This window comes from Pseudomonas sp. JR33AA (assembly GCF_021378985.1).
GTDB lineage: Bacteria > Pseudomonadota > Gammaproteobacteria > Pseudomonadales > Pseudomonadaceae > Aquipseudomonas > Aquipseudomonas alloputida.
The window spans coordinates 1-115343 of record NZ_JAJSAW010000002.1 but is presented as its reverse complement, the minus strand read 5'-3'; the positions used below and the strand labels follow the sequence as shown (position 1 = coordinate 115343).

Below are 115343 nucleotides of genomic sequence, written 5' to 3'. Positions count from 1 at the left end.
ATCCGGCAGTTTCCAAGGCCGCCCAAAGTGGCGGCCTTCATTGCGCAGATCCATGGCACAACTCATTGATTTGTCGTAAGTCGTCGCACCCTTATGCGCTGCGGCGGCGAGCTTCGTTCGGCCCTTGAATGAGCTGCGAAGTTTCACCAGAAAAAGGAATCAGGCTTCTCATGGGCGAACTGGCCAAAGAAATCCTCCCGGTCAATATCGAAGACGAACTGAGACAGTCTTACCTCGACTACGCGATGAGCGTGATTGTCGGGCGAGCGCTGCCCGATGCGCGTGACGGCTTGAAGCCCGTGCATCGTCGCGTTCTCTATGCGATGAGCGAACTGGGCAACGACTGGAACAAGCCGTACAAGAAATCCGCCCGTGTGGTCGGTGACGTGATCGGTAAGTACCACCCGCACGGCGACACTGCGGTCTACGACACCATCGTGCGTATGGCCCAGCCGTTCTCGTTGCGCTACCTGCTGGTCGACGGCCAGGGCAACTTCGGTTCGGTGGACGGCGACAACGCTGCCGCCATGCGATACACCGAAGTGCGCATGACCAAGCTGGCCCACGAGCTGCTGGCCGACCTGCACAAGGAAACCGTCGACTGGGTGCCCAACTACGACGGCACCGAGCAGATCCCGGCGGTCATGCCGACGCGTATTCCCAACCTGCTGGTCAACGGTTCCAGCGGTATTGCCGTGGGCATGGCGACCAATATTCCGCCGCACAACCTCGGCGAGGTCATCGATGGCTGCCTGGCGCTCATCGACAACCCGGAAGTCACCATCGATGAGCTGATGCAGTTCATCCCTGGCCCGGACTTCCCGACTGCCGGCATCATCAACGGTCGCCAGGGCATCATCGAGGCCTATCGCACCGGCCGTGGTCGCATCTACATGCGCGCCCGCTCCGCGATCGAAGACATCGACAAGGTTGGCGGCCGCCAGCAGATCGTGATCACCGAGCTGCCGTACCAGCTGAACAAGGCGCGCCTGATCGAAAAGATCGCCGAGCTGGTCAAAGAGAAGAAGATCGAAGGCATCACCGAGCTGCGCGACGAGTCCGACAAGGACGGCATGCGCATCGTCATCGAGCTGCGTCGCGGCGAGGTGCCAGAAGTGGTGCTCAACAACCTCTACCAGCAAACCCAGCTGCAGAGCGTATTCGGCATCAACGTGGTGGCCCTGGTCGACGGCCGTCCGCGCCTGCTCAACCTCAAGGACCTGCTCGAAGCGTTCGTCCGCCACCGCCGTGAAGTGGTGACCCGCCGTACCGTATTCGAGCTGCGCAAGGCCCGTGAACGCGGCCATATCCTTGAAGGCCAGGCGGTTGCGCTGTCCAACATCGACCCGGTCATTGCCCTGATCAAGGCCTCGCCGACGCCGTCCGAAGCCAAGGAAGCCCTGGTTTCCACACCGTGGGAATCCAGTGCCGTGCAGGTCATGGTCGAGCGCGCCGGCGCCGACGCCTGCCGCCCTGAGGACCTGCCGGAGCAGTACGGCCTGCATGACGGCAAGTACTTCCTGTCGCCGGAACAGGCCCAGGCCATTCTCGACCTGCGCCTGCACCGCCTGACCGGTCTGGAGCACGAGAAGCTGCTGGCCGAGTACCAGGAAATCCTCGAGCAGATCGGCGAGCTGATCCGCATCCTCAGCAGCGCCGAGCGCCTGATGGAAGTGATTCGCGAGGAGCTGGAGGCCATCCGTGCCGAGTACGGCGATGTCCGCCGCACCGAAATCCTCAATGCCAGCCACGACCTCAACTACGGCGACATGATCCCGGAAGAAGAGCGCGTGGTCACCATCTCCCATGGTGGTTATGCCAAGACCCAGCCTTTGTCCGCCTACCAGGCCCAACGCCGCGGCGGCAAAGGCAAGTCGGCGACCGGCGTGAAGGACGAGGACTACATCGAGCACCTGTTGGTCGCCAACAGCCATGCCACCCTGTTGCTGTTCTCCAGCAAGGGCAAGGTGTACTGGAAGAAGACCTACGAAATCCCCGAAGCGTCCCGCGCTGCCCGCGGTCGTCCGCTGGTCAACCTGCTGCCGCTGGAGGAGGGTGAGCGCATCACCGCCATGCTGCAGATCGACCTCGAGGCGCTGCAGCAGAACGCCGACCTGGACGAAGAACTGGACGAGGCTGATGACACCGTGCTCGAGGGTGAGCTGGTAGAGGCCGAGGAAGTCGACGAAGAAGACGGCGACACCCCGGAGTGGGTTGCAGAGCCGACCGGCGCGTACATCTTCATGGCGACCGCGTCCGGTACCGTCAAGAAGACCCCGCTGGTGCAGTTCGCCCGTCCGCGTTCCAACGGCCTGATCGCCCTGAAGCTGAAGGAAGGGGACACCCTGATTGCCGCGGCCATCACCGATGGCGCCAAGGAAGTCATGATGTTCTCCGACGCTGGCAAGGTCATCCGCTTTGCCGAGAGCGTCGTGCGTGAAATGGGCCGTAACGCCCGTGGTGTACGCGGCATGAAGCTGGGCAAAGGTCAGCGCATCATCTCGATGCTGATCCCGGAATCCGGCTCGCAGATCCTCACCGCCTCCGAGCGTGGCTATGGCAAGCGCACCCCGCTGTCCAAGTTCCCGCGTCGCGGCCGTGGTGGCCAGGGCGTGATCGCCATGGGTACCAAGGGGCGCAACGGCCTGCTGATCGGTGCTATCCAGGTGCAGGAAGGCGAGGAGATCATGCTGATTTCCGACCAGGGTACGCTGGTGCGCACCCGGGTTGGCGAGGTGTCCAGCCTGAGCCGCAACACCCAGGGTGTTACGCTGATCAAGCTGGCGGCCGATGAGACACTGGTGGGCCTGGAGCGTATCCAGGAGCCGTCCGAGGACGAACTCGATGACGTGATCGAGGCGGACGAGGAGGGTGTCGAGGCTGTAGCGCCAGACAATGAAAATGAAGAAGCTGCGGGTGCCGACGAGGCCCCGCAAGAGTAAGCAAGCGTAAACCCGAGCGGGGCGACCAAGGTCGCCCCGTTTGACTGTGTAGGAGCGGGCTTGCCCGCGAGGCAGGCGCCACCGATCCTGCATGGAATGTGGCCACCGAATTACGATTTTGTTCTATTTGGCAGAGCGAGAGTGGATGTGAGCAAACGAGCCTTTAACTTCTGCGCAGGCCCTGCCGCGCTTCCTGACGCTGTCCTGCAGCGCGCACAGGCCGAGATGCTGGACTGGCGTGGCAAGGGCTTGTCGGTGATGGAAATGAGCCATCGCAGCGACGATTATGTGGCCATCGCCGAAAAGGCCGAGCAGGACCTGTGTGACCTGCTGTCCGTCCCCTCCAACTACAAGGTGCTGTTCCTGCAAGGGGGCGCCAGCCAGCAGTTCGCTGAAATCCCGCTGAACCTGCTGCCGGAAAACGGCACAGCCGACTACATCGAAACCGGCATCTGGTCGAAAAAGGCCATCGAGGAAGCGCGCCGTTTCGGCAACGTCAACGTCGCCGCCACTGCCAAGCCTTACGACTACCTGGCCATCCCCGGGCAGAACGAGTGGAGCCTGACCAAAAACGCTGCCTATGTGCACTATGCGTCCAACGAGACCATTGGTGGCCTGCAGTTTGACTGGGTGCCGCAAACCGGTGACGTGCCGTTGGTGGTCGATATGTCGTCCGACATCCTCTCGCGCCCGATCGATGTGTCGCAGTTCGGCCTGATCTACGCCGGCGCGCAGAAGAATATCGGCCCAAGCGGCCTGGTGGTGGTGATCGTGCGCGAAGACCTGTTGGGTCATGCCCGCAGCAGCTGCCCGACCATGCTCGACTACAAGGTTTCGGCTGACAACGGGTCGATGTACAACACCCCGGCCACCTACTCCTGGTACCTCTCGGGCCTGGTGTTCGAGTGGCTGAAAGAGCAGGGCGGTGTCGAGGCCATGGAGCAGCGCAACCGTGCCAAGAAAGAGCGCCTTTACGGGTTCATCGACCGCAGCGAGTTCTACACCAACCCGATCAGCGTCAATGCCCGTTCGTGGATGAACGTGCCGTTCCGCCTGGCTGACGAGCGCCTGGACAAGGCCTTCCTCGCTGGCGCCGACGCGCGTGGCCTGCTCAACCTCAAGGGCCACCGTTCGGTTGGCGGCATGCGCGCCTCCATCTACAACGCCCTGGGCCTGGAAGCGGTAGAAGCGCTGGTAGGCTACATGGCCGAATTCGAGAAGGAGCATGGCTGACATGTCCGAACAGGAGCTCAAGGCGCTGCGCGTGCGCATCGACAGCCTCGACGAGAAAATCCTCGAGCTGATCAGCGACCGCGCCCGCTGCGCCGAAGAAGTTGCCCGGGTCAAGACTGCCTCGCTGAAGGAAGGCGAGAAGCCGGTGTTCTACCGTCCCGAGCGTGAAGCCGCGGTGCTCAAGCGCGTGATGGAACGCAACAAGGGCCCGCTGGGCAACGAAGAAATGGCGCGGCTGTTCCGCGAAATCATGTCGTCATGCCTGGCCCTGGAAGAGCCGCTGAAAATCGCCTATCTCGGCCCTGAAGGTACCTTCACCCAGGCTGCGGCCATGAAGCACTTCGGTCACGCGGTCATCAGTCGGCCGATGGCGGCCATCGACGAAGTGTTCCGTGAGGTGGCGGCCGGTGCCGTCAACTTCGGCGTGGTGCCGGTGGAAAACTCCACTGAAGGTGCTGTCAGCCACACCCTGGACAGCTTCCTCGAGCATGACATGGTGATTTGCGGTGAAGTCGAGCTGCGTATCCACCACCACCTGCTGGTGGGCGAGAACACCAAGACCGACAGCATTACCCGCATCTACTCCCACGCCCAGTCGCTGGCCCAGTGCCGAAAATGGCTGGACGCGCACTACCCGAACGTGGAACGCGTAGCCGTATCGAGCAATGCCGAAGCGGCCAAGCGGGTCAAGGGCGAGTGGAATTCGGCAGCGATCGCCGGCGATATGGCGGCCAACCTGTACGGGCTGACCCGTCTGGCCGAGAAGATCGAAGACCGCCCGGACAACTCCACGCGCTTCCTGATGATCGGCAACCAGGAAGTACCGCCGACCGGCGACGACAAGACTTCGATCATCGTTTCGATGAGCAACAAGCCAGGTGCCTTGCACGAGTTGCTGGTGCCGTTCCATCAGAACGGCATCGACCTGACCCGCATCGAGACCCGCCCGTCGCGCAGCGGCAAGTGGACCTACGTGTTCTTCATCGATTTCGTCGGCCACCACCGCGACCCGCTGATCAAGGCGGTGCTCGAGCAGATCAGCCAGGAGGCTGTGGCGCTGAAGGTGCTGGGCTCGTATCCAAAGGCGGTGCTTTGATCTGAGGTTATTGGGGCCGTTTTGCGCCCCATCGCGACACAAGGCCGCTCCCGCAGGTGTAGCGTATTGTGGGGGCGGCCTTGCGTCGCGATGGGCTGCACAGCAGCCCCAATGGCTCTTACCGGCTGTCCAGATTTCAGAACAGGGTTCGCACCAGTGGTAAATGCAGCAAAAACCAAACCCGCACCCATTATCGATCGCCTGGTCGTGGTCGGCCTGGGCCTGATCGGGGGCTCGTTCGCCAAGGGCCTGCGTGAAAGCGGCCTGTGCCGCGAAGTGGTCGGAGTCGACCTGGACGCCCCCTCGCGCAAGCAGGCCGTGGCCCTGGGCGTGGTAGACCGCTGCGAAGAAGACCTCGCCGCCGCTTGCGTGGGCGCCGATGTCATCCAGCTGGCCGTACCGATCCTGGCCATGGAAAAAGTCCTCGCGCGTCTGGCCCGGCTCGACCTGGGTGATGCAATCATCACCGACGTCGGCAGCGCCAAGGGCAACGTCGTGCGGGAGGCGCGTGCCGTCTTCGGCGCTCGCTTGCCGCGCTTCGTCCCGGGCCACCCCATCGCCGGTTCCGAGCAGAGCGGGGTAGAGGCCTCCAATGCCACCTTGTTCCGCCGGCACAAGGTCATCCTCACGCCGCTGGCCGAAACCGACCCCGCCGCGCTGGCCTTGGTTGACCGCTTGTGGCGTGCGCTGGAGGCCGACGTGGAGCACATGTCGGTCGAGCGCCATGACGAGGTGCTGGCCGCCACCAGCCATCTGCCACACCTGCTGGCCTTTGGCCTGGTCGATTCACTGGCCAAACGCAATGAAAACCTCGAGATCTTCCGGTACGCTGCGGGTGGATTCCGCGATTTCACAAGAATCGCCGGCAGCGATCCGACCATGTGGCATGACATCTTCCTCGCCAACCGCGATGCTGTCCTGCGCACGCTTGATACATATCGCAGCGATCTCGACGCCCTGCGCGACGCGATCGCTGAAGGGGACGGGCACCAACTGCTGGGGGTATTCACCCGCGCACGGGTTGCCCGCGAGCATTTCAGTAAAATCCTGGCCCGCCGGGCCTATGTGGACGCTATGAACGCCAACGATCTGATTTTCCAGGCCCAACCGGGTGGCCGCCTGAACGGGCGGATCCGTGTACCGGGCGACAAGTCGATTTCCCATCGCTCGATCATGCTCGGCTCGCTGGCCGAAGGTACTACCGAGGTCGAAGGCTTCCTCGAAGGCGAAGATGCGCTGGCGACCCTGCAGGCATTCCGTGACATGGGTGTGGTCATCGAAGGCCCCAACCACGGTCGTGTGACCATTCACGGCGTGGGCCTGCATGGCCTCAAGCCGCCACCAGGGCCGCTGTACGTGGGTAACTCCGGCACTTCGATGCGCCTGCTGTCGGGCCTGTTGGCCGGTCAGTCGTTCGATGTCACCATGACCGGCGACGCCTCGCTGTCCAAGCGCCCGATGAACCGTGTGGCCAACCCGCTGCGCGAAATGGGTGCTGTGGTCGAGACCGGCCCGGACGGTCGCCCGCCACTGACCATCCGCGGTGGCCACAAGCTCAAAGGGCTGACCTACACGCTGCCGATGGCTAGCGCCCAGGTCAAATCCTGCCTGCTGCTGGCCGGCCTGTATGCCGAAGGCAAGACCACTGTTACCGAGCCTGCGCCTACCCGTGACCACACCGAGCGCATGCTGCGCGGTTTTGGCTACTCGGTCGACAGCAATGGCCCGGTGGCCTCGCTGCAGTCCGGTGGCAAGCTGACTGCTACCCGGATCGAAGTGCCGGCTGACATTTCCTCGGCAGCGTTCTTCCTGGTTGCAGCCTCTATCGCTGAAGGCTCCGAGCTGGTGCTGGAGCACGTCGGCATCAACCCGACCCGTACCGGCGTGATCGACATTCTGCGCCTGATGGGTGGCGACATCACCCTGGAAAACCAGCGTGAAGTGGGCGGCGAGCCAGTGGCCGACCTGCGTGTGCGCGGTGCCAAGCTGAAGGGTATCGACATTCCTGAAGCGTTGGTGCCGCTGGCCATCGACGAATTCCCGGTATTGTTCGTGGCCGCTGCCTGTGCTGAAGGGCGTACCGTGCTGCGTGGTGCCGAAGAGCTGCGGGTGAAGGAGTCCGATCGCATCCAGGTGATGGCCGATGGCCTCACCACCTTGGGCATCAAGTGCGAGCCGACCCCGGACGGTATCATCATCGACGGCGGCCAGTTGGGCGGCGGCGAAGTGCATGGGCATGGTGACCACCGCATCGCCATGGCCTTCAGTGTGGCTTCGCTGCGCGCCAGTGCGCCGATTCGCATTCACGACTGCGCCAACGTCGCCACCTCGTTCCCCAACTTCCTGGCGCTGTGCGCCGAAGTGGGGATTCGCGTGGCAGAAGAGGGCAAGTCGTGAATTCAATGGCACCGGTTATCACCATCGACGGGCCAAGCGGCTCGGGCAAGGGCACGGTCGCCGGGCTGATCGCCCGCGAGCTGGGCTGGAAGCTGCTGGACTCCGGCGCGCTGTATCGCTTGCTGGCATTCAACGCCAGCAACCACGGCGTCGACCTGACCAACGAAGAGCTGCTGACCAAGCTTGCCGCCCATCTGGATGTGCAGTTCATCGCTGCCGAGCCCGGTAAGCTGCAACAGATCATCCTTGAGGGTGAGGACGTCAGCAACGTCATCCGTACCGAGACCGTCGGTGCCGGTGCATCGATGGTGGCCTCGCTGCCGGCCGTGCGTGATGCGCTGCTGGTCCGTCAGCGTGAGTTCCGCGAAGCGCCAGGCCTGATTGCTGACGGTCGCGACATGGGTACCGTGGTGTTCCCGGATGCGCCATTGAAGGTCTTCCTCACCGCCAGCGCGGAGGAGCGAGCACGTCGCCGCTACCTGCAGTTGAAGGGCAAGGGTGAAGATGTTAGTCTGTCGAGTCTGCTGGATGAGATTCGTGCGCGTGATGAGCGTGACACCCAACGTGCAGTGGCCCCGCTGAAGCCAGCGGCCGATGCCATTCAGTTGGACTCTACCGAGTTGTCGATCGAGCAGGTGTTGCAACGTATCAGAAGCGAGATCGCCCAGCGCGACCTTATCTGATAGCCAGGAAAGCAGGCAGGGGCACCAGTCAACGTCCTGCCGGCTTTCCTTTACTTAAAACGAACCCACATTGTCTGGAATGTGGTGATGGGCGTTTGTTTCGCCCGAATCTACAGGAATTAAAATGAGCGAAAGCTTTGCAGAACTCTTTGAAGAAAGCCTGAAAACCCTCAATCTTCAGCCGGGTGCGATCATCACCGGTATCGTTGTCGACATCGACGGCGACTGGGTTACCGTACACGCTGGCCTGAAGTCCGAGGGCGTCATCCCGCTCGAGCAGTTCTACAACGAAGCTGGCGAGCTGACCATCAAGGTCGGTGACGAAGTTCACGTTGCGCTGGACGCGGTCGAAGACGGCTTTGGCGAAACCAAGCTGTCCCGTGAAAAAGCCAAGCGCGCCGAGTGCTGGATTGTTCTGGAAGCAGCTTTCGCCGCCGAAGAAGTGGTCAAGGGCGTTATCAACGGTAAGGTTAAGGGCGGCTTCACTGTCGACGTTAACGGCATCCGTGCGTTCCTGCCGGGCTCCCTGGTTGATGTCCGCCCAGTGCGTGACACCACCCACCTGGAAGGCAAAGAGCTGGAATTCAAGGTCATCAAGCTGGACCAGAAGCGCAACAACGTTGTCGTTTCCCGTCGCAGCGTGCTGGAAGCCGAGAACAGCGCCGAGCGCGAAGCCCTGCTGGAAACCCTGCAGGAAGGCCAGCAAGTCAAAGGTATCGTCAAGAACCTCACCGACTACGGCGCATTCGTGGACCTGGGCGGTATCGACGGCCTGCTGCACATCACCGACATGGCCTGGAAGCGCATCAAGCACCCATCGGAAATCGTTAACGTTGGCGACGAAGTCGACGTACGCGTTCTGAAGTTCGACCGTGAGCGCAACCGCGTTTCGCTGGGTCTGAAGCAGATGGGCGAAGATCCGTGGGTAGCTATCACTGCCCGTTACCCAGAAGGTACTCGCGTACAGGCTCGCGTTACCAACCTGACCGACTACGGCTGCTTCGCTGAGCTGGAAGAAGGCGTTGAAGGTCTGGTACACGTTTCCGAAATGGACTGGACCAACAAGAACATCCACCCGTCGAAAGTCGTTCAGGTTGGCGACGAAGTGGAAGTCATGGTTCTGGACATCGACGAAGAGCGTCGTCGTATCTCCCTGGGCATCAAGCAGTGCAAGTCCAACCCATGGGAAGACTTCTCCGGCCAGTTCAACAAGGGTGACAAGATCACCGGTACCATCAAGTCGATCACCGACTTCGGTATCTTCATTGGTCTGGACGGCGGCATCGACGGCCTGGTTCACCTGTCCGACATCTCCTGGAACGAAACCGGCGAAGAAGCCGTGCGTCGTTTCAAGAAGGGCGACGAGCTGGAAACTGTCATCCTGTCGGTTGACCCAGAGCGCGAGCGCATCTCCCTGGGCATCAAGCAGCTGGAAGACGATCCGTTCTCCAACTTCGTTGCTGTCAATGACAAGGGCGCTATCGTCAAGGGCATCGTGAAAGAAGTTGACGCCAAAGGCGCCATCGTCACCCTGGCCGACGACATCGAAGCCACTCTGAAAGCTTCCGAAATCAGCCGTGACCGCGTTGAAGACGCGCGTAACGTTCTGAAGGAAGGCGAAGAGATCGAAGCTAAGATCATCAGCGTTGACCGCAAGTCCCGCGTTATCAGCCTGTCGATCAAATCGAAAGACGACGCTGAAGAGCGCGAAGCTATCCAGAGCCTGAAAAACGCTCCGGAAGCTGCTGCCGACACCACCATGGCTGCGCTGCTGCGCGAAGCAATGGCCAAGCAGAACTGAGTTCTGTTTGATCGGTAAAAAGGGCGACCCTCGGGTCGCCCTTTTTTTTGCTCCGCAACCAAGCGGCGCGGCGAATGGCGCTGCCGGGTCACGCCAGCGTCAGGCTGACGCCCTCCATTGTAGGAGTGGGTTCACCCGCGAATAGGCCGGACCTGCCGGCCAAGCTCCCCCGGTCATTCACCGTCGCAGCCGCCACCGCATTCGCCGGCAAGCCCGCTCCTGCATCAATCGGTGGTGTCGCCACCCCATTGTGGGCGCGGGCTCACCCGCGAATCAGGCAGCGCTGGCCTTTGCGCGTGGTAGACCATTCTTGAATTACTTCAATCTTGAATTTTTTTATTAAGTCAAGATCCACCCTGTTCAAATCCTTCCCAGCGTGCTACAAACTGGTTAAGCAATGATCTAGCTGCTTGATAACGAAGGGAAAAATATGACGAAGTCGGAGCTGATCGAACGTATTGTCACCCATCAGGGGCTGCTCTCGTCCAAGGACGTGGAGCTGGCCATCAAGACCATGCTTGAACAGATGTCGCAATGCCTGGCTACCGGCGATCGCATCGAGATCCGCGGTTTTGGCAGCTTCTCGCTGCACTATCGCGCCCCCCGCGTGGGCCGTAACCCAAAGACCGGCCAATCGGTCAGCCTTGAAGGCAAGTTCGTGCCGCACTTCAAGCCCGGCAAAGAGCTGCGTGATCGGGTCAATGAAGAAGACGAGGCTGAAGCCTGATCTACCAAGGAGAGAATTCTGATGCGTAACCTCAAGCGCGCCCTGGCGGCTGTGTTCGTGCTGCTGTTGGCGGCTGTGGTGCTGTTCTTCGTGCTGGAGAACCAGCAAGCCGTGTCATTGGTCCTGTTCGGTTGGGCTGCACCCGCCATGCCGGTTGCTGTCCTGGTATTGGCTGCCTTGGTCATTGGCCTGGCAGTCGGGCCGTTGCTGGGGGCCTACGGCGTGCAGCGCAGCAAGCGCAAGATCAGGGCTTCTGCCCGTCAGGCGGCACTGAACGGCAACTAAGGAAATATCCTACACCTTCTAAAGAAAGGTTCGCCTATGCTTGCGTCGGCCGTCATGGAGTAATAGTCCACTTCATTTTCGGTCCAGGCGAGTGTGCGCAGCATGGAATATCCCAGCCTTTCCCATCACGGTGGTACCCGCGGTGTCACCGGGTCCTGTCACCAACTGCACCTCGGCCCATCCACCAGTTTGCTGGTCGATTGCGGGCTGGAACAGGGGGCTGATGCGCCGCCCGGCGCAGAATCCGCCCCCCTCGGTTTTGATATCCAAGGCATTCAGGCCCTGGTCATCACCCATGTCCATCTCGACCATGTTGGGCGCATCCCTGCGCTGCTGGCAGCGGGTTACCGTGGTCCTATCCTGTGCAGCGAGCCCTCGGCCCGGCTGCTGCCGCTGGTACTGGAAGACGCCTACAAGCTGAGCATCAGCAGCGAGCCTGCGCAGGTGGCGCGCTATCTCGATTTCCTCCGTGACCTTATCGTGCCGCTGCCCTTCGAGCAGTGGCACACGGTGCTCGAGCGCCCTGGTCTTGCCTGCCGTATTCGTCTGCAGCGTGCAGGGCATCTGCTGGGTTCCGCTTATGTCGAGTGCGATATGCAGCATGAGCAAACCAACAGCCGTTACGTGTTCTCTGGCGATCTGGGCGCTTGTGGCAACCCGCTGCTGCGCCCGGTGCAGCCCCCGGAGCGTGCTGACGTACTGGTGCTGGAAAGTACCTACGGCGACCGCCTGCACCCACAGGCAGGCGACCGCCGTCAGCGGCTGGAAGACGCCATCGACCGTGCCCTCGCCGACAAGGGCACCCTCCTGATTCCTGCATTCAGTCTTGGCCGTACCCAGGAGCTGCTGTACGAGCTGGAAGACATTCTGCACCGCAAGGCCCTGCTGAATACCATCGGTCCGGCCCCGGACGGGGAGCCGATCGACTGGTCACAGTTGCCCATCATCCTCGATTCGCCGTTGGCGCAGCGCATCACCGGTGTGTACCGGGAGCTACACGAATACTGGAATGCAGAAGCCAGGGCGCGTGTTGCAGCAGGGCGCGATCCACTCGGCTTCAGCCAACTGATCAGCGTGGACACCCATGCCCGCCACCAGCAGGTGGTCAACTACCTCAAGAGCACAGGGCGCCCTGCGATCGTGATCGCCGGCAACGGCATGTGTTCGGGTGGGCGCATCGTCAATTACCTCAAGGCCATGCTGGGGGATCCGCGGCATGAGGTGATGTTTGTGGGGTATCAGGCCAAGGGGACGCCGGGGGCGGTGATACAGGCTAGCGAAGGAGCGCAAGGCTTTGTGCAGGTTGATCTGGATGGGCGGATGTATGCGGTACGGCTTAAGGTCATGAATTTTGCTGGCTTTGCAGGGCATGCAGATCAGCTTGGGCTCGTGCGCTTCGCTTTGCAGGGGCAGTCACCTGCAGGACGAGTATTACTTGTACATGGTGAGGCAAGGGCCAAGCGGCAACTACTACAGGCAATGCGCAACAGCGCTGTTGCTTCGAGCGTCACATTGGAAGTTGGTATACCAAAATAGAAGAACAGACCAATGACATTTTTCCGGAACTTTTCGAGCCAAGCGATCTCTACTTCAACCCTAAACGAACGCTCTGAAAACGGGTTACCAGATTTTATATTGATTGTATAGTCAAAAAGCAAAGCTATTCAATTGATATCTATTCGCATCTATGGAGGTGGATTGCCGTCACTCTTGCTATTGCTTTCGTATGGGATATCCTAGCGCTGAAGAGCCTGCTGGTATGAGGAGTGCCTCGAGCAGCACTCTTTGGGTAGTGAATTTCCCCCCTCTGCGGATGCTGTTCGACCCCGTTGTATTTATTTACCCCTCGTTTGTTGGTTGTTGGCTAGGCGGTTGGGCAGGGGCGAATGCAGCAGTGCAAGTGAAGACTAGGAAAACATTGAATGGCTAGCGAGCAATACCGTGGTGGCGAGGAAGTTGATCTAAGCGAGCTATTCAAAAGCTTGTTGGAACAAAAGTTTTTAATATTCGGGCTAACGATCGTTTTGTTGCTGTTGGCAGTATTTTACGCTTTTACTCGCCAGCCTATCTATCAGGCTGATCTTGCAATCGTAGCGCCTTCTCATAACGATATTTCTGCCATTAATTATGGCCGCGGTGAAGCAACTGGCCTGCCGTTGATTTCTGTTAGGGAAGTATACGATTTATATGCGCGATTGCTTTATTCGGAAAATGCGCGACGCCAGGTGTTTGAAGAAGTCTATCTCCCCTCGCTTCCTGAAAGCGAGAGAACGATGTCCCAGAATGTGATGTTCAAACAATTTTCTCGCTCGTTTGTAATCAGCAAAGCGGGTGATGATGCGGCTGCACGCTATGTGATCAGCGTCTCTTATTCTGACCCAGCGGTAGCGGTGAAGTGGGCAGATACATTGGCAGATACCGCCGCTGAAATGACCAAGAACGAGTTGGTGAAGAATGCCGTTTCAGATGCTTCCTTGCGTGCCGTCATGTTGGATAGAGAAATCTCCGGCAAACGTGAGGTGGCGCGTAAGGAGAGGGAAGATCGGCTGAGTAAGTTGAAAGAGGCGCTGTCAATTGCCTTGGCTGTGGGCTTAAAGAAGCCTCCTATTATTACGGGGAGTGCCTCGGAGTTATCGGCGCGAATGGATGGGGATCTTGCATATATGCGTGGTAGTGATGCTATTCATGCCGAAATAGATAATATGGAGAAGCGTAACTCGGATGACCCGTATATTGATAACTTGCGTCAGCTTGAAGAGCGTATGGCATTTTATCGGAATTTTAAGGTGAACGGGGATGCTTTTCGTGTTTATCAGCGAGATGGGGTGCTTGCGGTGCCTGATCAGCCCGTTAAGCCAAGGAAATTGTTGATTATATTGGGCGGGCTCGTGCTGGGGTTAGGTCTGGGAATATTCATTGCGCTGTTTCGGTTTTTCGTGCGTGGAAAGAAAGAGCGATTTGCGTAACGAATGGCTTGGCTCAGGTGCTGGCTGATGTGGTAAAAGGGGCGTAAATTGAACTTGAGTCAGGTTAAAATACTTTATAAAAACAACCTGAAAGTGGTTAGTAATTACCTGCATATGACGGCATTGCAGGTCATGAACTCTTTCTTTTATCTCCTCATCTATCCCTATGTTATTCATCGGCTTGGGGTGGAAAATTTTGGGCTGTATGTATTTGCATCCGGTGTTGCCATGTATTTCATGGTGCTTGTGAATTTTGGCTTCGATATTCATGCAGCAAAGCTAGTATCGCTTGAGCAAGATAACAAGCTCGGGCATGGCAGCCTGATGGCTCGCGTGTTGTTGGCCAAAAGCTGGTTAGTCTGTGTCGCCACGGCAATATTCTTGCTGTTGATGATGGTTTTCGAATTTATGCGTGAGCATTGGCAGGTGTTTGTCATGGCCTATGCCAATGTATTGTCCAGTGTGCTTCTGCCGCAGTGGTACTTCCATGGTATGCAGAAGATGAAGGTTTTAACGACTATTCAGCTTGTATTGAAGCTGTTGTCATTGCCGTTAATCTTTCTGCTAGTTACCCAAGAAGGGGACGTAGTGTTCTACACTGCGATTACTGTCGGGGTCAACATACTTGCCAGCCTGCTGGCATTTCTAGTTGCAAGTCGGGGGTGTGAGCGCCCTGTGTTTCCGGCGGGTAAGGAGGTAACGGCATTGTTGTTGGAAGTGCAGCCGTTTTTCTGGTCTACAGCGGCCAACACATTTAAGCAGAAAAGTATTGAAATTATTATTGGTAGTCTCTTCGGTATGCGAGAGGTTGCGATCTATGACCTTGCGAACAAGATTTTTTCGGTGCCGAGCCTGTTGGCGTCAAATATTAATGCGGCATTGTTCCCTGCTCTGATTCGCAGTGCACGACGTGAATTGATTAGCAAGATCATAAAGATTGAGCTCGGCGTCGGCCTGCTGTGCATCTTGTCGGTTGTGGTTGGTGGGTATTGGGTGGTGGCGTTTATTGCGCCGCCAGGCATGGAGCAGGCATATTACCTATCGATCCTGCTCAGCATCAGTATCTTGACCTACCTCATTGTCGGTAGTCATATTTATTTTATCTATGTGCCAAACCAGTGTTATAGTCTAGTGCTAAAAAATCAGATCGTTTCGATCATCTCATTCTATTGCTTTTGTGCGTTTTACTTGAGCGTCCATTGGGATATAAGTTCTGTTGTGCTCGGTTTGGTGAGCTCAGCCATGCTTGAAATTGCATACAGCTACAGTCTCGTAAAAAAAGTGCCTGAATATCAATAGGTTGTCTGGATTTGACGCCCGGTCAAGAAGTGAAAGGTAGGCGATTTTATGGAAAGATTCGACGTTCCGGTGGCTTTGTTCTTGTTCAAGCGCATCGACAAACCCCTGGAAATAATCAAGCAGCTTGCCAAAATCGCTCCTGCGCGTCTTTACCTGCTCTCTGATGGTGGGCGAACCGACGACGAGCGGACTCAGGTATCTGAGTGTCGTGACGCGATTGAGCGCGCCATTACCTGGGAGTGCGAAGTCGTAAAAAAATATGAGCCTCAGAACGTAGGTGTTTACGAAAATATTGCTGGCGGCGCAAAGTGGGTGCTGCAGCGAGAGCCGTTTGCCATTTTTTTGGAAGACGATAATTTTCCGGAGATTACCTTTTTTCAGTTCTGCAAAGAGCTATTAAAAAGATACGAGAGCGATACTCGGGTCTTGTGGATTTGCGGTACGAACTATCTAAAGACGTATGCGCCGCAAGATGGTTCCAGTTATGTATTTACCAAGAACATGATGCCATGTGGTTGGGCGTCATGGGCGAGTAAGTTCATACCCTTCTATGACGGTGAGCTTGCCCTGTGGCAAGACCCCTATGTGCGTGATCGTATTCGTAAGGAATATGCATACGAGAAACTCTACTATCAGGATCGGTACAATGTCGAGTATGAATTGGATGCCAAGTCCAAGACTGGACGGTTCTATTCGTGGGACTACCAAATGAGTTTTTCCATTCGTGCCCATAATTTGTACGGCATTGTGCCGATGTACAATCAGATTACCAATATTGGAGTAGACAATCATTCGACGCACGGTGGCACATCAATGGAGGATGTAATGACCGAGCGATTCTGCGGTTTGCCAACACGGCCTCTGGAATTTCCGTTAAAGCACCCGAAGACGTTGTTGATTGACGATGCCTTTGAGGTTGCTGTTGCCAAAATTATCCTCCATCCGAAGTTTTTTTCCGCAAAATCAAGACTTTCTCGGGTGGTTCGGAAAATGCTTGGTATACGTAAGACAGAAAGTATTCTGGGTTACTTAAAGAGCAAGTTTGCCTGAGCCATGGCGACGATACAGAGCAGGTATCTCTCGATTATTTTGTCCGTCCCAGTGTTCCTGCTGATGTGGGCGCTGTACGGGTGGAATACCTGGAATGGTGATCGTGACGGTTATGAGCTATATTATAATACGCGTGTTACCCTGGCCAGTTGGGGTAAGGAAGTTGGATATGGCTATCTCAATATACTAGCTAAGCAGGCGGGCATATCATTTGGCGAGTTCCAGGTTGCCCTTTCACTTGTGACGCTGCTGCTTGTATATCGCTACATCCTGAAAAAAGCTATTGCACCCGTGGCATCAATGCTGGCTTATTTCGTTTGCTTCTTCGCGTTAGATTTTGTATTGATGCGAAATTTTCTAGCGTTTGCCATATGTTTACAGGCGATGTTGTACTTGTATGAAGGTGGCTGGCGGGGCCGCCTCGCCTACGCGTTGCTAATTTTGCTGGCGACCAGTATCCATCAGTCATCGCTTGTTTACATGGTATTCGTCGTAGTGCCTCTTGGGCGGGTGCTACCGTTGGCTCGTCTTATTTCGTTCTACTGCATTTTTATATCTGCTTACGTGATGGTTCGTTATTTTGTAACGCTTCCAGATTCGATAGCTGCGCACTTCAGTTATTACGCTACTTCATTGAAAAGTTCGATTTTCAATTCGGCTGTTCATTTGCTTTCGGTGTTGGCTTTGCTGGTGGTTGCGCTGGCGGAGCGGAAATATTTGTTGCGTGGTATGGCGGCTGACGAGCGTGATAAAGAGTTAATTTTCATTTGTAATGTCAACTGTTTGTCACTGCTTTTTATTCCGCTGTATTTTGAATCTGAAATTTTTATTAGGTTGCTTCGTTTTGTGCTTTTCTTCAATTTATTACATTGTGTTAATGCGTTGTTTGTGTGGAGGAGAAGTTATTTTCCTGTCTTGTGTTACTTGTCGTTCTTGATGCTCTACCTCATCTTGTTTTTTTTGGTGCCCGTGGCTGAATATTCGGTGATACCGCTGTTCAAGAATAATGCACTGTTGGGGCTGGGATAATGGGGCGCATATAGTGGAGCAGATTCTGGTGCATGCAAGGGTCGACGTTCAGGTTGAGGCGAATTTATGAGAGTAGTGTTTCTGGGGGGCGTGTTCACAGATGCTGACCGTGAAGCAATTGTCAGCTATTCACTGGGTAGCATTCAGTTTGCGGCGGACACACTGCAGAAAAACTATATCCGTGGTTTCAGCGAGAGCCCTGAGATTAGCGGGATAACGGTGGTCAATCTTCCGTTTATAGGTGCGTACCCGCGAAGGTATAAGGAAATGTTCTATTCGCCCGCAGTTGCGCTAGAACAGATGAATGGAGCCACCGTCAAAAATAAGTCCTTTTTCAATCTGACGATCATCAAGAACCTGCACAAGGTGATGGTTGCCTATCGTGGCATACAAGACAGCCTGCCAAAAGGCGGAGGGGAGCGCACGTTACTGGTCTGTTATTCGATGCATCTCCCGTTTCTTGTTGCGTGCAGGTTGATCCGTGCAATGCGTAGAGATGTGGATTTTTGCGTGATTGTACCGGACCTTCCAGAGTATATGGCAGCTCGCTCCGGCCTGACTAAACTTGTCTTTCAGGGTTTGGCGCGCATTTCATACCGAATTGTCAATGGGGCCGACAGTGTCGTCGCGATCACTGATGCGATGCTTGACGTATTTTCTCCAAAACTCAAAAAGGTTGTTGTTGAAGGTATAGCAGACAGTGATTATGTCAGCCGCCCGACTTCGTCCGTGCGCAAGCCCTATTTCTTGTATAGCGGCACCTTGGACAGGCGATATGGAATTCGCAAGTTGGTGGACGCATTCCTCGCATCCAATGTTGATAATTATGAGCTTTATATTTGTGGGGATGGCGATGATCGTGCCAATGTGGAAAGCGTTTCCGCAGCCAATTGTAGAGTAAAGTACCTGGGGCAGTTGGACAGAAACGCTGTTCTGAAGTTGCAGCGGGAAGCGACGTTGCTAATTAACCCGCGTGATAATGAGTCGGCGTTTACTAAGTACTCGTTTCCATCGAAGATAATTGAGTACATGTCTTCGGGTGTGCCGGTCATGATGTATGCGCTTGACGGTATACCTAAAGAATATTATCGTTTTTGCTACCTGGTTCCACCCGGCCCAGAGGGGCTGAAAGAGATGATAGCCAAGGTGGCCTCGCTCGATGCCGATGAGCTCAGCGAAATGGGGTTGTTGGCAAAAAAATTTGTTGCAGATCATAAAATGCCCAGTGCTCAGATCGCCAAGGTGCTGGAAGCCATAAAAGGGAAAACCTATGTTTGAAGGCAAGAAGTTACTCATCACCGGCGGAACCGGATCGTTTGGCAATGCCGTTCTCAAGCGCTTTCTGGATACTGAGATTGCAGAAATCCGCATTTTCAGTCGAGACGAGAAGAAACAAGATGACATGCGCAAGCGATATGGCAGCTCTAAGCTGAAGTTTTATATCGGGGATGTGCGTGATTATCAGAGCCTTTTGAACGCGACACGAGGTGTTGATTACATCTTTCATGCGGCCGCGCTGAAGCAGGTTCCATCCTGCGAGTTTCACCCCATGGAGGCGGTCAAAACCAATGTGATTGGTACCGAAAACCTTCTGGAAGCAGCTATCCAGAACGAAGTACGTCGGGTTGTTTGCCTGAGTACTGACAAGGCGGTTTACCCGATCAACGCCATGGGTATTTCCAAGGCGATGATGGAAAAGGTGATGGTTGCAAAATCACGTAACGTCGATGAGAAAAAAACCGTGATTTGCGGCACGCGCTACGGCAATGTGATGGCTTCTCGCGGTTCGGTCATCCCGCTGTTCATCGAGCAGATTCGTGCCGGGCAGGCGTTGACACTGACTGACCCTAACATGACGCGATTCATGATGACCTTGTCCGATGCCGTCGACCTGGTGCTGTATGCCTTTGAGCACGGTAACAACGGCGACTTGTTTGTGCAGAAAGCGCCTGCAGCAACCATCGAAGTGCTGGCCAAGGCGCTGACCGAATTGGTTGGCAAGCCGCAGCACCCGATCAATGTGATCGGTACCCGTCATGGCGAAAAACTCTACGAAGCCCTGCTGAGCCGGGAAGAGCTGGTATGTGCCGAGGACATGGGGGATTACTACCGTGTGCCGCCAGATCTGCGTGACTTGAACTATGCGAAGTTTGTAGAAGAGGGCGAGACCCGTCTCTCAATTACCGAGGACTATAACTCCCACAACACCCAGCGCCTTGATGTTGCCGGGATGCAGCAGCTGCTGCGCAAACTGGACTTTATTCGCGCCATCGAACGCGGCGAGCATGCCACCCCGGAGGAGTGAAGCGATGAAAGTACTGGTCACAGGGGCAAATGGATTCGTAGGGCGCAACCTGCTGGTGCACCTTGGCGAGCGCAAGGATATCGAGGTAGTGCTTTTCACTCGGGAGCATGCCCTTGAGTCGCTGCCCGAAAAGGTTCGTGATGTGGACTTTGTATTCCATCTGGCGGGAATAAACCGGCCTAAAGACCCCGAGGAGTTCAAGGTTGGCAATGCTGACCTGACCTTGGAACTGTGCCGGGCTATCAAGGGAACTGGGCGGCAGATTCCTGTCCTCTATACTTCGTCGAGCCAGGCTGAACTGGATAACGCCTACGGTGCCAGCAAGCGTGGCGCGGAAGAGGCTCTGTCCGAGTTACAGTCGCAGCATGGCTCGGCCGTGCATCTGTTCCGCCTGCCTAACGTATTTGGCAAGTGGGCACGGCCGAACTATAACTCGGCTGTGGCAACGTTTTGCCACAACATCGTGCATGGCTTGGACATCACCATCAATGACCCTCATGCGCTTATCAATCTCGTTTACATCGATGATGTAATCAAAGCATTTGTCCAGGTGCTAGATGGAGAGAAGTCCGGCACGCCTTTTGCTGAAGTAGAGCCGCAGTACAGCATCACGGTGGGGGAACTGGCAGACCTGCTACGTACCTTCCGCGACAGCCGTGAGAGCATGGTCACGGAGGCAGTGGGTACCGGCTTGATACGAGCCCTTTATTCGACCTACCTGAGCTACGTCCCCCCCGAGAGTTTCACCTATAAGGTGCCCAAGCATGGCGACCCGCGAGGCGTGTTTGTCGAAATGCTAAAAACCAAGGACAGTGGCCAGTTTTCCTACTTCACCGCGCACCCGGGCATCACCCGAGGCGGCCATTACCACCACACAAAGACAGAAAAGTTTTTGGTGATCAAAGGTAAGGCGTGTTTTCGCTTCCGTCATGTGGTGTCAGGGGCGTTCCACGAACTGTTCACCTCTGGCGAAGAGCCGGAGATTGTCGAGACTGTCCCGGGCTGGACCCACGACATCACCAACGTCGGTGATGACGAGATGATCGTCATGCTTTGGGCCAACGAAATTTTCGACCGTGAGAACCCTGATACCTACGCTCGGCCAGTAGGCACCGAAGCCTGAACGGGCCCGAGAGGATGAACTGATGAAAAAACTGAAAGTTGTCACTGTTGTTGGCACCCGCCCGGAGATCATCCGGCTATCGCGGGTGATTGCGCGTCTGGATGAATACTGCGAGCACATTCTGGTTCACACCGGCCAGAACTATGACTACGAGCTTAATGAGATCTTCTTCCAGGACTTGGGCATCCGCAAACCTGATCATTTCCTGAACGCTGCAGGCGCGAGTGGGGCTGAAACCATCGGTAATGTGATCATCGCGGTGGACAAAGTGCTGGCCGAGGTCAAGCCGGAGGCCTTGTTGGTCCTGGGTGACACCAACAGCTGCATGGCGGTGTTGCCCGCCAAGCGCCGGAAGATCCCGACCTTTCACATGGAGGCGGGTAACCGGTGCTTCGACATGCGTGTTCCGGAAGAAATCAACCGCCGCATCGTTGATCATACCGCTGATATAAATCTCACCTACAGCACCATCGCCCGTGATTACTTGCTACGCGAAGGTCTTCCAGCCGATCAGATCGTCAAAACCGGCAGCCCTATGTTCGAAGTGCTTGAGCACTATCGCAAAGGTATCGAGGCGTCGGACGTTCTGCAACGCCTAGGATTAGAGCCGGGTAAGTTCTTTGTCGTGAGCGCTCACCGCGAAGAGAACATCGATTCCGACAAGAATTTCCTTAAGCTGGTGGATGTACTTAATACAGTGGCAGCAGAGTATGCACTGCCGGTAATCGTCTCTACCCACCCGCGCACGCAGAAACGAGTTGATGCTATGGGTATCAACTTCCACGCCAACGTGCGTTTGCTGAAACCACTAGGGTTCAAGGATTACAACAAGCTGCAGTCCGAAGCCCGCGCCGTGCTTTCTGACAGTGGCACGATCAACGAGGAAGCCTCTATTCTAAACTTCCCCGCATTGAACATTCGCGAAGCGCACGAACGGCCTGAAGGGATGGAAGAGGCTGCGGCGATGATGGTGGGTCTTGAGGTCGAGCGCGTACTGCAAGGCCTGGGCATCCTCGAACGGCAGGCGCGAGGCGCTATACGCGACCTGCGTCTGGTTTACGATTACAGCATGCCCAATGTTTCCGACAAGGTTGTGCGAATTTTGCACAGCTATACCGACTACGTGAATCGCGTGGTATGGAAGCGCTACTGAACCGGAAGCTATCGATGCCAGCTGAAAAAATGCGTGTACTGATTGTAACGCAGTACTTCTGGCCGGAGAACATGCGGATCAATGATATGGTCCGCGACTTCACTGCCAGGGGGCATGAAGTGACGGTACTGACCGGCCTCCCCAACTACCCAGAGGGGCGTGTTTTCCAAGACTATAAAACCAACCCAGAAGCCTATTCATTCTACGAGGGGGCGCAGGTTGTTCGTGTGCCGCTGGTACCCCGTGGCACACGTAGTGTGCAACTGGTGCTCAATTATCTGTCGTTCTGCGTGCTCGCATCTTTGATGGGGGCCTTTAAGTTGCGCGGGCGCAAGTTCGATGCTGTCTTCGTCTATGCCGTTTCTCCCATTCTTGCGGCGATACCAGCTGTCGTAATCGGGCGGTTGAAACGTGCACCGGTTTTTGTCTGGGTTCTCGACCTGTGGCCGGAGACATTGCGCGCGGTTAACGTCATCCACGACCAACGATTGCTGGGTTTGGTAGGCAAGGCGGTTTCGTGGATCTACAACCGCACTGATTATCTGCTGTTGCAGTCCCGTGGCTTTTTCGACAACGTGCGTCGGTATTGCACACGGAATATCGAGGACGACCGGTTGGTATACTTCCCCAGTTGGGCTGAAGACGACTTTTCGGCCTCGATGGACAAGCCCTGTACGCTCATAGCTCAGGACAACTCGGTATTTACGGTCGTTTTCGCTGGCAACATCGGTGAAGCGCAAGATTTTCCGGCTGTCCTTGACGCCGCGCAGGCGTTACGTGGTGAGGTTCCTGTTCGCTGGGTCATCGTCGGGGACGGTCGCATGAGCGTCTGGCTGGCCGAGGAGGTGCGCAATCGCGGTCTGGACAACGTGCATTTGTTGGGGCGCCATCCTCTTGATGCCATGCCGCCCCTATTTGCCCAAGCTGACGCCTTGTTGGTTTCCTTACGCACCAACGACGTGTTCGAGCAGACCATACCTGGCAAAGTGCAGGCCTATCTGGCTTCTGGTAGGCCGGTACTGGGCATGATTAATGGTGAGGCTGCTCGGGTCATCAACGAGTCTGGTGCAGGTTACGCCTGTGCATCTGGCGATGGCGAAGCGTTAGCAGCCATTACTCGAAAGATGGCCATGCTTGCACCTGAGCAGCGCCAGGCAATGGGGGATAGCGGTCGGCGTTTTTATGAACAGGAATTCGCTCGCCATGTGCTGCTGACACGTCTTGAGCAGTTGTTTGGCAGTGCCACCTTACGAAGGACAACCTGATGAACCACCGTGTATTTCTCACCGGAGCCAGTGGCTTCGTGGGCAGTGCCGTATTGCAAAGGCTGTTGGCCGACGGCATGCCCATCGTGGCTACGATTCGTGGCAACAGTTCTCCCCTACCGCCCGCGGTAGAGGCGGTGTCCTTCGATTCGTTTGAAGAAGCATGTCAATGGGGCCAAGCGCTGCTCGGCTGCGATACGGTGATTCATTGTGCAGCTCGTGTTCATGTGATGAATGATACCGAGGCCGACCCGCTTGCTGCATTTCGCAAGATCAACGTGCAGGGCACCATGAACCTTGCCCGGCAAGCAGTCGCAGCAGGAGTAAAACGCTTCGTTTTTGTCAGCTCGATCAAGGTCAATGGCGAGGAGACTGCACTCGGGCAGCCCTATACCGCGCACGACCGCCCACAACCTCAAGACCCATATGGTATCTCGAAGATGGAAGCGGAGGCCGAATTGTGGGCATTGGCGAAAGCGTCCGGGCTGGAAGTCGTAATCATACGGCCGGTGCTGGTGTATGGCCCTGGCGTCAAAGCAAACTTCCAGGCCATGATGCGTTGGTTGAGTAAGGGGGTGCCATTGCCGTTCGGGGCCATTGACAATCGACGTAGCCTGGTTGCACTCGACAATCTCGTTGACCTTATAACGACCTGCATTGACCACCCAGCGGCCGCAAACCAGGTTTTTCTGGTAAGTGACGGAGAGGACCTTTCCACCACTGCACTTCTTCGCCGTATGGCCCAAGCATTGGGCGCACCGGCGCGGTTGCTACCCGTACCAAGCTGGATACTCAGCGGTGGCGCCAAACTGTTGGGTCGGACGGCGCTTTCCAAAAGGCTATGTGGGTCATTGCAAGTGGATATCGAAAAAACGCGTAAGGTACTCGGTTGGCAACCTCCGGTGAGTGTCGATGCGGCGCTCAGGGCGACTGCCCAACATTTTCAGGAATCGTCGAACAAATGATGCTTTGGTGGCTTCTACCCGCGGTGCTGCTGTGCTCGTTAGCGATGACCGGCACATTGAGACGTTATGCTTTGGCCAAGAACATTATCGATGTCCCCAATGCCCGAAGCTCACATTCAGTCCCCACACCTCGTGGCGGTGGGGTGTCGATTGTCGTCGCTTTTCTGGCCGCGTTGGCAGTGATGGCATTCCAGCCTGAGGGGCAGACTGAAGCGTTGGTTGCACTGGGTGGCGCGGGGGCGTTGATCGCCGCGCTTGGTTTTATGGACGACCACGGGCATATCGCCGCTCGTTGGCGATTGCTGGGGCACTTTGCCGCGGCCATCTGGATTTTGTTCTGGATGGGCGGGTTGCCCGCACTGCAGGTGTTCGGTTGGTCGCTCGACCTTGGGTGGGCTGGTGCAGTATTGGCGGCGATATACCTGGTCTGGCTGCTCAACCTGTACAACTTCATGGATGGTATCGATGGCATTGCGAGTGTCGAGGCAATCACTGTTTGTCTGGGGGCCAGTCTGCTTTACTGGTTGAGTGGGCAGTGGAGTATGACGGCCCTGCCACTCTTGCTGGCTGCGGCAGTGTCGGGCTTTTTGTTCTGGAACTTCCCGCCCGCAAAAATCTTCATGGGTGATGCTGGCAGTGGTTTTCTTGGAATTATCCTGGGGGGGCTGTCCCTACAAGCAGCGTGGCTGTCTTCCCAGCTGTTCTGGTGCTGGCTGATCTTGTTGGGAGTCTTCATTGTTGACGCCAGCTATACGTTGGTTCGCCGTGTGTTGCGCGGAGACAAGGTTTATGAAGCTCATCGCAGTCATGCTTATCAGTTCGCATCTCGTCGTCACGGCAGGCACCTGCCAGTAACCTTGGCGGTCACCGCATTGAATCTGTTCTGGTTGCTGCCGATGGCGCTGTGCGTTTTGTTGTTGGGCCTAGACGGTGTCCTGGGGCTGATCGTCGCCTACATACCTCTGGCGCTGATTGCAGTCTATTACCGCGCGGGTAGCCTGGAATAGCTGTTGTACTGCAGAACTGTTGAAGAATCGGTTAATACAATCAAAAAAGAACGCTGGGAGCCTATGAACAAAGTACGCAAAAAACTGCTCGGGTTACCGCGTAGACAGAAGCGTCTGTTGCAGGTGCTGACAGATGTAGTGCTGGTATGGATTGCACTGTGGATGGCATTTGTGGTGCGTTTGGGCATAGACGACATGGCCAACCCCTTGATTGACCACACCTGGTTGTTCCTTTGCGCGCCTGTGGTCTCGATTCCTCTGTTTATCCGTTTTGGTTTGTACCGCGCCGTCATGCGCTATTTCGGCAATGACGCTCTGATTGCCATCATCAAGGCCGTTACGCTGTCCGCATTGCTTTTGGGGTTCATCATTTACTGGGCCAGCAACCACCAGAACGTCGTCCCGCGCTCAATCACCTTCAACTACTGGTGGCTTAGCCTGATCATGATCGGCGGGCTGCGCCTGGCCATGCGCCAGTACTTCCTGGGCGACTGGTTTGCCGCAGCCGCGCAACATGTACCGTTCGCCCAACGTGATGATGGCCTGCCCAGAGTCGCCATCTATGGTGCAGGTGCCGCCGGGAACCAGCTGGTCGCCGCCTTGCGCATGGACCGGGCCATGCGCCCTGTGGCATTCATCGATGACGATCCCAGCATCAGTGATCGCGTGATTGCAGGGCTGCAGGTTTACCGTCCAGAGCAACTTGAACAGATGATAAATGTGACAGGAGCCCAGGAGATTCTGCTGGCCATCCCGTCATCCACGCGTACCCGTCGGAGGGAGATTCTTAACTTCCTGGAAGGCTATCCGCTCCATGTTCGCAGTGTGCCAGGCATCATGGACCTGGCCAGCGGCCGGGTGAAAGTCGATGATATTCAGGAGGTCGACATTGGCGACTTGCTAGGGCGCGATACAGTGCCTGCTCAGGCTGACCTCCTGGAACGCTGCATCGCCGAGCAAACGGTGTTGGTGACCGGGGCTGGCGGTTCTATTGGTTCAGAGCTCTGTCGGCAGATTTTGGGGCAGGCGCCCAAATACTTGCTGCTTTTCGACCACAGCGAATTCAACCTCTACAGCATCCTCTCCGAGTTGGAGCAGCGCGTTGCCCGTGAATCCCTTACGGTCAGCCTGATACCCATCCTGGGCTCGGTGCGCAATCAGTCCCAGCTACTCGACATCATGCGCACCTGGCACGTCGACACTGTCTATCACGCAGCTGCCTATAAGCACGTGCCGATGGTGGAGCACAATATCACCGAAGGCCTGATGAATAATGTCATTGGCACACTGCACACTGCCCAGGCCGCGTTGCAGGCCGGGGTTGCCAACTTCGTGCTGATTTCCACCGACAAGGCCGTGCGCCCCACCAATGTGATGGGCAGCACCAAGCGTTTGGCCGAAATGACCCTGCAGGCGCTGAGCCGCGAGGTGGCGCCGGTGCTGTTTGGCGACAGCAGCAACGTTTCGCAGGTGAACAAGACCCGCTTCACCATGGTGCGCTTCGGTAACGTGCTGGGGTCATCGGGGTCGGTGATCCCACTGTTCCACAAGCAGATCAAGGCGGGCGGCCCGCTTACCGTCACCCACCCCAAGATCACCCGCTACTTCATGACCATTCCCGAGGCCGCGCAGCTGGTAATTCAGGCCGGCTCCATGGGCAAGGGGGGCGACGTGTTCGTGCTGGACATGGGCGAGCCGGTAAAAATAGTGGAACTGGCCGAGAAGATGATTCACCTGTCTGGCTTCAGTGTGCGCTCCGAGCGTAACCCGATGGGTGATATTGCCATCGAGTTCACCGGGTTGCGGCCGGGGGAGAAGCTGTATGAAGAGCTGCTGATCGGCGATAACGTCATTGCTACCCGTCACCCGATGATCATGAGTGCCAACGAAGACTTCCTGCCCTGGGATACGCTCAAGGAGTTCCTGCGCCAACTGATGGCGGCAGCGGCGGTTGATGACTTTGTGCGGGTACGGCAGTTGCTGCGCGAAACGGTGAGCGGCTATTCGCCGGAAGGCGAGATTGTCGACTGGATTTACCAGCAGCGGCGCCTGGAGCCCTGACCTTGCTTTGCAGGTAAACCCGCTTCGAAAGGGCCGCCGCGCGGCCCTTGTATCTCCGCCATTCCAGCCTGAATGTCACGTTGCCATCGTCTTCGCTCTCGAATCAACCGCCGACAGTCTAGAATCCTGAAAGTGGAAGAGCAGACCCTGACAACGGAAGCAGACAAACATGACCATTCTGGTAACCGGCGGTGCAGGCTTTATCGGGGCGAACTTCGTTTTGGACTGGCTGGCCGGCGATGACGAACCCGTGGTCAACCTGGACAAGCTCACCTACGCAGGTAACCTGCAGACCCTGAGCAGCCTGCAGGGCGACAAGCGCCATATCTTTGTGCACGGCGACATTGCCGACAGCCGGCTGGTCGCGGAATTACTGCATGCCCATCAGCCCCGCGCCATCATCAACTTTGCCGCCGAGTCTCACGTCGACCGCTCGATCCATGGCCCGCAAGCCTTTATCGAAACCAACGTCGTCGGCACGTTCCACCTGCTTGAAGCCGTGCGTGCATACTGGGGCGGTCTGAATGAACCGACGCGGCAGGCATTCCGCTTCCTGCACGTGTCTACCGACGAAGTGTATGGCTCGCTGGCTGCCGACGAAGCGGCCTTCACTGAAAACCACCAGTACCAGCCTAACAGCCCATACTCGGCCAGCAAGGCTGCCAGCGACCACTTGGTGCGTTCGTACTACCATACCTACGGCCTGCCGGTGCTGACGACCAATTGCTCCAACAATTACGGCCCCTACCACTTCCCGGAAAAGCTCATCCCGCTGATGATCGTCAACGCCCTGGCCGGCAAGCCGCTGCCGGTGTATGGCGATGGTCAGCAGATTCGCGACTGGTTGTACGTAAAGGACCACTGCAGCGCCATCCGCCGCGTACTGGAGGCCGGCAAAGCCGGTGAGGTTTACAACGTCGGCGGCTGGAATGAAAAGCCCAACCTGGAAATCGTCAACCGCGTATGCGCGCTGCTGGACGAGCTGCGCCCACGCGCCGACGGCAGGCCCTATGCCGAACAGATCACCTACGTAGGCGACCGTCCCGGCCACGACCGCCGTTATGCCATCGATGCCCGCAAGCTGGAGCAGGAGCTTGGCTGGAAGCCTGCGGAAACGTTCGAAACCGGCATCCGCAAAACCGTCGCTTGGTACCTCGATAACCAGGACTGGGTGCAGAACGTGCAGTCTGGCAGCTACCGTGACTGGGTAGAGAAAAACTACGCAGGGCGTCCTGCATGAAGGTGTTGCTGCTGGGCAAGGACGGTCAGGTAGGCTGGGAACTGCAGCGCAGCCTGGCACCTCTGGGGCAGTTGCTGGCGCTTAACGCTCGCAGCCAGGCGTACTGTGGCGACCTGGGCAACCTGCCGGGCCTAGCCGAAACTGTCCGTGTCTACGCGCCCGATGTCATCGTCAATGCGGCAGCCTACACTGCCGTGGACAAGGCCGAGAGTGACCGTGAGCAAGCCTTCAAGATAAACGCCGAAGCCGTTGGCGTGCTGGCCCGCGCTGCCGCCGACTGTGGCGCGCTACTGGTCCATTATTCCACCGACTATGTGTTCCCGGGGCAGGGCACCCGGCCCTGGCGCGAGGACGATGCCGTTGACCCACTGAATACCTACGGCGCCAGCAAGCTGGCCGGCGAGCAAGCAATCCAGGCTGCCGGTTGCCAGCACCTGATTTTCCGCACGTGCTGGGTGTATGCCGCACGCGGCAACAACTTCGCCAAAACCATGCTGCGCCTGGCTGCCGAGCGAGACAGCCTGGGCGTGATCGATGACCAGCACGGTGCCCCGACGGGCGCCGAACTGATCGCCGACGTCACCGCCCACGCCATTGTCGCCACCCGCAGCAACCCAGCCCTGGCTGGGCTGTACCACCTGGCCGCTGAAGGAGAAACCACCTGGTGCGGCTATGCCCGTTACGTACTGGAGCAAGCGGCGGTCCATGGCGTGCCGCTGAAAGCCCATGCCGAACACGTCACCCCATTGACCACAGAGGCCTACCCGACGCCGGCCATACGTCCGGCCAACTCGCGTCTTGATACCCATAAACTGCAGAAGGCCTTTGCCCTGACCCTGCCAGACTGGCGCCTGGGTGTGGCTCGCATGCTGACGGAAATCCACGAGAAAGGACCACTATGAAGCGTAAAGGCATCATTCTGGCAGGTGGGTCGGGTACCCGCCTGCACCCGGCGACCTTGGCAATTTCCAAGCAACTGCTGCCGGTGTACGACAAGCCGATGATCTATTACCCGCTTACCACACTGATGCTGGCGGGCATTCATGACATCCTGATCATCTCCACCCCGCAAGACACTCCGCGGTTCGAGCAACTGCTGGGCGATGGCCACCGCTGGGGCATCAACATTACCTACGCCGTGCAGCCATCCCCGGACGGCCTGGCCCAGGCGTTCCTGATAGGTGAGGACTTCATCGGCAACGCCCCCACCGCGCTGGTGCTGGGTGACAACATCTATTACGGCCACGACTTCCAGCAGTTGCTGCGCAGCGCGATGGAACGTCAAGGCAGCGCCAGCGTGTTCGCCTATCACGTGCAAGACCCTGAACGTTATGGCGTGGTCGAATTCGACGGGCAGGGTAGTGCGATCAGCCTGGAAGAGAAACCGGCCAAACCCAAGTCCAACTATGCCGTGACCGGGTTGTACTTCTACGACAACGACGTGATCGAGATTGCCAAGGGCATTCGGCCATCCGCGCGTGGTGAGCTGGAGATTACCGACGTGAACCGCGCATACCTGGAGCAGCACCGCTTGTCGGTGGAAATCATGGGGCGCGGGTATGCCTGGCTGGATACCGGGACGCATGACTCGTTGCTTGAGGCAAGCGGGTATATCGCGACGATTGAGCGGCGGCAAGGGCTGAAGGTGGCTTGTCCGGAAGAGGTGGCATTCCGGCAGGGGTGGATCGATGCCCAACAGTTGGAAACGCTGGCAGCACCGCTGGCCAAGAACGGTTATGGCCAGTATCTGCTGCGTTTGATTCAAGGCACGGTGTATTGAGGCATCAACCTTGGCGGGGGGGAACTGTCATTCCAGGGGCGGTTCAACTTGCAGAAGGGGAGGCTGTAGGCCAAGCTCCACCCGCCATTCACCGTCGCTGCCGCCATCGTATTCGCGGGTAAACCCGCTCCTACACGGATTGGTGGTGGCCACTCGTCGGTGGTTGGGCGCCGGCCGCCGTAGGAGCGGGTTTACCCGCGAAAGGGCCGGCCCTGCTGGCCAATTTCCCCCGGCCATTCACCGTTGCAGCCGCTACCGTATTCGCGGGTAAACCCGCTCCTACACCAATCCGTGAACCATCCCTCACCCCAGGGTTTTCCCACCCCGGCAACCCGCGTATCATCCGCATACACAAATCTGAACGTTCCCACGCCAGCCCCAGACCAAAAGTCTTGCGCCCCACGCGTGTATGCTGCTTCAGGTACCCAGACAATCATCAGTGACATACAACGACCGGCCAGCTTCATGGCCAGGCCAGGCATGCCGGCTGTCCGACGGATGGGACGGTGCCCGATGAGATTTGAAGGAATAGGTTTTGATCAAGCGTAGAAAGGTTGCAATCGTTGGTTGTGCGTACCGTTTCCCTGGCTCTTCCAATGCAGGCTTCTGGCAAAACCTGATGGAGGGCCGCGACCTGGTGACCCAGGTTGACCCGTCGCGCTGGAACAAACGCGAGTTCCTGCACCCGGACAAGGCCAGCCCTGCAACCAGCTACACCTTCGCCTCAGGCACCCTGGGTGATATCAGCGCTTTCGACGCAAGCTTCTTCAGCATCTCGCCGCGTGAAGCCGCGATGATGGACCCGCAGCAGCGCATGCTGCTGGAAATGTGCTGGGAAACCTTCGAAAACGCCGGGGTCAAGCCTTCCAGCCTGCGTGGCAGCAACTGTGGCGTATACCTGGGCATCGCCGGTGTCGAGCAGTCCTACCGCCTGCTCGAGGACCTGTCGTCCATCGATGGCGCCACGGCGACCGGCAACACCATGAGTATCGCGGCCAACCGTCTGTCGTTTTTCTACGACCTGCGTGGCCCGAGCATGGCCATCGACACCGCCTGCTCCTCGTCGCTGGTGGCCTTCCACCAGGCGTGCCAGGCCATCCTCAGCGGTGATGTCGACCAAGCCGTGACCGGCGGTATCAGCCTGCACATGCACCCGTTCGGGTTCATGATCTTCGCCAAGGCGACCATGCTGTCGCGCACCGGGCGCTGCCAGTCGTTCGACGAGAACGGCGACGGTTATGCCCGCTCCGAAGGCGGCGGGTTGTTCCTGCTCAAGGACTACGACCAGGCCGTGGCCGATGGCAATACCATCTTGGCGGTGGTGGCGGCCAGTGCGGTGAACACCGACGGGCGCAAGTCCAGCCTGACCCTGCCCAATGCCGAGGCCCAGGCTGCGTTGCTCAAGCGCGCCTACACCCAGGCCGGCATCGCCCCCGAGCAGCTGGACTACCTGGAAGCCCACGGCACCGGCACCGCCGTGGGAGACCCGATCGAAACCCGCGCCATCGGCGAGGCACTGGGCCAGGCGCGCGGCGCCGGCAACCCGCTGCCAATCGGCTCGGTAAAAAGCAACCTCGGGCACCTGGAAGCCGCCTCTGGCGTGGCTGGCCTGGTAAAGGCACTGAACTGCCTGGCCGAGCGTACCGTACCCGCGACCATTGGCGTGCAGGCGCTGAACCCGAACATCGCGTTTGCCGACCTCAACCTGCAGGTGGTCACCGAGCCGCTGCCGCTGAAGGCCGATGGCCAGTTGACCGTGGGGGTGAACTCGTTCGGCTTTGGCGGCGCCAACGCCCATGTCATCCTGCAAAGCCCCGAGCCCCAGGCGCCTGCAGCGCACGCGGCCAGCGCCCGGCGCGTGCCGTTATTGCTCAGTGCCAAGAGCGAAGAAGGCCTGCGCGCCACCGCAGAACGCTTTGCCGCCTACCTGGCCGGGCAGCCGCAGGCCGACTATTACGATGTGGCCTACCAGGCGATGTTCCGCCGCGATGCGCACAGCCATCGCCTGCTGCTGGTTTGCGACAATGCAGCCGAAGCGGCCCAGGCGCTGGACGACTATGCCCAGGACCCGACCCTCAGCGAACTGAGTGCAGTGCTGGAGGCCGGCCAGGCCCTGGACGGCGCCTCGGCACCGGTATTTGTCTATTCCGGCAACGGTTCGCAGTGGCAGGGCATGGGCCGGGCAATGCTCGACCAGCCGCTGTTCGCCGCCGCTGTGGATGAAGTGGACGCGTTGTTCCAGCCCTTGGCGGGCTACTCGCTGCGCGCCGAGCTGCTGGGTGACAACGGCGAAGGCCGTTATGCACGTACCGAAATTGCCCAGCCTGCACTGTTTGCCCTGCAAGTGGCGGTTACCAAAGTGCTGGCTGCCGAAGGCATCCACCCGGTGGCGGTGATCGGCCACAGTGTGGGGGAAGTGGCCGCGGCCTGGGCCAGCGGCGCGTTGAGCCTGAAGGACGCCACCCAGGTCATCTACCACCGCAGCCGCCTGCAGGGCCTCACCCGTGGCACCGGGCAAATGACGGCGGTCGGCCTGTCGGGTGAAGCCGCAGCGCAGCTGATCACTGAGCTGCAGCTGGACCACCGTCTGGTCGTGGCGGGCGAGAACAGCGCCCGCGGCGCCACCGTGGCCGGTGAGGTCGACGCCCTGGCACTGCTGGAAGCGGCCCTGGAAGCGCGCCAGGTATTCGCCCGTCGCCTGGACCTGGACTACGCCTTCCACTCGCCGGCAATGGACCCGATCGAGCAAGCGGTCATCGACGACCTCGCGCATATCCGCCCGCAGGCTACCAAGATTCCGTTCTACTCCACTGTTGTCGGTGGCCAGTTGAACGGCGAACGCCTGGACAGCCAGTACTGGTGGCAGAACATTCGCTTCCCGGTGCTGTTCCAGGGCGCGCTGGCTGCCTTGGTGCGCAATGGCCTCAACCTGTTCGTCGAAGTGGGCCCGCATGCCATTCTGCGCAGCTACGTCAGTGATGTGCTGGCCGAGTGCGAACAAGCAGGGCAGGTGGTTGGCACCCTCAAGCGCAACGACCACAGCCCGCTGCTGCTGGAACGTACCGTAGCCCGGCTGCAGATTGCCGCTGTCGAGCCACAGTGGCCGGCACGCTTCCCGGTGGCCGGGCGCCCGCTGCGCCTGCCTAACTATGCCTGGCAACACGATCACTTCAGCTTGCCGGTAAGTGCCGAGGCCCAGGGCCCGCTGAGCCGCGAGCGCGTGCACCCGCTGCTGGGCTACCCGGTAACAGACCAGGCGCTGACCTGGGAAAACCGCCTGGATACCCAGCAGTACCCTACCCTGGCCGACCACAAGGTGGGCGAGTCGGTACTGTTCCCAGGTGCAGGCTTTACCGAGCTGGCCCTGGCCGTTGCGCAACTGCACCAGCCGGGTGAGTTCGTCGATATCGAAGAGCTGGAAATCCACAACCCTCTGCTGCTAAGCAGCGAGGTCAGCAAGAAAGTGCGCGTGCAGGTGGAAGAGGCCGATGGCACGTTGCGCATCAGCTCGCGTACCTTGATGCAACGCGAAGACTGGGTACAGCACGTGGTCGCACGCTTGCCGGGCGAAGCGCGCGGTGTGCTGCTGGACACCCGGGCACCGGCGTTGCCAGCCCGCCCGGCAGACTTCACCGGCGAGCAGCATCTGGCCATGACCTGCGCGGTTGGCCTGAACTATGGCCCCGCTTACCAGACTGTGGCCGCAGCCTGGGTGGAGGGGGAGCGCGTGTTGGCTCAGTTGGTGGTGCCCGCTGCCATCGAACACGAACTGGCAAGCCTGCACCTGCACCCGGCGTTGCTCGATGGTGCCTTCCAGCTGATTACCGAGCTGCTGGCCAGCCACCAGGGGCATGACGATGGCCTAGCGTTCATCCCCGTCAAGCTAGGGCGCATTGCCTTTACCAACGCTGGCGGTGTACCGGTGCTGGCCGAGGTGCGCCAGCGCAAGCGCACCGCGCATTCGCTGCTGGTCGACTTCACCCTGTTCGATGCCAGCGGTGCTGCCGTGCTGGCAGTCAAGGATGCGCGCATGCGCGCCGTGCGCCTGCAGTACGACCGCAGTGGCGATATCAAGCGTATGGCCCATGTGGGGCAAGCCGCGCCTGGCGCAGTTGTGCCGTTGCAGCGTAATGCCGTGGCCTGTTCGCCGCTGGCCGAGGCCTTGCAGTGCCTGGCCGACGAGCCAGCACAGGTGCGTTACCTGAATGAAGTAGAGCCACTGCTGGATGTGCTGTGCAGCAGCTTTGTTCTTGATGCGGTGGAACAGGCCGGCGGTTGCATCAGTGCCGAGCAGGTCGCGCTATGGTCGCAGGGCCAGGGCGACTTCCTGGCGATGCTGTTGCGCCATGCCGAGCACGACGGCAGCCTGCAGCGTAGCGCTGACGGCGGCTGGCAACAGGTCGACCAGGGCGAACGCCCGACATCGCAGGCTATCTGGCAGGAGCTGTTCAGGAGCTACCCCGAGTACTTCCAGATTATCCATTCCGTAGGCCGTATCGGCCGTCATCTGTCGGCGTTGCTGGATGGCAGCCAAACCTTCGACACCCTGCAACCGCGCGAAACCAGCGGCGCCAGCCTGTCGCGGCTGGTACTGGGTGCGGCAGGGCAGCAGCACCTGCTCAGCGGCATTGGCCAGACCTTGGCCGAACGCCTGGCGCAACTGCCGCCCGGCCAGCGCCTGCGTGTGCTGGAATTCGGCTTTGGTGGCGCTTCGTTCGCCGAGCTGTTGTACGCCGGCCTGGATTTCGATCGCCTCGATTACGCCTACTGCGTCGCCGAGCCCGAGCTTGAGCAGCGCCTGCGTGACGATTGCCCGGCGTTGGAGGTGCTTGGCCTGGAGCAACTGGCCGAAGCCGGTACCTTCGACTGGGTACTGGTGCCTACCGACTTTGGCCCCCTGGGTACCGTGGGCGACGCCCTGCGCCTGGCCAGTGGCCAGCTCAACCCGCACGGCCAGTTGGCGCTGCTTGGGCAGTACCCGGCGCGCTGGGCCGATTTCGTCTTCGGTGCCCAGCCAGAGTGGTGGCTGGCCGGCCCGCAGCAGGCGTTGTCGCGCCAGCAAGGCCCGGCGTTCTGGAGCCATGAGCTGCAGCGACACGGCCTGACCGCGCTGCGCACGCTGGAGGCGTTGCCGGGTAACGCCTGTGGTAGCTACCTGTTGCTGGCGGACAAGCCCGCCGGTGCTGACACGGCTGCACCCGTGGCAGTGCAGCGCTGGGCCGTACTCGCCGAAGCAGGGCAGGGCGCTGCCCTGCGCCTGGCAGAGCAACTGCGCGCCCAGGGCCAGCAGGTTGAGCTGTTGCAGCCGGGCGACGCCCAGGCGCTGGCGGCTCAGCTTGGCGCCTTTGCCCAGCCCCCTGAGCATGTGCTGCACCTGGCCGGTTTCGACAGCGGCACAGGCCTCGATGGCCAGGCCGAGCGCTGCATGCAAGCGGCCGCGCTGGTACAGGCCTGTGACTCGCTGACGATCGCCCCACAGTGCTGGCTGTTCAGCCGTGGCGCTGCCGAGCACCTGTACAGCGTCGATACCGCCGCTGACGTTGCGGCCATTGGCGACGCCGCCCTGTGGGGCTTTGGCCGTACCCTGGCCAACGAATCCCCCCACTGTCGTATTCGCCTGCTCGACCTGGCCCACGCGGCAGCGGTCGAGCTGGCGGTACCTGCGTTGCTGCACGCCGACAGCGAAACCGAGTTGGCCCTGGATGCCGAAGGCCGTCGCTACGTGCCGCGCCTGCGCGTGCTGGCCGACCAGCCGCGCCGCGCAGTGGGCGATGCGCAGTGGGTATGCCTGGGCTTCGACCTGCCGGGCCAGCTGCGCAACCTGCGCTGGGAAGTGCGCGAGCCGCGTCAACCGGCGGCGGATGAGCTGGACATTCAGGTGCGCGCAACGGGCCTCAACTTCCGTGACGTGATGTTCGCCCTGGGCCTGCTGTCGGATGAAGCGATCGAAAACGGCTTCTCCGGCCCGACCCTGGGCTTCGAATTTGCCGGTGTGGTGCAGGGCAAAGGCGCCGAGGCAGTGGGCGACTTCGCCCCGGGTGACCGTGTTGTGGGCTTTGGCCCCTGCAGCTTCGCCAACCGCCTGGTCACCAACGCCAACGCCGTTGCACGCATCCCCGAAGGGATGTCGTTCGAAGCGGCGGCGACCATTCCAAGTACCTTCTTCACCGTGTACTACGCACTGCATCACCTGGCGCGCCTGGAACCGGGCGAGAAGGTGCTGATCCACGGTGCTGCCGGTGGCGTGGGCATCGCAGCCATCCAGATCGCCAAATGGCTGGGCGCAGACATTCACGCCACCGCAGGCAGTGACGAGAAGCGCGACTTCCTGCGTTTGCTGGGTGTGAACCACATCTACGACTCCCGTTCGCTGGCTTATGCCGACCAGGTGCTGGCAGCCACCGGTGGGCGTGGCGTGGACGTGGTGCTCAACTCGCTGGCCGGTGAGGCTATCAACCGCAACCTGCAGGTGCTGAAGCCGTTTGGTCGCTTCCTGGAGCTGGGCAAGCGCGACTTCTACCAGAACACCCGTATTGGCTTGCGCCCGTTCCGCAACAACATCAGCTATTTCGGTATCGACGCTGACCAACTGATGAGCGAGCGCCCCGCGCTCACCCGCCGCCTGTTCGCCGAAATGATGGAACTGTTCGAGCAGGGCATCCTGCATCCGTTGCCGTTCCGCGAGTTCGACGCCAACCAGGTGGTCGAAGCCTACCGTTACATGCAGCAGGCGCGGCAGATTGGCAAGGTCGTGGTGACTTACGCCAACCCGATCCAGCAAACCGTCGATACCCGCGTACAGCCGGTGCGGGCACTGCAGCTTGCCGCCGATGCCAGCTACCTGGTCACCGGCGGCCTGGGTGGCTTTGGCTTGCGTACTGCGCAGTGGCTGATCGACAAAGGTGCCCGTCACCTGGTGTTGCTGGGCCGTCGTGGCCCGGCCAGTGAAGAGGCCCAACCGCAGCTGGCGTTGTGGCACGCCCAAGGTGTCGATGTGCAGGCCGTGGCATGCGACATTACCGACCGTGAGCAACTGCGCGGGGTGTTCGATCGCATCGGCGCCAGCCCATGGCCACTGCGTGGCCTGGTGCATGCCGCGACGGTGATTGACGACAGCCTGATCCGCAACCTTGACGGCGACCAGTTGCGTCGCGTGCTGGAACCCAAGGCCAAGGGCGCGCAATACCTGCATGAGCTGACCCAGGGTCTGGCGCTGGACTTCTTCGTGATGTTCTCCTCGGCCACGACCCTGTTCGGCAACCCCGGCCAGGCCAACTACGTGGCGGCCAACCACTGGCTCGAAGCCCTTGCGCGGCACCGTCGTGCTCAGGGCCAGGCAGCCACCGCCGTGCTGTGGGGCGCCATCGACGATGTCGGCTTCCTGGCGCGCAACAGCCAGATCAAGGACGCCCTGCAAAGCCGCATGGGGGGCTCGGCGCTGCGGGCCGAGGCAGCCTTGGCACAGCTCGAGGCCATGCTGTTGCAGGGTGATAACGGCCATGGCGTGCTGGAGCTGGACTTCAAGGCCCTGGCGCGCTTCCTGCCGAGCGCCACTACACCGCGCTTCAGCGAACTGGCCCGTGCCTATGGCGGCGACCATGAGGATGAAGGTGGCGGTGAAGACATCCAGCGCATGCTGGCGGAGCTTGACGATAACGAACTGCGCGAACGCTTCGTCGACATGCTCAAGCACGAGGTGTGCGAGATATTGCGCCTGCCGCCGGCACGCCTGGATGCTCAGCGCCCGCTACAGGAAATGGGGCTCGATTCGTTGATGAGCGTCGAGTTGGTGGTGGCGCTGGAGGAGCGTTTCGGTATTCGCCTGCCGGTGATGGAACTGAGCGACAGCTCCAGCATCGACAAGCTTGCCGTACGCCTGCTGGAGCTGCTGCGCGGCGAAGCGAGCAGCGGCGAAGAGCAACTGGCGCAGAATGTGCTTGCCCGCCATGGTAGCGAGCACAGTGCCGAAGAGTTGGCGCAGATGAACGCAGCCTTGGCCGACAGCAACGCGGCACCCAACCGATTGATTGATTAAGAGTGCCAGATGACAGCCAGAACCCCGACCGGCCTTGGTGGCGATGCCAAGCAACGCCTGATCCAGCAAGCCCTCGCCCGGCGCCGCCATGTGGCGGCCGAGGGTGAGCCGGGTGCCACCCTGGAGCAGGTACAGCAGGCTGCCCTGAAGGTGCCCGAGGCGCACTATCGCTTTGATCTGCACCCGGGGTACCAGCAACTGCGGGTCATCCAGCAGAGTGCCCTGCAGCTGGGCGTGAGCAACCCGTTCTTCCGTATGCACCAGGGGACCGCTGGTGCCCAGACGCAGATTGGCGAGCGCGAGTACCTCAACTTTGCCAGTTACAACTACCTGGGCTACTCCGGCCACCCGATCGTGGCCGAAGCGGCCAAGGCGGCGATCGACCGTTACGGCACCTCGGTGTCGGCCAGCCGCCCGGTGTCGGGCGACCGCCCGCTGCACCGCGAGCTCGAGCGCGAACTGGCCCGCCTGTACGAGGTGGATGATGCGGTGGTGATGGTCAGTGGCCACGCCACCAACGTCACCACCATCGGCTACCTGTTCGGGCCCCGCGACCTGGTGGTGCATGATGAGCTGATTCACAACAGCGTGTTGCAGGGTATCCAGCTCTCGGGTGCCCGCCGTCTGAGTTTTGCCCACAACGACTGGCAGGCGCTGGACCGCCTGCTGGGCGAGCAACGCCAGCACTTTGAGCGGGTGCTGGTGGTGGTGGAAGGCATCTACAGCATGGACGGCGACTACCCCGAGCTACCCCGGTTCGTCGAGCTCAAGCATAAGCACAAGGTTTTCCTGATGGTGGATGAAGCCCATTCGCTGGGGGTGATGGGGGCGACGGGCAAAGGTATTCGCGAGCATTATGGGTTGGCGGGTGATGACGTCGACATCTGGATGGGGACGTTGAGCAAGACCCTGGCCAGTTGCGGCGGGTACATTGCGGGCCGCACGGCACTGATCGAGCACCTGAAGTTTCTGGCGCCGGGGTTTTTGTACAGTGTCGGCATGCCACCGGCGGTCACGGCCTCTGCGTTGGCAGCGTTGAAGCTGCTGGCGGCAGACAGCGAGCGAGTAGCGCAAGTACAGGCGCGAGGGGCGCTGTTCCTGCGCCTGGCGCGTGAAGCAGGGCTGGACACGGCGACCAGTACCGGGTTGGCGGTGATCCCGGTGATTACCGGCAGTTCGTTCAAGGCCGGCCGCTTGTCCAGCGCCCTGTTCGAGCGTGGCATCAATGCCCAGCCGATCCTGTACCCGGCGGTGCCGGAGCATTCGGCGCGGGTGCGTTTTTTTGTGTCTTGCGAGCATACGGAAGAGCAGATCAGGCATACCGTGGCGGTGGTGGCGGAGGAGATGGCGCGGCTGGGGTGAGGGCCACGCCTACAGCCAGATGGCATCCCAGTGCGGGTATTCGCCGACATTGGGTGCCAGGCCGGCCCTGACCGGGTTGGCAATGATGTACCGAGCGGCGTTGAGCAGGTCATCATCCTTGCGCATGGCGCGATCGCAGTAGCCCGCCTGCCAGATGGGGATGGGTGTTCCACCAGCCTTGTGCAAGGCAAGGCTGGACCTTGATTTGAAGCGGCGCATCAACGTGGCCAGTGTCACCTGTTTCAGTTCTATCAGCCAATGCACATGGTCGGGCATGACGACCCAGGCCAGCGTGACGCAGCTGTTTTCCCGGTCTGCTTGGCGCAAGTGATTGACCACCAGCCTGGCCAGGTTGAAGTTGTGAAAGAGGGGGCGACGCTGGTGGGTGACGGTTGTCAGCATATACAGCCTGCCGGGGTGTGAAACCCGGTGGCGGCGCAGATGGTGGGCATGGGCGTAGTGCATGGGGTCATCCTTGAGGCTTCGATAGTTCGAGCCAGCGTAGACGCCTTCATGATGCCGGCAGCGATTCAACCATTGCAGAATGTGCCCACCGACCAAGGAAGACGGTGATTGGGCAGGGATATTGGCCAGCAGGGCCGGCCCTTTCGCGGGTAAACCCGCTCCTACACGACGGCGTGTGTCCGACCAACGATGCCTTTCCACCCTCCTTGTAGGAGCGGGTTCACCCGCGAATACGGTGGCGGCGGCAACGGTGAACGGCCAGGGATATTGGCCCGCAGGCCCGGCCCTTTCGCGGGTAAACCCGCTCCTACACGACGGCGTGTGTCCGACCAACGATGCCTTTCCACCCTCCGTGTAGGAGCGGGTTCACCCGCGAATACGGTGGCGGCGGCAACGGTGAACGGCCAGGGATATTGGCCAGCAGGCCCGGCCCTTTCGCGGGTAAACCCGCTCCTACGACGGTCTGCGTTCAACCACCGGGGCGGGCCGGGTCGGGCGTGGGTCAGATATGCGGCGCCTCATACGCATTCAACTGCTCCACAAACCGCCAATGGCTCTTCTTGTCAAACCCCATCAACCGCTTCAACCGGATATCCCAACGCATGTGGTGGTTGGCAATCCATGGCAAGGCAAACAGGTGCGCCCCACGCCATGGGATGAATGGGTTACGCCGCAGGCTGGCATAAATCTCGACGCGGTGGCTGGCCTGGTGGCTCGCACAACGGGCATGGAAACCGGACGTGTCCGCCACCACCAGGGTGTTGGCGGGCACCGCAAAGCGACGGGGTGGCGGCAAGCCGAGGGCAGCCAGCTCCGGTTCGTCGATGCGGAACGAACCCTCACGGTGCATCTGCTCGCTGGAGCAGGCCGCCCCCAGGCTTTGACGATACTCCCAGGCCAAACGCTCCGGCGTCAGGCGGTGCGACCCCGGCACATAACTGAACGGCCCTTGGTCATCCGCCACGTCGTCCAGGAACAACCACGCCTTCGCCGTGGGGTGGAAGGTGTCGGCATGCAGGCGGGTCTGCGGGTCCTGGTCGGCATTGGCGGCGTCGATCACGATCGACTGCAACTGGTAGGTAATGCCACCGGTATTGGACGACGCATACGCAATCAGGTCGCGCACCCCACGGTCCGCCACAAACGCTGCACTGGCCGGGTTTTGCGCCAGCACGTCCTGGTCAAGGCTGACCCGGCGGGTAACCGCGCGGCCTTGGCGCATTTCCCAGCCGGTGCTGCGCAATGCACCCAGCTCGGCACGCAAGGCCGCAAACTGCTCGGCAGGCAGGGCGTTTTCACGGATGAAAAAACCGTTCTGCTCAAAATGCGCGCGCTCACCGGCATCCAGCCGCGAGGCCAGTGCATTGCGGCGGTAACCTGCCATGGCCATCGCCAGCTGACGACGCTGCACATGCAGGCCCAGGGCATTGAGCCGGGCACTGCCCAGCACCGGGTTGTTCTCGAACGACTTGGCATGGGTAGCCAATTGCAGGCAATGCCAGGGGAGTGCCGCGTAACGGCCGATGTCCTTGATCGAAACAGGCATGATCTAGTCCTTTGATGGGGCCAGTGGCCGGCCACAGCCGAGCATGGTCCGGGTATAGTTGAGCAAAGGGGCCACTCGTCGAAAGGCCACCGGCGCCGGGTGGGGCGCGTTGAGGCAGGCGAGGGCGTGCCAGGCATCGCAGGGCAGGTCTTGCTGGACGTCGGCATAGCGCGCATAGCGCAACAAGGCGCCGGCTACCAACTGGTCCAGGGTTAAACGCCGGGTGCGCCGGGGTAAGGGTTGATGGTCCTCGGTCAGGCCCCAGCCGGCATAGAACGGCGTGCCGTAGGTGACCACCGGCAGCCCGCGCAGCAAGGCCTCGAAACCGGCGGTGGAACTGAGCGTATGCAGTGCATCGACCTGGCCATACAGGCTGGCGATGTCCACACCCGCCAGTACCTGGTCGGCCAGCCCCACCAGCTGTGCCGGGGCAATGTGCCCGCGACGCTTGCCGGCTTCCACGTCGGGGTGCGGCTTGTACAGAATCCAGGCATCCGGCAACCGCGCGCGCACCTGTTGCAGCAGCCGCAGGTTGCACCCGGCACCGCCACCGCTGCACAGCGTCGAGGCATCATCCTCGACCTGGCCCACCACCAGTACCCGCAGTTGGCCCGGCTGCCCCAACAGGGCCGGGCGCACATTGCTGCGCAGGTTGAACTTGCTGGTGCCGCTGGCAACGATCTGTGCCCGCAAGCGCGCCGCTTCGGCCAGGCATGGGGCGTCGAATTTGCCATGCTGCAACAGCTGCTCCAGGTCGCTGGCAGACTGCGCATCGTAATGAATGCCACCCCGGTCCAGCACCAGAGACAGCGCCGGGCTGTTGGTAGCCCCCAACCCCGTGGAGCGCAGGAAACCATCCTCGACCCGCCACAGTGGCACCCCCGCCTGGCGCGCACGTTCGGCCAGGCCTGCCGGCTCGCGCGCAGCCCATACCAGCAGGCGGCCCTGTTCGGCCGCTACCTGGCTTATCAGTTGCGGGCTGTCCACGGTGAAGCGCAACTGCCCCCAACGGCTTGCGAAAAAACGCCGGATGTTGTGCTGCTTGTGCCGCTTCACGCCCAGTACCGTGGTGGGGCCGGCAAACGCAGCATCGCGGGCTTTCTTGCTGGCCAACTGGCGGGCAACGGTCAAGGCATCGGTCAGTTGGCCGCTCAATGGGTCGACATACCGGCAGTAGCGCACATAGGCCGCCGCCACCAGTTGCACAAGGTCTGGCCGTGCCTGCCGGCGAGCAATGGCCATGCGGTCATCGGTCAGCCCCCACCCCGCGTAGAACGGCAGCCCGAAACAGGTAACCGGCACGCCCTGGATCAGCGCCTCCAGCCCGGCCTGGCTGGTACCCACATACACACGCCGGGCACGCCGGGCCAGTGACGCCCAGGCTACCGGCCGCGCCTCCAGCGTTACCCCACGGGCCCGCGCGGCATCCAGCAGGCAACTGGGCTTTTGCCCGCCCAGGCAGTCCGGGTGAATGCGCACGCGCACGTCGGCATCAGGGTTTTCTGCCAGGGCCTCATCCAGCATTCGCACGTAGTCGGCTTCGCATAGCCCGCCGCCCGGGATCGAATAATCCCCGGCAGTCTGGTCCACCACCAGCACCAGCGGCCGTTCACGGCCCAGCGGGTCGTCGTCGGGCAGGTCCTGGGCGTTGTTGTACTTGCCGATGCCGCTGCTGCGCATCAAGGCAATCAGTTCGCGGGCGCAATTAAGCTCGTATGCGCTGAGCGCCTCGGGCTGCTGCAGAATGTTTTCCAGCAGCGAAGGGCGGTCTGCCAGGTAGTGGATGCCCACCGGGTCGACCACCATGGACATCGGCGTGTCGCCCTCGATGCCCAGCGAGGAAGAGCGCAAAAAGCCGTCTTCCAGCGCAATATAGGGCAGCCCCCAGCGCTGGCACAGCACCCGGGCATGGGCCGACGACTGCTTGTAGCCGATACCGGCAATGGCCTTGAGCCCCTTGGGCGCCTTGCGGCCACGGCGCCACAGCCAGAAGGGCGGGCCTTCCGGGCCGAGGAACTGCGGCAGGTGTAGCACCTTCCAGGCCACCCACTGCGACATGATGCCGACCCAGCCGATGCCGTCTACCAGGGCATCGGGCGGCGAGTAACCTTCGGGCGGGTGGGGTACAAAGGGAGGCGTGTTGTGCATTACACGGCCCGCCACATGTTGCGCACCGGCGGGAACGGCACCCAGCGCTTGCGGCGCAGGGCAAAGCCATTATGCAGGTACAGGTGCTGTGCCCGATGATTGCTCAGCGGCACCTCCAGCTCTACCTGGGTAAAGCCCTGGGCGGCGGCGTGCGCGCAGCACGCCTGCACCAGCGCCGAGCCCACGCCTTGCTGGCGTGCGGCCTTGCTGACCCGCAGCCCGTACAGCAAGAACGGGTAGCGCCATTCGCGCAGTTCGCTCAGGCAGAACCCGATAAACCGCACCCAGCCACTCAACACGCCAAACTCACGCACGAACGGCCGCCAGTGCCAGGCAAACAGCCCGCGCCGGCCATGCTTGAAGGCGGCAAAGCCCAGCGCCTGCTCGCCGTCGAAGGCCAGCAGCACACGGTCCCAGTGGATAGCCGCGCCCAGCAGGCGATAGCGGCAGGCCGTATCGCCAATCAGAAACGCCAGCGACCCCCGCCCCTCGGTCAGCAAGCGGGCCAGGGCAGGGTCTGCGGCACGCTCCGGCGACAGGTCCGATCCCAAAACGATACGCACCACGTTGTCAGGCTACCCCGGCACTGGCCACAGGCGAGTCCTGGCGGGTTGCCGGCGCCAGGGCATGGGCCAGCAATGTGCTGGACAACTGCTGCACCGGCATGGGCCTGGCCCCGCAGCCAGGCTGGCGGCGGTTGGACCACACCAGGTAGTCGGTATCACCTGCGGGCGCCCCAATAGCCTGGTACACCTCGGGCAGGATCGGCACATGGTCACCGAAGAAGCACAGCAGCGCCTCGTTCGGCTGGGCCAGCAGGGTTTCGCGCAGCATGCCCAGCATGCGGTCGGCATTGGCGATGTGCCGCACGTAGGGCGCCAGGTCTTTCATGCCCGGCTGTAGCGGGCGGTCGAACCAGGTGGGCAGCTCGTGCGCGGCTACGCTTTCCAGGTGCAACGGGCCGTGGTTTTCCATGGTCACCGCATGGATGAACAGCGGCTGGGTACGGCCTGGCGCCTGCAGCAGCGCGCGGATTTTGTCTGCCACGGCGCAATCACCAATGAACGGCCCGGCCTTTTGCGACGCGTTGAACGCCTTCACATCGATGAATTCATCAAAGCCCAATGCCGGCAACACCTTGTTGCGGCCATAGAAACCACCATCGTACGGGTGGATGCAAATGGTCCGGTACCCCTGCGCCTTGAGCCTGGCGGCGATACTGGGCAGGCCTTGGCGGGCCAGCACCCGGTACGGGTTGAAGCGGTGCACGCCCAGCCGGTCGGCAGGGATGCCGGTCAGGTAGGCGAACTCGGTCCGCACCGTATTGGCGCCCCAGGCGGCCACCTGCAGTTTGCCCCGGGCCAGCGCCTGGCTGGCCAGCAGGTCGTACTGGTGGAGCACGTTCGGGCGCACGCCAGGCCACAGCCCACGCACATCGAAGAACGACTCGCTCTGCACCGAGACCAGGTCCGGCAGCGCCCCGGCCTGGGCCACTGTCGCCTGCGCGGCAGGCTGCCCAGAGGCCGGCACCGCCACACCCGCAAACGGCGAGCCCAGCCCGTCCCGGTCCACCGGCGCCCGCGCCGCCCAGAAGTACCGCCACAAGCTGGCCGCCAACCCCCAGCCACGCACATCCTGCTCGGCATCAAAGCTCGGCTTCACAGGCCGATGCCCCAGGCGCAGCAGGCCCAGGCCCAGCGCCAACGGCAGCAACGCCGCAAGCCGCGCGCCCGCCACCTCGAAGCTCAACCCCGCCCACAGGTAAACCACAAAGCCCACCGCCAGCAGCGCGGCCTTGCCAAAGCCAAAGAACGGCAAGTACAACCGCGGGAACTTCACTGCGTCGCTGAAATACTCGAAATCTGCACACACAAACGGCTCGCGCAGCGAGTGATACTTGGCATTGCTTACCAGCACGATCAGCAGCCACAGCAGCAACACATTCACGCCACTGAACACGGGCCGCGCCGTCAGTGCATACAACAGCCCGAATGCCACACACCATAGCCCCGCATGCAGCAGCCAGCAATCGGCCGGGCGACGCAGGGCAGGGCGGGGAACCAGCAGGCGCTCGACCGCGACGGTCAAGCCCAGGCCGATCAAAGCGACCGGCAACATGGAAACATCAATCACTGTACTTCAACCCACGCAGGATCATCGAAGAAAGCCACTGCGGGATAAGCCCCAGCAGCCAGGTGCCCAGGTTGAGCGGGAACGGAAAGCTGATACGCGCCTGGTTTGCCGCCAGCCCGCGCTTGATACGCCTGGCCGCTTTGTCGGCGGTCCACAGAAAAGGTTTAGGCCCGGGCATTTCGAAGCACATCTTCGACTCCACATACCCCGGCACAATCACATTCACTTTTACCCCTTCCGGCGCCAGCCAGTCGCGGATGGCCTCGCCGTACACCCGGATGGCGGCCTTGCTGGCGCTGTAGGTGGGCGTGACCGGCAAGCCACGCCAGCCCGCCAGCGAGCTGAACAGGGCGATCTGCCCGTCGCCACGGCTGCGCATGGCGGGCAGGGCGGCCTCGACGGTGGCCAGGGCGGCCATCACGTTCACTTCCATCAGGGCGCGGCTGTCGTCCCAGTCTTCGGCTTCGCCATTGGCGCCCACGGCGGTGTTAAGCCCTGCGCCCACCAGCACCAGGTCGGGCTGATGCTGCTCGCTTACCCGGCGCACCATGGCCCGCAGGGCGTCCAGGTCGCGCACGTCGAGGGCTTCCAGCAGCACCTGGGCACCCAGGGCGCGGCATTGTTCGGCCATTTCGGCCAGGCGGTCCTGGCGCCGGCCTTGCAGGATCAGCGTCACCCCCGGCGCGGCGTAGGCAGGCGCCAACGCGCCACCAATACCGCCTGTGGCGCCGGTGATGAGGATGCAGCGGGGAGAGGCGTGCGAACTCATAGGTATTTTTCGATTCTTGAGGTTTTCGCCATCAGCACTTCCAGGCAGTTGGCCACGGCCATGTCCATGCCGCAGGCGGTGTAGAAGCCGCCGTTGACCTGGGTGGTGTGGATGACCGTGTTGCGGAAGCGATGGAAGAGCTTGATGTCCGGCATGTCCGGGGTGTGCCAGAAATCAGCCAGGCTGCCTTGGTGGGTAAGGCCGGGCATGGCGTAGATAGGGTCGGCCAGGGTGATGGTCGGGCGCCCGTGCAGCAGCGCCGAAGCCCCGGCGGTGCTGTTGACGGTAACCATGCCATTAATGTGCGAGAGCAAGGTTGGCATATGCCCGCTTTCCATGAACTCGACCCGGTCGGCTACGTCGTATTCGCGGGCCAGCGCCTCGGTGACGCGCCGGTAGTTGACCAGGCCAGGCGTCAGCGGATGGTTTTTGACCAGCAGGCGGGCATTGAACGGGGCATGCAGCGAGAACGAGTCGATCACGTGCTCGATGACCTGGGTCATGTTGTCGAACGGCGAGTGGTCGCGGATCTGCGCGTCGCTGTCCAACTGCAGCGGCAGCAGGAAGGTGGGCTGACGCTCACGGGCGACATCGGCGACCAGGGCGTCATCGTGGCTGCGGGCACGGAGCAGGCGCAGGCCTTGGCGGACGTATCCCATGTACTCCACCGCCGCGTTGAAGGGGGCGTGGGTTTGATACTTGGGATAGAACAGAGCATTCAAAGCCCCGCCAGCGTGATAGAGCACGTCGTGAGCAGCACGGGCGGCAAAAGACAGTTTGAAGGGCTTGCCGTTCTGATAGCGGGGAATGTGTTTGCCTACCTCGCGATACCAGTCAGGGTCCCGTGGCAAGCGCGAGTTGTTGTTGACGCCGTCGCGCTCCAGAGTGATCCAGTAGGGCCGGAAGTAGCCTTCTTCGAACACATGTACCCGAATGCCCTGCAAACGCGCGAGTTTGATCGCCGTGCGGTGCACGGGGCGGCAGTCGCCAAACAGTACGAGATCAGTAATGTCCAGCTGGCGGAACACTCCTGCATACCAGGCTTCTAGGTCATCAGCTTTGCCAGGGCAGGCCATGTTCGGGCCATCGGCGCCATACAGTTCATCGCCCACATTAAAGCGCACGCTGTGCACATACTGGCCAATGTCGCGTAAGGCTTTCGCCAGGCGTGCGAAAAAAGGCGAGCTGACGCCTTGTAGAAACAGGAAATTGCCGGTGGGCACGCGCAGCAGAGGACCACGCGTCGCCCTTGCATTCAGTTGGTCGGGCGCTTCATGCCCAACAAACTGCTCAAGCGTCGTTTCAAGTCCTGCCATCGAGAGGGGGCTCCTGGCTGCGGCGTTAGCGCGTGCCAATTCTGTAATTCGTACAAGGTCTGTTCAGGGGTAGTAAACCGATTGGTAATGCGGCTTACATAGGTCGGATAAAGCAAGAGCGTGCCAGCAACCAGCTCATCCAGGCTCAGTTTGCGGCTGCGCCGGGCCCGAACATCCGTTGACAGGTCCATGTCACGGGTCAAGCCCCAGCCGGCATAGAACGGCTGGCCGTAGGTGGTGACGGGCACGCCGCGCAGGAGTGCTTCAAAGCCGGACTGTGAGGTCAGTACGTGCACTTCATCGACGACTTCCAGCAATTGCTGGAGTGGCGTGTCGCCAATGACTTCATCGCACCAGTGCACGGTTTGCTCTTCGTCACCGCCACGGGCACGGGTACCAGCCAGCACCTCCGGGTGAGGCTTGTACAGGAGCCATGCGCTAGGGTTCTGCGCGCGCACAGCTTTCAGCAATTGCAGATTGCTGCGTATGCTGTTACCGCCAAATCGAATGGACGCATCGTCTTCCACCTGGCCGGTGACCAGGATGACCTTTGCTGCGCCAATAGGGCGACTCCAGCTAGAGCCTGGCAAATTGTATTTGGTCAGCCCGGCAGCGCATATTGCCTTCCGTAGCGACTGGGCACGGCCAAGCAATTGTGCGTCGAACTGGTCTGTCGCAAGAATGCGCTCTAGGCGCGAAGGCCGCGTAGCGTCGTAGTAGATGCCAATGTCATCGAGCACCCACGACAGCGGTCTTGCCTTGCCTGCGCCAAGCCCTACAGAGCGTAGAAAGCCATCCTCGACCCGTTTGACAGGGTGAGGGTGCATGTTCAGGTCATCATCGTGTTTACAGCCCCAGGCTACCACCGGCAGGTCTTGCGAAAGTGGATTCTCGGGCTTCACGAAGCGAATTTCTGCGCCGTTGAAGAACATTTCAACCAGTGGCTCTTTCCAGCGGCTGAATCCCAGCATCTGTACGGAGGTCGGCAGCACGCTGCGGTGACGTCGCTGCAGACCAAGCCAGTTGATCAGTACCTCCGGGGAGCACGGTACGCCCCGCTCTGGACAAACGTAACGTGGGTAGGCCACCAGCGTGGCATGAATCAATTGCGCCAGGGGCACCGGGTGACGTCGTGACGGTGCGGGCAGGCGGTCTTCGGTCAGGCCCCAACCGGCATAAAACGGCATGCCCCAGGTGTGTACTGGCACATTCCATAGCAAGGCATCAAAGCCAAGCTGCGAGGTCATCACAAAAACAGCGCGCATGTGTGGCAGCAGGTCGGCCGGGTGCGCATTGCGTGCAAGTACCTGTATCCGAGGGTTGCTTGCCAGAGCGGTAAGATCGAAATGCCCTTGCTTGCGACCTGCGACTACATCCGGGTGTACCTTGAGTACGATCGTGCAATCCGGATAGCGCGCCAAAGCCGCGTCAAGCATCGCCCGGAAGTCTTCAGCTCCGGCGCCCTGCAGTGACGCGTCGCCACTAGTCTGGTCAGCGACCAAAACACAGTTCTCAGGAAGCTCCGGCAGTTCGATGCGGGCATCGTTGTACTTGGAAACCCGCTGCTGTTGCCAGAGGTCACGAAGGGCCAAGGCACGTTGCGTCTGGTCCGCATCAAGAGGGGTGGCAATCAGTTGTTCGAGCCTGGAAGGCTGGCTGGCATCGTAATAGACGCCCAAGTCGTCCACGATCAATGACAGGGGAGGCTCATCGGCGCCTAAACCCACCGAGCGAACGAAACCGTCTTCAAGCGTTAAGACAGGCTTGCGGGCTTTCTGTGCTTCGGCCATTGCCTTTATTGCACTGGGCTTTCGGCCCCACGCCATAAGCCAGTCGGCGTGCTGCACGTCACGCGCAACGCCGTTCTGAAGAACGTAGTCGGGCAACAAGGCAGGCAGCGTGCTGATGGCCTGTGCGCCCTTTGACAGGATTAGCAGGCGAGGGCGGGGCGAAACGTCATCCATAAACGCGAAGCAGCATCCATTGGCAGATGAGGGACGACAAGGGCGCGGACCCTTGGCGAACCAGAGGAAAAATGAGGGCGAATCTTAATACATATTCACATTTGCGCGCGCGCAGATTCGGATAAAACGCAAAAAGAAATTAGACAATCTGCGTAAATGCTGACGGATGACATCAAAATGCCATCTTATCGATGCTAACTGGCCCATTCGCGACGTTGCCGGGCGTTCTCGTCGCAAGCCACTCGCTAATCGTTGCCCAATAGTGCCAGCAGGTAAGCGTATTTCTCTTGCAGAAGGGCCATTCTGTCGCGCTGACGATATTCCTCGATCGTTTCCGGGCGCAGGCAATGGAACAATGCTGTGAGCAGGAACACGTAATGCAGGTTGCGCAGCGCCTCCTGGAGATCGAATTGCTCGGCAAGCGCAGCGGAGTAGGCTTCGATGAACTCTTTACGGGCGGCCAGAAAGACGTTCATGTCCTTGCGCCTGAACAGGCTTCCAAGGTAAGCGCCCCCATCGAACCCCACCCGGCCAACCTTGACCTCGCTCCAGTCGATCAGGTGCAACTGCCCTTTGACCACGAACAGGTTCTTGCGCAGGTAATCCATGTGGCTGATGCAACGAGGGCTGCGTCTCGCCTGGGCGGCCAGTTGCCGAATGACCGGAGTAAAGGCTTTGAAGCGTTGGGCCAAGCCTGCAAAGCGAGGGTCCTGCCTGCCAAGCTGCTCAAGCGCTGGCAGGCAGCGGGCAAAGTTGAAGCGTGGTCGAAGCAGAAACCAAGGCCGGAAAAAATCCATGCTCCAGTGCAGCAGTGCCCGCGGCACCGGTCGCCCCTCGAATTCAAGGTAGCCGTGGCTCAACTCTTCGAGCTCGGCGATACCTTGTGCCAGTTGCTTGGCAATGGCGTGCATCCGGGGGGGCTTGCCTCGAACGAACGCGGTAAAGATAAAACTCTCCCATGGCGTCTCGATGACGCCCAGGCAGGCGGGGTGACAAAAATGTGTACTGCCCGCCAGCATGCCTTCGGCGCGATGAAACCTGGCCTCTTGGCTGCCGAGGAAGGCCACCTTGCGAATCGACTTCTCCACCACTTCCAGCGACTTTCCGGTGCTAAGGTCCGTCACGCTGTGATGCCTTACGTAGTTGACGAACGAGGCGTTGGAGACGAGCTCGTGGCTACGAATGTCCAGCTGCTTTCCCCGCCAATGAGGCATTAGGTCAACCAGGTGCTGTTCCAAAGGTGCTCGCCGCCAGCGGTAAAAAGTCCTGTTCAAGGTGGGCTGGCGGGGGGGAGGCATGACATCCATGTAGGTGGGGACGGTGTCCGATCTCTATCTTAGAAGGGGCGTATGCTGCTGCATACATGGCTTGGGCACAACGAAAAATTTCTATAAGAGGTTGATGAATAAGGGCGAAATGCCAGCATTTGGCTCCCCACTAGATCGGTTGCGAGCAAAAAAACACACCCTGCATAGCGGTGAGGTCGCACTCCCAGCGTTGTTCGAGCGCGCGCTTTGAATTCGGTTCCCTTGGTCTAGCCGCTTTCTAGCGTAAGGCCGCCAGTCGCCGGCGTTACCTACGCAAGTGGCAAGAAGGTGAATGGGAGGGGCGGTGGCGTAACTGTGGGGACATCCGTTTTTGGTACCCACCAGTCAGATTATCAACGTACTACAGGCTGCCGCGCTTTGCTTCGCGATGTAAAAACTTTAACATTTGCGGCTTCGCATTTTTCAGATGTCGTCAGGGACGAAAATGAATCATCTCAGCATTGCCAAAGAAGCCCTCATTGCGCAAGCCCAAGCAGTCACGCAGTTGTCTGACCGCCTTGATGGCGAATTTCAGAGCGCAGTCGAGCTTATCCTCGGTTGCCAAGGCCGCACAGTGGTGTGTGGCATGGGCAAGTCCGGCCTGATCGGCCAGAAAATGGTCGCAACCTTTGCATCCACCGGCACCCCCAGTTTCTTCCTGCACCCGGCCGAAGCCTTCCATGGCGACCTGGGCATGCTCAAGCCTATCGATGTTCTGATCCTCATCAGCTACAGCGGCGAGACCGAAGAGCTGATCAAGCTGATCCCGAGCCTCAAGTCGTTCGGTAACAAGATCATCGCCATGACCGGCAACGGCAAGTCCACACTGGCCAAGCATGCTGATATCTGGCTGGACATCTCGGTTGAGCGGGAAGTCTGCCCGAACAACCTGGCACCAACCACCTCCACCTTGGCAACCATGGCCATGGGTGATGCTTTGGCTGTAGCGCTGATCGAAGCCATTCAGTTCAAACCAATGGACTTCGCGCGCTATCACCCCGGTGGAAGCCTCGGTCGTAAGCTGCTGACCCGTGTCCGTGACGTGATGCACTCGCCGGCACCCATGGTTACCTCGACTACCAGCTTCCATGACTGCCTGTTGGTCATGACACGCAGCCGGCTCGGCCTTACTGTGGTGATGGATGACGAAAAGCTTGTCGGTATTGTGACTGACGGTGACCTCCGTCGCGCCTTGCTGGAGAACGAAGGCGTCGTTCGCGAGACGGTCGCACAGTTCATGACTCCCAATCCTCACACTATCGGAGAAGATTCACAGTTGTCGGAAGCTGAGTCTTATATGTTGGATAACAAGATTCGGGCGTTGGCGGTAACGGATGCTGAAGGTGCCGTTGTAGGTGTTGTTGAGATTTTTGACTGAGTAAGATTGATATCTTAGCTAAACCCCCTGAGCAAGTGTGCTGGCGTCAATAAAGTTCCCCAGTGAATTTTGAGAATTATTAACTGGGGTATCGATTGAGAATTGAGGATGGAAATGGTTCTAGAACAACTTGAAGGACCTCACTATAAGCTTGTGCCTTGCCCGGGGGCGAGACGCCTACTGGTGTTCTTTGCTGGGACCAATAAGACTGATGGTAAGTTTGATTTTTGGCGGGTAGGTAATGCGCAGTCAGAGCACCGCCTGTTCCTCAATAATGGAAAAAATGAATGGTATCAGAATGGTATACCTGGCTTCGCCGATAGTGTTGACGACATAGGACGTAAGATCGAGCGTATCGCCGCTTCGCTAGGAGCAGTAGAAATTATTCTGCATGGAGTGAGCATGGGTGGCTATGCCGCAGCTCTCTTCGCGAAGCTGATCGGCTGCAAGGCTATGGCATTCGGGTTTGACAGTGTTCTGAGAATACCTCATGCGAGAAGTGCGCAGATCTCTAAGTCGGTTGATCTGGTCTTTCCCGACCTATCGAAAATAAGCAGTCAGAAGTCAACGACCATTCTTCACATAGCTGGTGAAGCTGATGCGATGGACCTGAAAGCCGCTCATCATTTGCTGGGATCGGAGGGGGTTTCCACTCTTACTCTTCGTGGTGTGGGGCATGGCGGGGCACCCTTTATTGAGCTTAAATACGGTCTGTCCAACTATATCGCAACATTCTCCTCGGATGGAAAAATGCCTGACGTAACTGAAAAGGGGCGTTCGGCGTATAATGGTGCAATTGTTCGGCGGCTCATAGATTTGCATGTGAGTGCGAAGGCGAAAGATTGGCGACAAGTAGAGTCTAGGGCTCGCTTGGTGTTGGACGTTGACCCTGCACATGAAACTGCAAACTACTGGGTTGGTACAGCGCTTCTGGAGTCAAAGTTGGCAGGGGAGGCAATACCTTTCTTGGCCTCAGCGGTTTCTTCGGCGCCACACTTTGCTAATGCACAGTATCGCTTGGCCAGGGCATATATGGTTCGAAAGGACGTTGAGCGAGCGAAGTTTCATTTGAGCGAGCATGCAAAATTAAGCCCTGAAGCGGCCCTGACGCAAGCATTCATCTCGGACTTGACCCGGGCCGAAGGTGATGTAGAGGCTGCGAATGAAATTTTGCTGCGAGCTTACCGTATCGATTCAGCAAACAAAAGTGTGCTTGAAAGGATGAAAAAATATTCACTTGAACCAACTCTGAGTTCGTGATTTTTTTGTCCTGCACGTGCGTTGTGTTTTCGTTGCGGCAGTAATTCAAGGGCTTCATCTGGCTAGTGGTGGTCGGAGGTGATTTTGAATTAAAAAGCTCAACATTATGTTGAGCTTTTTTATATTTAGAAGCTCTATGCAGGTTGTGCTAGTCTGGGGGAGCCATCAAGCAAGCATCTGAAAGGATGTGCATTGGCTGGTGGTTGATGTTTCCTCTGATAGTAGGAGCGCGACTAATGAAGCTTGGCTATTTCCCACTATTTGCGTGTCTTTATTTGTCAGGCGCACTGATGGGCGCTGGCGCGGAAGCGTCAGCGAATGAGCAAGCGCAGCTGGAGAGCGGAGGCCGTTCTTTTCAGGCTTTGTCGTCTCGCCACTTGGACTTTAATAGGGCTTTAAATTCAAGTGCTATGCTTTTTGCCTTGGAAAAAATTCGGGGTAGTGGTGGGGGGCGAAATGGAATTCAGTCCTTTGCCTTCGATGAGCGCAATCGGACCGTCTATACGCTGCATTTGACTGGTATGAAGGCTGGTGGTGCTTCAATTATAAATAACTATCCGCTTGATCAGGCGGTTTCAAAGGTCTCGCAGGGAGCCTCGGATCCAGTTAATGATGTTGTGGGGCATCAAGGGTTAGGTATCGAGTATCTTCCTGATAGCGAAGTCAGATTGTGGTCTACTTATCAAAAGGACTTTAGGCAGGTCGTTCGCTTTTCCTACTTAGAAGGTCAGCCTGTCAAAAATGTTGAGGTTTTTCGACTATTTGGTAATGACTTCAAGACCCACGTGAGCGCTACCCCGGCGATCAGCACGGATCAAAAGTATTTAATTGCTGCAGGGAGAAAAAAAGACACGGGAGACCAAGTGGTTCGTGTTTGGAAACTTGCTGATCTTGTGCGTGGCGGGGTGGGTGATTATTCCCAGCGGTGGACCTATGAATGGAGTGTTCAGGATGTGATTGACTCTCAGCATCCTTTACAAGGTATAGCGAGTGATGGGCGGAGGGTCTGGATTGTTGCTGGAAATAGCAAGATTGATGTGCCAAAGCACTTGGCAGTTTACACACTCGATGGCCAAGTCATAGATAAGAATTTTGACGTTGAGTTAGGCCAGGCCCAAGCGCGGATGGATGGGGTTGGAAAAGAGTTTGAGCCAGAAGGCCTAGCCCTCATAAATGAAGGAGGCAAGCAGTATCTGTGCGTCGGGGTTGTAAGTGGGGACAAAGGATTCAGAAAGGTTCGAATTTATCGAATGCCTATCGATAAAGACTAATCGCTTGTTGCCTAGGAAGGAAAGGGTTTTATAATTAATGGATTTTTTGTTGAGAATGGTTCCTGCCCGTGCCTGATTGGGTATGGGCAGGAAATTTCTAAAGGGATGCTTATTGCGCCATTTTGTTCATGACCTTCGAATAGCCAGACGCAGTACTGAACACATTGGCTTTATTTTGCGAGATCAGGATGGCGTCGGCAAGTTCACGAAAAGCCCCGTTGCCTCCTGCTGTTACTAACGTCTGGGTTGCGGCAGCTTTGACGTATATTGGTGCGTCGGCAACGGCAAACGACATCCCGCAGGCCGAAAACGCCGGGAGATCAATACAATCATCTCCAATACAGGCTGTTTGCTCAGGTCGTACGTCTGCCTCGGCCATGAGTTGCTTGCATGCTGCAAGCTTATCTTTGACTCCAAATTGGCAAAGCGTAATCCCCAAGTCAGCAACACGCTTACGCAAAGTTGCTGAGTCGCGCCCGGACAACACGGCAACCCGTACTCCGTTCTCCTCAAGCAACCGCATGCCCATGCCATCTCGGACATGAAACCGCTTGAGGCATTCACCGGTTGCGTCGTAATAGATACCACCGTCAGTGAGAACGCCGTCAACATCGGTGATAACCAGGCGTATATCGGCCAGAGTCGGCTGAGGAGCAATGTCTCGGCCGTTGAATAGTGCGCGCACCTGTTCCAGGCATTCTGGTGTATCAACACCAGGACCGGTTGGTTCAACGACATAGGCGCGGATGCAATATCCAGCGGTCATCAGACGCAGTTGTTCGAGTTTTTCTGCATGTGCCAGCATCGGCTGCGGCAAGCTGGCGTACTCGGCAAGCACTTCACGGCGATACGCGTACACGCCGACGTGTTTCAGGTAGGTGGCTGTCTCGCTCTCTCGCGGGTAAGGGATCGGAGAACGGCTGAAGTACAGCGCGTTACCGTTCGCTGCCAATACCACTTTCACAGTATTGGGATTCCCCGCCTCATGAGCGTCGATTGGATGGCAAAGCGTGCCAACATTGACGCTGGAGTCAGCGAGCATGCCCGCGGCCAGTGCTTCGATATCACTCGGACGAACCAGAGGTTCATCACCTTGCAGATTGATGTAGATGTCCGCATCGACCTGAGTCATGACTTCGGCGAGGCGATCAGTGCCTGAAGGGTGATCAGGCGAAGTCATCACATACTCACCGCTAAAGGCGCGGACAGCTTCGGCAACCCGTTCGTCATCGGTCGCAATAATCACGGCGTGCGCATTTGAAACCTGAAGTGCACGCTCGTAGACGTGCTGCACCATCGGTTTGCCTGCGATGTCCGCCAGTGGCTTGCCTGGCAGGCGCGTCGAACCATAACGCGCAGGGATGATGATCGCAACGCGTTGTTCGCTGCTTGACATGCTCACAGTCAATGTTCCCTTAAGCTTGCTTACGAGATAACCAGTGGTGGGAAGGACTTGACCAGATCATCCAGGGCTTTGATTTGCGCAAGGAATGGCTCCAGCTTGTCCAGCGGCAGGGCGCTTGGGCCATCGCACTTTGCCTGGTCTGGGTTTGGGTGCGCTTCCAGGAATAGGCCTGCCAAGCCGACGCCCATGCCAGCGCGAGCCAGGTCTACGACCTGATCGCGGCGACCGCCGGATGCGGCACCGGAAGGGTCGCGGTTTTGCAGAGCGTGGGTAACATCAAAAATAATTGGCAGATCTTCGCAGGTGCGCTTCATCACACCAAAGCCCAGCATGTCGACAACCAGGTTGTCGTAGCCCATGCAAGTGCCTCGGTCGCAAAGGATCAGCTGATCATTGCCGGCTTCCTTGAACTTATGCACGATATTCTGCATCTGGGAAGGGCTGAGGAACTGCGGCTTCTTGATGTTAACTGGCTTGCCAGTCTTGGCCAGAGCCACTACCAGGTCAGTCTGACGTGCCAGGAAGGCAGGTAACTGCAGAACGTCTACCACTTCAGCGACAGGGGCCGCTTGGTAGATCTCGTGAACGTCAGTAATGACCGGAACGCCAAATTCAGCCTTCACTTTCTCAAAGATGCGCAGGCCTTCTTCCATACCTGGACCACGGTAAGAGTGGATAGACGAGCGGTTGGCTTTGTCGAAACTAGCTTTGAATACGTAAGGAATGCCCAGCTTCTCGGTGACACGGACGTACGCCTCGCAAGCGGTCAGCGCCAGCTGCTCGGACTCCAGAACATTGATGCCGCCGAACAGTACAAACGGCGAGGAGTTGGAAACTTCAATGCTTTCGGTAATCTTGATCATGATTCGGTTCACTCTTAAATTATGGGTTCAGCGCAGCCAGTTTTCGAGCTTGCGCTGAATGGCGGATGTATCATTGGCCGCCATGGAGTAAGAATTGACATAATAGTGAAGGAGCTCTTGGGTTCGACCTTTGTCAAACGTTAGCTCTTCCCGCAGGCACGCTTTCAGTTCGTCGATCGTGCGCGCGTGTGCTGCAACTGCATAGGCATAATCGGCTTCGCCGGTGATCACCACTGGTCGCCCGTGCAGTAGCGCTTCAAGACCAACCCCTGAGTTGACCGTAAATACGGACTTTGCACCGGAAATAAGGTCGTGCACTGAGGCGTCGGACAGTTCAATGATGCCCCGCTCAGAGAGATCCTTGAGGGTTCGCTGGACGCTCATGCTGTTGCAGTAAGGGTGGCGTTTTACCCGTACCTTGGTATCAGTGCCAGCAAAGTGCTCTGCCACTGTTCTGACCAGGTCGATACCGGAGATCTCAGCCAGTGCTGCTACCGTATCGGTGGGAATTTGCAGGGCTACAAACACGTAGTCATCATCAAACTGTACACGGTCCTGCGTCTGCGAATACTTCGAAACGTTATTTGTCACGTACGTTTCGTGCAGCTGCTGTTCATTCTCTTCCAGTGCATCAACCGAGATAGACTTGGTCGCTACGCGAATCTGCTCATGCTCAGCGGCAAGGGATGAGTAGCCGGCAAAACCTTGATAATCGATGCTGCAGCGGCCTGCCAGAGGCACTTCTTGAATATGCAGATGATTGACGTTGTAAGGCGCGTTGGTGTGGTAACTCACGACACGCGAACCCGGAATGCTAGGGTCGCAGTTACGCCAGTTCCATTGATGTCTTGGCACGAGCACCAAGTCTTTACGGCCCAGCAGGTACTTGAAGACATTCATCAAGAATTCGCGAACCGTAGCGTAGCTTGGCTTCTCCTCGCCTGGGGCGGCAAAAAAGACCGTCGGGATGAAAACCTCGACAACTTTCGACACGTCAACGGAGCGGCTATGGATGTTAACGATCGAGCCTTGATACAAACCATGGAGACTGGCTGATGACTCATTGCTTGAAGCAATCTCTACCAGCGCACGCGCGGGGCCCAGATTGCGAATTACAGTATCGAGCCAGAGTTGGTTTTCCTCTGATACAGGTTGGGCGCCGCCTTTATTGCGGTTGATGATCTGTTGCGCTTCATGTAGCCACCGGCATTTGATGGCTACCTTGAGCTGATCATCAGGGTTTATACCCTTCCGGCCCTTTTCTGCTGCCAGCAACTGGCGTGCATTACCACGTGCAGCCTGAATCTGCTCACGCATTTCAGGAAAGAATGGCGTGGCACGGTTGATCATCGGCATAAACTTCATGACAACTTCGCGCGGGAACTCAAGAATGCTGGCAAGCGTGTTGCGGGCAGCATCGAATAAGAAGTTATCGATTTCGAATGACAGCCGTTTTACCGTTCCGTAAGTTGGGTAAAGGGCTTGGCTTGCGCACAGATACGAGTAGGCCCGAGCGACTTTTGCATCATCTTTTAGCATGTCGCTGATACGCATCAGAAGCTTGCGCTCAGAGGGGTGGGCGACCTGTGCCTTTATCAAAACCTGGTATGCCGACTCTTGGTCTCGCGATAACTGATAGGCACGAGCGAGCATGAGTCTATAGTGCAGTCTTGCAGCTATCTCTTCCGGGAATGAATTAATTGCAGCAATGAGCTTGTCGTGCTCTTTGAGTTGGCTGTGAACCCTTGTCAAGACTCCGTAGTTGGTAGCATTGCCAGGGTTGTCCATAATCGCCTGGCGAGCTTGTTGAGCAATCAGCTCAAGAACGGAAGCGTCGGAGCCTGCTTTTAGTAATGAAACTTCAAGCGCGCTTGGTGCTGCAGGAGCAGTTGCTTTGGGTTTGGCCTTAGGCTTGGTTTTGGCTTTGGCCTTTGGCGAGACTGTTTTTCTGGGGAGTGCCTCGCCAAACCGTAGCTTAGATAACGCATCATTAACAGGGGCGCAAGACGGCGCAAGGTTAAGTGTTTGTATGGCAGCGTCGACAGCGCCTTGTTCGGCCTGGATTTTAGCTTTTTCGATATAACCGAACGAATTGCTGGAATAATTCTGTATGGCATATTCAGAGATCTTCAGCGCGGCGTCATGATCCCCGTTGGTATAGGCGGACTCCAACGCTTTCCGCAACTGGCTCAGCGACGTTTCGGAGCGCAGCAATTTATCCGTATACGCTAAACTGGCGCGATGAGCCCCGAACTTTGAAAGCAAAAATATCGATTTGACGAGTAGATGTTGCTTGAGAGATGACATTATTTAGCTTCGCTCAGCTTTTTCTTGGCTATCGCCAGTTGACGCTTGGTTGTGTAGTGTTCCTTGACCTCTTTGCGTACATAAGCCTGTGGTTGGCTTAATGTGTACTTGCCTTTCCAGAGGTCGACCAGCGCATTGTGTGCCAGGCTCAGAGAGTTATCAGTATCGACAAAAAGCAGGTTGCGAAGTTGATCATACTTCTCGATGTGCTTGCCTGGTTCGGATGCCAACTCCGCAATTCCGGGGGCCAAGGCTTCGGGCGAGTCAATGGTCAGGCCAAGCTCGTCGCGTCGAGCGTACTCAAGGCTGTACTCGTCGATTTTGCGTCCACCCATTTGCTCTGCCAGGTCATTTTGGAGCAGGGCAATGGGTTTCTGGCAATACATGGCGTCAAAAATGGCGCCGCTATAATCGGAAATTACGATGTCTGCAAGTGCTATCAACTCAAGCAGGTCGTCATTGGCACCAAAGTGAAAAATGGAGTCGAGGTCCATTTTACTTTTGCGGTCGCCTTCCAGTAGCTCGGTGTTATGGTGCATTTTCAGCATTACGTTGTAGTCAACTGAGAGCTCGTAAATAGCAGTCAGATAACGGTCGACGCTGGACAGCTCACCCCAGGTAGGAAGATAAAGCACAGTTTTGCGGGCTGGATTAATCTTGTCCGCATGCTTGGCCTTTGCTGCGATATGAAACTCGGGACGGTGCCAGTCATCGTATCGAGGATTACCGACCGATGCAGTAGGGCTGAAATGTGCGATGCGCTCCGAGGCGTAAGGTCCGTACGTCATGCAAAGATCTGCCAGCGCACGCCAAGGGCCGTAGTTATGCGGCTCTTTAGCATAGCCGTACTGAATCATTGCAATTTTAGACTTTTCAATGGTTTCAATACGGGAGAAAGGTGTCTGACATACAATGATGTCAAACACGCCATCAAGCGTTGGCATCTGAGCTCTGTCCCAAACCATGATCGGCGTGTCTGGGTCATTGAGGATCTCATCGCTGAATTCAGAAATAAAATCCTGACGTTTCTCAATAACAAAACAGGCACCTGGGAAGGTGCTTGCAAGTTTCTTGATGTGGAGGAACTGGAAGGGGTTCCAGCCAACAAACCCAATCCTCGGAAGTTCAGCCATACTTCTTGATCTCGGCAATCAGCTGTGTAGTGGAGATGCCTTCAGTGCGAGGAAGGTAAATAACTTCACAGAGGGACTTGAATTCGTCGAAGCGACCTTCCCAGTCATTCCCCATGATCAAGGCATCAGCACCGAATTCCTTGATGTACTCACCTTTGAGTTCAAGAGATTCTTCGATAAATACTTCGTCTACGCAGGACAGGGCGGCAATAATGTCGCGACGTTCCGCCTCAGGATAAACAGGGTAGCGTTGTTTTTTCGAGAAGTTCAGGGCATCTGAGGAGATACCGACAACCAGTCGATCACCATGGGCTCGTGCGCGCTGAAGGATTTTGACGTGGCCAATGTGGAGCACGTCGAAGGTGCCAAAGGTGATGACGGTTCTCATAAATATCCCTTTAGTGAATATGGTAATGCCAAAATTTATTTACCCATGGCAATTGTATCGCCACGGGTATCGTTTGTGACCTCAAGGCCGACAAGCAGTACCGTTAATTGACAGTTACCAATTGGAAGGTGAGCTTGTTTTTTGCAATCTTGCCTTTGAATAGTGAGCCGTCGCTAGTGATATCGAGACGATACCAGCCGCGCTTAGGGTCGTAGGTCGACTTGGCAAGCGGGTAAACGCCGGCACTCAGCACTTCGGCATTTGGCTCGGCGCCTGCCTCGTGCGAAATAACTTTGATTGCATTGACGCCCTCCAGTGCATCCATGTCGGCATAGGCGTATGGAGTCGAGAACCAGATGATGCCCGAGTTCGTGCCGCTGACCGAGTTCTTGAGCTCGCCTGCCAGGGAGTTGCGGTTTTTCAACTTCAAGTGCAATTTCAAAGAGTTGATGCGCTCGAGTGAATCCAGCGGATTCTGGAAGTCCAAGTCGGACATATCCTTAGGCTCAAGCTCCCACCAACCACTGTTCAGAAATTGGTTGATGGTCTCATCATCGAAGCGATAGCGAACGACTTTCGCTGGGTTGCCACTGACTTCGGCATAGGCTGGAACGTCTTCAGCAACAAATGAACCACTGGCAATAATTGCGCCGGTGCCCACTGTAACGCCCTTGCAGATCGATGCATTGGTACCGATCCACACGTCATTACCAATAACCGTAGGTGCGAGGGGCTCTGGAGAGGCATTTTTTTTGGGGTAATTCTTCACATCCTTGAAGTGCTTGGAGCTGTACTGGAAGGAGTGTGTGCTGAAAAAGCTCTGTGGCGCCGGGATATCCACCGAAATTTTGGTATTAGCGCCAATAGTGCAATAGTTGCCGATGACGCTATTTGCGCCAATAATGCTATTGCTGGAGATTACAGAATACTTGCCAATCTTGGCTTTTGCCTCTACAACAGCATTACCGTAAATTTTAACGGGCTGGCCCAGCTGCGAATCTTCCGCTACGGTTGCTGAGTCTGCTACTAATTTTGCGTCCAAGTTTCCTTACCCTCTCCAGAGTATTGCGCTTCCATTATTGCGCTCTAAAAGCGGCTCTCGATTAGTGCGCACTGCTAAGTAAGGGCACGAATTTTACGTGTGTGGCAGTATTGTGTCAATCCGTCAAGTGGTCGCGAATTATTTTTTTTGTGAGAGATTTTTGATTTTCGCGAGGGGTGCACTGAGTGGAGGGTCAGGATATGGGTTAAATGATATCATAGTGATATCATGTGATAAATTAATGGCGTCAATAAGTAGGCTGTTTGGCCTGCCTGGTTGTCTGGGGCAGGCCAAAGCAATCCGGGTTAGATTACAAACTCTATCGATTCGGCTGCTATGATGCCTTTGTACGCTGTACCATGTTTCATCGCTCGGAAGCGGTAAAGGCCCTTTGGTTCGTCGAGCATCATCTCGTCGACTTCATGTATGCCTTCGCGCAGATCGGTGGGCTCGCCGAGGAACTTCTTCGAATCCAGCACCTGTCTGATAACTACAGATTTAGCTGTCTTATATTTATCAATTGTTGCTGGGTCTTCTGTTTTTGGGAGATAGATCCAGCCAAATTTACTTGCTGCAGTATTGATCAGCGTCGCGTTGTTGGCTGTGGCGGCTGTGGCGGCTGTGGAGGGAGTGTGAGGGTTATTTTCGATCTCCTCGAAAAGCTCTACCCAGCGCTGGGTGATGCTTTTTGCATGGAAGCGTTCCATGTTGATAATGCCGGCCTTGCCCATGTTTATCGACAGGTCATGATCGCTCAGCAGCAGACAGGTTTTTTCAATGAATTCCTTTTCAGTTTTTACGATGAAGCCGTCTACGCCATTTGTAATAATTTCTTTAGGCCCATAGTTGGTGTCCATCGATACCAGTGGTGTCCCGTAGGCAAGCGATTCGGCAAAGCTTACTCCAAAGCCTTCTGTGGCGGACATGGCCAAGCTGACGCTTGCGCGTCGGAAGATGCCTGACACGTCAGTGGCGAAGCCCATCAGTTTGATTGACGTATTAGCATTCAGCTTATCAATTTCAGCTTGGAGCTCATCTTTCTGTTCGCCAGACCCCCAAATTTCAAGTCGTGCATCAGGCAGGGCCTCGATAACTTTCGTAAAGGCCTTGATCATGTTCTTGATGCGTTTGATCGAATGGAGTCGAGCGACGATTACGGCAAGATGTTTCTCTCGAATAACTTCGCCCTGGTTTTCGGCTACATTAATAGGGTTGCCAATGGCTCGGTATCTATCACAAGGGAACTGCTCGGTCAGGTCAGAAAGTTGGGCGTGGGTGAGTAGGACGAGTCGGTCGGCATTGGGGATGCTTTTGATTACGCCATGATATTTGGCAGCAACTTCGGATCCGGGTGTGTAAGGCTTCATCAAATGGTTGCTATGCATCATGAGCACTTTGTGTGCTCCTTTGGCGTCAACCATGCATATCGTTTCGGCTGCGTGAATTGCATCCGCGATCAAATGGGTTGTTTCGTAGTTCTTGCTGATCTCATTCAGCCAGTAGGCTTGAAATGTTCTCAAAGAATTGAATTTCAATGTGGGGGCTTTGGATTGAAAAAGCGCCGACATTGCAAATTCGCCATTACCTTTATAATATTCTTCAAGGAACAGCGTTTCATCGTCCGTGAAATAGCGAACCACTTTAACGTCTAACTGATTTATGTGCTCGGCGCGTCGACGGACCTTGACCTTTAGATGTTCAAGTGTGCTGCTGGTTGGGTTCTTTCGCAGCTTCCGTGCAAGTTCATTTTTTTCTGCGAACCATTTGTAAATATTTACAATGCTGATTTCGCTAGAGATGCGCCCCTGAGAGACAAGATTCTCGAAAGTCGTTTCGAGGTTGTCGTCATAAGAGAGGAGGGCCATCTTGGAATGAGTTTCTGGGCTTGCCAGAGCTTCAGTTCGGGTCAAGGAAACCCGTGTTACACCGCCTGCTTGCTCTCCCAGGCCGTACAGTACCGAAATGATTTGCTTCAATGTTTCGCCCCCTATTGAATTCTCGGCCGCATCCGTTCACGCCTTAAGAAGGGGTATTGTTACATGAAAGCTAGAAATGGCCTAGCGTGAATTTGGTTCTGAAAATCGCAGTGATTGTGAGGTCGCGTGATGTTAAGGCGCTCAAGCTTCGTCTTGCTCGGGGAGGTGTAGTGCCCATCCGATCACGGATGCTAGAAGTAGGAAAGTTGCAGAGCAGGCGGCGATTAGCAGGGTGTTATATACAATGACTCCCATGTCTTCCTCCTGGTTAAGTGATAAGGGTTCGTTATCATCTTCTTTGCAGGGGTTGCTAGGGGTTACTTGTACAGTACTTTTGTGACTGAGATGTTTCTATGGTCGTAGGTTTTCCCAGGTGGTTCAAGGCTGGGAGCTTACGCGCAGTGAAACGAAAGAAGTGCTGGGAAGTAACGCCTTGGGAGGGGGGCTGACGATGGGTAGCGACATTTTGGCTCTCCCTGCCGTAGGGCAGGGAGAGTCGCGCAAATTATTGAACCCCGGCTGCGCGGCCCAGGACCATGGTCTGGACAATCGGGGTAATAATTTTTTGCCACTCGTACACGGCAGCATTGGTTACATAGATGGTGTCATCGGGTTTGATGGCAATTTGCTTAGCATAGAAGATTGCAGCAGGATCACGCATGTTCAGGCGAAGTACAGTCGGCTTTGCACTCGAGCCTTCGTTCATGCGGAACACGAATACACCTTCAGGGTTGGCATTCTGCTCGCGCAGGCCGCCGACGCTACCCAGTGCGTCCAGCAAGGTGGTGTTCTGGCTTGGCAGGTCTTTCAGGCCTGGCTCGCTGACGGCGCCCATGGCAACAAAGCGCTGGCGGGCGCGGTCAACCACAACCTCCGAGTTAGGGCGCAGCACCATGTTGTTGCCGGCCAGCACGTTCTCATAGTTAAGTTGCTGTACCTGGGTGCCATTGCGGACGGTGACGTTCACCAGGTGCGGTTCCATGACGGGGCCGCCAGCCTGGTTAATGGCGTCAAGCAGGGTGAGTGGCCCTTGCAGGGTGCTGAAACGGCCTGGTGTTTTTACTGCGCCTGCCACCAGCACCGAGCCCGACAGGTCGCCTACCAGTTCAACGTGGGTTTGCACGTCGGTGGTGATGCCCTTGAGTTGTCGGCGGATTAGGTTTTCAACTTGGTTCAGGGTCATGCCTGCAACAAATTGGCGGCCCACGTACGGCAGCGAAAGCATGCCTTGAGCATCGATGCGCGTTTTCAGCTGAGTGCCGCCAGTAGCAAGCGGAGCAAACAGCGCAGAGCCCTCAGGTGCGGTATCGGCGATCAGCACATTGAGCACGTCGCCCTGCATCAGGCGAACTTCGGGCGACACAGGTTTAATCACCGTGGCCAGTGCGGGCTGTTGAGCCTCATGCATGTAAGGGCCGATGTTGTTGGCGTTGATGTCGACCAGGTTGTAAGCGTCGGTTTTGGTCTCGATCGCACCCTTGTACGGCCCTGCGCCGGACAGTGTGCCGCTGCAGCCGACAAGGCCCAGAGTCGCCAGGGCGAGTGCTGCCAGCTTCAGGTTGAAGGTGCGAGAGACAGCAAGGGATTTAATCACGATGATCCTCGATCGAAGCCAGAATGAATCGGGTGATGCCATAAAGCATCAGCAGGCCCAGCAGGATGGTTGCCAGGTTGTACCAACGCTCCGGATACAGTGCTAATTGGGGGGTATTAGGGCTAACTACCGTCACCAGGGTGCGAATTTTTTTGCTGGCTTCGACACGTGCATTGTCCAGCGCGGCTACAGAAGTTTTATACGTCTCTTCAGCAATGCCAGCATCCAGAGTCAGTTGCTGGAAGCGCGATGCAACCACGTTCAGCTGGGAGCCTTTAGGTGATGACACCAGTAAGCGTTTTTCTTTGGCCAACTGCTGGGTAATGGCTTCGACTTTCTGCTTTTGCTGGCGGATCTGCGGGGCATCGCCGCGCAGTTTGAACGACATCTCGGTGAGGGCTGCTTGCTCTTTGGTGTACTGGCTCTCAAGGTCGGCGATGATCGTGGCGCGACTCTGTGCGCTGTTGCCACCGTCCAGTACCTTGTTCTCGTTCTGGAAGTTCAGAAGCTGGGTTTTGCGTGTGGCGTAGTTGATGCGCGCGGTTTCCAGTTCGCCTTGGGCAAACTTCATCTGCTCGCGGGCAATTCTGTGGCTGACCTCGTTGACGAAGTGCTCGCTAGCCTGAAGGATGACGCGCAGCATCTGCTCGGACAGTTCCGGTGTGAATGCTTGGACTTCGACGCGCAGCAGGCCGGTCGTTTCGTCATAGTGGGCCGAAACCATGCGCTGGTAGTACTTGAGCAGGTCTTCGCGGGCTGCGTCCTTGTTGAGCCAGAAGAATACGTCGCTACGTTGGGCTGCGTATTGCTCCACCCAGTGCAGGCGGTCCTCAAGCAAAAGCATCATGTCCGTCGACGTGATGTATTCGCGCAGGTACAGGGTTTCTTCTCGCGATGCCGGGTTGGCGCTGGTCAGTAAGGTTGCAAGGCCGGGCATCTGGGCGCCCTGATTACCGCTATCCTGGCGTACCACCACTTGGGCGGAGCTGACGAAGCGGTCTATGGCGAATACGCCGTAGTAGACGCTTGCCAGGATCATTGGCAAGACCACCATGGCTATCGCCAGGCGCCAGCCCTTCTTGTTACCTGTGCTGCTCATAGTTGGATGCATCCTTGAAGTCGAACGGTGCTGCGTAATTGGAGTAAGTTGATCAGCTGTTGTAGGCCTTGATGCCTTCGGCAACGTCGTCATACACCTGGATGCCGCCGTTGCGAACCAGCAGCACCACGTCGCATAGCTTCTCGATCTCGGGCATGGAGTGAGAGACCAGTACGACGTTGGATTTCTGCAACTTGTCTTTGAATACTTCAGCGCACTTGCGCTTGAACTGTGCATCGCCCACCGACATCACCTCGTCGATCAGGTAGTAGTCGAAGTCGAAGGCCATGCTCAAACCAAACGCCACGCGAGAGCGCATGCCGGAGGAGTAGGTCTTGATTGGCTCGTCGATCCAGTCTCCGATCTCTGCGAATTCCTGCACGTAGCGGATCTTCTCGCGCATGGCTTCGCCAGTCGCGCCATAGACTCGGCAGACGAACTTGATGTTGTCGCGCCCGGTCATGCTGCCCTGAAAGCCGCCTGTCAAGCCGACCGGCCATGAAATACTGCGGTCGGTGATGATTGTGCCGGAGTCGGGAACGTCTGCGCCGCCAAGCAGGCGCATGAGCGTGGACTTGCCGGCACCATTACGGCCGATCAAGCCAATGTTCTTGCCTGGCGGTATAGCCAGCGACAGGTTGCGAAAGACGTATCGGCGGCCATTCGGCGTGAGGTACGACTTGGTGACGTTTCTTAGCTCGAACACGTTTGGCCTGTACTTAACCGTTCTTGGTGGAAATCAGGTGCATCCTGCGAGCGCGGTAGGCGCCCAGCGACAGGAACAGCAATACCAGGGTAAAGCTGATGACGTAGGTCTCGGACACACCGTCGACCGGGGTGTAATGCGGTAGTACTTCTGCACGGATCAGTTCGAGAATGTGCAGGAATGGGTTGAGCAGCAGCACTGGCATCATTGCCTGTGGCAGGTAAGAGGCTGGAAGCAGCACGCCAGAGATGAAGTAGAGTGGGAAAAAGGCCATGCGAATGACGATTTTCACGCTGGGAAGGGCGTGGGTTATTAGCGCAAGGAGCATGCCCAGGCTAAAGGCGAATAGCAGGCCCAGTAGCAAGGTCGCGACCCACTCAAGAGGGCTGTGAATGGACATGTCGAAGCCATACCAGGCGAAGCCGAAGACCAAGATGGCATAAACCGTGGCTGCGATGCAGGTTTCGACAATGACGCGGGCCAGGTAGGTGTCCAGAGGCTTGATTTGCTTGTAGCCAAACAAGGAGCGGTTTTCCCTTAGGCTATCCATGAGCCGGAGGGCGGTATTTCGATAGAGAAGGAAGGGGGCCATGCCGACCAGGATGAACACCGGGTACTCGACGCCGGAGAGGGTGCGGCCACGTAGCATTGCAAACAGAAGGGAGAACACCAGCAGGTGGACGATCGGCTCAAGCAGCATCCAGAGCGCGCCCAGACGACTTTTGCCGACCCGCGCACGGGCCTCGCGCAGGACTAGGGCGAAGATGACCGATTTCTGGATCTGCAGCGGGGAACGAGGCTTCAAAGTGGCAACCGCAAAGCAAAGCAGCGCGCCTGTGGCACGCCGGAATTCATCTTCAGGAAAGGTGCGCTGTTGCGACTGTGAGCGGAATCTTCCGAATACTTCCCTGTTCTAAGGGGCGGAAGGTTAAGCGTCAGAGGGCATAAGCGTCAAGCGAGGTGCGCCGAATCTGTGCGAAGGTTCGCTGCCGTTCGTCGATCACATGCACGGACAATGCGTCTCGGCTCCTGAGGCCGATTCCGGCTTGAGCGTGCCTGGAGCAACCTTCATAAGGTGATCTCACTCGTGCTCAACGCGATCGTCATTGGGTACTTAGTGCACTCAGGCAAAGACAGGCGCTGAAGGTTTAGGTCATGCTTTTGAATACCTCTTGAACTTACAGCAGTATCGGCCTGCGTTTCGCGCCTGCATGCGTTGGTGCTGAATGCGCAAATCTGCGAACCGGCCGCAGCCGCACGCATCGCCCGGTTTTGTTTTAATAAAGTCGAGTGCAACTTTGAGAGTCGGGCCGTAATTGATCATCACCTTGTTGGTGATGGTCGTCGCACTAAAGTGTTTGGCGATGGATGTGGATGTACGTATTTGTGAGCGCCCTGGCGCCGCTTATCCACTTCACGGGGGGAGCATCAAACGCAGGAGAAGCTACGATATTGGCCCCGGAATCCAGTGATTACAGCAAAATCCGCAAAATTATGGCACTCTGCCAGACCTCGCTAGCCTTCTTGGCTTGACTTGTACCCGAACCAGAGCATCCGCCCGATGCGCCTGCCTGACCGTGAAACGATGAACATCCCTAACTTCAAGAAGTTGTTTATGCCTGATATTTCAGCAGACGCAGCCAGCCTTATCCATGCCATAGCCTCTGCCACTGCGGTAATCGCTGCGCTCATCGCCGCCAGTGCGATGATCATTGCCCACATGACCTCGGATGTAAAAAAACAGCAAGCCGAAGTGCCCGTTTCGCGGGGGGCGCAGGTGGTTACTGTCGTCCAGGAGTCGGATGTACAGGCCAGGCTGGAGATCGAGCAGCTCATGGAGCAGAACGATGCGCTCCGGGCCGAACTGGAGCGCGAGAGGGCCGAGCGGTTGAAGCTGGAGGCCAGCCTGAAGCCCAGGGCGCTGACGCCGCAGGCGCATGATGCATTCAAGGCCTTGGCGGGCGAGCTGAAGGCTAAGACGCTGGCGCCGGTGGTGTTGCTGAATATCCACAAAGATGACAAGGAAGCTGTTCGCTTTGCCAAGGAAATTGCCGTGGCCCTGACCAAGGCGGGTGTGCAGGTTCAGATCAAGCAGTTGCCCCTGCAAAAGCACAATACCGGTACCCAGGTGGTCGTTTATGCCGGGGTGGGCGGTGACGAGCTTGAGCAGGCATTCAAGACCGCGGAGTTTGCTTCTGACATCAAACGCTCGGGGCAGAGCCCGCGGGTGAAGGTGGATGATGGGGACGCGATTGCCATTTCGGCCTTTATCAGTGTTTATCCGCGCAGTGAGATTTGAGCGGCGGGTGGGGGCTGTGATCTTGTAGGCCTGTGGTGGATGGCACCGGCGGTGCCGGTGTTCGCGGGCAAGCCCGCTCCTACAGTGGGGCGGGGTTGCCCTTGCCACGTCTGGCCTGGTCTCGCGTCATCCGCTTCAGTGGCGGCTGTTTTTCGCAATCTCGATGTCGTTCATCAGGGCTTTTGCGGTGGCCAGCAGGTAATCCGCTGCGCCCAGCATCTTGTGGTCGTCTTCCATATCGCCTTCGCGTACTAAGTGCTTGCAGTAGCCCAGCAGGACGGAGACGTGTTCATAGGCGTCATCGACGGGGACGCCGGGTTGGACGCGGAGCAGGTTTACGGTGGGGTTGCCGGCTTCGAGGAAGGTTTCGATGCCTGCGGTGAGGAGGGGGGATTGGTTGTTGTTTTTCATGGTAGTTGCTCCTGATAAAGGGAACTGCCACGTAGATCTTTCTCACGGATCAGGGCGGCAGTCGTACACGGAGTGAGAAACCGAGGGAGCTACAAAGCCCGGCCAGACCGAAGTCTGCCCGCGTACGACTGCCATGACAGGCAAGCCAGGTAACTCGCATCAGGTTCTCACACCCGGTCACCAACATGGCGACCCGGTGACGTTATCCCTGAGGCATTTCCCCGACAATTCAGCTGCTTCTGACTGGCGCGTAGGATAGTTCGTTTGGTTGCCCGAGCTGAAGAGATGGGGCAGGGTTTCAGGAAAGTCTGACGTGCTGGGTGTGCACCCCAAGGCAACTATTATCTTGCGCTCGAAGCCGCCACGGCCCGCTTCTTTATGGGGTGGGCGTTGTTCGGCGGGCGTTGTAGGAGAACGGCAGGGCATTGGTAGGCAGGGAGTAACGGACAAACGCGGATCTGGCTACAGGCACAGGGCCAGGGGCTTGTGCATCAAGGGCCGGAGCCGAGTGGTGAGGATGCGGGCATTGTTGGTGGGTGGGCGAAGTTGAACGGTTTGCTGACCGATTCGGTAACCATTCGCCGGGGGGGGTGGGTATTGTGCGGCCGGGTTAGCCGCTAGGGTTGGTTGCGCAGCCGAAGGAAAGCGGTTGCTGGAAAATGACCAACCCAAGGAGTGTTGACCATGCGCAATAACGTTCTGTCGTACCTGCTGCTGCCGCTGTTCGCCAGTTTGTCGTTCTCCCTTAGCGCCGCCCCGGCCAGCACCACGGCAGTGGCCGAACCGGTGCCGGTGGTGGCTCAGGCCCAGGCACAGGCACAACAGGCGCCGAAGCTGGACTTGAACACGGCAGATGCCCTCACCCTGCAAAAGGAGCTGAACGGCATTGGCAAGGCCAAGGCGGAGGCTATCGTGGCCTACCGCGAGGCCAATGGGCCGTTTGCTTCGGTGGATGAGTTGCTGGAGATAAAGGGGATTGGCAATGCGTTGCTGGAGCGCAACCGGGACAAGGTGATGGTGGAGTAAGCGGGCAGGGGCCGGGGTAATGCCCTGGCCCGGCCTTTAGCGGTCCTGCGCGTCCTTGGCATCCGCCTCGGCATTGCGCTCATGGACCTTGCGCAGTTGCTCTTCGGTCAGCGGCAGTTTTTTAGCCGTGTCGCGTAGCATCATCAACCCGCCGACAATCGAGCCGAGGGCTATGATGAGTATCAGCCAGGCATACCAGGGCATTGTCGTTCTCCTCAGATCGGGCCATGGGCAACGGTTACATGAATTTTGAGCAATTGCCCGTTCCGTTGGTTCAATTATAGGTGCCAGGCCGTGCTGGGCCAATTCCGTGACCTGCGGGCCCCAAAGCCTGCGTCACTTCGTTTACAATGCGCGCCGTTTTCGACTTGCCAAGAGACCCTGCTCATGTCCGCCTGCCAGACGCCCCTGATCGTCGCCCTGGATTTCCCTACCCGTGAGGCCGCCCTGAAGCTGGCTGACCAGCTTGACCCTGCGCTGTGCCGGGTGAAGGTTGGCAAGGAGCTGTTCACCAGCAGCGCTTCGGGCATTGTCGAAACCCTGTGTGACAAGGGCTTCGAAGTGTTCCTGGACCTCAAGTTCCACGACATTCCCAACACCACCGCCATGGCGGTAAAGGCCGCCGCCGAGATGGGCGTGTGGATGGTCAACGTACATTGCTCCGGTGGCCTGCGCATGATGGCGGCCTGCCGTGAAGAGCTGGCCAAGCGTAGCGGCCCGCAGCCGCTGCTGATTGGCGTGACTGTGCTGACCAGCATGGAGCGTGAAGACCTGGCCGGCATTGGCCTGGATATCGACCCCCAGGAGCAAGTGCTGCGTTTGGCGGCGCTGGCGCAAAAGGCGGGTATGGACGGTTTGGTGTGCTCGGCGCTTGAGGCCCCGGCACTGAAGGCAGCGCACCCATCGCTGCAATTGGTGACCCCGGGTATTCGCCCGGCGGGCAGCGCGCAGGATGACCAGCGCCGCATCCTCACCCCGCGTCAGGCACTGGATGCCGGTTCGGACTACCTGGTGATCGGCCGGCCGATCAGCCAGGCTGCAGACCCTGCGCAGGCGTTGGCTGCGGTGGTGGCGGAGATTCGGGGGTAAAAACCTGCGGCTGTCCGGCAACGGCCTGTGCCGGGCCATTGATGTGTGTCCCCGCGAATAGGGGGGGCGGCAACGGTGATTGGCCGGTGGATATTGGGCGGCAGGGCCGGGCCCTTTCGGGCCACCGATGCCTGTGTCGAACCATTGATTTGGCGGCCCACCCGATCTGTGTAGGAGCGGGTTTACCCGCGAATACGGTGGCGGCGGCAATGGTGATCGGCCGGTGGATATTGGCCGGCAGGCCCGGCCCTTTCGCGGGTGAACCCGCTCCTACGACGGGTTGTGCCGAGCCATCGATTCCTGTGCCGAGCCATTGATGCCTGTGTCGAACCATTGATTTGGCGGCCCCCCGCTCTGTGTAGGAGCGGGTTTACCCGCGAATACGGTGGCGGCGGCACCGGTGATCGGCCGTTGGATATTGGCCGGCAGGCCCGGCCCTTTCGCGGGTGAACCCGCTCCTACGACGGGTTGTGCCGAGCCATCGATTCCTGTGCCGAGCCATTGATGCCTGTGTCGAACCATTGATTTGGCGGCCCCCCGCTCTGTGTAGGAGCGGGTTTACCCGCGAATACGGTGGCGGCGGCAACGGTGATCGGCCGTTGGATATTGGCCGTCAGGCCTGGCCCTTTCGCGGGTGAACCCGCTCCTACGACGGGCTATCGGTGCGTGCAGAGGCGTTTAAACCTTCAATACCAACTTGCCAAAATTCTCCCCGCTGAACAGCTTCAACAAGGTCTCCGGGAAGGTTTCCAGCCCTTCCACCACGTCCTCTTTGCTCTTCACCTCCCCGCTGGCCAGCCAGCCGGCAATCTCCAGCGCGGCTTTGCCGTAGTCCTTGCTGTAATCCATCACCACAAAACCTTCCATGCGCGCGCGGTTCACCAGCAGCGACAGGTAGTTGGCCGGGCCTTTCACGGCTTCTTTGTTGTTGTACTGGCTGATCGCGCCGCAAATCACGATGCGTGCCTTGAAGTTGATGCGCGTCAGCACGGCATCGAGGATATCGCCGCCCACGTTGTCGAAATACACGTCCACACCTTTGGGGCATTCGCGCTTCAGGCCGGCCAGCACGTCTTCGGCCTTGTAGTCGATGACGCCGTCAAAGCCCAGTTCGTCCTTCAGGTACTGGCACTTCTCGGCACCGCCGGCAATGCCGACTACGCGGCAGCCTTTGATCTTGGCAATCTGCCCGGCAATGCTGCCCACCGCACCGGCCGCGCCGGAAATGACCACGGTCTCCCCAGCTTTGGGTTGGCCAACCTCCAGCAGAGCGAAGTAGGCAGTCATGCCGGTCATGCCCAGGGCTGACAGGTAACGGGGCAGGGGGGCCAGCTTGGGGTCAATCTTGTGCAGGCCCTGCGGCTCGCCGGTGAAGTAGTCCTGCACGCCGAGGGCGCCGCTCACGTGGTCGCCGGGCTGGTAGCCGGGGTGATTGGAGGCAACCACTTCACCTACACCCAGCGCACGCATTACCTGGCCCAGGGCCACGGGCGGGATGTAGGACTTGCCTTCGTTCATCCAGCCACGCATGGCCGGGTCCAGCGACAGGTACAGGTTGCGCACCAGTACCTGGCCTTCGCCGGGCTGTTCGGCGGGTACGGTCTCGAAGCTGAAGTCGTCACGGCGCACGGCGCCGACCGGGCGTTTGGCAAGCAGGAAGCGGCGGTTGGTCTGGGTCATGGCGGGTCCTTGTGGGCAGTGGAGGGCGTAAGGCTTTCAATCTACCTTGTTGATGAAGGCGGTTCCTTAAAATCACTGACAAGCATGGTAGCCCAACCGTTGCTGTGATGATGCTGCCCGGCCAGGCGGTGGCTGACTATGCTCTGAACCCCACCCAAACCCTCACAGGAGCACGCGATGAGCATGACCTTTTCTGGCCAGGTAGCCCTGGTGACCGGCGCGGGTGCCGGCATCGGCCGGGCAACCGCCCTGGCGTTCGCCCACCAGGGCATGAAAGTGGTGGTGGCCGACCTCGACCCGGTCGGCGGCGAGGCCACCGTGGCGCTGATCCACGCGGCAGGCGGCGAAGCGCTGTTCATTGCCTGCGACGTAACCCGCGACGCCGACGTGCGCCAGTTGCATGAGCGCCTGATGGCCGCCTACGGCCGGCTGGACTACGCCTTCAACAACGCCGGGATCGAGATTGAGCAACACCGCCTGGCCGAAGGCAGCGAAGCGGAGTTCGATGCCATCATGGCGGTGAACGTGAAGGGCGTGTGGCTGTGCATGAAGTACCAGTTGCCCTTGTTGCTGGCCCAAGGGGGTGGGGCCATCGTCAATACCGCGTCGGTGGCGGGGCTTGGGGCGGCGCCGAAGATGAGCATCTACAGCGCCAGCAAGCATGCAGTAATCGGCCTGACCAAGTCGGCGGCCATCGAGTACGCCAAGAAGGGTATCCGCGTGAACGCCGTGTGCCCGGCAGTGATCGACACCGACATGTTCCGCCGCGCCTACCAGGCCGACCCGCGCAAGGCCGAGTACGCCGCAGCCATGCACCCGGTGGGGCGCATTGGCAAGGTCGAGGAAGTCGCCAGCGCCGTACTGTACCTGTGCAGTGACGGCGCGGCGTTTACCACCGGGCATTGCCTGACGGTGGACGGTGGGGCCACGGCGATCTGAGTGGATGCCGTGCGGGCCGCTTCGTGGGCAAGCCCGCCCCTACGCTTGCGCTCACCAGCCCCAGGCCAAAGCCCAGAATGTCGCGCATGGGCAGGAGGCGCATACCCAGGCCTTCCTTTTGCAAGCCGGGCAGTCAGCTGGCCACCCGGCTAAAAGGCGGCGCCTATCTTCAGGCCATATTCGTCCCGGGTTTGTTCGTCCGAGTCGGTCATCAGGAACTGCCCGTCCAGTTCATAGTTGTAGCGGCTGAAGTAAAGCGAAGCGTATATCGGCACCGTCCCGTGTTGGTTGAACAGCACACTAAGTTCGGCATACGGGTTGGTAGTATCTTTTAAATCAACCTCTTCGTTGCTGATGCCGTGTATTTTCAATTGCGAATCGCCATTGATAACCTGGCGTATACCCGCTTCGAAACGCAAGGTGGCATTATTGAAGCGGTAATTGTAACCCGCCGCCAGTTTGGCGAACGGCGTGCGGTTGGTGAGGTCGACATCATGGCGGCTGGTATTGGGTTCCAACCGGTTCCACTTGTAGCCAGCGCCCAGCAGCAGGTCGACTGAATGCCGTTCAGCCAGTGCCAACCGCCAACCCAGGTCCAGGTCGGCCTGGCCGTCCTTGAGCTTCTGGTCGTTCTGCTTGGAGTACATGCCGCTGGCTTCGGCCTGGTAGACGAGGCCTTGGCTGGCCGTCATCTTGTTGCCGTAGTTAATGAATAAGCCACCCTCGGGCATATCTTCGGTGTCGTTGTTACGGCCGTTGAGTTCCAGTTGGGTGTAGCTCCCTTGTAAGCCAAGGGTGAATAACGGTGCGGTGGAAGTTTCGGCGTGTCCGACGGTTGGCAAAGTAAACAGCAGCAACGGGGTGACCACAGCAGTAAACATGGCTGTTTTCATTACAAACTCCAGGGTGCACTGCAGGTCCGGAGAGCGGGCCAGTTACCGATCACGATAGCGACGTTTTTATCGTGTGCAGGGGTGTTTAAAAAAAATTCAATACCCCACTTTTGGCGCAAATTTAATGGCGTCAATAGTGGTTCATAAAGTGTGGATTGGAATAAATGAATATTTTACTTGCGTCGTTTTAATATCGGCGAGCGCTGTCGTCGGTTGCTGGGCGGGCTATCATTAATGGCCTAGTGATATTGCGTACGCCGCGCACTGAAAGCGACCCTTTTGCAGCTAAAAACGACAAGCCATAGCTATTTGACACTATTCTGGCGCCACCCCCTTGTTCATTGGCAGATAACGTTGCCACCCTTAGTCTTCGGGATAACCTCACTGGCTGAAAGGGGATCGGCGATGGGCGCGAGTAAGCACGGTGTGCTGGCCAACCTGGGCATGGCCCGTAAACTTGGCCTGGGCTTTGCCCTGGTGCTGTTGCTGACGCTGGCGGTGGCGGCCATCGGCGTCGCCGCGTTGTACAGCGTTGGCCAGCGCTTCGACAGCTTGCGTCAGCTGGCCCAGTTCAATACCGACCTGCTGCGCTTGCGCGAGCATGAGCAGGCGTTTGCCCTGCGCTCCGACATGCAGCAGGCCGACGCCTTGCGTGGCGGCCTCAAGGGCTTGGTCGAACGCGCCCAAGGCCTGCCGGCGCTGGCGGCGGCGCAAACTGATCTTGCCGCCTACGGCCAGGCCTTCGAAGCCTTTGTCGAGGCCGTGCAAGCCAAGGAGCTGGCGCTGGACATGGCCAGCTGGTCGGTGTCCAACGTGTCCAACAACCTTGATGTGCTGCAGGCCGGCCTGGCCGATGACGGCGTGTACACCCTCAAGCAGTCCCAGGGCCAGCAGGGTGGCGAGTTTCTTGAACAAGCCGCGCAGGTGGCCCAGGTGTCGCGGCTGATGCTGCAGGCCATGGACGAAGCACGCGTACGCCTGGATAAAAGCCGCAAGGGCGAGGAGGGTGTGAGCCAGGAGCGTATCGCCCAGACGGTGGAGGCCGCCGGCCTGGTCAGCCAGTTGCAGGGCGCGGTTGGCGATGCCGGTTACCAGAGTGTGTTGGGCGAAGTGGCTGGGCACATTGGCAGTTTCTCGGAAAAACTCAACGAATACACCGACCAGCTGGCCCGTGAACAGGGGCTCAAGGCGCAGTTGCAAGCCAGCGCCGAGCGGGTTACCGGGCGTGTCGACCAAGCCTATCTTGGGCAGGAGCAGGCCCTGCAAGGCGAGCTGCAGCGTAATGCCCTGGCCATCGGCCTGGCCACGGCGCTGGCGCTGCTTGTGGGCGTGTTGGCGGCCTGGCTGATTACCCGGGCTGTGGTCGGCCCGTTGAAGCATGTGATTGCCCGCGCCCAGCGCATTGCGGCGGGGGAGCTGGGCTTCGATGCCCAGGCGCCGCGCCGGGATGAGGTGGGGCAACTGATGCAGGCCATGCAGCAGATGGCGGCGGGGCTCTCGGGCATTGTCAGTGGCTTGCAGCAGGGCATCGAACAATTGGCCGGCAGCGCCCAGGCGTTGTCGACGGTGACCGAGCAGACCAACCGCGAGGTGGGCAGCCAGAAGGAGGAAACCGAGCAGGTGGCGACCGCCATGCAGCAGATGACGGCCACCGTGCACGATGTGGCGCGCAATGCCGAAGAGGCGGCGCAGGCGGCCCAGGCGGCGGACGAGAAGGTCGACAGCGGCCAGCAGGTGGTACGCCAGAGCATGCAGCGCATCGAGCAGCTGGCGTCGGCGGCGGAAGCTGCCAGCGCCGGCATCGACAGCCTCAGTGCCGAAATCCACACCATTGGTGACGTGCTGGAAGTGATCAAGAGCGTGGCTGAGCAAACCAACCTGCTGGCGTTGAATGCCGCCATCGAGGCTGCCCGCGCCGGCGAGCAGGGGCGCGGGTTTGCCGTGGTGGCCGATGAAGTGCGCGCCCTGGCGCGGCGTACCCGGCAATCCACCGAGCAGATCGAGACCTTGGTGGCCAGCCTGCGCGGCAATGCCCAACAGTCGGTGGCGCAGATCCGTGGCAGTACCGAGCTGGTGCGGCTGGCCGTGGCCGATGCCCTGCAGACCGAAAGTGCACTGGGCAGCATTGCCGCCGCGGTGTCATTGATTCAGCAGATGAACCAGCAGATTGCCGCAGCCGCCGAGCAGCAGAGTTCGGTGGCGGAAGAGATCAGCCGCAGTGTCACGCAAATTCGTGGCAGTGCGGATCAGGCGGCGTTGGCGATGCAGGACAATGCCCGGTCCAGTGTGGCGCTGGCGCAGCTGGGTACTGATTTGAAGGGCATGGTGGGGCATTTCAGGTTGTGATCCAGTTGGCTGTGCCGGCCTCTTCGCGGGTAAACCCGCTCCTACAACAGGAAATCACAACCCGTTGTAGGAGCGGGTTTACCCGCGAATAGGCCGGCACAGGCAACAAATACCTCACCCCCTGCGCGGGTTAAGAATCATCAAGGCCACCACCCCCGCCACAATCCCCCAGAACGCCGAACCAATCGAAAACAAGGTCAACCCCGAAGCGGTCACCATGAAGGTGATCACCGCTGCCTCCCGCTCGCGTGCCTCGCTCATGGCCACGGTCAAACCGTTCATGATCGAGCCAAACAGCGCCAGTGCCGCAATCGACAGCACCAGCTCTTTCGGCAATGCCGCGAACAGTGCCGCCAAGGTGGCCCCGAACACCCCGGCAATGCCGTAGAAAATCCCGCACCACACCGCCGCGGTGTAGCGTTTGCTCGGGTCTTCATGGGCATGCGGCCCGGTGCAGATCGCCGCGCTGATCGCCGCCAGGTTGACACCATGCGAGCCGAACGGCGCCAGCAGCAGCGAGGCAAAGCCGGTGGCCGAAACCAGCGGCGAGGCTGGTACCTGATAGCCGTCGGCACGCAGGACGGCCACGCCGGGCATGTTCTGTGAGGTCATGGCCACCACGAACAGCGGAATGCCGATGCTGATGGTTGCAGCCAGTGAGAAGCTGGGTGTGGTCCACACCGGCTTGGCCACTTCCAGGTGGAAGCCGCTGAAGTCCAGCAGGCCCAACGCACCGGACAATACGGTGCCCACCAACAGCGCGGCCAGCACGCAATAGCGCGGCGACAGGCGCTTGACCAGCAGGTAGCTGAAGAACATGCCCAGCACCAGCAACGTGCGGTGCTGCGCGGCCACGAAGATTTCGCTGCCGATCTTGAACAGGATGCCCGCCAGCAGCGCCGAGGCCAGTGAGGCCGGGATGCGTTTGACCAGGCGCTCGAAGCTGCCGGTCAGGCCGCACACCAGCACCAGCAGGGCGCAGGTAATGTAGGCGCCAATGGCCTCGCCATAGCTGACCCCACCCAGGCTGGTGATCAGCAGCGCCGCGCCGGGGGTGGACCAGGCGACGGTGATCGGTGTGCGGTAGCGTAGCGATAGGCCGATGCTGCATACCGCCATGCCGATCGACAGCGCCCAGATCCATGACGAAATCTGCGCGGTGGTCAGCCCAGCTGCCTGGCCGGCCTGGAACATCAGCACCAGCGAACTGGTATAGCCGGTGAGCATGGCAATGAAGCCGGCGACCACCGCCGAGGGGGAGGTGTCTGCCAGGGGCCGCAGGCGTGCGGAAGTGGCATCGGTCATGAACAAAGTCCTTGTAAAGGTGTAAGCAGTTTTTTCAGACTACAGCGAGCAAGGTTGATCCTTGCCATACAGCGGCCATTGCTTTTAGCCGTACAGTCGCCAAATATTGGGCGCAATTGCGAAACTGCTTTGCAGGGAGGGTCGATGTACAAGGTCTATGGCGACTACCAGTCGGGTAACTGTTACAAGGTCAAGCTCATGTTGAGCCTGCTAGGCCGGCCGTATGAATGGCACCCGGTGGACATTCTCAAGGGCGAGACCGAAACGCCCGAGTTTCTGGCGATGAACCCTAACGGCAAGGTACCGGTGCTGGAACTGGAAGACGGTAGCTACCTGTGGGAGTCCAACGCCATTCTCAACTACCTGGCCGATGGCAGCGAGTTCCTGCCCAGCGAGCCGCGCCTGCGTACCCAGGTGCTGCAGTGGCAGTTTTTCGAGCAGTACAGCCACGAGCCGTACATTGCCGTGGCGCGGTTCATCCAGTTTTACCTGGGGTTGCCGGACGAGCGCCTGGACGAATACCGCAAGCTGCACAAGGGCGGCTACAAGGCGCTGAAGGTGATGGAGCGTCAGTTGCAGATGACGCCTTACCTGGTGGGTGAGCAGTACTCGATTGCCGATGTGGCGTTGTATGCCTACACCCATGTGGCGCAGCAGGGCGGCTTCGACCTGGCAGAATACCCGGCGGTAAGGGCCTGGCTGGAGCGGGTCAGCAGCCACCCGCGGCATGTGCCGATGGTGGGCTGATCTTCATCCTGTCCCGGCCCCTTCGCGGGCAAGCCCGCTCCCACAGGGGATCGCGTATCGCAGGGACCGCGCGCACCGCTGTAGGAGCGGGTTTACCCGCGAAAGGGCCGGCACAGGATGGCTACAACCGGTCAGGCCGAAGCAAACCGCTCATCCAGGTAAGCGATGATGGCCTTAGACTCATACATCCAGGTCACCTTGCCGGCTTCTTCAATGCGCAGGCATGGCACTTTCACCCGGCCGCCACCTTCCTGCAGGGCCTGGCGGTGCACCGGGTCGTTCTTGGCATCGCGCAGCGCCACTGGCACGTTCAAGCGGTGCAGGGTGCGGCGGGTTTTGACACAGAACGGGCAGGCGTGGAACTGGTACAGCGCCAGCCCCTTGGCCGCTTGCTCGATGCGGGCCTGGGCGGCGGCGTCGCGCTTGCGCTTTGCCGGGCGGCTGATCCAGTCACCGAACACGATGAGCTGGCCGAGGCCAACCCGCAGGGCTTTGACGATCATGGACAACTCCTGAAATGCAAAAGCCGACCCTGAAGGGTCGGCTTGGGGTCAGCCACCCATCACTTGATCAGGCTGAGGAACTCGCTACGGGTGGCGGCGTTATCGCGGAACTCACCCAGCATCACCGAAGTGATCATGGTCGAATTCTGCTTCTCGACGCCGCGCATCATCATGCACATGTGCTTGGCTTCGACCACCACGGCCACGCCCGCGGCACCGGTTACCTGCTGCACGGCTTCGGCGATCTGGCGGCTGAGGTTTTCCTGGATCTGCAGGCGGCGGGCGTACATGTCGACGATACGTGCCACCTTGGACAGGCCCAGTACCTTGCCCTTGGGCAGGTAGGCCACGTGTGCCTTGCCAATGAACGGCAGCATGTGGTGTTCGCACATCGAATACAGCTCGATGTCCCGGACCAGCACCATTTCGCTGTTGTCAGAGCTGAACAAAGCGTTGTTGGTGACTTCTTCCAGTGTTTGCTCATAACCGCGGCAAAGGTACTTCATCGCCTTTGCAGCCCGCTTGGGCGTGTCGAGCAGGCCCTCACGGGAGACGTCCTCGCCAATCTGGCTGAGGATCTCGGTGTAGTTCTGTTCCAGGGACATGGATCTACCTGTGGGAAAAAATCGCAAAAACGAAGGGTACGGCGGTGCGGGCGGCGCTGCAAGCGCGGCGTTACTCGTCGCGGCCTTCGAGCATGGTTCGCTTCAGCATCACATACACCGCGCCAGTGCCGCCGTGGCGGGCACCGCACGAGGCAAAACCGAGCACTTGCGGGTGCTGGCGCAGCCAGGTGTTGACGTGGCTCTTGATCATCGGGCGCTTGCCGTCCAGCCGCGCGGCCTTGCCGTGGGTCACCCGCACGCAGCGCACCTCCAGCTTGGTGGCTTCGGCGATGAAGTCCCACAAGGTTTCGCGGGCCTTTTCCACCGTCATGCCGTGCAGGTCGAGGCTGCCCTCGAACGGAATCTGCCCCAGCTTCAGCTTGCGCAGCTGGCCTTCCTGCACGCCATCGCGGCGCCACATCAGTTCGTCTTCGGCACCTACGTCGATGACGAACTGGTCGGACATGCCATCGATGACCAAAGCCTTGTCACTGCGCACGGTTGCCGCCTGGCGCAGGCCGGCCAGCTGCTGGCGGTCGGCCTTGGGCTTGCCGACTTCGGCACGGTCGTGGCGGATCGGCTTCACGCCGCGCACTTCGGCCTTGAACAGGGAAAAATCGTCGTCTTGCATGATGCCTCCACGTAGGCGGCGTAGTTTACGCGACTGTGGGGCCGTGTGCAGCCTGTACGGGCCTCTTCGCGGGTAAACCCGCTCCTACAGGTACCCACCCGCGAAGAGGCCCGCACAGGTTACGCAAAACCATTAATCATGCTTTTTCATCAGGTGCGGCGACAGGTTAAGCTCGCGCCCGCGGCGCAAGCGGATACGGCTGCGCCGCCAGAAACGCACGCCCAGCCACAGCAGCAACAGCCCAGCCACGGTAAGGATGCTGGACAACGGTTTGTTGGCGTTGAGTTCCTGCAGGGCAGGGTAGTTGCCCAGCAGGCCGGCGACCCCGGCCATGGCCAGCAATACGCCCAGCGTCGCCAGCAGGGCCGACAGGCCGGCCGCCAGGCGGGCGCCCCAGTTACGCGGTTCGCGCGGGCGCAGGCGCTTGGCGTCGAAACTGCCTTTGAGCTTCATTCCGCTCTCCTCGGTGGATATCCGGAATTCGACCTGCTGCTGCCCATCGGGTTCCGCCCGGCTGCCGGGCGGTCCTTCAAGCCGCTCAGATCAGGCTGGCGGTGGGTGCGACGCAAGCGAAGTTGTCAGCCATCACGGCCATTTCGCACTGGTGAATCTGCGCGGCCGGAATGACGCCGTCCTTGAATGCCAGGTCGCGGGTGGCCGACGCGTCTTCTACCAGGGTGCACCGATAACCATAGTCCTTGGCGCGGCGAACGGTGGTGCTGACGCTGGAATGGCTCATGAAACCACAGACGATCAGGTCCAGGTGGCCCAGCTCCTGCAACGTTTCGTGCAGCTTGGTGTTCTTGAACGCGTTGGGCATGCGTTTTTCGATGACGATTTCACCTTCCAGCGGCTCCAGCCCCGGAATGAACTGGCCAGCCGGCCCCTGGGGGTCGAAACGGCCACCCACAGTGCCCAGGTGGCGAACATGGATGATCGGACGGCCGCTTTTACGGGCGGCGTCGAGCAACCTGGCGATGTTGGCCACGGCCTCATCCATGCCTGACAGCTTCAGGGGACCACTGAGGTACTCCTTTTGTGCATCGATGATGATCAGGCTGGCTTGGCTCAGCTTGGCCGGCGGATAGTCGCGGCCAGTGAGGCGAAACATCGTGGTTGGAACGGACATCAAGGGCTCCTTGGATAGGGCTTTTGTATACCTATTCTCCTCTGCCTTGGCGCCAATGGGAATGGTTGACAACGCAAGCGGCATGGTTACTGGCCTGTGGCTAGCCTTTGGGCAAGGCAAAGGAACAAATGTGTGGGTGGGGCTGTTAGACTTTTGTCCGGTCTGAAAATAGGAGTACCCCGTGATCACATCCCGTCTGCGCACGCTGCGCGACTACATCCGCTGGGCGGTCAGCCGCTTCCACGAGCATGACCTGTTCTTCGGTCACGGTGCCGACAACGCCTGGGACGAAGCCCGCCTGCTGGTGCTGGGTGCGGTGCACCTGCCATGGGAGGTGGCCGACAGCTACCTGGACTGCATGCTCGAGGACGACGAGCGAGTACGCCTGCAGCACCTGCTAAAGCGCCGTATCGAGGAGCGTGTACCGACCGCCTACCTGCTGGGCGAGGCCTGGTTCTGCGGCATGTCGTTCATTGTCGACGAGCGGGTGCTGGTGCCGCGTTCGCCCATTGGTGAGCTGATCGAAAAACGTTTCGAGCCGTGGCTGGCCAGCGAGCCGGCGCGCATTCTGGACCTGTGCACAGGGTCGGGCTGCATCGGCATCGTAGCCGCTGATGTGTTCCCCGAGGCCGAGGTGGTGTTGGCCGACCTGTCGTTCCAGGCCCTTGAAGTGGCCAACCAGAACATCGAACGCCATGGCCTGGACGGGCGCGTGTACACCGTGCAGGGCGATGGCTTTGGCGGTTTGCCGGGGCAGCGTTTCGACCTGATCCTGTCCAACCCGCCGTATGTCGATGCCGAAGACTTCGACGACATGCCGGCCGAGTACCACCATGAGCCCGAGCTGGGCCTGGCCTGCGGCAGCGACGGCCTGGACCTGGTACGGCGGATGCTGGCCGAAGCGGCTGACCACCTGACCGAGAAGGGTCTGCTGATTGTCGAAGTGGGCAACAGCCAGGTGCATGTCGAGGCGTTGTACCCAGAGGTGGACTTTGCCTGGCTGGAATTCGAGCGTGGCGGGCACGGGGTGTTCATGCTCACGGCCGAGCAGTGCCGCCAGCATCAGGAACTGTTCAAGGCCCGCGTCTAGGCTATCTGGGGCTGCTTTGCAGCCCATCGCGACATATCTCGATCAATCTGTAGGAGCGGCCTTGTGTCGCGATGGGCCGCGAAGCGGCCCCAATCTCCCCCGGCTGATGCGTTCTCAGCGCGTTGCAATCCAGATCAACAGCCCTGCCTGGAACACGGCAAACGCCACCAGGCAGGTAATGGTGAAACGCAATCCGCCGTCTTCGCGCTGATATTTGGCCACCCGCTCATCCCGCTCGCGCAGTTGCCCTTCCTTTTCCTGCAGTTGCTGGTCCGCCTGTTGCAGCAGGTGGGCGGCATCCAGAATGTCCACCCGTTGCAGGCGCTCGCTGCTCCAGACGGCCTTGAGCTGGCCCACCGTCATGTCCGCGATACGGCCCTTCAGGTGCTGGCTGTCCTCGTACTGCACCTCGATACCCACCCCGCGCAAGCAGTGGTCACGGCGCAGGCGTGAGTCCTCGTTCAGGGCATCCTTGCTTGGCAGCGCCATGCCTTCCACCCGGTAGTGCGACCACTTGCGCTGCAACCACTGCGCGGCCTGGGCCAGCATGAAACGGCCGATGCCACGGTTCACCGGTTCCAGTTGCAGGCCATGTTCATTGCCGATGCGCACCAGGCGCTCGGCATGGTCGACGCGGATGTCCAGGCGGTTCTGCTCTTTGTGCACTTTCTGGCCAGGCAACTGGATTTCCATGCGCAGCAGGCTGTGTGCCTTGTCATGGCGCTCGGCATAGCCGAACTGCACAAAACGCAGCGGCCGCGCGCCGGTGCTGCGGTCGGTAGGCAGTGCAGCCAGGCGTAGCAGCTGGAAATGTTCGGCGGTCAGCTCGGCCCAGGGCAGGGCGGGGGTTTCCTGGGGTTCTTCGGCCGGCTCGACGGCGGTGGGGGAGGTGGTCATCAGGGCTTGTCCTCAGCTATGCCTGCTGTATCGGCAGGCATGGCTGAGACCTGAGCCTGTTTGCCTTACGCCGAAGGCAAATGCTGGATGAACGTCACAATTCGCTCGCCCAGCTCGCGCGCCAGCGGCAGCTCAGGGTTGAGGTAGCTGTCGCGCTGCTGGCTCATGCCCTTGGGGCTGATGCGCAACATGTGGTTCATGCCATCGATCAGGACCAGTTGTGCATCTGGCTTGGCCGCTTTCAGCCGTTGGGCGTCGGCCACGTCCACCTGCACGTCGTTGCGCCCCTGCACGATCAGCGCGGGCATGGGCAGGCGGGCAAAGGCGTCTGCCGGGTTTTGCTGGAACAGCGAAATCAGGTACGGCTGCACGCTGGGGCGAAACACCTGGCGCAGCGGCGCTGGCACATCCAGGCTGGTCTGCCCGGCCTGCAGGCGGTCGAGCAGGGCACTGCCACTGGCCAGTTGCGCGGGCGGCAGGCGCTGGGCCAGTTGTTCGTGCAGCACCTCGGCCAGCGGCCGGCCGCTGCCGGCCAGGGTGATGACTGCGCTGGCGCCCGCCTGCTCGGCGGCCAGGCTGGCAATCAGTGCGCCTTCGCTGTGGCCAATCAGGATCAGCGGGCCGAAGCGCGGGTCGGCTTTGAGCTTGCGGCTCCAGGCGACCACATCGGCCACATAGCGCTCCACGCTGAGGTCACGCTCGTCAGGCGTGGCCGGCTGGCTGGCGGCCACCCCGCGCTTGTCGTAACGCACGCTGGCAATGTGTTCGTTGGCCAGCAGCAGGGCCAGGCGCTTGAGGTTGTCGACCCGGCCCGATGCCGGGTTGTTGCCGTCGCGGTCGGTGGGGCCGGATCCGGCGATGATCAGCACCACGGGCGGCGGGGTGGCCTGCTGTGGCAGCAGCAGGCTGCCGTGCAGCACGCCCTGGCCGGTGTCCAGGTCGATCGGGCGTTGCAGGACAGTGGGGGCGGCGGCCTGGGCCAGGCCGGTGCACAGCAGGAAGAGCAAGGCGACGAGGCGCGACATCATGCGGTACTACATGGGGAGATGTGGGTTGGACTCACTGTTTGCGGGAAGGTTCTGTACAGGGCAGGTCTGGCCCTTTCGCGGTACGGGGCTGCACACCCTTTGGATCTGGTGGTGACCGTGTAGGAGCGGGTTTACCCGCGAAGAGGCCAGCACAGGCCGCCCAACCATCTGTATACTGCCGCTTTCGTCCACTTCAGGCAGAACTCGCGGAGCGTCCATGTCCGGCAATACCTACGGCAAGCTGTTCACTGTCACCACCGCTGGCGAGAGCCATGGCCCGGCGTTGGTCGCCATTGTCGATGGATGCCCTCCGGGCCTGGAAATCTCCCTCGCCGACCTGCAGCACGACCTTGACCGGCGCAAGCCCGGCACCAGCCGGCACACCACCCAGCGCCAGGAAGCCGACGAGGTAGAAATCCTTTCGGGCGTGTTCGAAGGCCGCACCACCGGCTGCTCGATCGGCCTGCTGATCCGCAACACCGATCAGAAGTCCAAGGACTACTCGGCCATCAAGGACCTGTTCCGCCCGGCCCACGCCGACTACACCTACCACCACAAGTATGGCATCCGCGACTACCGCGGCGGCGGCCGCAGCTCGGCCCGTGAAACCGCCATGCGCGTGGCCGCTGGCGCTATCGCCAAGAAGTTCCTGGCCACCCAGGGCATCACCGTGCGTGGCTACATGAGCCAGCTGGGCCCGATCGAAATCCCGTTCAAGACCTGGGAGTCGGTGGAGCAGAACGCCTTCTTCAGCCCTGACCCGGACAAAGTGCCTGAGCTGGAGGCCTACATGGACCAGCTGCGCCGTGACCAGGATTCGGTGGGCGCCAAGATCACCGTGGTCGCAGAAGGCGTGATGCCCGGGCTGGGCGAGCCGATCTTCGACCGCCTGGATGCAGAGCTGGCCCATGCGCTGATGAGCATCAACGCGGTCAAGGGCGTGGAAATCGGCGCCGGCTTCGCCAGTGTGGCCCAGCGCGGCACCGAGCACCGTGACGAACTGACCCCGGAAGGCTTCCTCAGCAACAACGCGGGCGGCATTCTGGGCGGTATTTCCTCCGGTCAGCCGATCATTGCGCACCTGGCGCTGAAGCCCACTTCCAGCATCACCACCCCGGGCCGCTCGATCGATGTCGATGGCAACCCGGTGGACGTCATCACCAAGGGCCGCCACGACCCGTGCGTGGGCATCCGTGCCACGCCGATTGCCGAGGCGATGATGGCCATTGCGCTGATGGACCACCTGCTGCGCCACCGTGCGCAGAATGCCGATGTGAAGGTCGCTACCCCGGTGCTGGGCCAGCGCTGATTTGCCTGCGCCGGCCTCTTCGCGGGTAAACCCGCTCCTACATCGGGATATCATCGCCCTCAGGTGCAGTAGCAGGGTGAAATCCGCGTAGGCGCGGGTTCACCCGCGAAGAGGCCGGCCCAGGTCCCCACAAGGCCACCCCATGCAACCCATCCCCTACTGGCGCCTGTCCAGCTTCTACCTGTTCTACTTCGCCCTGCTGGGTTCCACCGCACCCTTCCTGGCGCTGTACTTCGACCACCTGGGCTTCTCCCCGGCGCGCATCGGCGAGCTGGTGGCCATCCCCATGCTGATGCGCTGCGTGGCCCCCAACCTGTGGGGCTGGCTGGGCGATCGCACGGGCCAGCGCTTGTTGATCGTCCGCCTTGGCGCGCTGTGCACGCTGGCCACCTTCGCCCTGATCTTCTTCGGCAAAAGCTATGCCTGGCTGGCGCTGGTAATGGCCCTGCACGCGTTCTTCTGGCATGCGGTGCTGCCGCAGTTCGAGGTCATCACCCTGGCCCACCTGCACGGGCAGACGTCGCGCTACAGCCAGGTACGTCTGTGGGGCTCGATCGGTTTCATCCTTACCGTGGTTGGCCTGGGCCGCTTGTTCGAGTGGTTGAGCCTGGACATCTACCCGGTGGCGCTGGTCACGATCATGGCCGGCATCGTCGCCGCCAGCCTGTGGGTGCCCAATGCCCAGCCGGTGGAGCAGGGCGGGCGCAGCGGCACGGGGGGCTTCCTGCAGCAGTTGCGTGCCCCGGGGGTGATCGCGTTCTACGCGTGCGTGGCCCTGATGCAGCTTAGCCACGGGCCGTACTACACCTTCCTTACCCTGCACCTGGAGCACTTGGGCTACGCGCGCGGTGCCATCGGCCTGCTTTGGGCGCTTGGGGTGGTGGCCGAGGTGTTGATGTTCATGGTCATGAGCCGCCTGTTCGCCCGTTTCAGCGTGCAGCGCGTGCTGTTGGTCAGCTTCCTGCTGGCGGCATTGCGCTGGCTGCTGCTGGGCAACCTGGCGCAGGAGCCGGCTGTACTGATCTTCGCCCAGCTGTTGCACGCGGCCACCTTCGGCTGCTTCCATGCCGCCAGCATCGCCTTCGTCCAGGCCAGCTTCGGCGCCCGCCAGCAGGGCCAGGGCCAGGCGCTTTACGCAGCGCTGTCGGGAACCGGTGGTGCGCTGGGGGCGCTGTTCTCAGGCTACAGCTGGAAGCTGCTGGGCCCCACCTTCACCTTTGGTATGGCCAGTGCCGCAGCCTTGGCCGCAGCCGTTATCATTGCCCTTTGTTCGCAACCGACCAGGACCCGCCCCTGATGAGCATTCTCAGCGTTTTCCACCCCGCCAGCCCGGCACTGCCGAACAAGGTGCTGACTCACCACGACGACATCGCCGCTACGTTGGCCGAGCAGGGCGTGCGCTTTGTGCATGCCGAACCTGGCCTGCGGGTACGCCCAGGCACGGCCCGGGACGAGGTGCTGGATGTTTGCCGCGTGTATCTGGATGAGTTGATGACGGCGCATGGCAGCAAGGCCTTCGCGCTGCTAAACCGTGACGGTGAAGACCCGGCACAGGTCGATGTGCGTGATGAACATGTGCATGATGCCGACGAGCTGTTCGCCGTGGTCAGCGGGCGGGCGCAGGTTGGCCTGCGGCTGGGCGGCTGGGTGTATTCGGTGCTGTGCGAGAAGGGGGACCAACTGCTGGTGCCGGCCGGGACCCGGCGCTGGGTTGAGTTGGGGGATACACCGTTTTGCCTGGCGTTGCGCTTGTATGGCAGCGAGCAGGGCATGCAGGCGCGCTTTACCGGGGATGTGACGGCGCGGGCATTCCTTGGGATCGACGAGTTGTAAGGGCATTGCCGGCCTCTTCGCGGGTAAACCCGCTCCTACATTGGTTGCGCCGCCCTCAGGCATCGCGCCGTCAATGTAGGAGCGGGTTCACCCGCGAAGAGGCCAGCTCAGCCAATACACCCCTCAGCGGTAAGTCGGCAGGGCAAACCGCTGCTGGCTCTGCAGCATCGAGATGACCGGCAATTCACTGGCCTCTTCAGCCAGGTCACGTCGGATGGCACTGATCGCCCAGGACAGCTGTTCGGCACTGTGCAATTGCCCATAGGTCAGGACCCGGCGGGTTACCTTGCCATCCGCTGCGCGCAGGGTAAGCAGTACACCGCCATCGGGCCGGGCTTTGGTATTCACCTGATAGGCCGAAAATACCGAGGCGAATTTTTGCTGGATGAGGTCCATATCAACTCCTGGCTGGTGTGTGGCAGACATGAGTTGATGGTTGCAGTGACCGTGCCAGAATCCGGGTTGGCGAAAAAACCAGTAAATACAGGCGGTTACGGGAAATTTACAGAAGCGGCATCGTGCAGGCTGCACGGTCGTGCGTTTTGCACAGTGCATTTTGCACGGGTCAGTGTTTGCCTATCGGCCTCATAGAATCTGAACCTTTGACCGCATTGGCATGCCTGACAAACACTTGGGCCATCAATTATGCCAGGAGGTTCCCTATGTCCAGCCAAACCGCGCCCGCCACCATGACCGATGACGAAACCGCTGCGTTCGCCGAGCAGGTGTTCGAACGTGCCCGCCAGGGCGACGCCGATATGCTCGGGCGCCTGCTTGCCAGCGGCCTGCCGGCCAACCTGCGTAACCACAAGGGCGATACTCTGCTGATGCTGGCCAGCTACCACGGCCACCACGAGGCGGTGCGCGTGCTGCTGGCGCAAGGTGCCGACCCGCTGATTGCCAACGACAATGGCCAGCTGCCGATTGCCGGTGCCGCATTCAAAGGGGACCTGGCGATGATTCGCCTGCTGGTGGAGCATGGTGTGCCGGTGGATGCCACGGCAGAGGACGGTCGCACCGCGCTGATGTTGGCGGCGATGTTCAACCGCAGCGAAATCCTCGACTATCTGCTGGCCAAGGGGGCCGACCCGGCGCACCAGGACGCCCGCGGTATCACTGCCCTGATGGCGGCGCAAACCATGGGCGCAGCAGACACTGCCGCGCGCCTGCAAGCGCTGGCCGGCTAACGGCCTGGGGGCATTTGCGGCTATCCTTGGCGACTTTTCACCCGTCGCAGGCCCCTTTCATGAAAACTCAGTTGCTCGAATTCATCAGCCTCATTGGCGCCGGCTGCATGCGTGAGGCAGACATCGAGCGTATCGCCGACGAGGCCGCCCAGGCCTACGCCGACCCTGTCGCCTTCCTGGCCGCCAACCCCGATATCAACTACGACGACACGTTCCCGATCCCTTTGGGCGAATGGGTGGTGCTGGGCAGCCTGCCGGATACCGTGGTGTTCCAGGCCGACAGCTACCAGGACCTGTTCCAGCAGATCAGCGACTCATTCGACAACAGCGTGCCGTTTACCCTCAAGCCCAAGCAACTGGCCCGTACCGAGCCACTGACTGCGCTTAACCGTATCCAGGTGCAGATGGGCGCGCTGAACAAGGAGGCTGGTGGTTATGTGCTGCTCAACTTCAGCCAGTTGCTCGATGACGAACTGCAGATGGTCATGGTGGGGCAGCAGGACCTGGCGCGGGTAATGGAGCTGGGGGCAGCGCTGGGCATCAAGGTCGAGCCGGCGCTGGAAGCCTTGAAGGTCGCCGTCCACATCTGAAGCCTGGCACAGGCCGCTCCACAGGCCGGTGTTCAGCCTCAACCCAGCGCAGTGTCGAGAAACATCATCACCGCAAACCCGCCCATCAACCCCAGGGTCGCCGCTGTCTGGTGCCCGTTGCGGTGGGTTTCGGGGATTACCTCGTGGCTGACCACAAAGATCATCGCCCCCGCCGCCAGCCCCATACTGATCGGGTAGGCGAGGGCAAAGCCGGTAGAAATCCCCAGCCCGATCACCGCCCCTAGCGGCTCCATCAGGCCCGACCCTATCGCCACCAACGCGGCCTTCAGGTTAGAAAGCCCCGTGGCGCGCAAGGCCAGCGCCACGGCCAGCCCCTCGGGGATGTCCTGGATGGCGATGGCACTGGTCAGCGGCAGGCCGATGTTCATGTCGCCATTGGCAAAGCTAACGCCAATGGCCATGCCTTCAGGCAGGTTGTGCAGGGTAATCGCCAGCACGAACAGCCACACACGGCTGATGCGCTCGGCTTCGGGCCCGCACGGGCCGGTACTTTCGTGTTCATGCGGGGTGAAGCGGTCCAGGCCCAGCATCAGCAGCACACCCAGGCCCATGCCCAGCACCACGGTAAACGCAGCGGCCGGGCCGTTGCCAGTGATCTCGCGGGCAGCCTCCAGGCCCGGCAGAATCAGGGAAAACGAGCTGGCGGCCAGCATCATGCCGGCAGCAAAGCCCAGCATCACGTCCTGGGTGCGCGCGTTGACATCGCGCAGCACCACTGCCAGCACGGCGCCCAGTGCAGTGGCGCCAAAGCCGGACAACCCGCCCAGCATGGCCAGGTGCAGGTTGTCGGCATGGTCGCCGTTCACCGCGTTCCAGAGGCTGGCGGCCAGCAGCACGCACACCGCCAGCAGGCTCAGGCCCAGGCCGGCGCTGAGCCAGGGGGCATCGGTAAGCTGCTGGCGCCAGGCCTGCAGCAGTGAAGGTGGCGCGGCGCTTTGGCTGTGGCTGGGTGGCATGCGAACCTCGAATCAGTAAATGCAGTCAGTCTACCGAGGGACCTGCGACATCCGCCAAGGATTCCCTTCTATTGGTGCTATAGCTGACTATGCTGTGCAGCAAAGCCTCTGGACAGGAATACAGACATGGGATCTACCTTCAACAGCCTGGTTGGGCTGATCATTCTGGCGCTGGATATCTGGGCCATTCTCAACGTGATCAAGAGTGGCAGTGAGGTGGGCATCAAGGTGTTGTGGATCTTGTTGATCGCATTGCTGCCGGTGGTGGGGCTGGTGATCTGGGCGATTGCCGGGCCGCGGGGGAATGTGCGGATCTAGGCGCATTACTGACAAAGCCAGTAATAGGGCCGTGACAAAATTTTCACATGGGTTTAAACAGAATCCGCACCCGCACAATGCTGCGATGGCCTGGCGCCATCGCCTCTTCGCAAACCGCAATCCTAGGACCTTCCCATTCATGGCTAACACGGACGCCTTGAAGCAACAGGGCGCGCGAACGTCATTTTCGCCGACCCTGAAATCCCACCTGGCCTACACGCTGCTCAGCGGCCTGGTGATCATGCTGATGCTCAGCCTCGTGCGCCTGGCGCTGTTGGCCTACAACAACGACATGGTCGGCGATACCCCTTATTCGACGGTCGCCGAAGGCTTCCTCACCGGCTTGCGCTTCGACCTGCGGGTGGTGGTTTACATCAGCATTCCGCTGCTGCTGGCCATCCTCAGCCCCTGGGCCATGGCCCGGCGGGGCGTGTTCCGTTTCTGGCTGACCCTCGCGTCGAGCGTGGTGATGTTCCTCGGCCTGATGGAAATGGACTTTTACCGCGAGTTCCACCAGCGCCTCAACGGCCTGGTTTTCCAATACATCAAGGAAGACCCGAAGACCGTCATGAGCATGCTCTGGTACGGTTTTCCGGTGGTTCGCTACCTGCTGGCCTGGGCCTTCGGTACCTGGCTGCTGAGCCTGCTGTTCAAGGGTATCGATCGCGCCACCCGTGCCGAAGGCCTGTACCGCGTTGCCCCGTGGTACCAGCGCCTGGCGGTATTCATGGTGATCTTGCTGGTGGCCGTGGTCGCTGCCCGTGGCACCCTGCGCCAGGGGCCGCCGATGCGCTGGGGTGATGCCTTTACCACCGACTCCAACTTCGTCAACCAGCTGGGCCTGAACGGCACCCTGACCCTGATCGACGCCGCCAAGAGCCGCTTTGGCGAGGACCGGGCCAACATCTGGAAGCCAGTCCTGGAGCAGGACGTGGCCACGCAAAGTGTGCGTGAGCAACTGCTGACCGCCCACGACACCCTGGTCGACGCCGACGAAGCCGCTATCCGCCGCGACTTTGTGCCGCCGGCTGACCGTACCCTGCCGATCAAGAACGTGGTGGTGATCCTGATGGAAAGCTTCGCCGGCCACTCGGTAGGCGCGCTTGGCAGCCCCAACAACATCACCCCGTACTTCGACAAGCTGGCCAAGGAAGGCCTGCTGTTCGATCGCTTCTTCTCCAACGGCACCCATACCCATCAGGGCATGTTCGCCACCATGGCCTGCTTCCCCAACCTGCCAGGTTTCGAATACCTGATGCAGACCCCGGAAGGCGGCCACAAGCTGTCGGGCCTGCCGGCTTTGCTCAGCGCGCGTGACTACGACGACGTGTACGTCTACAACGGCGACTTTGCCTGGGACAACCAGTCCGGGTTCTTCGGCAACCAGGGGATGACCACCTTCATCGGCCGTAATGACTTCGTCAACCCGGTGTTCTCCGACCCGACCTGGGGTGTGTCCGACCAGGACATGTTCGAACGCGGCAACGAAGAGCTGGCCAAGCACGATGGCAAGAAGCCGATCTACGCGCTGCTGCAGACGCTGTCCAACCACACGCCATATGCCCTGCCGAAGGACCTGCCGGTCGAGAAAGTGACCGGCCAGGGCCGTCTGGACGAGCACCTGACCGCCATGCGTTATTCGGACTGGGCGTTGGGCCAGTTCTTCGAGAAGGCGCGTAAGGAGCCTTACTTCAAGGACACCCTGTTCGTCATCGTCGGTGACCATGGCTTTGGCAACCACCAGCAGGTTACCGAGCTGGACCTGGGCCGCTTCAACGTGCCGCTGCTGCTGATTGCCCCGGGCATTCAGGAGAAGTTCGGTGCGGTGAACCACACCGTGGGCACCCAGGTCGATATCGTACCGACCATCATGGGCCGCCTGGGTGGCAAGGCTCGCCACCAGTGCTGGGGGCGCGACCTGCTCAACCTGCCCGAGGGTGACCAGGGCGTGGGCATGATCAAGCCGTCGGGCAGCGAGCAGATTGTCGGGCTGGTGCAGGGTGACCGTATCCTGATCGAGTCCAAGGACATGAGCCCGCGGATGTACCGCTACCAGTTGGGCAGCGAGTTCAAGGCCGAACTGATCGAAAGCCCGGACCAGCCGGAAATGCTCAAGAAACTGGAAGCGTATATCCAGACCGCGACCAAGAGCCTGCTGGATAACACCGCTGGCGTGGTGCACGGCACGCCGAAGTAAACCGGGGCCGCGTTGCGGCCCATTCGCGGGCAAGCCCGCGAATGGGCCCCGCGCAATTTTCCCGGACTGAACATTATCCCCGCCCCAAGGTCAGTTATTCAGGCGTCACACACCTGGTATTCGTTGACTGAGAGGGTCCGTTCAATGAAAGAGTGGGAAGTCATTTTTGCCGACCAGAAGGGCGAACCGTCTGCATTGCTGTTGCATGCCGAGCATTGCCCCAGCGAGGAAGACGCTGCGCGGGCCATCCGCTCACACCTGTTTCCGGTGATGGACGAGCTGGACCTCAACGACTTCCAGGACCGTATCGAATCCCCGACCGTACAGTGGCTCAAAGAGCATAGCGGTGTGACCATCACCAGCATTCACGAAGTACCCTGAACCACACGTTTGCGTGGTGCATTGGCAGGCACTACGCTGGGGGAGTGCCTGCCTGTTCTGAGGGTTGGCGCCGCTTCAATTCGCGTCTTGCATCAGCTCGAACTGCACGGCCTTTGCCGGCAGGTGCGTAGTGCACGGAAAGTCTATCCATTGCTTTATTCAGGAGGACGATTCATGAGCAGCCAGAACGACGATATCAGCAGCAACGTCCTGCGCCAGATGAAAGCAGGCGGTTTCGACTTCACCCAGATCCACCCCATCGAGTTCTATGCCGTATTCCCGGATGAAGCAGGGGCCCGTCGTGCCGCCGGGCAGTTTCGCGGGGAATCGCTCAATGCCCAGGTGAAGGAGCTGGGCGACGGTGCCTGGCACCTGGAGCTGAGCAAGGTCATGTACGCCACCCATGGCGGGATTGGCGACTTTGAAGAGGCCTTCGAGCAGTTGGTGACACCGTATGGGGGTGAGGTGGAGGGGTGGGGCGTCAAGCACGAACGGCTCATGGCCTGACCGTTTGGAGTTGGCCCGTTCGCGGGTCAACCCGCGCCTACACATTGATGGATGGTGGACACCACCTGCCGTTGTAGGAGCGGGTTCACCCGCGAATACGGTGGCGGCGGCAACGGTGAACGGCCAGGGATATTGGCCAGCAGGCCCGGCCCTTTCGCGGGTAAACCCGCTCCTAAGACGGTCTGTGTCCGACCCCAGGAGTGTGCCCAACCCCCGTTGTGCGTCCACTACCGTGTAGGAACGGGTTCACCCGCGAAGAGGCCCTCAAGGCTTACGCGCTGCCATGTGCCCCAAATAGGCCAGCAGCGCATCCAGTTCCTTTTCACTCAACACATTTTCGGCAAACCCCGGCATCTTCGCCTGCGGCCACCGCCGCAGGCTTTGCGGGTCGCGTATCAACTTGCGTAAGTAAACCGGCTGAAAATACTCGGTCGGGTTATACGGCACATTCAAGTCCGGCCCCACTTGCCCATCTCCCGCACCGTTCAACCGGTGGCACACCAGGCAGTTCTGCTGGAACAGTGCAAAGCCGTGGCGCACCGGGCTGTCGGCCGGCAGCTTCGGGTCGGGTAGCAGCGCAGGAAACCGCTGGTCCACCGGGGCCAGCTTGCGAAGGGTAGAGATCTGGAATGGCCATTGCTCAGGGCGGATGCCGCTGGCCTGCGGCGCAGTCCACACCAGGTAGAACGGCCCGGCACTTGGCTTGCCTTGACCCAGTGATGGCCACGGCTTGTCGGGGTCTTCCACGGCCAGCCAGGCCCGCGCCGGCCCATGCTGCAGCAAGGGCGCAGCGGGCATTTCGGCGGCAAAGCCATCCAGCGCCACGGCCTGCAGGTGATCGCTGGCACTCACACCTTCCAGCAGCGTGACCAGGGGGACCGCCCGATAGTGCATGGGGCGTTTGTAGGATACGTCCTGTTCGATGCTGATGTCCTGGGCCTGTGGGTGGCCAAGCAGTTCGGCGCTGCTCCACTGGCGCGGTGTCGCGCCCAGTTCAAGGTGCAGTTGCGCCGCCGACAAGGGCAGGCTCAGGAGCAACGCTAGCAGGGCAAGGCAGTGGCGCATAGGCAATCTCCGACCATCAAGGCCAGCAGGTTACCTGTGCGTTGCCCGTTGACGCCACCGCCGCAGTCAGCCGAACAAACGTGTCAGGTTCGGCAAGATCAACAGTAACGTGGTGGCAAATAAAATGAGCCCAGCTTGGCGAATTTTCGATTGTCTGAACATGGCGGACCGCCTTCTTGTTGTTATTCCTGAATACCCGTTGGCTTCCTTGTCGCGCTTCGGGTCGATCGCAGTGGCGTTGTGGCGCCGGACTGCTTGCCTCTTGAAAGTGGATATACCTTCAACAGTAGGGTGTGCGTTACCCATATTTGAGAACCCTTTGTTCTAACTGCGCAAAAACACCATTCCTCTGGCTATGAGGCCAAGTGCTATCTATCTGACACGCTCTGTCTAGACAGTGGCGCCACTGCCCGGCAGGTGCCGACGAAATGTGACCGTTCGTCAGTGCAGCCTACTTGCTTGTACGTGTCTTTCGCGGCAGTCTCTACAGCAGATTCCCACCCATGTCGTTCAGGACTACCCCTATGTCGTTACGCATCTGCATCCTTGAAACCGATGTCCTGCGACCGGAGTTGACGGCGCAATATCAGGGCTACGGCAGGATGTTCGAGCAGCTCTTTTCGCGTCAGCCGATTGCCGCCGAATTTTGTGTGTACAACGTGATGCACGGCGACTATCCCGCCGACAGTGAAAAGTTCGATGCCTACCTTGTGACGGGCAGCAAGGCCGATTCGTTCGGTACCGACCCGTGGATCCAGACGCTGAAGGCCTACCTGCTCAAGCTGTACCAACGCGGTGAAAAGCTGCTGGGCGTGTGTTTTGGCCACCAGTTGCTGGCCTTGACCCTGGGTGGCAAGGCCGAGCGGGCTGAGCAAGGCTGGGGCGTGGGTATTCATCGCTACGCGTTGGCGGCGCATGCGCCGTGGATGGACCCGCAGGTGTCAGAGCTGAGCTTGCTGATCAGCCACCAGGACCAGGTGACCGAACTGCCCGAAGGCGCTACGGTGATCGCCTCCAGCGATTTCTGCCCGAATGCGGCGTACCACATTCGCGACCAGGTGCTGTGCTTCCAGGGCCACCCGGAATTCGTGCATGACTACTCCCGCGCACTGCTCGATGCGCGCCAGGAATACCTGGGTGACGAGGTGTACCACAAGGCCGTCGCCAGCCTGGCTACCGAGCACCAGGGTGATTTGGTAGGGGAGTGGATGTTGCGGTTTATCCAGCAGCCATCAAAGGCCAACGACAGCGCCGCGTAAGCGGCAGCAACCCTTCGCGGGCACGCCCGCGAAGAGGGCATCAAAGCCAACCCGATTTCTTGAAGCTGGCATACAACCCGGCACACCCCGTCGCAATCACTCCCAGTACCGCGAAGTAACCGTAGTGCCAGCTCAGCTCCGGCATGTTCTGGAAGTTCATCCCATACACCCCGGCAATGGCCGTAGGGAAGGCCAGAATCGCCGCCCAGGCCGCGAATTTGCGCTGCACGATGCTTTGCCGTGACGACTCCAGCAGCATGCCGATCTCGATCGTCTGGCTGGCAATGTCGCGGATGCCGGCCAAGTCTTCCATCTGCCGTGTCACGTGAATTTGCACGTCCCGAAAGTACGGGCGCATGTTCTTGTCGATGAACGGGAAGTTCAGGCGCTGCAGTTCTTCGCTTACTTCAACCATGGGTGCCACGTAGCGGCGCAGGCGCAGGATGTCACGGCGCAGGCTGTGCAAGCGGCGGATGTCGTCTTCGCGCAGCGAGCCGCCCAGTGCGCTTTCCTCCAGCTCTTCGATTTCGCCATGAATGGCCTCGCTGACCGGTTGGTAGTTCTCGGTGACGAAGTCGAGCAGGGCGTACAGCACGAAGTCTTCGCCATGTTCCAGCAGCAGAGGCCGAGCCTCGCAGCGCTGGCGAACCATGGCGTAGGATTTGGAGTGGCCGTTGCGGCAGGTGATGATGTAGCCGTTACCCGCGAAGATATGGGTTTCGATGAATTCCAGCTTGCCTTCGTGGCGCACTGGCGAATAGGTGACGATGAACAACGCGTCACCGAAGGTTTCCAGCTTGGGCCGGCTGTGTTTTTCCAGGGCATCTTCGATGGCCAGTTCGTGCAGGTTGAACTGCGACTGCAGGTTGGCCAGCTCCTCGGCATTGGGCTCTTCCAGGCCGATCCACACAAAATGCCCCGGCTTGCGCGCCCACTCGCTGCCTTCGTCGATGCTGATGTTGGTGACCTTTCTGCCGGCGCTGTATACCGCCGATGCCACGACTCGACCCATGGTTGTCCGCTTATTCGTTTGAACACGGATACAGCTTGGGCTGTACCCGGCTTTAGAGCAACCCGGATCAGGCCAGTTCTTTTTCCATGCGGTCGATGCACTGCTGCATTTGCCCCCGGCATTGTTCGATCAGCGCGGGCAGGTCCTGCAGCGTCATGCCCGTCGTGGCAATGGGCGGCAGCGAACGCACAATTACCGTGCGCTGGCGCCAGCTGTTCAGGCTCAGGCGCCTGGCATAGCGGCTGACGCAGACCGGCACGATCGGCACACCCGCCTCGATGGCCATGTGAAATGCGCCTTTCTTGAACGCCAGCAAATGCTCGCCGGCGTTGCGGGTGCCTTCGGGGAAAATCCAGATCGAGGTGTCGTCCTGCAAAACCCGGGTGGTTTTCTGTATAGCCCTGCGCGCCTGATAGGCGTTCTTGCGGTCGACCAGCACGTTGCCGCCCAGCCAGAACAATTGGCCGAACAGCGGGATCCAGCCCAGGCTCTTCTTGCCGATGGCAACGGTGCGTTGCGGCACCACCTGGCCCAGCACGAAAAGGTCGAAATTGGACTGGTGGTTGGCCACGATCACACAGCCGGGCGGGTGGTCCCACAATGGGCCGACTTCGGCCTTGACCTTGATGCGCATCAGCCAGGTGGCCGGCAAGCTGTAGAGCCGGGCGAAAACGCGGCTGTTGTCAGGGTTGAAGGGGCGGCACAGACCAATGATCAGGCCCACGGCGCCAACGGCAAGAAAATGCAGCCCCAGCAGGAACATACGCAATAAATAAAGCATGGTACGACTCACACCAGACGGTCGCAGGGCAGTGTACGGGTGTGCACTGGTTGGGGCAAACCTTGGTGCAGGCCTGTTCCGCCCCTTTCGCGGGCAAACCCGCGAAAAGGGCCCGTGCGGCTAGCCCATGTGCTGCTGATCCAGCTCGATCGCCTTGTCCAGCGCCTCCAGCAGCCCTTTGCGCACTTTCAGCTTGGTGTTCTTGTGCGCCAGCATGTTCAGCTTCTTCAGCTCCCGTGCTGCGGTCATTGCCGCTTCCTGCAACTGCTCGGCCGGTACCACCTTGTCGAGGAAGCCGGCATCCACGGCACCCTGCGGGTCAAACACTTCGGCATTGATCACCGAGCGGTGAAAGGCCGAGCGGCGCAGGCGGTCGCGGGCCAGTTCAATGCCGGCGTGGTGCATGGTCATGCCGATCTGCACCTCGTTCAGGCATACCTTGTACGGCCCTTCGACGCCAATGCGGTAGTCGGCCGACAGCAGCAGGAAGGCGCCCTTTGCCACGGCATTGCCGGGGCAGGCGACCACCACGGGGAACGGGTGCGACAGCAGCCGGCGGGCGAGGGTGGAACCGGCCGTGACCAGGCTGATGGCCTCTTTTGGGCCGCTGGTCATCACCTTGAGGTCGTAACCCCCTGACAGAATGCCCGGCTGCCCTGTGATGATCACCACTGCACGCTCTTCGCTGGCACGGTCCAGCGCTGCATTGAAGGCGGTGATGACGTCCGGCGAGATGGCATTGACCTTGCCGTTGTTCAGGGTAAGGGTGGCGATGCCGTCTTCGGCGTGGTAGGTAATCAGCTCGCTCATGGCAGAGTCCTTTTGTTGGCGTGGCGACGACGTTACCCAGCGCCAGGGGCGAGGTAAAGCAGCAAGGCTGACTGGTCGGTCAGCGCTCACCGCAGCCCAAGTGCAAATACATGAAAAAATTGAAAAAAATGCTTGCCAAAGGGAAAGTCTTTCACTAAATTAGCGCACCTCGACGGGCTGCAAGGCTTGAAGAGAAACGGTGAAGTGTCCGAGTGGTCGAAGGAGCACGCCTGGAAAGTGTGTATACGAGAAATCGTATCAAGGGTTCAAATCCCTTCTTCACCGCCACATTCTACAAAAAGCCCCCGCGCTGAAAAGCACGGGGGCTTTTTGCTTTCAAGGTCATTGGGGCTGCTGCGCAGCCCCTCGCGACACAAGGCCGCTCCCACAGGCGTACTCGATTTCCTGTGGGAACGGCCCCGGCACTCTAGAAGCTGATCGAAGCCGAAAGCCGAGCGGTACGCGGTGCCCCCTGGAACAGGTAGTTATCGCCCAGGTAATCGCCCACATCGCGCCAGTATCGCTTGTCGAGCACGTTATCCACCGTCAGCCGCAGCACCGTGTCATACCCGGCAATTCGGGTGCTGTAGCGGCTGCCCAGGTCGAACACGGTATACCCGCCAACCTCCACATTGCCCGCCTGGCTCGCATACTTGCTGGCGCTGTAGCGCGCCCCGCCCAGCAGCGCCAGCCCCGGAACCGGCAGGGTATATTCCGCATGCAGCGCCGCCCGGAATTCAGGCACGTTGACCGCCTGGTGCCCTTCATAGGCTTCGGTACCGCTGTTCTGCAGCCGCGCACGAATGGCTGCCGCACTGGCCTGTAGCTGCAGGTTGGGGGTCACCCGGCCGCTGGCGCCGAGTTCCAGGCCGGTATTTTTCTGTTGGCCTTGCTGCACGTAGGTGAAGTTGCCGGTGCCGTCCGGGCGCGCGTACTGGTAAGCCTGGCGGATCTGGAACAGGGCGGCGCTCAGGCTCAGGCCTTGCCAGTCGTGCTTGAGGCCAAGTTCCAGCTGGCGGGAGGTGGTGGGCGCCAAGATCTCGAACCTGTTCTCAGCGGAAAATGGTGCGGTACCGCCTGCAGACAGCCCTTTGGCGTAGCTCGCATATACAGTGGTGTTCGGCTGCAGCTTATAGATAACTGCAGCATTGGGCAGCAGCTGGTATTGGCGGGTATGGCGCCCGGCTACGCCGTTCTCGTCCCAGGTCTTTTCATCCAGGCGCACTTCGCGGGCGCCCAGCACGGTCTGCCATTGCTCGTTGAAGCTGATGCGGTCGCTGACGAACAAGCCGTACTGACGGCTGTCCAGTCGGCGTTCGCTGGCGCCTACGGGTTTGTCGGACGGGTCGAATGCAGGGGCGCCGGTGTCGATGTTGCCGGTACCGACCCATTCCATATAGCTGGGGCGCTGATCCAGTGTGCGCCGCTGCGCACTGGTGCCCACGGTCAGCTCGTGCCCCAACCCCAGCGCATCGAATTGCCCGTTGAGCATGGCCTGAGCCTCGTCGGTACGGCGGGTGTCGTCGGGGCTGCGGAAGTCATAGATGTCGTAGTCGCCCGTGCTGCCGAAAAACGCACCTTCACTCGAACCCCAGGCAAACGCGCTGTAGTCGTCGATTACCACTTTGCTGCGGGAGGCGCTCAAGGTGCCGGTCCAGATATCGTTGAAGCGGTACTCGAAGCGCCCGCCCAGGTTCAGCGAGTCGTTCTGCACGGGCTTGGCCCAATGCTGGTAGGCCAGGCGGTCTTCCGGGTCGATACCGTGTGGCACTTCAGTGCCTCCGAGCAGTTGGTAACCCGGCACCGACGACTGTTCGCGGTGCTGGTACTCGGCATCCAGCTGCAGGGTGGCATCCGGGTTGATCTGCCAGTCGAATGCCAGCGAGGCGAAGTCGCGCTTGCCGTCAGCGTGGTCGACGTAGGTGCGGATGTCTTCATGGGCCAGGTTGGCGCGCACGCCGAACTGCTTTTCGCTGCCGAACCAGCCGCCAAGGTCGGTGGCCAGATAGCGTTCGCCTTGTTCGTTGGTCGACACCGTGACGCTGCGTATGTCTTCGGCGCGCTTGGTGACATAGTTGACCAGGCCGCCCGGTTCCGACACGCCGGTCTGCAGCCCCGACAGGCCCTTGAGCAATTCCACCTGCTGCTTGTTCTCCAGGGCTACGTTCTGCTCGCCGGCAATGGTCTGGCCGTTGATGCGATAACTACTGGCGGCGTTCAGCTCGAAGCCGCGCACATTGAAGTTTTCGTAATAGCCGATGGGCGCATAGCTTTCGCCGACCGAGGCATCGCTTTGCAACACTTCGCTAAGCTTGCGTACCTGGCGATCTTCCAGCAACGGCTGGCTGAACACGCTGACAGAGGCGGGGGTGTCGAGCAGTGGCGCGGGCTGGAAGCCGCCCACAGCGGCCTGACGGGCCTGGTAGCCATCATTGGCGTAGGTGTCGGAGACCTGCAACGGGGCCAGCACCACGCTGTCTTCGGCAAACACAGGGGGGCACTGCAGGGCCAGGCCCAGGCTGAGCAGGCTCAGGGGCAGGCGGGGGTGATGCGGGGGCATGCGGTGGGGCTCCTGGATGCGCGATACCTGTGCCGGCCCTTTCGCGGGTAAACCCGCTCCTACACCGGGTAGTGAAATACCGGGTGGTGATACACCGGTTGGTGATACCCCTGTAGGAGCGGGTTTACCCGCGAAGAGGCCGGCACAGGCCATGAAAAAGGCGGCATCTTACCAGCCGCCTTCTACATAAAACGATCCAGACCCGGCGTATTCAGTCAGCCTGTCCTGGCCGGCCGCTTGTGCTGCCGCCAGTTGTCATCAATCTTCGACCAGGTCTTGCCATCGGTGCTGGCCATCAGCTTGCGTCCATCCTTGAAGGTGGCCAGAAAGGTCGCTTCTTCTTCCTTGCCGCCCAGCCACAGCCCGGCCAGCAGCCCCACTGGCCCTGCCACCAGAGCGCCGGCCACGCCCCAGCCCAAGGTGCTGCCCAGGCTGCGGCTGGATTCCAGGCTGGCCAGCCGCAAGTCGGTGATGCGTGCCAGGGAAATCCGCTCGCCGGGTGAGGGGCTGCGCGCCGTCTTGAGTGTGAGCGATCCATTGCGATACTCGCCTTCACCTTGCAAGAAATCGCCGGACTGCACCGTGAGTCTTGTCATAAAGTCATCCTGTCAGGGAAAGGGCCTTTTCCAGCAGTTACTGAGCGCTGCCCCGGCAGGCAAGTCAACGGCATTGCGACAGAGGGTAGTGCGGTACTTTGTCGCTGTGGCTGGCTCTTGGCGGGCGTGCCCGCGAAGAAGCCAGCGAGCATTTTTCAGGCCACCTGCAAGGTGTTCTTGCGCCTGCGTTCGGCCAATCCCCAGGCCAGCAACGCCAGCCCGCCAATCACCAGCCCCGCCACCACGATCCCCATCCAGCCTTGGCGCTGGAACAGCTGCGTGCCCAGCAACGACCCAAGGGCCCCGCCAATGAAGTAGCAGGTGATATAACCGGCATTCAGCCGCGTGCGTGCCTCGGGCCGCAGGGCGATCACGGCGTTCTGGTTGCTCACATGCACCAGCTGTACCGCCAGGTCGAGCATCAGCACGCCCAGCAGCAAGGCGAGCAGGGACTGTTCGGCAAACCCCAGCGGCACCCACGACAGCAACAACACTACCAGGCCCACGGTGGTCCCCAGCGCGCCCTTGCCACGGTCTGCCAGGCGCCCGGCCCAGTTGGCCGACAAAGCACCCGCCGCACCGGCCAGGCCGAACAGGCCGATCACTGCGTCCGAATAGTGGTAGGGGCCTTTGGCCAGCAGAAACGCCAGTGGGGTCCAGAACAGGGCGAACAGGCTGAATGCCAACAGGCCGAGCAGCGAGCGCAGGCGCAGCACGGGCTCTTCGATGAACAGGCGGAACACGGAACCGATCAGCGCCGGGTATTTCAGCCCGGCATGGCTGTGGTGCTGTGGCAGGCTGCGGTACAGCGCCACGGCGGTAAGTGCCATGAGCACTGCGGCCAGCACGTAGATACTGCGCCAGCCACCCAGCTCGGCCATGAAGCCGGCAGCCGTACGCGCCAGCAGAATGCCCAGCAGCAGGCCGCTCATCAGCGTGCCGACCGCGCGCCCACGCTGATGCGGCTCGCTCAGCGTCGCTGCCATCGGCACGAGAATCTGTGCCACCACCGAGAACAGCCCGGTCAGCGCCGTGCCCAGCAGCAGCCAGGGCAGGCTGGGTGCGCAGGCGCTGATGACCAGGCCCAAGGTGGAGACAACGGTCATCACGGTAATCAGCCGGCGCTGCTCGAACAGGTCGCCCAGCGGTGCCAGCAGCAACAGGCCGGCGCCATAACTGAGCTGCGCGGCAATCACGATGCTGCCGGCGCTAGCGGTGCTCAAGCCAAACTGCTGGGCGATGCTGTGCAGCAGCGGTTGGGCGTAGTAGTTGCTGGCCACGGCCAGGCCTGTGGCGGTTGCCATCAGCAGGATCAGGGCGCGGCTGAGAGTGGGGGTGTGCATGCAGTTCTCGTGGGGCAGTGGTGTGGTGGTGATTATCAGGAAGTGTCAGGCATGACACCAATGTATAGTTTTCAACCTATTCATCTTGAAAGCAGATAGATCGATGAACCTCAAGCAGCTCGAATACGCCCTTGCCGTGGCCGACACCGGTAGTTTTACCCGCGCGGCGGAGCGCTGCCATGTGGTGCAGTCGGCCCTTAGCCACCAGGTGGCGCGGCTTGAGGCGCAGCTGGGGGTGAGCCTGTTCGAGCGTAGTTCGCGACGGGTGCGCCTGACACCTGCGGGGGAGGCCTTTGTGCTCAGTGCACGGCCAGCGGTGGAGGCGGCCCGGCGCATTGCCGATGACGTGGCGGCGGCCTGCGGCCAGGTGCGTGGGCGGCTGGCGATTGGTGAAATCAGCTCGCTCACCGCGCTGGACCTGGTCGACCTGTTGGCGGTGTTTCACGGTCGTTTCCCGGATGTGGATGTACGCTGGCTTACGGCCAAGAGCGAATTGCTGATCGCTGATGTGCTCGAGCGGCGCCTGGACGTGGGCTTTATCGGGCTGTGGCAGGGCGAGGTGGTGCAGGGGGTGCAGCATCGCTTGTTGGCCAGGGAAGAGCTGGTGGCTGTGTTGCCGTCGGGGCATCGCCTGGCGGGCAGGGCACAGCTGGCGCTGGCTGACCTGGCAGGCGAAGTGCTGGTGGACTTCCCCGAAGGCACCGGGGCGCGACGCCAGACCGACGAGGCGTTTGAAGCGGTGGGGTTGCAGCGTCGGGTGCAGTTCGAGATCGGGCATGTTCGTCTAGTAGAGAAATTCGTGCAGCGGGGCATGGCCGTCGGCCTGGTGCCCGAGCGGGTGGCTCTGGGTATCGAAGGTGTAGCCGTGGCGCCGTTGGTGGATGCACCGGTGCGACACTTGTATGCGGTGTGGTCGTCCAGCCCCACACCGGCTGCCCGAGCTTTTCTGGACGTGATGGAACAGTGCCTGGGGGCGAAGAAAGGCTAAGCCTGTGCCGGCGCTGTCGCGGCACAGGCAACCCTTCAATCAGGCTGCAAACCCGCCATCCACCGTCAGGCTGGCGCCGGTGATATACCCGGCTTCAGGCCCGGCCAGGTAAGCCACAAAGCTGGCAATCTCCTCCGGCTCGCCATACCGCCCAATGGCCATCAGCGGGATCAGGCTCTCGGCAAACTCGCCGCTGGCCGGGTTCATGTCGGTGTCCACCGGCCCGGGCTGCACGTTGTTCACGGTAATGCCTTGCGGCCCAAGGTCGCGTGCCATGCCGCGGGTCAGGCCAACCAGTGCCGACTTGCTCATGGCGTACGGTGCACCGCCGGCAAACGGCATGCGTTCAGCGTTGGTGCTGCCAATGTTGATGATACGACCCCCCTGGCCCATATAGCGCGCTGCGGCCTGGCTGGCGACGAACACGCTGCGTACGTTCACGGCCAGCATGCGATCGAAGTCGGCCAGGTCGAACGCTGTCACCGGGGCCACGGCCAGCACGCCGGCGTTGTTGACCAGGATATCCAGCGTGCCGAAGGCCTTTACGGTGTCATCCACCGCCAGCTGCACGGCTGCGGCATCAGCGCTGTCAGCCCGCAGGGCCAAGGCTTTGCCGCCGTTTTCGGTAATTTCCCGGGCCAGCGCTTCAGCCGGACCGGCAGAGCTGACATAGGTGAAGGCCACTTGCGCGCCTTCACGGGCCAGGCGCCGCACGATGGCTGCGCCAATACCGCGGGAGCCGCCCTGAACCAGGGCCACTTTGCCTTCGAGTGTAAGTTGCTTGGACATGCTGATCTCCTGCTGGAAGCCAGGCCGAAATGCCTTGGATGGGCAAAGTATCGGCGCTCGATTACCTGCTGATAAGATGGCAATCACTATCAGCAGAGTAAACCTTTGGTTGCTAATCATGGCTATGGAATCGTTCAACGCGCTGGAATGCTTCATTCGCAGTGCCGAGGTGGGCAGTTTTGCCGAGGCCGCCAGGCGCCTGAGCCTTACCCCGGCCGCCGTGGGCAAGCACGTTGCACAGCTGGAGGCGCGCCTGGGTGTGCGGTTGTTCCAGCGTAGTACCCGCAAGCTGACCTTGACTGAAGCAGGGCAGCGTTTTCTCGGTGAGGTCAGTGACAGCTTTCGCACCATTCAGTACGCGGTGGCCAACCTGGCCAGTGCAGAAGGCCAGCCGGCCGGGTTGTTGCGGGTGAGCATGGGCACGGTGTTCGGGCGTTTGTATGTGCTGCCGTTGCTGGGGGAATTTTTGCGCCGATACCCGGCCATTACCCCGGATTGGCATTTTGACAACCGCCAGGTCGACCTGATCGGCCAGGGCTTCGATGCAGCGATTGGTGGTGGTTTTGAACTGCCACCGGGGGTGGTGGCGCGCAAGCTGACCCCGGCGCACCGGGTGTTGGTGGCAGCACCGGCCTATCTGCAGCGGCACGCGCCGATAGAAGACCCGCAGGTGCTGCAACGCCATGACGGCATCCTGATCCGGTCACCGCAGACCGGGCGGGTGCGCTCGTGGCCGCTGACCAACCGTTGGCAGGCGCAGCAGCCGCTGCAATTGCGCCAGGCGATGACCATGAGCGACTCGGACGCGGCGTGCGCGGTGGCCGAGCAGGGGCTGGGTATTGCCCTGGTGAGTTTGCCGTTTGCCGTGCCCTACTTGCAGGCCGGGCGGCTGCTGCGGGTGTTGCCGGACTGGTATGTGGACGATGGGCATATCAGCCTGTATTTCGCCGAGCACAAGCTGTTGCCGGGCAAGACCCGGGCGTTCATCGATTTTGTGGTGGAGCAGTTTGCCGAGCAGGGGCTGGCGGGGCGGTTCGATGCCTTGCAGGCCCTTTAGAGAATTATTGCCTGTGCCGGCCCTTTCGCGGGCCCGCCCGCTCCCACAGGGATATCACAGCCCTGAAGGCAGTGGGACCCTTGTGGGAGCGAGCGGGCCCGCGAAGAGGCCGGTTCAGACAACATCGACAATGAACGATACCTGCGCCCCCAGGCTCACCTCGTCATCCACCCGCTTGCCCAGCAACAGCTGCCCCAGCGGCGAACGCGGGGTAATCACCGTCACCAACCCGTCGCCTTCGCCAATCTTCAACCCCGCTGCCTCAGGCCCGAGAAACAGCCGGCGCTGCCCGCCATCTTCATTTTCCAGGGTCACCAGGTTGCTTACCTGCACACCGCGCGCCGGGTTGTAATCACGCAGCAGCAACTGCTGGTAGATCACCAGCGCCTGGCGGATCTCGGCACTGCGGCGGGCCTGGCCGGTGGCCAGGTACGAGGCCTCCAGGCCGAGGGTGTCGTACTTGTTCTCGGCGATGTTCTCTTCGGCGGTGGCGGCCTCGTAGGCGGTTTGCGCCGCGCGGGTCAGCACGTCCAGGTCATGCTCGAGGGTGGCGACAATCAGCGCCAGCAGGTGGGGCTTGTCCATGGTCAGTAACAGAACTCCAGCACGTTGGCCTGGCTTTTTTCGGTGGGCGCGGTACGGTTTTGCTGCAGCCAGAACTGGCACTTGGGGCTGTTGAGGTTGCGCGGGTTGCCCTGGGCGGCATCGGCGGCCTGTTGCAGTTCCTGTTTGTGCAGGATGTCCTTGTAGCGTTCGAACATCTCGGCCTGGGCATCCTGGCCATTGGCCGGCGCGGGTGTTGCAACGGGGTGGTGCGCGTGGGGGGCTACAACCTGGGCCAGAGGCTGCACCTGCTGTGGCCACAACTGCTGGGCCAGCCACAGGCTCACGGCAATGGCCATGGCGCCCAGCCACAGGCCCAAGGCAACGCACATGATCAACGGCAACGGCTTGAGGGTGATCTTCAGTTCTCGGTGGCGCGGCATGGCAGCCTCCTGGCAGCGTGGTAGGGAGGCATTGTCGCATGCGCTTGGGCATTTTTCTGCGCAGGTGCTTTTGTCTGCGCCAATTTATGAGCAGAATTCGCGGTTTTTGCACCAGCACGGGAGGGGCGCATGAAAGCCACCTGGGACATCTTCTGCAGCGTCGTCGACAATTACGGCGATATCGGCGTGACCTGGCGCCTGGCCCGGCAGTTGGTGGCCGAGCACGGTTTGGCGGTGCGCCTGTGGGTGGATGACCTCAACGCGTTCACGCCCATGTGCCCTGGCGCCGATGCCGCGGCTGCGCAACAGTGGCAGCACGGCGTGGAGGTGCGCCACTGGCCGGTAACGTGGTCGCCGGTGGCGCCGGCCGATGTGGTGATCGGCGCGTTCGCCTGCCAGTTGCCCACGGCGTATGTCGAGGCCATGCGTGCCCGTGCGCATCCGCCGCTCTGGCTCAACCTCGAGTACCTGAGTGCCGAGGACTGGGTGGAGGGTTGCCATGGGTTGCCTTCGCCGCAGCCCAACGGTTTGCGCAAGGTGTTTTTTTTCCCGGGCTTTACCGAGAAAACGGGCGGTTTGCTGCGCGAGGGTTCGCTGCTGGCCCGGCGTGACGCGTTCCAGCAGTCGACGGATGCGCGCCGAACCTTTTTGCAGGGGCTTGGTGTAGACCCTGTGCCGGGTGCGCTGCTGATCTCGCTGTTTGCCTATGAAAACCCGCAGTTGGGCAACTGGCTTGATGCCCTGGCCACGGCTGACCAGGCCTGCCACCTGTTGGTCCCGCAAGGGCGCATCGTCGCGGGGCTCAGCCAGTGGCTTGGCGAGGCGCCGCTGCACGTGGGTGATGTGCGTACGCGTGGGGCGCTGACCTTACAGGTGCTGCCGTTCGTCAGCCAGGACGACTTCGACCGGCTGTTATGGAGCTGCGATTTCAATGCCGTGCGCGGCGAAGACTCGTTCGTGCGTGCGCAGTGGGCCGGGCAGCCGATGCTGTGGCACATCTATGTGCAGGACGAGAATGCCCATTGGGAAAAGCTCGAAGCGTTCCTCGCGCATTATCGACGCGGCCTGTCAGGCGATGCTGATGCCGCCCTGCTGGGCCTGTGGCGTGCGTGGAACATGGATTTCGACATGGGCCAGGCCTGGCGGGCGGCCCGCCAGCATTGGCCGGAACTGCAGCAGCATGCCCGCCTTTGGGCGGCGCGACAGGCCGCTCAGCCGGACCTTGCCACAGCGCTAGTACACTTTTACCGAAATTCGCTATGATACGCGGCCTCGATTTTTATAAATCCATCCAGATTCGGATACTTCGTAATGAAAACTGGTAAAGAACTGAAACCCGGTACCGTCCTGCGGATCGACAACGACCCGTGGCTGGTTCAAAAAGCTGAGTTCACCAAGTCGGGCCGTAACAGCGCGATCATGAAGACCAAGCTGAAGAACCTGCTGACCGGCTACAAGACCGAAACCGTATACGGTGCGGACGACAAGCTGGACGACGTGATCCTGGATCGCAAAGAAGCGACCCTGTCGTTCATCAATGGTGACGAGTACACCTTCATGGACACCACCGACTACACCATGTACGAGCTGAACGCCGAAGACATCGAAGCCGTTCTGCCGTACATCGAAGAAGGCATGGAAGACGTCTGCGAAGCCGTGTTCTTCGAAGGCCGCCTGGTATCGGTTGAACTGCCAACCACCATCAGCCGTAAAGTTGTCTACACCGAGAACGCTGCTCGCGGTGACACCTCCGGCAAAGTCATGAAGCCTGCCAAGCTGGCGAACGGTACCGAGATCTCGGTTGCCGACTTCATCCAGATCGACGAGTGGATCGACATCGACACTCGCGACAACAGCTTCAAAGGCCGTTCCAAGAAGTAATGCTTCTTGCGAGACGCAAAAAACCCGGCGAAAGCCGGGTTTTTTTATGCCTGTGTACTCGTGCTTTTGTAGGAGCGGCCTTGTGTCGCGAAAGGGCCGCAAGGCGACCCCGGCAATTTTTGACTACATGCCGAACGCCTGGGGCCGCTTCGCGCCCCTTTCGCAACACAAGGCCGCTCCTACACGGGATCGCACAAGCCTTTGCGCTTACACGGTTACGTGCAGGCGCACATCCACATTACCGCGGGTGGCATTGGAATACGGGCAAACCTGGTGCGCCTTTTCCACCAGCCCTTCGGCATCGGCCTGGGCCAGGCCCGGCAGGTTGATGTGCAGGTCGATGTCCAGGCCGAAACCGCCCGGGATCTGGCCGATGCCCACCTTGGCGGTGATCGAGGCATCTGCCGGCAGGGCTTTCTTCTGTTGCCCGGCCACGAACTTCAAGGCGCCGATGAAGCAGGCCGAGTAACCGGCGGCGAACAGCTGCTCGGGGTTGGTGCCGTCACCGCCTGCGCCGCCCAGTTCCTTGGGGGTGCTGAGGCTGACTTCCAGCTTGCCGTCGCTGGAACGGGATTTGCCGTCGCGCCCACCGGTGGAGGTTGCTTCTGCGATGTACAGCGGAGTGACCTTTTGCATCTTGAGCCTCGCTAATGTGCTTTGCGCTCCCGTTTGCAGGAGGGCGGGGTTGGTGTGGGATTTAAATTAGCGCGCAATTAGTTAGTGCGCAAGATAAATAATCACCGTTCATCCGAATGGCCATCACACAGCATAGCGCTCAGAGGTTTTTCTGCAGGTTTTCGCGCAGGTTCAGCAGGTCGGCTTGCAGTTTCTGCAGCTGCTCCAGGCTGCGCCCGCTGGCCTTGAGAATGCACGGCGGCACCTCTTTGGCCTGCTGTTGCAGGGCGCGGCCCTTGTCGGTCAGCTGTACCATCACGACCCGTTCATCTTCGCGACTGCGGTTACGCTGTAACAGGCCTTCGCTTTCCAGGCGCTTGAGCAGCGGGGTCAGCGAGCCTGGGTCGGTCAGCAGGTGCTGGCTGATTTCGCCCACGGTCAGGCCGTCTCGCTCCCACAGCACGAGCATGGCAAGGTATTGCGGGTAGGTCAGGCCCAGCGCCTGCAGCAGCGGTTTGTAGACCTTGGTCATCAGTAACGAGGTGGAGTGCAGGGCGAAACAGACCTGGTTATCCAGCAGCAGCTCGTCACAGGAGGCTTGGGTGTCGGCGTTCATGCAGGTCCTTGAAAGTCATCAATGGAAAATTCTGGCACGCTGATCATCAGTGCGCGAATTAATCGCGCAGTTCACTGCGCAAGGCCAGGTCCCAGGGTGGAATCGGGCTGAAGCGGCTCTTGAGGAATTCGAGCAACAAACGGCTGCGAGAGTTCGTTTCATGTGCCAGGCGTAGCGCGTAAATGCCGCTGGTCTCGGCTTCAGGCAAGCCGCCGTCGCAGAACAACGGGATCAGTTCGCCGCGTAGCAGGTACTCACTGATCAGCCAAGTGGGCAAGTGAGCTATCCCCAGGCCGGCGAGGGCGCCGAACAGCAGGGTTTCGGCATTGTTGGCGGCCATGCGCATGCGCGTGGGGCGGTACAGGCGGGTTTGCCCGGCCACACTGAAGCGCCAGGCGAACGGGGGCGCCAGGCCATCCCAGTCCAGCCCGTCATGCCTGGGCAGTTCGCTGGGGCAGGTGGGTATGCCGCGGCTGGCCAGGTAGGCGGGGCTGGCGCAGGCGATGCGCACCATGTAGGCGAGCGGTGTGGCGACCAGGCGGGTGTCGGCCAATGGGCCGGCGCGCAGCACCAGGTCGACCTCGCCCAGGTGGCTGCCATGCAGGTCGACGAAGCTGTCGATCAACCGCAGTTGCACGTCCAGGCCCGGGTAGGCCACCAGGAAGTCGGCAATGGCCGGGGCCAGGTGGCGGCGGCCAAACGCGGCAGGGGCGTCGATGCGGATCAGGCCTTCCGGGGCATTACTCAGTGACACCGCTTCAGCCCGGGCCAGGCGCAACTCCTCGATGATGCGTCTGGCCCGCTCGGCAAAGGCATTGCCTGCAGGCGTGGCCCGCACCGCGTGGGTGCTGCGGGTGAACAGGCGGCTGCCGACGGCGCTTTCCAGGTTGTCGATGCGCCGTGCTACCGCAGATGGAGTCAGCGGGTGGCGACGTGCGGCGGCAGAAAAGCTGCCGGTTTCCAGCACATCGAGGAACAGGCTCAATTGATCGGTCAGGGTATCGGGGCTCATGGCTGCCTTGCTTTTGCGAAGAACGCACAGCCATTGTGCGCTGCTGTGCGTTTCCCCGCCAGCGCACAGTCGTTAGCATGCTGGGATTATTGGTACAGGCGGACGAGGCCCTGATGATCGAGTGGTTGTTGTATATCGCGCTGGGCGCTGCCCTGGGCACCATGGGGGGCTTGTTCGGTATTGGCGGCGGGCTGATTGCGATTCCGGCGTTGGGCGTGCTGTTTGGCCTGGACCAGCAGTTGGCGCAGGGGACCGCCCTGGTGATGGTGGTGCCGAACGTGCTGCTGGCGCTGTGGCGGTATCACCAGCGCAACCGCATTGCATTGCGCCATGCGTTGCCGCTGTCGGCGTGCAGCTTCTTGTTTGCCTGGCTGGGGTCGATCTGGGCGGTGGGGCTCGATGCGCATTCCATGCGCCTGGGTTTTGTCGGCTTCCTGGTAGCGCTGGCAGTGTGGAACGTGGTGCGGATGTTCATGAAGGTGTCGCCACCGAGTGCCGAGCTGCGTCATGCCTGGCCGTGGCTGGGTGTGCTGGGCAGCTTTGCCGGCACCATGGGTGGCTTGTTCGGGGTGGGTGGGGCCGTGGTGGCCACGCCGGTCCTGACCAGTGTGTTCGGCGCTACTCAGGTGGTGGCGCAGGGGCTGTCACTGGCGCTGGCGGCGCCGAGTACATTGGTCACGCTGGTGACCTATGGCGTGCACCATAGCGTTGACTGGGGGGTTGGGGTTCCCTTGGCGGTGGGGGGCTTGCTCAGCATCAGCTGGGGCGTGAAGCTGGCCCATGCGTTGCCGGAGAAGGTATTGCGGGCGATGTTCTGTGTGTTTCTGGTGCTCTGTGCGGTGATGCTGGGGTTTGAGCTTTGAGATGTTGGGGCCGTTTTTCGGCCCCGGATCACTTGAAACCCTCAACGATGTAGTTGGCCATGCAGTCGGTGATTGGCGAGGAGGTTTGCGTACTGCGCACCAGCATGACATTGGCCATGGGCAACTGCGGCAGCCCTTCGTTCTCACCCAGAATGCGGATGTTGCCCCCGATCAGGCTCTGCAGCTGCGCGGTCACTGCCAGCCCGGCCGTGACGATGGCAAAGATTGCCGCCAGGCTCGGGCTGGTGTAGGCAATACGGTAATCGATGCCCTGTGCCTCCAGCGCATTGCAGGTCCAGGCGCGACAGAAGCAGTCGGTGTTGAACAGCGCCACCGGCATCGGCCGCTGTTCGTGCGGGCAAAATCCTTCTGCCGCGGCCCACACCAGGCGTTCCTGGCGCAGCAACTGGCCAATCTCGTTGCCGGGCTCGCGGGTGACGATGGTCAGGTCCAGGTCCTGGCGCAGCATCAACTGCTTGGATGAATCGCAATGCACTTCCACCTGCACCAGCGGGTAGGCCTGGGCAAAGCTCGACAGGATGGTCGGCAGGAAGCGCATGGCGTAGTCGTCCGGTGTGCCGATACGTACCAGCCCAACCATGTGCGGCATGCGCAGGGTGTTGAACACCTCGCCATGCAACTTGAGAATGCGCCGGGCATACCCCAGCAGGACCTGGCCCTCGGCGGTCAGCCGCACCTGACGGCCATCACGCTCGAATAGCTGGCGCTGCAGAATGTCTTCTTCCAGGCGTTTCATCTGCATGCTGACTGCTGACTGGGTGCGGTTGACCACTTCGCCTGCGCGGGTAAAGCCGCCTTGCTCGGCGATGGCGACGAAGGTGCGCAGCACGTCCGCGTCGAGGCTTTGGTATTGGGACATTGCATCAATCTCCGAGATGCATCACATCAGAAACATTCGTTGGATTGATCTTATGCCTGGCGTGAGACTGAGGCCATCAAGACGGAGGGCTTCACGATGAAAGGTCATGTCAGCAGCATCCAGCAACCTGCCTTTTCCCTGAGCTACCTGTGGCACGCGGCTTTGCAGCGTCCGGCGCGTTGGCTGGAGTTGTACCGTCAGCGTCAGGAGCTGGCCAGCCTCAGTGATGCAACCTTGCGCGACCTTGGGTTGAGCCGGGCGGATATACATCAAGAGGCCGAGCGGCATTTTTGGGATGATCCACTGAGGAAGTGATGCCAGGCGTGGCGGTCGCTTTTGCTCCTGCTCCTGCTCCTGCTCCTGCTCCTGCTTTGGTTTTTTGCTTCTAAGCGCGCGGTCCTCCCGGGAGCAAGCCCGGAGCGAGGGGACCCCGGAGCGT

The 115343-nt window shown here is 59.9% G+C and carries 100 protein-coding genes, 1 tRNA gene and 1 pseudogene; 54 read left to right on the top strand and 48 right to left on the bottom strand.

From position 1 onward, the window contains the following. The first annotated feature begins 170 nt into the window (after positions 1-170). The 26 genes from gyrA (at position 171) to LVS58_RS03680 (ending at position 39804) form a co-directional block, all read left to right on the top strand. Positions 171-2942, top strand: coding sequence for a DNA gyrase subunit A (gene gyrA / locus LVS58_RS03805; protein ID WP_233689949.1), 2772 nt, complete (start codon positions 171-173; stop codon positions 2940-2942). A gap of 147 nt (positions 2943-3089) precedes the next feature. After that, positions 3090-4175: a 3-phosphoserine/phosphohydroxythreonine transaminase gene (serC, locus tag LVS58_RS03800; protein WP_233689948.1), complete on the top strand. Its 1086-nt coding sequence runs from the start codon at positions 3090-3092 to the stop codon at positions 4173-4175. A gap of 1 nt (position 4176) precedes the next feature. Next, complete coding sequence (gene pheA / locus LVS58_RS03795) at positions 4177-5271, top strand: prephenate dehydratase (protein ID WP_016715021.1); 1095 nt, start codon at positions 4177-4179, stop codon at positions 5269-5271. A 189-nt stretch (positions 5272-5460) separates the two neighbouring features. Further along, positions 5461-7668 (top strand): bifunctional prephenate dehydrogenase/3-phosphoshikimate 1-carboxyvinyltransferase, encoded by a 2208-nt coding sequence (locus LVS58_RS03790; protein ID WP_233690277.1) that lies wholly within the window; start codon positions 5461-5463, stop codon positions 7666-7668. A gap of 5 nt (positions 7669-7673) precedes the next feature. Then, the gene (gene cmk, locus LVS58_RS03785; RefSeq protein WP_267954278.1) at positions 7674-8351 is read left to right on the top strand and encodes a (d)CMP kinase; all 678 of its coding nucleotides are present in this window, start codon (positions 7674-7676) and stop codon (positions 8349-8351) included. 124 nt (positions 8352-8475) lie between these two features. Beyond that, positions 8476-10152 carry a 30S ribosomal protein S1 gene (gene rpsA / locus LVS58_RS03780; protein WP_003252673.1) on the top strand — a complete coding sequence of 559 codons (1677 nt, stop codon included), beginning with the start codon at positions 8476-8478 and terminating at the stop codon, positions 10150-10152. Positions 10153-10582: 430 nt separating this feature from the next. Further along, on the top strand, positions 10583-10879 hold the full coding sequence (gene ihfB, locus LVS58_RS03775; RefSeq protein ID WP_003252675.1) for an integration host factor subunit beta: 297 nt from the start codon (positions 10583-10585) through the stop codon (positions 10877-10879). Between the two features lie 21 nt (positions 10880-10900). Next, a complete protein-coding gene (locus tag LVS58_RS03770) occupies positions 10901-11164 on the top strand; it encodes a lipopolysaccharide assembly protein LapA domain-containing protein (RefSeq protein ID WP_047595005.1) in 264 nt (87 codons plus the stop codon). A 102-nt stretch (positions 11165-11266) separates the two neighbouring features. After that, positions 11267-12700: an MBL fold metallo-hydrolase gene (locus LVS58_RS03765; protein WP_233689946.1), complete on the top strand. Its 1434-nt coding sequence runs from the start codon at positions 11267-11269 to the stop codon at positions 12698-12700. A gap of 386 nt (positions 12701-13086) precedes the next feature. Continuing rightward, positions 13087-14130, top strand: coding sequence for a Wzz/FepE/Etk N-terminal domain-containing protein (locus tag LVS58_RS03760; protein WP_233689945.1), 1044 nt, complete (start codon positions 13087-13089; stop codon positions 14128-14130). A gap of 48 nt (positions 14131-14178) precedes the next feature. After that, positions 14179-15429: an oligosaccharide flippase family protein gene (locus LVS58_RS03755; RefSeq protein WP_233689944.1), complete on the top strand. Its 1251-nt coding sequence runs from the start codon at positions 14179-14181 to the stop codon at positions 15427-15429. Positions 15430-15477: 48 nt separating this feature from the next. Beyond that, positions 15478-16479: a glycosyltransferase family 2 protein gene (locus LVS58_RS03750; protein WP_233689943.1), complete on the top strand. Its 1002-nt coding sequence runs from the start codon at positions 15478-15480 to the stop codon at positions 16477-16479. A gap of 3 nt (positions 16480-16482) precedes the next feature. After that, positions 16483-17508 (top strand): EpsG family protein, encoded by a 1026-nt coding sequence (locus LVS58_RS03745; protein ID WP_233689942.1) that lies wholly within the window; start codon positions 16483-16485, stop codon positions 17506-17508. Positions 17509-17574: 66 nt separating this feature from the next. After that, positions 17575-18786, top strand: coding sequence for a glycosyltransferase (locus LVS58_RS03740; protein WP_233689941.1), 1212 nt, complete (start codon positions 17575-17577; stop codon positions 18784-18786). Beyond that, a complete protein-coding gene (locus tag LVS58_RS03735) occupies positions 18779-19813 on the top strand; it encodes a polysaccharide biosynthesis protein (protein WP_233689940.1) in 1035 nt (344 codons plus the stop codon). Before LVS58_RS03740 ends, LVS58_RS03735 begins: the two co-directional genes overlap by 8 nt. 4 nt (positions 19814-19817) lie before the next feature. Further along, positions 19818-20936, top strand: coding sequence for a UDP-2-acetamido-2,6-beta-L-arabino-hexul-4-ose reductase (gene wbjC / locus LVS58_RS03730; protein WP_233689939.1), 1119 nt, complete (start codon positions 19818-19820; stop codon positions 20934-20936). A gap of 22 nt (positions 20937-20958) precedes the next feature. Beyond that, positions 20959-22089, top strand: coding sequence for a non-hydrolyzing UDP-N-acetylglucosamine 2-epimerase (gene wecB, locus LVS58_RS03725; protein ID WP_233689938.1), 1131 nt, complete (start codon positions 20959-20961; stop codon positions 22087-22089). 14 nt (positions 22090-22103) lie between these two features. After that, positions 22104-23354, top strand: a complete 1251-nt coding sequence (locus tag LVS58_RS03720) for a glycosyltransferase family 4 protein (protein ID WP_233689937.1) — start codon at positions 22104-22106, stop codon at positions 23352-23354. Beyond that, positions 23354-24319 (top strand): UDP-glucose 4-epimerase family protein, encoded by a 966-nt coding sequence (locus tag LVS58_RS03715; protein ID WP_233689936.1) that lies wholly within the window; start codon positions 23354-23356, stop codon positions 24317-24319. Before LVS58_RS03720 ends, LVS58_RS03715 begins: the two co-directional genes overlap by 1 nt. Further along, positions 24316-25326 carry an MraY family glycosyltransferase gene (locus LVS58_RS03710; RefSeq protein ID WP_233689935.1) on the top strand — a complete coding sequence of 337 codons (1011 nt, stop codon included), beginning with the start codon at positions 24316-24318 and terminating at the stop codon, positions 25324-25326. Before LVS58_RS03715 ends, LVS58_RS03710 begins: the two co-directional genes overlap by 4 nt. A 63-nt stretch (positions 25327-25389) precedes the next feature. Beyond that, complete coding sequence (locus tag LVS58_RS03705; protein ID WP_233689934.1) at positions 25390-27387, top strand: polysaccharide biosynthesis protein; 1998 nt, start codon at positions 25390-25392, stop codon at positions 27385-27387. A gap of 169 nt (positions 27388-27556) precedes the next feature. Further along, positions 27557-28627, top strand: a complete 1071-nt coding sequence (gene rfbB / locus LVS58_RS03700; RefSeq protein ID WP_233689933.1) for a dTDP-glucose 4,6-dehydratase — start codon at positions 27557-27559, stop codon at positions 28625-28627. Further along, a complete protein-coding gene (gene rfbD / locus LVS58_RS03695) occupies positions 28624-29529 on the top strand; it encodes a dTDP-4-dehydrorhamnose reductase (protein ID WP_233689932.1) in 906 nt (301 codons plus the stop codon). Before rfbB ends, rfbD begins: the two co-directional genes overlap by 4 nt. Beyond that, the gene (rfbA, locus tag LVS58_RS03690) at positions 29526-30407 is read left to right on the top strand and encodes a glucose-1-phosphate thymidylyltransferase RfbA (RefSeq protein WP_233689931.1); all 882 of its coding nucleotides are present in this window, start codon (positions 29526-29528) and stop codon (positions 30405-30407) included. Before rfbD ends, rfbA begins: the two co-directional genes overlap by 4 nt. A 535-nt stretch (positions 30408-30942) precedes the next feature. After that, a complete protein-coding gene (locus LVS58_RS03685; protein ID WP_233689930.1) occupies positions 30943-38442 on the top strand; it encodes a type I polyketide synthase in 7500 nt (2499 codons plus the stop codon). A 9-nt stretch (positions 38443-38451) separates the two neighbouring features. Then, positions 38452-39804: an aminotransferase class I/II-fold pyridoxal phosphate-dependent enzyme gene (locus LVS58_RS03680; RefSeq protein WP_233689929.1), complete on the top strand. Its 1353-nt coding sequence runs from the start codon at positions 38452-38454 to the stop codon at positions 39802-39804. A gap of 9 nt (positions 39805-39813) precedes the next feature. Here the strand turns inward: LVS58_RS03680 and LVS58_RS03675 are convergent, their stop codons facing one another. The 9 genes from LVS58_RS03675 to LVS58_RS03635 form a co-directional block, all read right to left on the bottom strand. After that, positions 39814-40269 (bottom strand): REP-associated tyrosine transposase, encoded by a 456-nt coding sequence (locus LVS58_RS03675; protein WP_233689928.1) that lies wholly within the window; start codon positions 40267-40269, stop codon positions 39814-39816. Between the two features lie 502 nt (positions 40270-40771). Further along, a complete protein-coding gene (locus tag LVS58_RS03670; RefSeq protein WP_233689927.1) occupies positions 40772-41815 on the bottom strand; it encodes a phytanoyl-CoA dioxygenase family protein in 1044 nt (347 codons plus the stop codon). Between the two features lie 3 nt (positions 41816-41818). After that, positions 41819-43963 (bottom strand): capsular polysaccharide biosynthesis protein, encoded by a 2145-nt coding sequence (locus LVS58_RS03665; protein ID WP_233689926.1) that lies wholly within the window; start codon positions 43961-43963, stop codon positions 41819-41821. After that, positions 43963-44529, bottom strand: a complete 567-nt coding sequence (locus tag LVS58_RS03660) for a GNAT family N-acetyltransferase (protein ID WP_325175972.1) — start codon at positions 44527-44529, stop codon at positions 43963-43965. The genes LVS58_RS03665 and LVS58_RS03660 overlap by 1 nt, the downstream gene beginning before the upstream one ends. A gap of 4 nt (positions 44530-44533) precedes the next feature. Next, positions 44534-46081 (bottom strand): LTA synthase family protein, encoded by a 1548-nt coding sequence (locus LVS58_RS03655; RefSeq protein ID WP_233689924.1) that lies wholly within the window; start codon positions 46079-46081, stop codon positions 44534-44536. Between the two features lie 7 nt (positions 46082-46088). After that, positions 46089-46865: an SDR family NAD(P)-dependent oxidoreductase gene (locus LVS58_RS03650; RefSeq protein WP_003252728.1), complete on the bottom strand. Its 777-nt coding sequence runs from the start codon at positions 46863-46865 to the stop codon at positions 46089-46091. Next, positions 46862-48181: a capsule biosynthesis protein gene (locus LVS58_RS03645; protein WP_233689923.1), complete on the bottom strand. Its 1320-nt coding sequence runs from the start codon at positions 48179-48181 to the stop codon at positions 46862-46864. The genes LVS58_RS03650 and LVS58_RS03645 overlap by 4 nt, the downstream gene beginning before the upstream one ends. Then, the gene (locus tag LVS58_RS03640) at positions 48121-50145 is read right to left on the bottom strand and encodes a capsular polysaccharide biosynthesis protein (protein WP_233689922.1); all 2025 of its coding nucleotides are present in this window, start codon (positions 50143-50145) and stop codon (positions 48121-48123) included. Before LVS58_RS03640 ends, LVS58_RS03645 begins: the two co-directional genes overlap by 61 nt. 245 nt (positions 50146-50390) lie before the next feature. Then, positions 50391-51269, bottom strand: coding sequence for a phosphotransferase (locus LVS58_RS03635; protein WP_233689921.1), 879 nt, complete (start codon positions 51267-51269; stop codon positions 50391-50393). Between the two features lie 628 nt (positions 51270-51897). On the opposite strand from LVS58_RS03635, the gene LVS58_RS03630 reads away from it, so the two are divergent. The 3 genes from LVS58_RS03630 to LVS58_RS03620 all read left to right on the top strand — a co-directional run bounded on the left by LVS58_RS03630 (position 51898) and on the right by LVS58_RS03620 (position 55361). After that, complete coding sequence (locus LVS58_RS03630; protein WP_233689920.1) at positions 51898-52830, top strand: KpsF/GutQ family sugar-phosphate isomerase; 933 nt, start codon at positions 51898-51900, stop codon at positions 52828-52830. A gap of 114 nt (positions 52831-52944) precedes the next feature. Continuing rightward, on the top strand, positions 52945-54090 hold the full coding sequence (locus tag LVS58_RS03625) for a tetratricopeptide repeat protein (protein ID WP_233689919.1): 1146 nt from the start codon (positions 52945-52947) through the stop codon (positions 54088-54090). 236 nt (positions 54091-54326) lie between these two features. Beyond that, positions 54327-55361: a phage baseplate protein gene (locus LVS58_RS03620; RefSeq protein ID WP_233689918.1), complete on the top strand. Its 1035-nt coding sequence runs from the start codon at positions 54327-54329 to the stop codon at positions 55359-55361. A gap of 109 nt (positions 55362-55470) precedes the next feature. On the opposite strand, the gene kdsB is transcribed toward LVS58_RS03620, so the two are convergent. From kdsB to LVS58_RS03565, 11 genes are all read right to left on the bottom strand, one after another. Then, positions 55471-56757, bottom strand: coding sequence for a 3-deoxy-manno-octulosonate cytidylyltransferase (kdsB, locus tag LVS58_RS03615; protein ID WP_233689917.1), 1287 nt, complete (start codon positions 56755-56757; stop codon positions 55471-55473). A 29-nt stretch (positions 56758-56786) separates the two neighbouring features. After that, entirely contained in the window at positions 56787-57629 is an 843-nt protein-coding gene (kdsA, locus tag LVS58_RS03610; RefSeq protein ID WP_233689916.1) for a 3-deoxy-8-phosphooctulonate synthase, read from the bottom strand. Positions 57630-57656: 27 nt separating this feature from the next. Beyond that, positions 57657-59936 (bottom strand): capsular polysaccharide export protein, LipB/KpsS family, encoded by a 2280-nt coding sequence (locus tag LVS58_RS03605; RefSeq protein ID WP_233689915.1) that lies wholly within the window; start codon positions 59934-59936, stop codon positions 57657-57659. Continuing rightward, positions 59936-61069, bottom strand: a complete 1134-nt coding sequence (locus LVS58_RS03600) for a CDP-glycerol glycerophosphotransferase family protein (RefSeq protein WP_233689914.1) — start codon at positions 61067-61069, stop codon at positions 59936-59938. The genes LVS58_RS03605 and LVS58_RS03600 overlap by 1 nt, the downstream gene beginning before the upstream one ends. Then, positions 61062-61457, bottom strand: coding sequence for a pantoate--beta-alanine ligase (locus tag LVS58_RS03595; RefSeq protein WP_108191494.1), 396 nt, complete (start codon positions 61455-61457; stop codon positions 61062-61064). Before LVS58_RS03595 ends, LVS58_RS03600 begins: the two co-directional genes overlap by 8 nt. Before the next feature lie 103 nt (positions 61458-61560). Beyond that, positions 61561-62499 (bottom strand): CatB-related O-acetyltransferase, encoded by a 939-nt coding sequence (locus LVS58_RS03590; RefSeq protein ID WP_233689913.1) that lies wholly within the window; start codon positions 62497-62499, stop codon positions 61561-61563. A gap of 305 nt (positions 62500-62804) precedes the next feature. After that, positions 62805-64475, bottom strand: coding sequence for a glycosyltransferase (locus tag LVS58_RS03585; protein WP_233689912.1), 1671 nt, complete (start codon positions 64473-64475; stop codon positions 62805-62807). 505 nt (positions 64476-64980) lie between these two features. After that, on the bottom strand, positions 64981-66069 hold the full coding sequence (locus LVS58_RS03580; RefSeq protein ID WP_233689911.1) for a polysaccharide biosynthesis/export family protein: 1089 nt from the start codon (positions 66067-66069) through the stop codon (positions 64981-64983). Beyond that, entirely contained in the window at positions 66062-67168 is a 1107-nt protein-coding gene (locus LVS58_RS03575) for an ABC transporter permease (RefSeq protein ID WP_233689910.1), read from the bottom strand. Before LVS58_RS03575 ends, LVS58_RS03580 begins: the two co-directional genes overlap by 8 nt. Before the next feature lie 52 nt (positions 67169-67220). Continuing rightward, the gene (locus LVS58_RS03570; protein ID WP_047605250.1) at positions 67221-67874 is read right to left on the bottom strand and encodes an ABC transporter ATP-binding protein; all 654 of its coding nucleotides are present in this window, start codon (positions 67872-67874) and stop codon (positions 67221-67223) included. A 13-nt stretch (positions 67875-67887) separates the two neighbouring features. After that, the gene (locus tag LVS58_RS03565; protein ID WP_179052354.1) at positions 67888-68679 is read right to left on the bottom strand and encodes an ABC transporter permease; all 792 of its coding nucleotides are present in this window, start codon (positions 68677-68679) and stop codon (positions 67888-67890) included. 756 nt (positions 68680-69435) lie between these two features. Here LVS58_RS03565 and LVS58_RS03560 point away from each other — a divergent pair. Continuing rightward, a complete protein-coding gene (locus tag LVS58_RS03560) occupies positions 69436-70173 on the top strand; it encodes a hypothetical protein (RefSeq protein ID WP_233689909.1) in 738 nt (245 codons plus the stop codon). Positions 70174-70308: 135 nt separating this feature from the next. Here LVS58_RS03560 and LVS58_RS03555 read toward each other — a convergent pair whose 3' ends face one another. Then, positions 70309-70584: a DUF3077 domain-containing protein gene (locus LVS58_RS03555; RefSeq protein ID WP_233689908.1), complete on the bottom strand. Its 276-nt coding sequence runs from the start codon at positions 70582-70584 to the stop codon at positions 70309-70311. Between the two features lie 684 nt (positions 70585-71268). On the opposite strand from LVS58_RS03555, the gene LVS58_RS03550 reads away from it, so the two are divergent. Continuing rightward, entirely contained in the window at positions 71269-71610 is a 342-nt protein-coding gene (locus tag LVS58_RS03550) for a ComEA family DNA-binding protein (protein WP_233689907.1), read from the top strand. Between the two features lie 36 nt (positions 71611-71646). On the opposite strand, the gene LVS58_RS03545 is transcribed toward LVS58_RS03550, so the two are convergent. After that, entirely contained in the window at positions 71647-71814 is a 168-nt protein-coding gene (locus LVS58_RS03545; RefSeq protein WP_003252762.1) for a DUF2897 family protein, read from the bottom strand. 183 nt (positions 71815-71997) lie between these two features. Between LVS58_RS03545 and pyrF the strand changes: the two genes are divergently transcribed. Continuing rightward, a complete protein-coding gene (pyrF, locus tag LVS58_RS03540) occupies positions 71998-72699 on the top strand; it encodes an orotidine-5'-phosphate decarboxylase (RefSeq protein ID WP_019096946.1) in 702 nt (233 codons plus the stop codon). Between the two features lie 678 nt (positions 72700-73377). Here the strand turns inward: pyrF and LVS58_RS03535 are convergent. Beyond that, the gene (locus LVS58_RS03535; protein ID WP_233689906.1) at positions 73378-74379 is read right to left on the bottom strand and encodes an NADP-dependent oxidoreductase; all 1002 of its coding nucleotides are present in this window, start codon (positions 74377-74379) and stop codon (positions 73378-73380) included. Positions 74380-74556: 177 nt separating this feature from the next. Between LVS58_RS03535 and LVS58_RS03530 the strand changes: the two genes are divergently transcribed. Then, positions 74557-75318, top strand: coding sequence for an SDR family oxidoreductase (locus LVS58_RS03530; protein WP_233689905.1), 762 nt, complete (start codon positions 74557-74559; stop codon positions 75316-75318). Between the two features lie 149 nt (positions 75319-75467). Here LVS58_RS03530 and LVS58_RS03525 read toward each other — a convergent pair whose 3' ends face one another. Beyond that, on the bottom strand, positions 75468-76211 hold the full coding sequence (locus tag LVS58_RS03525; RefSeq protein ID WP_233689904.1) for an outer membrane beta-barrel protein: 744 nt from the start codon (positions 76209-76211) through the stop codon (positions 75468-75470). A gap of 405 nt (positions 76212-76616) precedes the next feature. On the opposite strand from LVS58_RS03525, the pseudogene LVS58_RS25210 reads away from it, so the two are divergent. Both LVS58_RS25210 and LVS58_RS25205 read left to right on the top strand, forming a co-directional pair. After that, a pseudogene (locus LVS58_RS25210) lies at positions 76617-77648 on the top strand (methyl-accepting chemotaxis protein); the annotation flags it as partial. 27 nt (positions 77649-77675) lie between these two features. Further along, positions 77676-78557: a methyl-accepting chemotaxis protein gene (locus tag LVS58_RS25205; RefSeq protein WP_442796436.1), complete on the top strand. Its 882-nt coding sequence runs from the start codon at positions 77676-77678 to the stop codon at positions 78555-78557. A gap of 114 nt (positions 78558-78671) precedes the next feature. Here LVS58_RS25205 and LVS58_RS03515 read toward each other — a convergent pair whose 3' ends face one another. Further along, on the bottom strand, positions 78672-79862 hold the full coding sequence (locus LVS58_RS03515) for a benzoate/H(+) symporter BenE family transporter (protein ID WP_233689902.1): 1191 nt from the start codon (positions 79860-79862) through the stop codon (positions 78672-78674). Positions 79863-80006: 144 nt separating this feature from the next. On the opposite strand from LVS58_RS03515, the gene LVS58_RS03510 reads away from it, so the two are divergent. Beyond that, on the top strand, positions 80007-80609 hold the full coding sequence (locus tag LVS58_RS03510; protein ID WP_104887197.1) for a glutathione S-transferase family protein: 603 nt from the start codon (positions 80007-80009) through the stop codon (positions 80607-80609). 131 nt (positions 80610-80740) lie between these two features. Here LVS58_RS03510 and LVS58_RS03505 read toward each other — a convergent pair whose 3' ends face one another. From LVS58_RS03505 to LVS58_RS03485, 5 genes are all read right to left on the bottom strand, one after another. After that, positions 80741-81112: a glutaredoxin family protein gene (locus LVS58_RS03505; RefSeq protein WP_004577078.1), complete on the bottom strand. Its 372-nt coding sequence runs from the start codon at positions 81110-81112 to the stop codon at positions 80741-80743. 59 nt (positions 81113-81171) lie between these two features. Then, the gene (folE, locus tag LVS58_RS03500; protein ID WP_003252789.1) at positions 81172-81717 is read right to left on the bottom strand and encodes a GTP cyclohydrolase I FolE; all 546 of its coding nucleotides are present in this window, start codon (positions 81715-81717) and stop codon (positions 81172-81174) included. Positions 81718-81787: 70 nt separating this feature from the next. Beyond that, positions 81788-82348 carry a Smr/MutS family protein gene (locus LVS58_RS03495; RefSeq protein ID WP_233689901.1) on the bottom strand — a complete coding sequence of 187 codons (561 nt, stop codon included), beginning with the start codon at positions 82346-82348 and terminating at the stop codon, positions 81788-81790. A gap of 132 nt (positions 82349-82480) precedes the next feature. Continuing rightward, positions 82481-82801 (bottom strand): hypothetical protein, encoded by a 321-nt coding sequence (locus LVS58_RS03490; RefSeq protein ID WP_004577080.1) that lies wholly within the window; start codon positions 82799-82801, stop codon positions 82481-82483. 85 nt (positions 82802-82886) lie between these two features. Further along, positions 82887-83477, bottom strand: a complete 591-nt coding sequence (locus LVS58_RS03485; protein ID WP_233689900.1) for a cysteine hydrolase family protein — start codon at positions 83475-83477, stop codon at positions 82887-82889. A 181-nt stretch (positions 83478-83658) separates the two neighbouring features. Between LVS58_RS03485 and prmB the strand changes: the two genes are divergently transcribed. Next, on the top strand, positions 83659-84567 hold the full coding sequence (gene prmB / locus LVS58_RS03480) for a 50S ribosomal protein L3 N(5)-glutamine methyltransferase (protein WP_233689899.1): 909 nt from the start codon (positions 83659-83661) through the stop codon (positions 84565-84567). Positions 84568-84681: 114 nt separating this feature from the next. Here the strand turns inward: prmB and LVS58_RS03475 are convergent, their stop codons facing one another. Then, complete coding sequence (locus LVS58_RS03475) at positions 84682-85464, bottom strand: hypothetical protein (protein ID WP_233689898.1); 783 nt, start codon at positions 85462-85464, stop codon at positions 84682-84684. A 65-nt stretch (positions 85465-85529) separates the two neighbouring features. Further along, entirely contained in the window at positions 85530-86492 is a 963-nt protein-coding gene (locus LVS58_RS03470; protein WP_233689897.1) for an alpha/beta hydrolase, read from the bottom strand. Between the two features lie 217 nt (positions 86493-86709). On the opposite strand from LVS58_RS03470, the gene aroC reads away from it, so the two are divergent. The 3 genes from aroC to LVS58_RS03455 all read left to right on the top strand — a co-directional run bounded on the left by aroC (position 86710) and on the right by LVS58_RS03455 (position 89634). Then, positions 86710-87801, top strand: coding sequence for a chorismate synthase (gene aroC / locus LVS58_RS03465; protein ID WP_233689896.1), 1092 nt, complete (start codon positions 86710-86712; stop codon positions 87799-87801). A 142-nt stretch (positions 87802-87943) separates the two neighbouring features. Beyond that, positions 87944-89098, top strand: coding sequence for an MFS transporter (locus tag LVS58_RS03460; RefSeq protein ID WP_233689895.1), 1155 nt, complete (start codon positions 87944-87946; stop codon positions 89096-89098). Next, a complete protein-coding gene (locus LVS58_RS03455; protein WP_233689894.1) occupies positions 89098-89634 on the top strand; it encodes an oxidase in 537 nt (178 codons plus the stop codon). Before LVS58_RS03460 ends, LVS58_RS03455 begins: the two co-directional genes overlap by 1 nt. A gap of 123 nt (positions 89635-89757) precedes the next feature. Here LVS58_RS03455 and LVS58_RS03450 read toward each other — a convergent pair whose 3' ends face one another. After that, on the bottom strand, positions 89758-90030 hold the full coding sequence (locus LVS58_RS03450) for a DUF3509 domain-containing protein (protein ID WP_003252809.1): 273 nt from the start codon (positions 90028-90030) through the stop codon (positions 89758-89760). Positions 90031-90296: 266 nt separating this feature from the next. Between LVS58_RS03450 and LVS58_RS03445 the strand changes: the two genes are divergently transcribed. Then, positions 90297-90821: an ankyrin repeat domain-containing protein gene (locus LVS58_RS03445; protein ID WP_233689893.1), complete on the top strand. Its 525-nt coding sequence runs from the start codon at positions 90297-90299 to the stop codon at positions 90819-90821. A 59-nt stretch (positions 90822-90880) separates the two neighbouring features. Then, entirely contained in the window at positions 90881-91411 is a 531-nt protein-coding gene (locus tag LVS58_RS03440; RefSeq protein WP_233689892.1) for a hypothetical protein, read from the top strand. Between the two features lie 38 nt (positions 91412-91449). On the opposite strand, the gene LVS58_RS03435 is transcribed toward LVS58_RS03440, so the two are convergent. Beyond that, positions 91450-92388, bottom strand: coding sequence for a ZIP family metal transporter (locus LVS58_RS03435; RefSeq protein WP_233689891.1), 939 nt, complete (start codon positions 92386-92388; stop codon positions 91450-91452). A gap of 126 nt (positions 92389-92514) precedes the next feature. Between LVS58_RS03435 and LVS58_RS03430 the strand changes: the two genes are divergently transcribed. From LVS58_RS03430 to LVS58_RS03415, 4 genes are all read left to right on the top strand, one after another. Further along, a complete protein-coding gene (locus LVS58_RS03430; RefSeq protein ID WP_012271091.1) occupies positions 92515-92706 on the top strand; it encodes a PLDc N-terminal domain-containing protein in 192 nt (63 codons plus the stop codon). 139 nt (positions 92707-92845) lie between these two features. Then, the gene (locus LVS58_RS03425; protein WP_233689890.1) at positions 92846-94903 is read left to right on the top strand and encodes an LTA synthase family protein; all 2058 of its coding nucleotides are present in this window, start codon (positions 92846-92848) and stop codon (positions 94901-94903) included. Between the two features lie 144 nt (positions 94904-95047). After that, complete coding sequence (locus LVS58_RS03420; protein ID WP_233689889.1) at positions 95048-95284, top strand: hypothetical protein; 237 nt, start codon at positions 95048-95050, stop codon at positions 95282-95284. 174 nt (positions 95285-95458) lie between these two features. Next, a complete protein-coding gene (locus LVS58_RS03415; RefSeq protein ID WP_233689888.1) occupies positions 95459-95791 on the top strand; it encodes a ribonuclease E inhibitor RraB in 333 nt (110 codons plus the stop codon). A gap of 264 nt (positions 95792-96055) precedes the next feature. Here LVS58_RS03415 and LVS58_RS03410 read toward each other — a convergent pair whose 3' ends face one another. Continuing rightward, positions 96056-96856: a cytochrome c gene (locus tag LVS58_RS03410; RefSeq protein WP_233689887.1), complete on the bottom strand. Its 801-nt coding sequence runs from the start codon at positions 96854-96856 to the stop codon at positions 96056-96058. Between the two features lie 524 nt (positions 96857-97380). On the opposite strand from LVS58_RS03410, the gene LVS58_RS03405 reads away from it, so the two are divergent. Continuing rightward, positions 97381-98115: an amidotransferase gene (locus LVS58_RS03405; protein WP_233689886.1), complete on the top strand. Its 735-nt coding sequence runs from the start codon at positions 97381-97383 to the stop codon at positions 98113-98115. A gap of 40 nt (positions 98116-98155) precedes the next feature. On the opposite strand, the gene LVS58_RS03400 is transcribed toward LVS58_RS03405, so the two are convergent. The 3 genes from LVS58_RS03400 to LVS58_RS03390 all read right to left on the bottom strand — a co-directional run bounded on the left by LVS58_RS03400 (position 98156) and on the right by LVS58_RS03390 (position 100718). Then, positions 98156-99127, bottom strand: coding sequence for a magnesium and cobalt transport protein CorA (locus LVS58_RS03400; protein ID WP_233689885.1), 972 nt, complete (start codon positions 99125-99127; stop codon positions 98156-98158). A gap of 67 nt (positions 99128-99194) precedes the next feature. Continuing rightward, positions 99195-99908, bottom strand: coding sequence for a lysophospholipid acyltransferase family protein (locus tag LVS58_RS03395; RefSeq protein ID WP_233689884.1), 714 nt, complete (start codon positions 99906-99908; stop codon positions 99195-99197). Positions 99909-100028: 120 nt separating this feature from the next. Next, positions 100029-100718, bottom strand: coding sequence for a crotonase/enoyl-CoA hydratase family protein (locus tag LVS58_RS03390; RefSeq protein ID WP_233689883.1), 690 nt, complete (start codon positions 100716-100718; stop codon positions 100029-100031). Positions 100719-100916: 198 nt separating this feature from the next. On the opposite strand from LVS58_RS03390, the gene LVS58_RS03385 reads away from it, so the two are divergent. Continuing rightward, positions 100917-101006, top strand: a tRNA-Ser gene (locus LVS58_RS03385). Between the two features lie 139 nt (positions 101007-101145). On the opposite strand, the gene LVS58_RS03380 is transcribed toward LVS58_RS03385, so the two are convergent. The 3 genes from LVS58_RS03380 to LVS58_RS03370 form a co-directional block, all read right to left on the bottom strand. Continuing rightward, positions 101146-103278 carry a TonB-dependent siderophore receptor gene (locus LVS58_RS03380; RefSeq protein ID WP_233689882.1) on the bottom strand — a complete coding sequence of 711 codons (2133 nt, stop codon included), beginning with the start codon at positions 103276-103278 and terminating at the stop codon, positions 101146-101148. Between the two features lie 215 nt (positions 103279-103493). Then, a complete protein-coding gene (locus LVS58_RS03375; RefSeq protein WP_233689881.1) occupies positions 103494-103874 on the bottom strand; it encodes a hypothetical protein in 381 nt (126 codons plus the stop codon). A 155-nt stretch (positions 103875-104029) separates the two neighbouring features. Then, positions 104030-105217 (bottom strand): MFS transporter, encoded by a 1188-nt coding sequence (locus LVS58_RS03370; RefSeq protein WP_233689880.1) that lies wholly within the window; start codon positions 105215-105217, stop codon positions 104030-104032. 103 nt (positions 105218-105320) lie between these two features. On the opposite strand from LVS58_RS03370, the gene LVS58_RS03365 reads away from it, so the two are divergent. Then, on the top strand, positions 105321-106205 hold the full coding sequence (locus LVS58_RS03365; RefSeq protein ID WP_233689879.1) for a LysR family transcriptional regulator: 885 nt from the start codon (positions 105321-105323) through the stop codon (positions 106203-106205). Positions 106206-106244: 39 nt separating this feature from the next. Here LVS58_RS03365 and LVS58_RS03360 read toward each other — a convergent pair whose 3' ends face one another. Next, the gene (locus tag LVS58_RS03360; protein ID WP_233689878.1) at positions 106245-106994 is read right to left on the bottom strand and encodes a 3-oxoacyl-ACP reductase family protein; all 750 of its coding nucleotides are present in this window, start codon (positions 106992-106994) and stop codon (positions 106245-106247) included. Positions 106995-107112: 118 nt separating this feature from the next. Here LVS58_RS03360 and LVS58_RS03355 point away from each other — a divergent pair, with 118 nt between their 5' ends. Further along, positions 107113-108051: a LysR family transcriptional regulator gene (locus LVS58_RS03355; protein ID WP_233689877.1), complete on the top strand. Its 939-nt coding sequence runs from the start codon at positions 107113-107115 to the stop codon at positions 108049-108051. Between the two features lie 114 nt (positions 108052-108165). Here LVS58_RS03355 and LVS58_RS03350 read toward each other — a convergent pair whose 3' ends face one another. Continuing rightward, a complete protein-coding gene (locus tag LVS58_RS03350; protein WP_233689876.1) occupies positions 108166-108636 on the bottom strand; it encodes a GreA/GreB family elongation factor in 471 nt (156 codons plus the stop codon). A gap of 2 nt (positions 108637-108638) precedes the next feature. After that, on the bottom strand, positions 108639-109037 hold the full coding sequence (locus tag LVS58_RS03345) for a hypothetical protein (protein WP_233689875.1): 399 nt from the start codon (positions 109035-109037) through the stop codon (positions 108639-108641). 129 nt (positions 109038-109166) lie between these two features. Here LVS58_RS03345 and earP point away from each other — a divergent pair, with 129 nt between their 5' ends. Both earP and efp read left to right on the top strand, forming a co-directional pair. Continuing rightward, complete coding sequence (gene earP / locus LVS58_RS03340; protein ID WP_233689874.1) at positions 109167-110300, top strand: elongation factor P maturation arginine rhamnosyltransferase EarP; 1134 nt, start codon at positions 109167-109169, stop codon at positions 110298-110300. Positions 110301-110348: 48 nt separating this feature from the next. Further along, positions 110349-110918, top strand: a complete 570-nt coding sequence (efp, locus tag LVS58_RS03335) for an elongation factor P (protein WP_003252871.1) — start codon at positions 110349-110351, stop codon at positions 110916-110918. A 207-nt stretch (positions 110919-111125) separates the two neighbouring features. On the opposite strand, the gene LVS58_RS03330 is transcribed toward efp, so the two are convergent. From LVS58_RS03330 to LVS58_RS03320, 3 genes are all read right to left on the bottom strand, one after another. Continuing rightward, positions 111126-111554, bottom strand: coding sequence for an organic hydroperoxide resistance protein (locus LVS58_RS03330; RefSeq protein ID WP_233689873.1), 429 nt, complete (start codon positions 111552-111554; stop codon positions 111126-111128). Between the two features lie 139 nt (positions 111555-111693). Next, on the bottom strand, positions 111694-112149 hold the full coding sequence (locus LVS58_RS03325; RefSeq protein ID WP_012053328.1) for a MarR family winged helix-turn-helix transcriptional regulator: 456 nt from the start codon (positions 112147-112149) through the stop codon (positions 111694-111696). A 58-nt stretch (positions 112150-112207) separates the two neighbouring features. Beyond that, positions 112208-113161, bottom strand: coding sequence for a LysR family transcriptional regulator (locus tag LVS58_RS03320; protein ID WP_233689872.1), 954 nt, complete (start codon positions 113159-113161; stop codon positions 112208-112210). Between the two features lie 113 nt (positions 113162-113274). On the opposite strand from LVS58_RS03320, the gene LVS58_RS03315 reads away from it, so the two are divergent. After that, entirely contained in the window at positions 113275-114024 is a 750-nt protein-coding gene (locus LVS58_RS03315; RefSeq protein ID WP_233690276.1) for a sulfite exporter TauE/SafE family protein, read from the top strand. Between the two features lie 28 nt (positions 114025-114052). Here LVS58_RS03315 and LVS58_RS03310 read toward each other — a convergent pair whose 3' ends face one another. Then, complete coding sequence (locus LVS58_RS03310; protein WP_233689871.1) at positions 114053-114904, bottom strand: LysR substrate-binding domain-containing protein; 852 nt, start codon at positions 114902-114904, stop codon at positions 114053-114055. A gap of 96 nt (positions 114905-115000) precedes the next feature. Between LVS58_RS03310 and LVS58_RS03305 the strand changes: the two genes are divergently transcribed. Continuing rightward, positions 115001-115219 carry a DUF1127 domain-containing protein gene (locus LVS58_RS03305; RefSeq protein WP_233689870.1) on the top strand — a complete coding sequence of 73 codons (219 nt, stop codon included), beginning with the start codon at positions 115001-115003 and terminating at the stop codon, positions 115217-115219. The last annotated feature ends 124 nt before the right edge of the window (positions 115220-115343 follow it).

What these genes read in the sequence shown, in the direction of transcription:
- gyrA (WP_233689949.1), top strand. Translation starts at nt 171, where the DNA reads ATGGGCGAACTGGCCAAAGAAATCCTCCCGGTCAATATCGAAGACGAA.
- pheA (WP_016715021.1), top strand. Translation starts at nt 4,177, where the DNA reads ATGTCCGAACAGGAGCTCAAGGCGCTGCGCGTGCGCATCGACAGCCTC.
- cmk (WP_267954278.1), top strand. Translation starts at nt 7,674, where the DNA reads ATGGCACCGGTTATCACCATCGACGGGCCAAGCGGCTCGGGCAAGGGC.
- rpsA (WP_003252673.1), top strand. Translation starts at nt 8,476, where the DNA reads ATGAGCGAAAGCTTTGCAGAACTCTTTGAAGAAAGCCTGAAAACCCTC.
- ihfB (WP_003252675.1), top strand. Translation starts at nt 10,583, where the DNA reads ATGACGAAGTCGGAGCTGATCGAACGTATTGTCACCCATCAGGGGCTG.
- LVS58_RS03770 (WP_047595005.1), top strand. Translation starts at nt 10,901, where the DNA reads ATGCGTAACCTCAAGCGCGCCCTGGCGGCTGTGTTCGTGCTGCTGTTG.
- LVS58_RS03765 (WP_233689946.1), top strand. Translation starts at nt 11,267, where the DNA reads ATGGAATATCCCAGCCTTTCCCATCACGGTGGTACCCGCGGTGTCACC.
- LVS58_RS03760 (WP_233689945.1), top strand. Translation starts at nt 13,087, where the DNA reads ATGGCTAGCGAGCAATACCGTGGTGGCGAGGAAGTTGATCTAAGCGAG.
- LVS58_RS03750 (WP_233689943.1), top strand. Translation starts at nt 15,478, where the DNA reads ATGGAAAGATTCGACGTTCCGGTGGCTTTGTTCTTGTTCAAGCGCATC.
- LVS58_RS03745 (WP_233689942.1), top strand. Translation starts at nt 16,483, where the DNA reads ATGGCGACGATACAGAGCAGGTATCTCTCGATTATTTTGTCCGTCCCA.
- LVS58_RS03740 (WP_233689941.1), top strand. Translation starts at nt 17,575, where the DNA reads ATGAGAGTAGTGTTTCTGGGGGGCGTGTTCACAGATGCTGACCGTGAA.
- LVS58_RS03735 (WP_233689940.1), top strand. Translation starts at nt 18,779, where the DNA reads ATGTTTGAAGGCAAGAAGTTACTCATCACCGGCGGAACCGGATCGTTT.
- wbjC (WP_233689939.1), top strand. Translation starts at nt 19,818, where the DNA reads ATGAAAGTACTGGTCACAGGGGCAAATGGATTCGTAGGGCGCAACCTG.
- wecB (WP_233689938.1), top strand. Translation starts at nt 20,959, where the DNA reads ATGAAAAAACTGAAAGTTGTCACTGTTGTTGGCACCCGCCCGGAGATC.
- LVS58_RS03720 (WP_233689937.1), top strand. Translation starts at nt 22,104, where the DNA reads ATGCCAGCTGAAAAAATGCGTGTACTGATTGTAACGCAGTACTTCTGG.
- LVS58_RS03715 (WP_233689936.1), top strand. Translation starts at nt 23,354, where the DNA reads ATGAACCACCGTGTATTTCTCACCGGAGCCAGTGGCTTCGTGGGCAGT.
- LVS58_RS03710 (WP_233689935.1), top strand. Translation starts at nt 24,316, where the DNA reads ATGATGCTTTGGTGGCTTCTACCCGCGGTGCTGCTGTGCTCGTTAGCG.
- LVS58_RS03705 (WP_233689934.1), top strand. Translation starts at nt 25,390, where the DNA reads ATGAACAAAGTACGCAAAAAACTGCTCGGGTTACCGCGTAGACAGAAG.
- rfbB (WP_233689933.1), top strand. Translation starts at nt 27,557, where the DNA reads ATGACCATTCTGGTAACCGGCGGTGCAGGCTTTATCGGGGCGAACTTC.
- rfbD (WP_233689932.1), top strand. Translation starts at nt 28,624, where the DNA reads ATGAAGGTGTTGCTGCTGGGCAAGGACGGTCAGGTAGGCTGGGAACTG.
- rfbA (WP_233689931.1), top strand. Translation starts at nt 29,526, where the DNA reads ATGAAGCGTAAAGGCATCATTCTGGCAGGTGGGTCGGGTACCCGCCTG.
- LVS58_RS03680 (WP_233689929.1), top strand. Translation starts at nt 38,452, where the DNA reads ATGACAGCCAGAACCCCGACCGGCCTTGGTGGCGATGCCAAGCAACGC.
- LVS58_RS03675 (WP_233689928.1), bottom strand. Translation starts at nt 40,269, where the DNA reads ATGCACTACGCCCATGCCCACCATCTGCGCCGCCACCGGGTTTCACAC.
- LVS58_RS03670 (WP_233689927.1), bottom strand. Translation starts at nt 41,815, where the DNA reads ATGCCTGTTTCGATCAAGGACATCGGCCGTTACGCGGCACTCCCCTGG.
- LVS58_RS03665 (WP_233689926.1), bottom strand. Translation starts at nt 43,963, where the DNA reads ATGCACAACACGCCTCCCTTTGTACCCCACCCGCCCGAAGGTTACTCG.
- LVS58_RS03655 (WP_233689924.1), bottom strand. Translation starts at nt 46,081, where the DNA reads ATGTTGCCGGTCGCTTTGATCGGCCTGGGCTTGACCGTCGCGGTCGAG.
- LVS58_RS03650 (WP_003252728.1), bottom strand. Translation starts at nt 46,865, where the DNA reads ATGAGTTCGCACGCCTCTCCCCGCTGCATCCTCATCACCGGCGCCACA.
- LVS58_RS03645 (WP_233689923.1), bottom strand. Translation starts at nt 48,181, where the DNA reads ATGGCAGGACTTGAAACGACGCTTGAGCAGTTTGTTGGGCATGAAGCG.
- LVS58_RS03640 (WP_233689922.1), bottom strand. Translation starts at nt 50,145, where the DNA reads ATGGATGACGTTTCGCCCCGCCCTCGCCTGCTAATCCTGTCAAAGGGC.
- LVS58_RS03630 (WP_233689920.1), top strand. Translation starts at nt 51,898, where the DNA reads ATGAATCATCTCAGCATTGCCAAAGAAGCCCTCATTGCGCAAGCCCAA.
- LVS58_RS03625 (WP_233689919.1), top strand. Translation starts at nt 52,945, where the DNA reads ATGGTTCTAGAACAACTTGAAGGACCTCACTATAAGCTTGTGCCTTGC.
- LVS58_RS03620 (WP_233689918.1), top strand. Translation starts at nt 54,327, where the DNA reads ATGAAGCTTGGCTATTTCCCACTATTTGCGTGTCTTTATTTGTCAGGC.
- kdsB (WP_233689917.1), bottom strand. Translation starts at nt 56,757, where the DNA reads ATGTCAAGCAGCGAACAACGCGTTGCGATCATCATCCCTGCGCGTTAT.
- kdsA (WP_233689916.1), bottom strand. Translation starts at nt 57,629, where the DNA reads ATGATCAAGATTACCGAAAGCATTGAAGTTTCCAACTCCTCGCCGTTT.
- LVS58_RS03605 (WP_233689915.1), bottom strand. Translation starts at nt 59,936, where the DNA reads ATGTCATCTCTCAAGCAACATCTACTCGTCAAATCGATATTTTTGCTT.
- LVS58_RS03600 (WP_233689914.1), bottom strand. Translation starts at nt 61,069, where the DNA reads ATGGCTGAACTTCCGAGGATTGGGTTTGTTGGCTGGAACCCCTTCCAG.
- LVS58_RS03595 (WP_108191494.1), bottom strand. Translation starts at nt 61,457, where the DNA reads ATGAGAACCGTCATCACCTTTGGCACCTTCGACGTGCTCCACATTGGC.
- LVS58_RS03575 (WP_233689910.1), bottom strand. Translation starts at nt 67,168, where the DNA reads ATGAGCAGCACAGGTAACAAGAAGGGCTGGCGCCTGGCGATAGCCATG.
- LVS58_RS03560 (WP_233689909.1), top strand. Translation starts at nt 69,436, where the DNA reads ATGCGCCTGCCTGACCGTGAAACGATGAACATCCCTAACTTCAAGAAG.
- LVS58_RS03555 (WP_233689908.1), bottom strand. Translation starts at nt 70,584, where the DNA reads ATGAAAAACAACAACCAATCCCCCCTCCTCACCGCAGGCATCGAAACC.
- LVS58_RS03550 (WP_233689907.1), top strand. Translation starts at nt 71,269, where the DNA reads ATGCGCAATAACGTTCTGTCGTACCTGCTGCTGCCGCTGTTCGCCAGT.
- LVS58_RS03545 (WP_003252762.1), bottom strand. Translation starts at nt 71,814, where the DNA reads ATGCCCTGGTATGCCTGGCTGATACTCATCATAGCCCTCGGCTCGATT.
- pyrF (WP_019096946.1), top strand. Translation starts at nt 71,998, where the DNA reads ATGTCCGCCTGCCAGACGCCCCTGATCGTCGCCCTGGATTTCCCTACC.
- LVS58_RS03535 (WP_233689906.1), bottom strand. Translation starts at nt 74,379, where the DNA reads ATGACCCAGACCAACCGCCGCTTCCTGCTTGCCAAACGCCCGGTCGGC.
- LVS58_RS03530 (WP_233689905.1), top strand. Translation starts at nt 74,557, where the DNA reads ATGAGCATGACCTTTTCTGGCCAGGTAGCCCTGGTGACCGGCGCGGGT.
- LVS58_RS03525 (WP_233689904.1), bottom strand. Translation starts at nt 76,211, where the DNA reads ATGAAAACAGCCATGTTTACTGCTGTGGTCACCCCGTTGCTGCTGTTT.
- LVS58_RS25205 (WP_442796436.1), top strand. Translation starts at nt 77,676, where the DNA reads ATGCAGGCCATGCAGCAGATGGCGGCGGGGCTCTCGGGCATTGTCAGT.
- LVS58_RS03515 (WP_233689902.1), bottom strand. Translation starts at nt 79,862, where the DNA reads ATGACCGATGCCACTTCCGCACGCCTGCGGCCCCTGGCAGACACCTCC.
- LVS58_RS03510 (WP_104887197.1), top strand. Translation starts at nt 80,007, where the DNA reads ATGTACAAGGTCTATGGCGACTACCAGTCGGGTAACTGTTACAAGGTC.
- LVS58_RS03505 (WP_004577078.1), bottom strand. Translation starts at nt 81,112, where the DNA reads ATGATCGTCAAAGCCCTGCGGGTTGGCCTCGGCCAGCTCATCGTGTTC.
- folE (WP_003252789.1), bottom strand. Translation starts at nt 81,717, where the DNA reads ATGTCCCTGGAACAGAACTACACCGAGATCCTCAGCCAGATTGGCGAG.
- LVS58_RS03495 (WP_233689901.1), bottom strand. Translation starts at nt 82,348, where the DNA reads ATGCAAGACGACGATTTTTCCCTGTTCAAGGCCGAAGTGCGCGGCGTG.
- LVS58_RS03490 (WP_004577080.1), bottom strand. Translation starts at nt 82,801, where the DNA reads ATGAAGCTCAAAGGCAGTTTCGACGCCAAGCGCCTGCGCCCGCGCGAA.
- LVS58_RS03485 (WP_233689900.1), bottom strand. Translation starts at nt 83,477, where the DNA reads ATGTCCGTTCCAACCACGATGTTTCGCCTCACTGGCCGCGACTATCCG.
- LVS58_RS03475 (WP_233689898.1), bottom strand. Translation starts at nt 85,464, where the DNA reads ATGACCACCTCCCCCACCGCCGTCGAGCCGGCCGAAGAACCCCAGGAA.
- LVS58_RS03470 (WP_233689897.1), bottom strand. Translation starts at nt 86,492, where the DNA reads ATGATGTCGCGCCTCGTCGCCTTGCTCTTCCTGCTGTGCACCGGCCTG.
- aroC (WP_233689896.1), top strand. Translation starts at nt 86,710, where the DNA reads ATGTCCGGCAATACCTACGGCAAGCTGTTCACTGTCACCACCGCTGGC.
- LVS58_RS03460 (WP_233689895.1), top strand. Translation starts at nt 87,944, where the DNA reads ATGCAACCCATCCCCTACTGGCGCCTGTCCAGCTTCTACCTGTTCTAC.
- LVS58_RS03455 (WP_233689894.1), top strand. Translation starts at nt 89,098, where the DNA reads ATGAGCATTCTCAGCGTTTTCCACCCCGCCAGCCCGGCACTGCCGAAC.
- LVS58_RS03450 (WP_003252809.1), bottom strand. Translation starts at nt 90,030, where the DNA reads ATGGACCTCATCCAGCAAAAATTCGCCTCGGTATTTTCGGCCTATCAG.
- LVS58_RS03445 (WP_233689893.1), top strand. Translation starts at nt 90,297, where the DNA reads ATGTCCAGCCAAACCGCGCCCGCCACCATGACCGATGACGAAACCGCT.
- LVS58_RS03440 (WP_233689892.1), top strand. Translation starts at nt 90,881, where the DNA reads ATGAAAACTCAGTTGCTCGAATTCATCAGCCTCATTGGCGCCGGCTGC.
- LVS58_RS03435 (WP_233689891.1), bottom strand. Translation starts at nt 92,388, where the DNA reads ATGCCACCCAGCCACAGCCAAAGCGCCGCGCCACCTTCACTGCTGCAG.
- LVS58_RS03430 (WP_012271091.1), top strand. Translation starts at nt 92,515, where the DNA reads ATGGGATCTACCTTCAACAGCCTGGTTGGGCTGATCATTCTGGCGCTG.
- LVS58_RS03425 (WP_233689890.1), top strand. Translation starts at nt 92,846, where the DNA reads ATGGCTAACACGGACGCCTTGAAGCAACAGGGCGCGCGAACGTCATTT.
- LVS58_RS03420 (WP_233689889.1), top strand. Translation starts at nt 95,048, where the DNA reads ATGAAAGAGTGGGAAGTCATTTTTGCCGACCAGAAGGGCGAACCGTCT.
- LVS58_RS03415 (WP_233689888.1), top strand. Translation starts at nt 95,459, where the DNA reads ATGAGCAGCCAGAACGACGATATCAGCAGCAACGTCCTGCGCCAGATG.
- LVS58_RS03410 (WP_233689887.1), bottom strand. Translation starts at nt 96,856, where the DNA reads ATGCGCCACTGCCTTGCCCTGCTAGCGTTGCTCCTGAGCCTGCCCTTG.
- LVS58_RS03405 (WP_233689886.1), top strand. Translation starts at nt 97,381, where the DNA reads ATGTCGTTACGCATCTGCATCCTTGAAACCGATGTCCTGCGACCGGAG.
- LVS58_RS03400 (WP_233689885.1), bottom strand. Translation starts at nt 99,127, where the DNA reads ATGGGTCGAGTCGTGGCATCGGCGGTATACAGCGCCGGCAGAAAGGTC.
- LVS58_RS03395 (WP_233689884.1), bottom strand. Translation starts at nt 99,908, where the DNA reads ATGCTTTATTTATTGCGTATGTTCCTGCTGGGGCTGCATTTTCTTGCC.
- LVS58_RS03390 (WP_233689883.1), bottom strand. Translation starts at nt 100,718, where the DNA reads ATGAGCGAGCTGATTACCTACCACGCCGAAGACGGCATCGCCACCCTT.
- LVS58_RS03380 (WP_233689882.1), bottom strand. Translation starts at nt 103,278, where the DNA reads ATGCCCCCGCATCACCCCCGCCTGCCCCTGAGCCTGCTCAGCCTGGGC.
- LVS58_RS03375 (WP_233689881.1), bottom strand. Translation starts at nt 103,874, where the DNA reads ATGACAAGACTCACGGTGCAGTCCGGCGATTTCTTGCAAGGTGAAGGC.
- LVS58_RS03370 (WP_233689880.1), bottom strand. Translation starts at nt 105,217, where the DNA reads ATGCACACCCCCACTCTCAGCCGCGCCCTGATCCTGCTGATGGCAACC.
- LVS58_RS03365 (WP_233689879.1), top strand. Translation starts at nt 105,321, where the DNA reads ATGAACCTCAAGCAGCTCGAATACGCCCTTGCCGTGGCCGACACCGGT.
- LVS58_RS03360 (WP_233689878.1), bottom strand. Translation starts at nt 106,994, where the DNA reads ATGTCCAAGCAACTTACACTCGAAGGCAAAGTGGCCCTGGTTCAGGGC.
- LVS58_RS03355 (WP_233689877.1), top strand. Translation starts at nt 107,113, where the DNA reads ATGGCTATGGAATCGTTCAACGCGCTGGAATGCTTCATTCGCAGTGCC.
- LVS58_RS03350 (WP_233689876.1), bottom strand. Translation starts at nt 108,636, where the DNA reads ATGGACAAGCCCCACCTGCTGGCGCTGATTGTCGCCACCCTCGAGCAT.
- LVS58_RS03345 (WP_233689875.1), bottom strand. Translation starts at nt 109,037, where the DNA reads ATGCCGCGCCACCGAGAACTGAAGATCACCCTCAAGCCGTTGCCGTTG.
- earP (WP_233689874.1), top strand. Translation starts at nt 109,167, where the DNA reads ATGAAAGCCACCTGGGACATCTTCTGCAGCGTCGTCGACAATTACGGC.
- efp (WP_003252871.1), top strand. Translation starts at nt 110,349, where the DNA reads ATGAAAACTGGTAAAGAACTGAAACCCGGTACCGTCCTGCGGATCGAC.
- LVS58_RS03330 (WP_233689873.1), bottom strand. Translation starts at nt 111,554, where the DNA reads ATGCAAAAGGTCACTCCGCTGTACATCGCAGAAGCAACCTCCACCGGT.
- LVS58_RS03325 (WP_012053328.1), bottom strand. Translation starts at nt 112,149, where the DNA reads ATGAACGCCGACACCCAAGCCTCCTGTGACGAGCTGCTGCTGGATAAC.
- LVS58_RS03320 (WP_233689872.1), bottom strand. Translation starts at nt 113,161, where the DNA reads ATGAGCCCCGATACCCTGACCGATCAATTGAGCCTGTTCCTCGATGTG.
- LVS58_RS03315 (WP_233690276.1), top strand. Translation starts at nt 113,275, where the DNA reads ATGATCGAGTGGTTGTTGTATATCGCGCTGGGCGCTGCCCTGGGCACC.
- LVS58_RS03310 (WP_233689871.1), bottom strand. Translation starts at nt 114,904, where the DNA reads ATGTCCCAATACCAAAGCCTCGACGCGGACGTGCTGCGCACCTTCGTC.
- LVS58_RS03305 (WP_233689870.1), top strand. Translation starts at nt 115,001, where the DNA reads ATGAAAGGTCATGTCAGCAGCATCCAGCAACCTGCCTTTTCCCTGAGC.